Here is a 110,992-nt window from a genome sequence, read left to right as displayed (position 1 = left end):
GAACACATCCGGCGGCTCTTGCGCAGTAATCGCCAGCGCCACGTCCATCCGACCACGGTAGTCGGGCACCAGGGTTTCCAACTGAACACCCGGCGACAGCTTGCGGATTTCCCGCAGGCAGTCGGCAAAGTGCTGGGCACCGCCGTCACGCAGGTCGTCGCGGTCTACCGAGGTGATCACCACGTACTTCAGACGCAGGTCGGCAATCGCCACGGCCAGGTTCATCGGTTCGTCAGCGTCCAGCGCCTTCGGCCGGCCGTGGCCGACGTCGCAGAACGGGCAACGACGGGTGCAGATGTCACCCATGATCATGAAGGTCGCGGTACCGCCCGAGAAGCACTCGCCCAGGTTCGGACAGGAAGCCTCTTCGCAGACGCTGTGCAGCTTGTGCTTGCGCAGCAGTTGCTTGATGCGGTCGACTTCCGGCGAAACCGGGATACGCACGCGAATCCAGTCAGGCTTCTTCGGCAGCTCGTCGGTAGGAATGATCTTTACCGGGATACGCGCGACTTTTTCCGCGCCACGCAGTTTGACACCCGCCTCGACCTTGGGCCGAGGCGCTGGCGTCACGCTTTGCACTGGTTCTTGCACAACAGTAGTCATATTCAGAAGATTCCGCCCGTAAGGGTCGTCTGCTCAGCATAGTCGAGGTGCTTGACCAGCTGCCCGCGCAGCCTTGCCCTTACCTCAGAGAGTTCGATCGAGCCTGCCTGATCGCGCAGCTGGGTCATGGCCAGCCCCGCATACCCGCAGGGGTTAATCCGGCGGAATGGCCCAAGGTCCATGTCCACGTTCAGGGCAAGGCCGTGGAACGAACAGCCATTGCGAATCCGCAGGCCGAGCGAGGCGATCTTCGCCCCGTCGACATAGACGCCCGGCGCATCGGCCTTGGCCGCCGCCTCGACGTTGTAACTGGCCAGCAGCTCAACCAGGCAGCGCTCGATGCGGCTGACCAGCTCACGTACGCCAAAACCCAGGCGCCGCACATCGAGCAGCAGGTAGGCCACCAACTGGCCCGGACCGTGGTAGGTCACCTGGCCGCCGCGATCGGTCTGCACCACCGGGATATCCCCCGGCACCAGCAGATGCTCGGCCTTGCCCGCCTGGCCCTGGGTGAACACCGCCGGGTGTTCAACCAGCCAGACCTCATCGGCCGTACCCGGGCCACGCTGGTCGGTGAACCGACGCATGGCCTCCAGTACCGGCTCGTAAGGCAGCAGGCCGAGGTCGCGAAAGCCGAGGCACGCGGGCATCAAAGCACCATTTTCACGATGCCGGTCGCGCGCAGGGCGCTGTTGATATCGTGCAGCTGGTCTTCACCGGTGGCGATGATGTGCAGTTGCACCGTGGTGTACTTGCCTTCCTTGCTCTGACGTTCGGCCAGGGTCTTGAGATCGACCTCGGCGTACTTCTTGAGGATCTCGATCACCGTGTCCTTGAAATTGACCACGGTGTCGCCGATGACCTTGATCGGGTAATCGGCGCAAGGGAATTCGATTTTGTGCGATTTGTCAGCTTCGGTCATGGCAGTAACGGCCTCGTAAGCCGTGGCAACAACAACGCCCCCGCATGAGTGGCGGGGGCGTGGCAGGTCACGATATCAGTTGAACAACCCGTAGAAGAATAGCCGAATGCTATCCCACACACGACGGAAGAAACCGCCTTCCTCAACGCCATCCAGCGCGATCAGGTCGGCACTGTGGACAACCTTGTCATCCAGTTTGACTTCCACTTTACCGATCACGTCACCTTTGTTGATCGGGGCGATCAGCTGCGGGTTCATGGTCATGCTTGCGGCCAGGTTTTTCAATTGGCCTTTAGGCAAAGTCATGCTCAGGTCTTGGGCCAGCCCGGCTTTGACCTGGTTGGTGGCACCCTTCCAGACTGGCGCCTGGGCAAGCTCGGTACCCTTCTGGTAGAAGGTCTGGGTTTCGAAGAAGCGGAAGCCATAGGTCAGCAGCTTCTGGGTTTCGGCCGCACGCGATTGCTCGCTGTTGGTACCAAAGACCACGGCGATCAGGCGCATGCCGTCACGTACCGCCGAAGACACCATGCAGTAGCCGGCTTCGTCGGTGTGGCCGGTTTTCAGGCCGTCGACGGTCTTGTCGCGCCACAGCAGCAGGTTGCGGTTAGGCTGCTTGATGTTGTTCCAGAAGAACTCCTTCTGCGAGTAGATCGCATAGTGAGCCGGGTCTTCGTGGATGATCGCGCGTGCCAGCACTGCCATGTCGTGGGCCGACGAGTAGTGCTCGGGGTTCGGCAGGCCGGTCGGGTTCATGAAGTGGCTGTTGCTCATGCCCAGATCGGTGGCGGTCTTGTTCATCATATCGGCGAAGGCGTCTTCGCTGCCGGCGATGTGCTCGGCCAGGGCGACGCTGGCGTCGTTACCCGACTGGATGATGATGCCGTGCAGCAGGTCGCTGACGCTGACCTGGGTGCCGACCTTGATGAACATCCGCGAACCGCCGGTACGCCAGGCGTTTTCACTGACGGTCACCGGATCGTTCTCGCCGATCTGCCCGCGACGGATATCCAGGGTCGCGATGTAGGCGGTCATCAGCTTGGTCAGGCTCGCCGGAGGCAGACGCTGGTCACCATTGTTCTCGACCAGGATGTTGCCGCTGGAGGCTTCCATGAGCACGTAGGACTTGGCAGCCAGTTGCGGCGGCGACGGCATCATCTGCTCTGCCGCGAAGGCGGCAGGGGCAATCATCAGCGGTACAAGCAGGCAAAGGCGTTTGGCAAAGCTGGTAATGTTCATCCGTCTCTCGAAATGGCTAATGGGCTCATGCCCTCATGGGCAAAACGTTTACAGGCGCATGGCCTGACGGGCAAAACCGCCATTGTACATGGCGGCCACGCCCGGCTGCATGACAAACCGATCAGTCCCCCCGATCAGTCTGCCGTGACGACTTTCGGCTGCCCCAGGTTGGCCAGACGCACACTGTCCTGCATCTGCTGGGCTTCACCCTGGCTGTTGATCGGCCCCAGGCGAACCCGGTGCAGGGTCTGCTGGTTACGCACGATCGAACTGATGAAGACCGGCGCGCTGACCATGCTGCTGAGCTTGGAGCGCAACAGCTCGGCGGCGTCCGGGTTGGCGAAGGCACCGACCTGCAAGTAAAGACCATTACTGGCCAGGGTGTTGTTGCTTGCGACCTGCACCGGCACCACCGAAGCGGCGTGCTGTTGCGGTGGCGGCGTCCATTGTTCGACCACGCCGGTGTTTGCCGGCATGGCCTGGGTCTGGGCCACTTGCGGCTGATCCAGGACCATAGGTGCCGACTGGCCACGCTGGGCCCACCATTGTTTCGGGTCGATGCCCTCGACGCGCACCCGCGCGGTGCCGGTTTCGGCATAACCGAGCTTCTTCGCCGCCGCATAGGACAGGTCGATAATGCGGTCCGAGTAGAACGGGCCACGGTCGTTGACCCGTAGAATCACGCTGCGCTGGTTGTCGAGGTTGGTGACCTTGACGTAGGCCGGCAGTGGCAGGGTCTTGTGCGCCGCGCTCATGCCATAGAGGTCATAGACTTCGCCGTTGGCGGTGTTCTGGCCATGAAACTTGGTGCCATACCAGGACGCCGTGCCCTCGGCGCGGTAATTGCGCGATTCGGGGATCGGGAAATAGGTCTTGCCCAGTACGGTATAGGGGTTGGCCTTGTAATTACCGGTGTGCACCGTCGGTGTCGCGTCTGGAATTTTCGAGACGTCGACATCCCACCAGGGCGCACCATCCTTGTGAGCCCGGTTGATATCCAGGCCAGGCTTGGCACGTACGACGTTACCGGAAGGTTGCGAGGAGCTGCTTGGGCGGCTGCTCGAACAGCTCACCAGTACCAGGCCCAGAGCCGCGCAACCGAGCATTTTCAACGATGTAGCAGAGAACATTCCGCGCATTACTTGGCGCCCCGTGCTTGAACCAGCAGGTCCGAGAGCTGATGCACTGCCATGGCATACATCACGCTGCGGTTATAGCGAGTGATCGCGTAGAAGTTTTTCAGGCCCAGCCAGTATTCAGGGCCGTTGTCGCCTTCGAGCCGGAACGCCGTGACCGGCAGATCATCGCGCAGCGCATCATGACTCGACCAACCCAGTGCCCGCAACTCCCCGACCGTCTTGACCGCGTCGATACCCGGGCTCAGCCCCTCATCGACGCGCTCACCATGCACAGTGGCGCGGCTGACCACCTGCTCGCCGGCCACCCAGCCATGCCGTTTGAAGTAGCTGGCGACGCTGCCGATGGCATCATCCGGGTTGTTCCAGATATTGATATGACCGTCACCGTCGAAGTCAACCGCGTAGGCGCGAAAGCTGCTCGGCATGAACTGCGGCAGACCCATAGCGCCGGCATAGGAGCCCTTGAGGGTCAGCGGATCGACCTGCTCCTCACGAGCTAGCAACAGGTACTCGCGCAGTTCCTTGCGGAAGAATTCGGCGCGCGGCGGGTAATCGAAGCCCAGGGTCGACAACGCGTCGATCACCCGGTAGTTGCCGGTGTTACGACCAAAGAAGGTTTCGACACCGATGATCGAGACGATCACCTGGGCCGGGACCCCATATTCCTGTTCGGCGCGGGCCAAGGTGGCCTCATGCTGGCGCCAGAAATCCACGCCCCGGGCGACCCGGGCGTCGGTGAGGAACATAGGACGATAGTCTTTCCAGGGTTTTACCCGCTCAGCCGGGCGCGAGATCGCGTCGAGGATCGCCTGCTTGCGCTGCACCTCGCGAAACACCGCCATCAACTGCTCACCGGCAAAACCGTAGTCGCGGGTCATCTCGCCGACGAACTCGGCCACTTGGGGCGAGCCGTCATAGTCACCGGCCAAAGCGCTCTGCGCCCCGCCCAGCAGACCCAGAAAGCCGACCCAGGGTGCACAACGAGCCACCCAGCCACGCATTGCTTGCATGTAATTGTTCACCTTATTCAAACCTGCGCAATCCATTTGCGATGCGTATGGATCGACATTAAAACTCCAAACGCTGACAGCAGCGTCACCAACGAAGTTCCGCCATAACTAATGAAGGGCAGCGGCACGCCCACCACGGGCAACAAGCCGCTGACCATTCCGATGTTGACGAAGACATAGACAAAGAAGGTCATGGTCAGGCTGCCGGCCAGCAATTTTCCGTAGAGCGTCTGGGCCTGGGCGGTAATCACCAGGCCGCGGCCGATCAGCAGCAAGTAGATCAGCAGCAAGGCGCAAATACCGACCAGGCCGAACTCCTCGCCGAGTACGGCAATGATGAAGTCGGTGTGGCTCTCCGGGAGAAAGTCCAGGTGCGATTGGGTACCCAGCAGCCAGCCCTTGCCGAACACCCCGCCCGATCCGATCGCCGCCTTCGACTGGATGATGTTCCAGCCGGTGCCCAGCGGGTCGCTTTCAGGGTCAAGGAAGGTCAGCACCCGCTGCTTCTGGTAGTCGTGCATGACGAAGAACCACATGGCCACCGCCACCGGTACGGCCGCCGTCACCACACTGAGGATCCAGCGCCAGCGCAAGCCACCCATAAACAGCACGAAGGCACCGGAGGCAAGAATCAGCAAGGCGGTGCCCAGGTCCGGCTGACGCACGATGAGGATGAACGGCAGGCCAATCAGAATCAGGCTGATCATCACGTGCTTGAGGTGTGGCGGCAGCGAGCGCTTGGCCAGGTACCAGGCGATGGTCGCCGGCATGATGATCTTCATGAACTCAGAAGGCTGGAAGCGGATCACCCCGGGGATGTTGATCCAGCGCGTGGCGCCCATGGCGTTGTGGCCCATGACGTCGACCACCACCAGCAGGATAACCCCGACGACGTAGGCCAACGGTACCCAGCGCGCCATGAAGCGTGGCTCCAGCTGGGCAATCACGAACATCGACACCAGACCGATGCCGAAGGAGCTGGCCTGCTTGAGCAGCAGGTCCCAGTTCTTGCCGCTGGCCGAATACAGCACGAACAGGCTGCCAGCGGCCAGGGTCAGCAGCAGGATCAGCAATGGCCCGTCGATATGGATGCGCTGCAGGAAGCTGGCGCGACGACGCATGACGTCCTCGCTCGATAGCATGCGGTCGAAATTGTTTTTCACGGGGCCGATTCCTGAACAACGGTAGCGGGAGCGAACTCGGGCTTGAGTCGGCCGCTCTCGTCGAGCAACCAGGCGTCCATCACCTGGCGCATCACTGGCGCTGCGACGCGGCCACCTGCCTCGCCGTTTTCGATCATGACCGACACCACGATCCTGGGGTTTTCTGCCGGGGCGAAGCCAACGAACAGGGCGTGGTCGCGGTGGCGCTCCTGAACCTTGTTACGGTCGTACTTCTCGCCCTGCTTGATTGCCACCACCTGGGCGGTACCGCTCTTGCCGGCGATGCGGTACTGGGCCCCAGCGGCGGCGGCGCGGGCGGTGCCGCGGGCGTTGTGCATCACCTGCTCCATGCCATGGGTGACCTTGGCCCAGTCGGACTTGTCGCGCAGCACGATGTCTTCCATCGGATTGTTATCCACAGGCGGCTGGCCTTCGATGGTCTTGGCCAGGTGCGGACGGTTCCACTTGCCTTTGCTGGCGATCAACGCGATGGCCTGGGCCATCTGCAGCGGTGTGGTCTGCATATAGCCCTGGCCGATACCAAGGATCAGCGTCTCGCCCGGGAACCAGGCCTGCCGGCGGGTGGCGCGTTTCCATTCGCGGGTCGGCATCAGGCCGGGCGACTCCTCGAACATGTCCAGGGCGACTTTCTGACCGAGACCGAACTTGTTCATGTAGCTGGACAGGCGGTCGATGCCCATCTTGTGCGCCAGGTCGTAGAAATAGGTGTCGTTGGAACGCATGATCGCCAGGTCCAGGTCGACCCAGCCGTCGCCACTGCGGTTCCAGTTACGGTACTTGTGGTCATAGTTGGGCAACTGGTAATAGCCTGGGTCGAACACCCGGCTGGTGGCGGTGACCACACCGCTGTCCAGGCCTGCGACGGCCACTGCCGGTTTGATGGTCGAACCCGGCGGGTACAGGCCGCGCAGCACGCGGTTGAACAAGGGCCGGTCGATCGAGTCGCGTAGCTCGGCATAGGCCTTGAAGCTGATTCCGGTGACGAACGGGTTGGGGTCGAAACTCGGCTGGCTGACCATCGCCAGCACCTCGCCAGTGTTCGGGTCGAGGGCGACGATAGCACCGCGACGCCCGGCCAGGGCGATCTCGGCGGCTTCCTGCAGCTTGATGTCGAGGCTCAGGACAATGTCTTTGCCAGGAACCGGGTCGGTGCGTTTGAGCACCCGCAAGACCCGGCCACGGGCGTTGGTCTCGACCTCTTCGTAACCCACCTGACCATGCAGCTCCGGCTCGTAGAAGCGCTCGATGCCGGTCTTGCCGATATGGTGGGTGCCGCTGTAGTTGACCGGGTCGAGGGTCTTCAGCTCTTTTTCGTTGATCCGCCCGACATAGCCGACCGAGTGAGCAAAGTGCGCGCCCTGCGGGTAGTGACGCACCAACTGGGCGACCACTTCCACACCCGGCAGGCGGAACTGGTTCACCGCGATGCGGGCGATTTGCTCCTCGGTCAGCTCGAACAGGATCGGCACCGGCTCGAACGGCCGACGCCCCTGGCGCATGCGCTTTTCAAACAGGGTGCGGTCGTCCGGGGTCAGCTCCAGCACCTCGACGATCACATCGAGCACCTGCTGCCAGTCGCCGGAGCGCTCGCGGGTCATGCTCAGGCTGAAGCTGGGCCGGTTGTCGGCAATGATCACCCCGTTGCGGTCGAAAATCAGCCCGCGGGTCGGCGGAATCGGCTGCACATGCACCCGGTTGTTTTCCGACAGGGTCGAGTGATAGTCGTACTGAATCACCTGCAGGTAATACAGGCGGGCGATCAACACGCAGATCAGCAGGACGATCGCCACTGCACCGACCACGACGCGGCTACGCACCAGACGGGCGTCTTTCTCGTGATCCTTGAGGCGAATCGGCTGCGACATTGAAAAGGCTTAAGGCTTATTTATGGTAGGGATGCCCGGACAGTACGGTCCAGGCGCGGTACAGCTGTTCGCCGATCAGTATCCTTACCAACGGGTGGGGCAGTGTCAGCGGCGACAGCGACCAACGCTGTTCGGCCCGCGCACAGACTTCCGGCGCCAGCCCTTCGGGGCCGCCGACCATGAAGTTGACGGTACGCGAGTCCAGGCGCCAGCGGTCCAGCTCGACCGCCAGTTGCTCGGTACTCCAGGGCTTGCCATGGACCTCCAGGGTGACAATCCGTTCCCCTGGCTGGACCTTGGCAAGCATGGCCTCGCCCTCCTGACGAATCAGGCGAGCGACATCGGCATTCTTGCCCCGGGTATTGAGCGGTATTTCCACCAGCTCCAGCGACAGCTCAGAGGGCAGGCGCTTGGCATATTCATGCCAACCGTCCTCGACCCACTTGGGCATGCGCGAGCCGACCGCGATCAGACGCAGACGCACGACGCTTCCTTACTCCTGGTCTTTGTTGAGCTTGGTGAAGAACTCGTGGGTGTTTTCAGGGCTGTGGTGCTTGCCATCGGCTGCACGGCTTTGCTCGGCACCTTTCCACAGACGCTCCAGGTCGTAGAACTGACGGGCCGCGGCAGTCATCATGTGCACGATGACGTCATCCAGGTCGAGCAGAACCCAATCACTGTCGCCCTTGCCTTCTTCACCCAGCGGGCGCACGCCCTGGGCTTTGACCATTTCGCGGACCTTGTCCAGCATTGCACTGATCTGGCGGTTCGAAGTACCGGTGGCGATGATCATGTAGTCAGTGATGCTCTGCTTGTCACGAACGTCAATGACCAGAATGTCGTGGGCCTTAACGTCTTCCAGTGCAGCAACAGCTACCTTGACCAGCTCTGCGCCTTTAATCATTTCTTGCTTGCTCATATAAAACTCATTCAACTCTTAGGTATGAGGCGCTGTTGGCGCTCTCAGTTCGGCGCACGGTAAAGGTTGTGCGCATCGATGTAGGCCAGTACTGCGTCCGGCACCAGAAACCGCACCGACTTGCCGCTGGCCAGCAGCTGTCGGATCTGCGTGGCTGACACCGCAAGCGGCGTCTGCCAGACGAATGCAATATTCCCGGCAGGCCCTTGCAGGGCCTGCGGATCACTGACCGAGCGTGCCGCCAGCAGGTTGCGCAAGGCATCCGGTGGCTCGACGTCGGCATCCGGGCGTTGCAGCACCAGAATGTGACAGTGTTGCAGCAATTCTTCCCAACGATGCCAACCGGGCAAGCCGCAAAACGCGTCCCAGCCCAGCAGCAGAAACAGCTGCTCCGAAGCGGCCATTTCGGCACGCATCAGTTCCAGCGTCTCGACGGTGTACGACGGCTTGTCACGCGCAAGCTCCCTGGCGTCGACCGCCAGAGTCGGCACGCCTTCAACGGCGCAGCGCACCATCGCCAGGCGATCCTGCGCCGACACCTGCGGCGTATCGCGATGCGGTGGACGGGCGTTGGGCATCAGCCGCAGCTCGTCCAGCGCCAGCACTTCGGCTACCTCCAGCGCACTGCGCAGGTGGCCGATGTGCACCGGGTCGAATGTCCCGCCGAGTACGCCGATGCGCCGGGCGGGCGTCATCGTCGAGACTGGGGCGAGCGGTTTGCGCTCGGCCAAGTCAGAGCGACTCCTGTCCGCGCAGCTGACCATCGCCGATCACCACGTACTTCTCGCAGGTCAGGCCTTCCAGGCCGACCGGGCCACGGGCGTGCAGCTTGTCGGTGGAAATCCCGATCTCTGCCCCCAGGCCATACTCGAAACCGTCGGCAAAGCAGGTCGGGGTGTTGATCATCACCGAAGACGAATCAACCTCGGCCATGAACTGGCGAGCCTGCGCCTGATGTTCGGTAACGATGGCATCGGTATGGTGCGAACCATATCGATTGATGTGTTCGATGGCCTGGTCCAGGCCGTCCACCACGCGGATCGACAAGATCGCCGCAAGGTATTCGGTGCTCCAGTCTTCTTCGCTTGCAGGCACCGCTTCAATGATCTGCCGGGTACGCTCGCAACCGCGCATCTCGACGCCTTTTTCCCGAAATTGACGGGCCATTTCCGGCAAGAACTCGGCGGCTACCGACTGATCGACCAGCAGGGTTTCCATCGCCCCGCAGATGCCGTAACGGTAGGTCTTGGCGTTGAAGGCGATGCGTCGGGCCTTGTCCAGCTCGGCATGTTCGGCCACATAGACGTGGCAGATACCGTCCAGGTGCTTGATCACCGGCACCCGCGCGTCGCGGCTGATACGCTCGATCAGGCCCTTGCCACCACGCGGGACGATGACATCGACGAACTCGGGCATGCTGATCAGCGCGCCGACCGCTTCGCGGTCTGTGGTCTCGACCACTTGCACCACCGCAGCCGGCAGGCCGGCCTCGGCCAGGCCACGCTGGATACAGGCGGCAATGGCACGATTGGAATGGATAGCCTCTGAACCGCCACGCAGGATGGTGGCGTTACCCGACTTCAGGCACAGGCTGGCGGCATCGATGGTCACGTTCGGCCGTGACTCATAGATAATGCCGATAACGCCCAGGGGCACGCGCATCTTGCCGACCTGAATACCCGATGGCCGGTAGCTCATGTCGCGGATCGCGCCGACCGGGTCCGGCAGGCTGGCTACCTGGCGCAGGCCGACAATCATGCCGTCGATGCGCGCCGGCGTCAGCGCCAGGCGCTCGAGCATGACCGGTTCCAGGCCATTGGCGCGGCCAGCGGCGAGGTCCAGCTCATTGGCGGCGGTCAACTCGGCGCGGGCAGCATCCAGCGCGCTGGCGGCGGCTTGCAGGGCGCGGTTCTTCTGCGCAGTGCTGGCACGGCCGATCACGCGCGACGCCGCGCGGGCAGCGCGACCCAGGCGGGTCATGTAGTCAAGAACGGACTCAGTCATGGGCTCAGTGGTCTTGGCGAAGGGGAAAATCGGATGATTATAACTGTCGAGTGAGCCCACGCCCAGCGGTGACAGGCGGATGGTCGAAAACAGTGCCAGCCCCACACTCCATAATGGCCATTCAGGGTTGGTTAAGGCAGAAATTGCTATCATCGCCCACCTGTACAGCCGCGAACTTCGCCAGCATGCCCGACTCCGCCCCCTGCCCGCCCCAGGCCCTGCCCGATAGCTTCTTCGACCGCGACGCCAGGGATCTGGCCAAGGCCCTGCTGGGCAAAGTCATCCGCCACCGCCATGGCCCGTACTGGCTGGCCGCGCGGATCATCGAGACCGAGGCCTACTACCTCAGCGACAAGGGCAGCCACGCCTCGCTTGGCTACACCGAAAAGCGCCGGGCGCTGTTCCTCGATGGCGGGCACATCTACATGTACTACGCCCGCGGTGGCGACTCGCTGAACTTCAGCGCCCACGGCCCGGGCAATGCGGTGCTGATCAAGTCGGCCTTTCCCTTCATCGATGCCCTGTCGAACGCCAACAGCCTGGCGCAGATGCAACTGAACAACCCCGACGCCAGCAACCAGCCACGCCCGCCCGAACGCCTGTGCGCCGGCCAGACCCTGCTATGCAAGGCCCTGGGCCTGAAAGTACCGCACTGGGATGGCAAACGCTTCGATGCCGAGCAGCTGTTTGTCGAGGACTGCGGTATCAAAGTGAAACAAATTATCCAGACCACCCGCTTGGGGATTCCCCTCGGTCGCGATGAACATCTGCCTTACCGTTTCGTCGACGCCGACTTCGCCCGCCATTGCACACGGAACCCGCTGCGCCGGGGCCAAGTCGAAGGCCGGGACTACTTCTTACTGACACAAGGAAACTGACACGATGGGCCCATGGCTCGACAGCCTGACCACTTGGCTCAGCGCCAACCCGCAGTGGCTTGGCTTGGCAATTTTTCTGGTGGCCTGCGTGGAATGCCTGGCAATTGCCGGGATCATCGTCCCCGGTACCGTCCTGCTGTTCGCCGTTGCCGTACTGGCCGGTAGCGGTGCGCTGAGCCTGGGCGAAACCCTGCTGCTGGGCTTTGCCGGTGGTTTGCTGGGGGACGCGATCTCCTACACCCTGGGCCGGCGCTTTCACCAGAACATTCGCCGCCTGCCGCTGTTGCGCCATCACCCGGAATGGATCGGCAGCGCCGAGAGCTACTTCCAGCGCTATGGCATCGCCAGCTTGCTGGTCGGGCGCTTCATCGGCCCATTGCGGCCGATGCTGCCGATGGTTGCCGGCATGTTCGACATGCCTCTGCCACGCTTCATTGCGGTGAGCCTGCTCGCCGGGGCCGGCTGGGCCGTCGCCTACTTGCTACCGGGCTGGGCCACTGGCGCTGCCATGCGCCTGCCGCTGCCAGAGGGTTTCTGGCCGCAGGCGGGGGTGGTGATGGGCGGATTGGCGGTGCTGATCGGCCTGAGCGTCAACAGCAGCCTGCGCAGCATGCGTCGCGGCACCCGGTTGATTGCCGGGGTGAGCCTGCTGGCCCTGATCGGCCTGTTCCTCGGTTGGCCGTACCTGACCCAGTTCGACCAAGGGCTGATGACCCTGATCCAGGAAAACCGCAGCCGCGCCATCGACGGCACTGTGGTGCTGGTTACGCGCCTGGGTGATTTTCGTACCCAGTTCTTCCTCGGCGGCCTGCTCACTGGCCTGTTGCTGCTAGCCCGGCAGTGGCGTCCGGCAATTTTCGCCGGCAGCACCCTGATCGGCACAGCCCTGGCCAATGGCAGCCTCAAATGGTTGTTCGCCCGAGCTCGTCCCGAGGTACTGAGCGATCCACTGACTACCTACAGCATGCCCAGTGGCCACAGCTCGGCAGCGTTTGCCTTCTTTCTGGTCCTGGCGGTACTCGCCGGCCGCGGCCAGCCGCCGCGCATGCGCCTGACCTGGATCATGCTGGGCTGCATTCCGGCGCTGTCGATCGCGCTGTCGCGGGTGTACCTCGGCGCGCACTGGCCGACTGACATTCTCGCCGGTGCCATGCTCGCCTGCTGCGTGTGCGCCACCAGCCTGACCCTGACCCAGTATCGGCAGCCGCTCACTGCCCTGCCGTTACGGGTATGGTGGCTTATCCTGCCGGCCTGCGTCGCCCTGCTGGCATTCTTCGCCCTGCACTCGCTACCCCACGCCTTGTTGCGCTACCAGTATTGAGGGTTCAGGCGAACAGTTCGCCCTGAAGTCGATCAAGCAGCGCCTGGATGGCATCCAGGCGCTGGCGCGGCGAGTCGATGGCCAATAGGTCAAGCTTGTCTTCTTCGACAAATGGCAGCAGGTAGGCGAGCTGGTTGGCCAGCGCCTGCTGGCCGGTGACGGTCACTGGCATGCCAAGGGATTCGACCATCGGGTGCTCGCCCAATGCAGTGAGCAGCGCCAGCAAATCGTCATGGTCGTCTTCCAGTGGTGCATCGACCTGCTCCGGCAACCAGGAGACATCGGCCACCAGCAACTGGTCCTTTTGCACCTCGAATGGCCCGACGCGAAAACGCCGGGTGCCCTCGACACGAATGCCAAGCAGACCGTTGCCCTGCTGCTGGAAGTCACGAATCACAGCCTCGCAACCAATTTGAGAGAAGCCCGTGGGCGCTGCGCCGATCTGCTCGCCCTCGAGGATGCACACCACGCCAAAACCGCCGCCCTGCCTCATGATGCGGCCGATCATGTCCAGGTAACGCGCCTCGAAGATCTGCAAGTCGAGGATACAGCCTGGAAACAGCACGGTATTGAGTGGAAACAGCGGTAACGTCATTGCAATTCCTCAAGCAACCAGGCTAACCGCCAGTGGCAGGAATACTGCCGTGGCAACCCCCATCAGGCTCATCGCCAGGGCCGCGAAGGCCCCGCACTCTTCACTTTCCTGCAGCGCCACCGAAGTGCCCACCGCATGCGCGGTCACGCCCAGGGCCATGCCACGGGCTTCAGGGCTGTGCACACCGCAACGGCTCAGCAAGGCCGGGCCGAAGATCGCTCCGATTACCCCGGTGATCAACACGAACACCGCCGCCAATGCCGCCACGCCGCCAATCTGCTCGGCCACCAGCATGGCAATCGGCGAAGTGACCGATTTCGGCGCCATGGTCATCAGGATCATGTGCTCGGCGCCGAACCACCATCCCAGTAACAGGCAGGCGCCGGTGGCAAACACCCCTCCGATTACCAGCGTAGTAAAGGTCGGCCAGAACAGCTGGCGAATACGCCGCAGGTTGAGATAAAGCGGTACCGCCAGCGCCACGGTAGCCGGGCCCAGCAAGATGTTCATGATCTCGGTGCTTTTGCGGTACTCGCTGTAGGTCAGGCCACAGCTAAGCAGTACGCCAATGACCACCAGCATCGACACCAGCACCGGCTGCAGGAAGATCCAGCGCGTCTTCTCATAGGCGGCCAACACCAGTTGGTAGGCGCCCAGGGTAATACCGATGCCGAACAGCGGGTGATGTATGACGGCAGCTGCGGCGCCGCCCCAGTCCAGGCTCATGGCTGCTCCTCATGTGTGCCCTGGCGGGCGATCAGCTTGTGCATCAGCACGCCGACGAACACCAGGGTGAGCAACGCCGACAGCACCAGGGCGCCGACAATGGCCCAGAAATCTGCGGCGATGTCGGCGGCGTAGACCATCACCCCCACCGCCGGCGGCACCAGCAACAACGGCAGGTAGCGCAGCAGGCTGTTGGCCGCCTCGCTCAAGGGCGCGCCCACCTCGCCACGCAGCATCAGGAACACCAGCAGCAACAGCAGGCCGATGATCGGCCCCGGCAGGATCGGCACGAACAAGTGATTGATCGCCGTCCCGAGCAACTGGAACAGCACCAGCCAGGTCAAACCACGCAACAGCATAAGCATCTCCTTGAGGCCTGGCGGCCATTATAAGCACGCTAACGACCGGCCTATAAGCCAAGTTTGGCCGACTTGACCGCATCCAGCGGGCGTGCTGATCTTAGGGCTTCGAATCTGCCGAAGTCATAAGAAAATCAAAGACAACCTGGAGAGTCAAAATGCCCTATGTACCTGTTGCAGAGCTTTCGCAGTACGTTGGAAAGGAACTGGGACGTTCCGAATGGCTGACCATCGATCAAGACCGCATCAACCTGTTTGCCGAGGCAACCGGCGACTTTCAGTTCATCCATGTCGACCCGATCAAGGCGGCAAAAACGCCATTTGGCAGCACCATCGCTCACGGTTTTCTCACCCTGTCGCTGATTCCCAAGCTGATGGAAGGCCTCGTGGTCTTGCCTGAAGGTTTGAAAATGGTCGTCAACTATGGCCTGGACAGTGTGCGCTTCGTCCAGCCGGTGAAGGTCGATAGCAAGGTGCGGCTCAAGGTCGACCTGACCGATGCCACCGAGAAGAAGCCCGGCCAATGGCTGCTCAAGATTACTGCCACCCTGGAAATCGAAGGCCAGGAAAAGCCCGCCTACATTGCCGAACCGCTGACGCTCTGCTTCGTCTGAGTCCGGCATGGGGGTGAAACCGTCCTGACGACTGTTTCACCCGCCGCTTTGTGCGGCATACTCGGGGCCTCACTCGTCCGGACCCCGCCATGCGCCTACTTGTTCCCCTTGCCCTGACCCTGCTGCTGGCCGCCTGCGGTGACGGTGAACCCTTGTCGCCCGCCGACGCACGCCTGCCCGATGGCGGCCGCTATCGTGGCGAGGTCGTCAACGGCCTGCTGCAAGGGGCCGGGCGCATCGACTACCCCAATGGCAGCTGGTACCAAGGCAATTTTCTCAATGGCCAGTGGCACGGTCAGGGCGAATGGCACGGCAGCAATGGCGAGGTCTACCGCGGCCAGTTCCAGCAAGGCCTGTTCCACGGCCTGGGCACCCTGAAAACCCCGGGCAGCAGTTTTACCGGCGGGTTCAAGCTCGGTCGCCGTGATGGCGAAGGCACCCTGAAGGAACCCGGCCTGCTCTACCGCGGCCAGTTCAAGGACGATCAGTACAACGGCGCCGGCCATCTCGAACTCGCCGATGGCAGCCAGTACCAGGGCCTGTTCGCCCGTGGCCAACCCAATGGCGAAGGCATCCGCAGCGACGCCAGCGGCAACCAGTTCAGTGGGCATTTCGTCAACGGCCAGCTCGAAGGCAGCGGCACCTTCAACAGCGCCGAAGGCGATCAGTACATTGGCGCCTTTCACGACAACCGTCTGGAAGGCCGTGGCCGTTACGAAAACGCCGACGGCGATGTGTGGATCGGTCAGTTCAAGGACGGCTCGCTCAGCGGCAAGGGCGAGCTGATCGGCAGCGACGGCAGCCACTACAAAGGTACCTTCAGCGACTGGCGCTTTTCCGGCACCGGTCACCTGCAATTGCCTGACGGCAGCTTCTATGTCGGCGGCTTCGAGAACGACACTTATCAGGGCAATGGCCGCCTGACCCTGATCGACGGGCGCAGCGAAAGCGGCCTGTGGCTCAACGGCCAGCGCGTGCGCGACGAACACGGCAAGCTGCTGCCCGACCCGCTGGAGCTGGCGCTGCTCAACCAAGGCACGCTGCTTGAACAAGCACTGGCCAAAGTGCCAGCTTCAACTCCGGACATCGAACTCTACAGCCTGGCCTTGGGTGGCGATGGCAAGCAAAGCGTGTTCCTGCGTGAGGCCGATTACGTCAGCAACATGCTCAAGAGCCGCTTTGGCGCCATCGGCCAGGTCAGCCTGGTCAACCACCGCGACCACCTCTTCGACCGGCCCATGGCCACCCGCGAGAACCTCGCTCGCGCCGTGCGCACCCTGGCCAAGCGCAGCGGCCCGGAAGACCTGGTATTCATCTACCTGACCAGCCACGGCAGCCATGAGCACGAACTGGTGCTCGACCAACCGCGCCTGCAACTCTCCGACCTGCCCGCCGATGCCCTGGCCGCGACCCTGGCGCCGCTCAAGGAGCGCGACAAGATCATTGTCATCTCGGCCTGTTACTCCGGGGGCTATATCGCCCCGCTCAAAGATGAGCGGACCCTGATCATCACCGCCTCACGGGCGGACCGGGTGTCGTTCGGTTGTTCCGAAGAAGCCAACTTCACCTATTTCGGCGACGCCCTGTTCGCCCAGGCACTCAACCAGACCGACGACCTGCAGCAAGCGTTCGAGCTGGCCAAGGCGAGTGTTTCGCAACGCGAGTCGATAGAAGGTTTCGACGCCTCCGAACCGCAGATATGGGCGCCGAAGGCAGTACTCGAACACTGGCAACGGCTACGCCAACAGCAGGCGCGCAAGGCATTGCAAAGTGGCGGCGAGCAACAGACAGAACATGCAAAAAATGCGAGCAACCACTAAGCTGACTGTATCAAGGGAGAGACATCATGTACTTGACGCCTCAGCACATCCTGCTTGCCGGAGCCACCGGTCTCACCGGTGAACACTTACTTGATCGGCTGCTCAACGAGCCTACCGTCAGCCGCGTATTGGCCCCAACCCGTCGTCCACTGGCCGAACACCCGCACCTGGAAAATCCGGTGGGTGACCCGGCGGTGTTTCTCCCGCAACTGGCAGGCCGTGTCGACATCGCTTTCTGCTGCCTGGGTACCACCATCAAGCAGGCAGGATCAGAACCGGCCTTTCGCGCGGTCGACCTGGACATGGTCGTCGCCTTCGGCAAACGCGCCCGGGAAATGGGTGCACGGCACCTGCTGGTGGTCAGTGCCCTGGGTGCCGACCGAAGATCGCCAATCTTCTACAACCGGGTCAAAGGCGAAATGGAAGCGGCACTCAAAGCCCAGGACTGGCCGCAACTGACCATCGCCCGGCCCTCGTTGCTACTGGGTGATCGTATCGAGCCGCGGCTGTCGGAGAGACTGGCCGGTCCCTTTTCCAAACTGATTCCGGGGAAATACCGGGGGATAGAAGCCTGTCAGCTGGCCCGGGCGTTGTGGCGCCTGGCGCTGGAAGAACAGGACGGGATTCGGATAGTCGAGTCCGATGAGTTGCGCAGGTTGGGCAAATAGAACCTGGGGCTGCTTTGCAGCCCATCGCTGGCAAGGCCAGCTCCCACAAGGATTTACACTTCCCTGTGGGAGCCGGCGTTGCCGGCGATGAGGCCAACCGCTACAACCCGCCAGTCGCTTGAAACCCAACCCCCAGCGCGGTCAACACCGATAGCGGCAGCAACACGGTATCGAGCAGCGCACTGCCCGGCAGATCCAGCCCCGGATACGTGGGTGCCTCGGCGCCAAAGCGGTCCATCGCGCAACAGCCTCCCTGCATGGCGTACAAATCCAGCCGCGTACCGGCATACACCAGCGGCGCCCCGGGCTTGGCGGCATCCAGTGTGCGCACGCTGGCGCAACCACTAGCCAGCACGCACAGTAGCGCTACGCCAAGCAGGCGCTTCATTCATCGGCGCCAAAATGATGCTCGCCCCAACGCGGCAACATGTCCTGAGGGATGTCCAGCAGATTGAGAATCCGCGCAACGACAAAGTCGATGAGGTCGTCGATGGTTTGCGGCTGATGATAGAACCCCGGCGCCGCCGGCAAAATCACCGCGCCCATGTTCGACAACTTGAGCATGTTCTCAAGGTGAATGGTCGAGAACGGCGCTTCGCGTGGCACCAGAATCAGCTGCCGCCGCTCCTTCAAGGTGACATCTGCGGCCCGCTCGATGAGGTTGTTGCAGGCACCGGTGGCGATTGCCGACAGGGTGCCGGTGGAGCATGGCACCACCACCATCGCCGCCGGCGCACCGGAGCCCGAGGCTACCGGCGACATCCAGTCTTCCTTGCCATACACGCGAATCTGCCCGGCGGCGGCGCCGGTGTACTCGGTGAGAAAGGCTTGCATGGCCTGCGGCTTGGCCGGCAGCAACACATCAGTCTCGGTGGCCATGACCAGTTGTGCGGCCTTGGAGATCAGAAAATGCACCTCGCGGTCTTCGCGCACCAGGCAATCGAGCAAGCGCAGCCCATATTGCGCTCCCGAAGCCCCGGTCATGGCCAGCGTGATGCGTTGCGGCCCGCTCATTTCAGCGCCTCGGCCAACTTGCCATGCAGGCCGCCAAAGCCGCCGTTGCTCATGATCACCACCTGGGTGCCGGGCTTGGCCTGGCTCTTGACCCGCTCGATGATGGCTTCAAGGCTGTCGGCGACCACAGCGGGTACCTTGCATTCGGCGGCGGTGCCAGCCAGGTCCCAGCCCAGGTTCGGCGGTGCGTACCAGATCACCTGGTCGGCATCGTTGACACTCTCGGGCAAGCCATCACGGTGAGCACCAAGCTTCATCGAGTTGGAGCGCGGCTCGATCACCGCAATCAACGGCGCGTCGCCGATGCGCTTGCGCAGGCCGTCGAGAGTAGTGGCAATCGCCGTCGGGTGGTGGGCAAAGTCGTCATAGATGGTCACGCCCTGTACTTCAGCGACCTTTTCCATCCGGCGTTTAACGCTTTTGAACGCACTGAGCGCGGCAATGCCCATGGTCGGCATTACGCCGACATGACGCGCGGCCGCCAGGGTGGCCAGCGCGTTGGCGACGTTGTGCTGACCGGTCAGCTCCCACTCGACCACGCCCTGGGTTTGGCCTTCGAAGCTGACTTCGAAACGCGAACCGTCGGCGCTGAGCAACTTGACCTGCCACTGCCCGCCAACACCCGTGGTCTGCACCGGCGTCCAGCAACCCATCTTGATGACCCGCTCCAGGGCAGGTTCAGTGGTCGGGTGAATCACCAGGCCTTCGCTCGGAATGGTCCGCACCAAGTGATGGAATTGCCGCTCGATGGCTGCCAGGTCAGGGAAGATATCCGCATGATCAAACTCAAGGTTGTTGAGGATCGCGGTGCGCGGACGGTAATGGACGAATTTCGAACGTTTGTCGAAGAAGGCGCTGTCGTATTCGTCGGCCTCGACCACGAAGAACGGTGTGCCGCCCAGACGGGCCGAGACCGAGAAATTCTGCGGTACGCCGCCGATCAAGAAGCCCGGGCTCATGCCGGCATGTTCCAGCACCCAGGCAAGCATGCTGCTGGTGGTGGTCTTGCCATGGGTACCGGCAACCGCCAGCACCCAGCGGCCTTGCAGCACGTGGTCGGCCAACCACTGCGGGCCAGAGACGTACGGCAGGCCCTTGTTCAGCACGTATTCCACTGCAGGGTTGCCCCGCGACAGAGCGTTGCCGATCACCACCAGGTCCGGCGCCGGGTCCAGTTGAGCGGCATCGTAGCCCTGGGTCAGTTCAATGCCCTGGGCCTGGAGCTGGGTGCTCATCGGTGGGTAGACATTGGCATCGGAGCCGGTGACCCGATGACCAAGCTCCTTGGCCAGCACGGCCAGCGAACCCATGAAAGTGCCGCAAATACCGAGAATATGAATGTGCATGATCGACCTCGCAAAACGTCGAGGCAGGGTAGCCTAGGGCGCGAAAAATCGCATCCTGTGTTTCGCTCAGGCGCCCCGGGCAATGCCGTGTTTGCGAAGTTTTCGATACAAGGTATTGCGACTGACCCCCAACTGCGCCGCAACATGGGTCATGTGCCAGCGGTGTTGTTCCAGGACCGTCAGCAAGGCGTTGCGTTCAGCTTCCTCCAAAGGTGGGGCTTGTGGGAGCGGGCTTGTCCCGCGATGCGATGTGGCTGGCGCACTGCAATCGCGGGGCAAGCCCGCTCCCACGCAGATAATCGCCGGCAGGTCGGCGAACGCGATGCAGTTGTCTTCACACAGGGCTACCAATGTGCGCATTACATTTCGCAACTGCCGCACGTTACCCGGCCAGGCAAACTCCAGCAGCGCCCGCCGCGCCACAGGATCGAGGGTTACCGCCTGCTCGCCGGCCTCTTCAGCCAGGATGAAATCGAGCAACTGCGACTTGTCGCTACGCTCGCGCAAGGCCGGCAGATCGACTTCCAGGCCGTTGAGGCGGTAGTACAGGTCTTCCCGGAAACTGCCATCCTCGACCCGCGCCAGCAGGTTACGGTGGCTGGCGCTGATGATGCGCACATTGACCGCCTGTGCCTCGCCGCCGATGGGCACCACCATGCGATCCTCCAGCACGCGTAACAGGCGGGTCTGCAGGGCCAGCGGCATGTCGCCGATCTCATCCAGCAACAGCGTGCCGCCATCGGCCTGCTGTAACTTGCCACGCATGCCCTCTTTGCGCGCACCGGTAAAACTGCCGCCGCGATAGCCGAACAGTTCGCTCTCTATCAGGCTTTCAGGGATCGACGCACAGTTGAGGGCGACAAACGCCTTGTTACGGCGTTGGCTGGCCTGGTGCACGGCTTTGGCGAAGGCCTCCTTGCCGCAACCCGTCTCACCGCGCAGCAGCAGCGGCACGTCACGTTCAAACACGCGTACGGCGCGGCGAAAATCGTTCTGCAGGGCCGGATCGACCAGGCAAATACCTGCGGGCTGCCCGCCGGCTTGGGCCGGAGCGATGAAGGGCGCCGCCGCTGGCAACGCCGCACGTTCCGGCCCGCGCAAACTGGCAAACAACACACGACCATCCCGGGCGCGCAACGGCCAACGGGTGCTGGCCTGGGCAGTGGCGCGGCTGAACAACTCGTCCTGGGTGCACTCGAAGAACATATCCACAGGCTTGCCGAGTACACCGCCACGGATAGTGCCCAGCAGGTTCAAGGCACTCTGGTTGAGCGCACAGATCCGCCCGTCGCCATCGAACGCCAACAACCCCTCACTGAACATCCCGACCGATTCGGCCTGTAGATGAAAGCGCAGGAGGAACTGGTTGTCGAAATTACGCAGGAAATAACTGCTCTCGATCATTTTCGCCGAGAGGTTGACCAATGCCATGGTGTGGAACTGGCTCTGGCGCGAGACTTCAGCGCGAGCAGACGACACATCGAGCACCGCCAGCAGCTCACCATGAGGGTCGAACACCGGGCTGGCCGAGCAGGTCAGCCCGGTATGGCGGCCACGGAAGTGCTCGCCCTGATGGATGGTCAGCGACTGACGCTCGACCAGGCAGGTGCCGATGCCGTTGGTGCCCTCGCGTGCCTCGCTCCAGTCGGCACCGAGCCACAGCCCGGCGCGCTCGAAGATGCGTCGTTCGGTCGGTGCGGTGACACAATTGAGGATCACCCCGCGGGCGTCGGTGAGCAGCACCGCGTGGCCTGCGCCGGAGAGCTGCTGGTGCAGGCTGTTCATCTCGGTGCCGGCGATCTGCAGCACCTGCTGCAAGCGCTCGCGGCTTTCCAGCACGCGGCCGTGCTCGAGCACGGTCGGGGCCATGCTCTGGGCCGGGTCCAGGTGATAGTCCTCAAGGCAACGCAGCCAGGAACGGACAATCGACGGATCGCTGCCGGGGCCCTGAGCCAGAGCCTTGCCCTGGGTCACGGTGAGTACTTGCCGGGCATGCCGGCTCAGATGAGTGCTCTGCACTTTTTATTGTTCTCCGCAGACGAGACAGGCCCAGCATCCTCCACCCGTCGGCGCAATGCAATGCTGGCTTGACCGCTGGGTCACAGCTTGTATCAGTAACGGTACAAAGTGTCACCCAGGCTGTGCCAGACACGCTACAGCGCCTGGCTACAACACCAGCGAAAGACCGCCAAGCCCTTGATTTATCTGGGGCTGGCAACACTGGCCCAACCCTTGCTCTATGCTCTTTACCTCCCCCAACAAGCACAATAGCCAGGAGACACACCATGCGTTACGCACATCCCGGTACAGAAGGCGCCAAGGTTTCCTTCAAAAGCCGTTACGGGAACTACATTGGTGGCGAGTTTGTTGCGCCGGTCAAAGGGCAGTACTTCGAAAACACCTCGCCAGTGAACGGCCAGCTGATTGCCGAATTCCCTCGCTCCACGGCTGAAGACATCGAAAAGGCCCTGGATGCCGCCCACGCCGCCGCAGATGCCTGGGGCCGCACCTCAGTGCAGGACCGCTCCAACGTGCTGCTGCGCATCGCCGATCGCATCGAGCAGAACCTCGAAGTGCTGGCCATCACCGAAACCTGGGACAACGGCAAGCCGATCCGCGAGACCCTCAACGCCGACATCCCGCTGGCGGTCGATCACTTCCGCTACTTCGCTGGCTGCATCCGCGCCCAGGAAGGCGGCGCCGCCGAGATCAACGAAACCACCGTGGCCTACCACATCCACGAGCCGCTGGGCGTGGTCGGGCAGATCATCCCGTGGAACTTCCCGCTGCTGATGGCTGCCTGGAAGCTCGCCCCGGCTCTGGCCGCCGGCAACTGCGTGATACTCAAGCCCGCCGAACAAACCCCGCTGGGCATCACCGTGCTGCTGGAACTGATCGGCGACCTGCTGCCCAAGGGCGTGCTCAACGTGGTGCAAGGCTACGGCCGTGAAGCGGGCGAAGCCCTGGCCACCAGCAAGCGCATCGCCAAGATCGCCTTCACCGGCTCCACCCCGGTCGGCGCGCACATCATGAAATGCGCCGCCGAGAACATCATCCCCTCCACCGTCGAACTGGGCGGCAAGTCGCCGAACGTGTACTTCGAGGACATCATGCAGGCGGAGCCGAGCTTCATCGACAAGGCGGCCGAAGGCATGGTGCTGGCGTTCTTCAACCAGGGCGAGGTGTGCACCTGCCCATCGCGTGCCCTGGTGCAGGAGTCGATCTACCCGCAGTTCATGGAAGTGGTGATGAAGAAGGTGCTGCAGATCAAGCGCGGCGACCCGCTGGACACCGACACCATGGTCGGCGCCCAGGCCTCGCAGCAGCAGTTCGAGAAGATCCAGTCCTACCTCAAGATCGCCCAGGAAGAGGGCGCCGAGCTGCTCACCGGCGGCAAGGTGGAGCAACTCGAAGGCGCGCTGGCCACCGGTTACTACATCCAGCCGACCCTGCTCAAGGGCAACAACAAGATGCGCGTATTCCAGGAGGAGATCTTCGGCCCGGTGGTCAGCGTCACCACCTTCAAGGACGAGGCCGAGGCCCTGGCGATCGCCAACGACACCGAGTTCGGCCTCGGTGCCGGCGTCTGGACCCGCGACATCAACCGCGCCTACCGCATGGGCCGCGGCATCAAGGCCGGTCGCGTGTGGACCAACTGCTACCACCTGTACCCGGCCCATGCCGCGTTCGGTGGCTACAAGAAGTCCGGCGTCGGCCGTGAAACCCACAAGATGATGCTCGACCACTACCAGCAGACCAAAAACCTGCTGGTCAGCTACGACATCAACCCGCTGGGCTTCTTCTAAACGAGCAACAGCGCGGCTCCGACCCGGGGCCGCCCTGGCTCGCTTCCTGCTAGACCATCACCAGACAAACCGGCACCCGCCGGTATTGATAAAAACAACAGGTGAACCTTATGCCAAGCGATAATACCGGCAGCGCGCCGGCAGGCTCTTCTGTCGACTTCGAAAAAGTCGGCTCCGACTACTTCCAACAACGTGAACTGAAAAAGGGCGCCGCCGGCTGGGTATTGCTGGTCGGTCTGGGCGTCGCCTATGTGATTTCCGGCGACTATGCCGGCTGGAACTTCGGCCTGGCCCAAGGTGGCTGGGGCGGCATGTTCCTCGCCACCTTGTTGATGGCGACCATGTACCTGTGCATGTGCTTCTCGCTGGCAGAACTGTCATCGATGATCCCCACCGCCGGCGGCGGCTACGGCTTTGCCCGCAGCGCGTTCGGACCCTGGGGCGGGTTTCTCACCGGTACCGCGATCCTCATCGAGTACGCCATCGCTCCGGCGGCCATCGCCGTGTTCATCGGCGCCTACTGCCAGTCACTGTTCGGCATCGGCGGCTGGATGATCTACCTGGCGTTCTACATCATCTTTATCGGCATCCACATTTTCGGCGTGGGTGAAGCGCTCAAGCTGATGTTCATCATCACCGCCGTGGCGGCCATTGCCCTGGGCGTGTTCCTGGTAGCGATGGTGCCGCACTTCGACGTCAACAACCTGTTCGATATCGCCCAGACCGACGCCGTCGGCGCCAGCAGCTTCCTGCCGTTCGGCTATGTCGGGGTGTGGGCGGCAATCCCTTACGCCATCTGGTTCTTTCTCGCCGTCGAAGGCGTACCGCTGGCCGCCGAAGAAACCAAGAACCCCAAACGCGACCTGCCCCGAGGCCTGATTGGCGCCATGCTGGTGCTGCTGGCCTTCGCCCTGCTGATCCTGGTGGTCGGCCCTGGCGGTGCTGGCGCCGAGGCGCTGAAAGCCTCCGGCAACCCGCTGGTCGAAGCGCTGTCGAAAGCCTACGGCGGCTCGACCTGGATGGGCGGCTTCGTCAACCTGGTTGGTCTGGCCGGCCTGATTGCCAGCTTTTTCTCGATTATCTACGCCTATTCGCGGCAGATCTTCGCCTTGTCCCGTGCCGGCTACCTGCCCCGCAAACTCTCGGAAACCAACAAGAGCAAAGCCCCGGTGCTGGCCCTGGTGATCCCCGGGATCATCGGTTTCGCCCTGTCGCTGACCGGCCAGGGTGACCTGCTGATCCTGGTCGCGGTGTTCGGCGCTACGCTGTCTTATGTACTGATGATGGCGGCGCACATCACTCTGCGCATCCGTCGGCCAAAAATGGAGCGGCCATACCGTACCCCTGGTGGCATCTTTACCTCGGGCGTGGCCCTAGTGCTGGCGTGCATTGCAGTAGTGGCGGGCTTTCTGGTCGACCCGCGGGTAGTGATTGGCGCTGCGGTGATTTATGCAGTATTGATTGCCTACTTCGCTTTCTACAGCCGGCACCATCTGGTCGCCGGGACCCCGGAAGAGGAATTCGCCGCGATCCAGAAGGCCGAAGAGGCCCTGCACTGATCAATGCCACCTACGCCGCAGGCCAGCCCTGCGGCGTTCTGGAGATTCTGTATGGCAAGTTTTGTTCACACCGTCGGCAACCAGATCTTCCGTTTCGACAGCCTCAAGGAAGTCATGGCCAAGGCCAGCCCGGCACGATCGGGGGATTTTCTCGCCGGCGTCGCCGCCAGCAACGATGGCGAACGGGTCGCGGCGCAGATGGCCCTGGCCGACATCCCACTCAAGCACTTTCTCAGCGAGGCGCTGATCCCTTATGAAGACGATGAAGTCACCCGGCTGATCATCGATACCCATGACGCCAATGCCTTTGCCGTCGTCAGCCACCTGACCGTCGGCGGTTTGCGTGACTGGTTGCTCAGCGAAGCCGCCGATGAAACCAGCCTGCGCGCCCTCGCCCCGGGCCTGACCCCGGAAATGGCCGCAGCGGTCTCAAAAATCATGCGCGTGCAAGACCTGGTGCTGGTGGCACAGAAGATCCGCGTGGTCACCCGCTTTCGCGGCACCATGGGCCTGCGCGGACGCCTGTCGACCCGCCTGCAGCCCAACCACCCTACCGATGAGCCTGCCGGAATTGCCGCAAGCATTCTCGACGGTCTGCTCTACGGCAACGGCGATGCGATGATCGGCATCAACCCCGCCACCGACAGCATCGCCTCGATCTGCGCCCTACTGGAAATGCTCGACGCCATCATCCAGCGCTACGACATCCCCACCCAGGCCTGTGTGCTGACCCACGTCACCACCTCGATCGAGGCGATCAACCGTGGCGTGCCGCTGGACCTGGTGTTCCAGTCGATTGCCGGTACCGAGGCGGCCAATGCCAGCTTCGGCATCAACCTCAATGTGCTCAAGGAGGGCTACGAAGCCGGGCTGAGCCTCAACCGCGGTACCCTCGGGCAGAACCTGATGTACTTCGAGACCGGCCAGGGCAGCGCCCTGTCGGCCAACGCCCACCATGGCGTCGACCAGCAGACCTGCGAAACCCGCGCCTACGCCGTGGCCCGGCATTTCAAGCCGTTTCTGGTTAATACCGTGGTCGGCTTTATCGGCCCGGAATACCTCTACAACGGCAAGCAGATCATCCGCGCCGGCCTTGAGGACCACTTCTGCGGCAAGCTGCTGGGCGTGCCCATGGGCTGCGACATCTGCTATACCAACCACGCCGAAGCCGACCAGGACGACATGGACATGCTCCTGACTCTGCTCGGGGTCGCCGGGATCAACTTCATTATGGGTATCCCCGGCTCCGACGACATCATGCTCAACTACCAGACCACCTCATTCCACGATGCGCTCTACGCCCGGCAGACCCTGGGCCTCAAGCCCGCGCCGGAATTCGAGGCGTGGCTGGCACGCATGGGCATTTTCACCCAGGCCGACGGCCGGGTACGTTTCGGTGACAACCTGCCACCGGCCTTCCGCCAGGCCCTGGCGCAACTGGGATAAGCGAGTCGATCATGGCCAACACTCCCCACCACGACAACAGCAGCAACCCCTGGCTGGAACTGCGCCGCCTGACCCCGGCGCGCATCGCCCTGGGCCGCACCGGCACCAGCCTGCCCACGGCCGCCCAGCTGGACTTCCAGTTCGCCCACGCCCAGGCCCGCGACGCCGTGCACCTGGCCTTTGACCATGGCGGACTACGCGAGCAATTGAGCGAGCGCGGGCGTGACAGTCTGCTGCTGCACAGCGCCGCCGCCGACCGCCACAGCTACCTGCAACGCCCCGATCTGGGGCGCCGCCTGCACGAAGATTCAGCACAACTGCTGCGCCAACATGCCCAAGCCAACCCCGGTGGCGTCGACCTGGCCATCATCGTCGCCGACGGCCTCTCGGCCCTGGCCGTACACCGCCATACCCTGCCGTTTCTCGCTCGCCTGGAAGAACAGAGCGCCGCCGACGGCTGGTCGACCGCGCCAGTGGTACTGGTCGAGCAAGGCCGGGTGGCGGTGGCCGATGAAGTGGGCGAACTGCTCGGGGCAAAAATGACCGTGATCCTCATCGGCGAACGCCCGGGCCTGAGCTCACCAGACAGCCTGGGCCTGTACTTCACCTACAATCCCAAGGTCGGCCTCACCGATGCCTACCGCAACTGCATCTCCAACGTGCGCCTGGAAGGCCTGAGCTACGGTATGGCCGCCCATCGCTTGCTGTACCTGATGCGCGAAGCCTGTCGGCGGCAGTTGTCAGGGGTCAACCTGAAGGACGAAGCCCAGGTACAAACCCTTGAGTCAGACACCGATGTGGCAAAAAACGGAAATTTCCTGCTGAGTAAACCCTGAGATCGTAGATTGCGCTTTCTAATTGCTTTCAGGCAGCATCAGCCAAGGCTGCCGGCGATTCGCCGCAAACTTCCATGGACCCTGAGGCCTGCTTATGCGAATCATCAAAGCAACCCTGGAACATCTGGACCTGCTTGCCCCGCTGTTCGTCAAATACCGCGAGTTCTACGGCCAGTTGGCCTACCCGGACTCCTCGCGCTCGTTCCTGGAAAAACGCCTGGAGCGGGGCGAATCGATCATCTACCTGGCCCTGGCGCTGGATGACGACAAGAAGCTGCTGGGTTTCTGCCAGCTTTATCCAAGCTTCTCGTCGCTGTCGCTCAAGCGCGTGTGGATCCTCAACGACATCTATGTCGCCGAAGACTCCCGGCGCATGCTGGTGGCCGACCACCTGATGCGTGAAGCCAAGAAGATGGCCAAGCAAACCAACGCCGTGCGCATGCGGGTATCCACCAGCAGCAACAACGAAGTGGCGATGAAAACCTACGAGTCCATGGGCTTTCGCGAAGACCGCGAGTTCAAGAACTACATCCTGCCGCTCAGCTCGGACTGATCCGGCCACAACGGCAGGCCCCGCGCCTGCCGTTCACTTCTATTCGACATCCGCCGCTACAAACTGCGCAGGCACAATCTGTTTGTAGCCGTATAATGCGCGTCTTCATTGTGTGTGAAACTTTACCCATCCCCCGGGTAGCGACCGTCCGCATTCGCACTGCCAGCCATCGCAAGCCCGTCGCTCGGGTAAGAACACAGGTGCTGTACATGGATTTCAACCCGCTGGACCTTATTCTGCATCTCGATGCCTACCTGGACCTGTTGGTCAACAACTACGGCCCGTGGATCTACGCGATCCTGTTCCTGGTGATCTTTTGCGAGACCGGTCTTGTGGTCATGCCGTTCCTGCCCGGTGACTCCCTGCTGTTCATCGCTGGCGCCGTGGCTGCGGGCGGCGGCATGGACCCGGTACTGCTCGGCGGCCTGCTGATGGCCGCGGCCATCCTTGGCGACAGCACCAACTACGTGATCGGCCGCACGGCGGGCGAACGCTTGTTCCGCAACCCCAACTCGAAAATCTTCCGCCGCGACTACCTGCAGCAAACCCACGATTTCTATGAGCGCCATGGTGGCAAGACTGTAACCCTGGCGCGCTTCCTACCGATTTTGCGGACCTTCGCACCATTCGTCGCCGGCCTCGCGAAAATGCACTACCCACGCTTTCTCGGCTTCAGTGTTGCCGGCACCGTGCTCTGGGTCGGCGGCCTTGTCACCTTGGGCTACTTCTTCGGCAACGTGCCGTTCATCAAGCAGAACCTGTCGCTGATGATTGTCGCCATCATCCTGCTGTCGCTGGTGCCGATGATCATCGGTGTGGTGCGCAGCCGCATGAATCGCAACCACGCCAAGGTTCACTGAGCCCGGCCCATGGGGTTCTTGCGCGCCTGGCGCCGTCGCCGCACCCTGGCCCGCCACCCGCTCGACCCGCAGCGCTGGCAGCGGGTGCGCGAGCGCCTGCCGCTGCTCGATGGCCTAAGCGACGAAGAGAACCAGTGGCTGCGCGAGGCCTGCGTCCTATTCCTCGACAACAAGCACCTGAGCGCCCTGCCCGGGGTCACACTTGACGGCGAGCAGCGCCTGTTTCTCGCAGCCCAGGCACAACTGCCGCTGCTGCACCTGGGCGAGCTGAACTGGTACCAGGGCTTTCACGAGATCATCCTCTACCCCGACGACTTCGTAAGCCCCCAGCGCCATCGTGATGCCAGTGGCATCGAGCACGAATGGGACGGCGAACACAGCGGCGAAGCCTGGCAGCAGGGCCCGGTGATCCTGGCCTGGCCCGGCGTGCTGGCCAGTGGCGGCTGGGAAGGCTACAACCTGGTGATCCACGAACTGGCGCACAAGCTCGACATGCTCAACGGCGATGCCAACGGCCTGCCGCCGCTGCACAGTGACATGCGCATCAGCGACTGGGCCCAGGCCATGCAGCAGGCCTTCGACGACCTCAACCAGCAGCTCGACCGCAACCCCGACGCCGAGACCGCCATCGACCCATATGCTGCGGAAAACCCGGCAGAATTCTTTGCCGTCACCAGCGAATACTTCTTCAGCGCCCCTGACCTGCTCAACGCCGCCTACCCCGCGGTGTACCAGCAACTGCGCGGTTTCTACCGCCAGGACCCGCTCGCCCGCCTGCAACAGTTGCAGCGCCACCACCCGCACTACCAGGACGCGCAGGACTGAGCCTGCCGGACATCTGGCCGGGCGTGGCAAGCGCGCTGGAATGTGCCTATAATCGCGACCAATTTTTGGCCAAACATGGGGGCACTGCCCAATGAGCTACAGCAAGATTCCGGCTGGCAAAGACCTGCCGAACGACATCTACGTCGCCATCGAGATTCCAGCCAACCACGCGCCGATCAAATACGAGATCGACAAGGACAGCGACTGCCTGTTCGTTGACCGTTTCATGGCCACCCCGATGTTCTACCCGGCCAACTACGGCTACATCCCCAACACCCTGGCTGACGACGGTGACCCCCTCGACGTGCTGGTTGTTACCCCGTACCCGGTAGCCCCAGGCTCTGTGATCCGCGCCCGTCCGGTTGGCATCCTGAACATGACCGACGACGGCGGCGGCGACGCCAAAGTCATCGCCGTACCGCACGACAAACTGTCGCAACTGTACGTCGACGTCAAAGAATACACCGACCTGCCTGCCCTGCTGATCCAGCAGATCGAGCACTTCTTCGCGAACTACAAAGATCTCGAAAAAGGCAAGTGGGTCAAGATCGAAGGCTGGGCTGGCGCTGACGCCGCCCGCGCTGCGATCACCAAGTCGGTTGCCGCTTACAAAGGCTAAGCAACCCACAACAAAAAGCCCCGCACATGCGGGGCTTTTTGCATCAAGGGCACCCCACCCGGTGGGAGCGGGCTTGTCCCGCGATAGCGTTCTGTCAGCTACATCGTATCGCGGGGCAAGCCCGCTCCCACTGAAAAGAAACCTCCTACATCAGCCTAAGCAAACACCTGTAAGCCAAGCAATTTCTGGCCTTCAAAATGAACCTCACGTTTATAGCCCAGGCTGTAGCAGGCCACTAGACTCGGGCCTCATGAATACATCCGGTGATCGTCTCAAAGCGCTCCTGAGCGAGTGCAACCTGTCCCCTTCCGACTTTGCCGCGCAGCGCAAGGTCACGCCGCAGCACGTCAACAACTGGTTCAAGCGCGGCGTGCCGCTGGCGCGCCTGGATGAACTGGCCGAACTGTTGTGCGTACGCAGCAAGTGGCTGCGTAACGGCGAAGGTCCCAAGCACCCCAACCCCTTGCCGCGCCTCAACAGCCAGGCGGCGCGCCCCGGCGTCGAAGGCCCGGATGCCAGCCTGCTGGCGGCGCATAACCACAACGACATCCAGCTACCGTTCTACAGCATCCAGACCAAGCAGCTGAAACCTGTCGAAGACCGCTACCTGCGCCTGCCCCTGCGCGCCCTTGATGCCCTGGGCGTCGACCCGGGCGATGCCTTGTGCCTGAACATGCCGGGGCACAACATGAGCCCGCTGCTGCCGCGCGGCACCACCCTGGCCATCGACCGCAACCTGACCCGCGTCGTCGAAGGTGAAATCTACGCCTTGCTGCACAACGGCCGCCTGCGCATCAACAGCCTCAGCCGTCGCGCCAACGGCGCCCTGCGCCTGCACAGCCAGGACAGCGACGAATACCCGACTGAAACCTACAGCCCCGCGCAACTCAAGACCCAGCGCCTGGAAGTGCTCGGCTGGGTGTTCTGGTGGGGCCACCTGCGCGATAGCCGCCCGGCTTGAGCGGCCGGGGTGATTTTTTGCTGGGCAGCTGCGGCCAATCCCAGTATGCTACGCCGCACATTCAGCCCCGGCGGCCCAGCCCGCCCGCGGCTTTGGCGCGGCACCCACAGCTAGCCCGCCATTCCCGGCCCCAGCGCCGGAACGACAATTTTAAGGCGGTTGCGGCTTACCAAAAATTAGCCAAACCCGTCCCCAAGGAGCCGGCCACAAGCCGGCTTTTTATTTGTCCGAAACAATCCTCCACTTTTTCAGATCCTAGAGAGCAGAGGCCAGCCCAGGCGAGCGCGACTCAAACGGCCTTAAAAATCCGGGCTGTAACGCACTGTAAACATCAGATTGCGCGGATCGCCGAAGCTGTTCGCCCCCCAGCTGTTGCTGATGTTCTGGTAGTAGCGTTTGTCGAAGGCATTGTTCAGGTTGGCCTGCAGCTTCCACTGCGCTGACGGCTGGTAGGCAAGCATGAAGTCGCTGACGCTGTCCCCCCCTTGCTTCACACCAAAGCTGGTGTAGGTGCGGCTCTGGGTGCGAAAGCCGCCGCCAACCGTCCAGCGTTCCAGCTCGCCGGGAAGACGATAGGAAGTGAAAACCTTGTACAGGTTATAGGGCGTCTGGCTGTCGAAGCGCTCGCCCTTCTCGGCCGAGTCGCTGGGTTTGGAGTACTCCGCCGCCGCATAGGTGTAGCCAGTAGACATCTGCCAACCCGGCGCTAGCTCACCCCCCACTTCCAGTTCCACACCGCGCGTACGCACTTCACCACTGGCCTCGTAGCAAGCGCTTACTCCAGGTGCACATTGCGCGGACGGCAGCGATTTGGCGAGGTTCTCCTGTACCAACTGGAACACGGCCGCACTGGCGTTGAGCGCGCCGCCGAAATACTCGCCCTTGATGCCAGCTTCATAGTTGGTGCCGGTTACCGGGTCCAGCAGGCTGCCGTTGGTGCCTTGAGCCGCCTGGGGTTTGAAGATACGCGTCCAGCTGGCGTAGACCGAATAAGTGTCATCCAGATCGTAGATCACGCCGGCGTAGGGGGTAATTTCCCGGGTGGCTTTGAAGTCATCCCCGAAGCTGTATTCACCGGAATGGGTGAGCTGCTCATACTCGTACCAGTCCAGACGCGAGCCAAGAATCAGTCGCAGATCGTCGCGCAGGTTGAATCGCACCGTGGCGTAGGTGCTTGATTGCTCCTCGTGTCCATCACGTGACCAGTTGTTGTCGATGGCGGGCTTGGGATACGCCTTGGGGTCGAAGTTCTGCGGATCGACAATCACATCCGAGCCAATGCCAGGGCCACCGGGACCATCGTTGGTTTCGTCGCGCCGCCAACTGGCGCCGACGACCAGTTCGTGGGTGGCGCCGAACAGGCTAAAAGGTCCGGTGGCGTAGGTATCGACACTCTTCTGGGTATGTTGGTAGGTGTAACGCCCAATGTTCAGGTGGTAGGCATTGTTTTCGTCGGTGTAGAAACTGCCACCGAGCATGTCCATGTCGCCACGCAACCAGGTCGTGTTCAGACGGAACTTCCAACCATTGTCGAGGCGGTGTTCGACCTCGGCGAAAACGCTGTGGTTTTTCTTGTTCCAGTAGGTCCAGTCTGGTGCCGTGCGCGCGGAGCGAGGGAAGTCGAAGAAGCTGCCGTCGGGGCGTGTAGGCAGGCCGTTCCAGTCAGCGCCGGGGTTGTCCTCACGGTTGTACCAGCCGCCAAATGTAAGGGTGGTGGCATCGTCCAGATCATACTCACCGATGCCGTAGAACAGCTGCCGCTGGTTGCCATAGGCGTCCACGAAACTGTTGCGATCCTGGTAGGCACCTACGAAGCGACCGCGCAGGGCACCGCTATCGTTCAACTTGCCGCTCACGTCGACTTCACCCCGGTAGTCGTCCCAGCGCCCCGCACTGCCGGTCAACGCCAACTGCGGCGTCACGGTTGGACGCTTGCGCACCAGGTTGAGGGTACCGGAGGGGTTACCTGCACCAACCATCAGACCGGAGGCGCCACGCACCACTTCCACACGGTCGTACATCGCTAGCGTCGAGGTGCCGAGGGTATCACTGTCGTAGGCCACGGGCAGGCCGTCGATCATGATGTTGTCGATGGCCGCGCCCCGGGAGTAGAACTCCGGACGCTCGCCGCCGGTCTTGCGCAGGGTCAGGCCCGGCGTGTAGGTGGCGATGTCTTCCAGTTTTTGCAGATTCTGGTCGTCCATGCGTTGACGGCTGACCACCGTGACCGACTGCGGTGTCTCACGCAGCGAGGACGCAAGCTTGGTGCCCACGCTCATGCTGCCGGTGGTGTAGGAGCCGCTGTGCTCGGTGACTTCGCCCAGTGCCGTGCCCTGCACCTGGATCGAATCCACCTCCAGCACGCCATCCTGCTGCGGCGCGGCCACCAGGTAGCTGCCGTCTGCGGTTTTCTGCAACCGCAACTTCGTCCCTCGCAGCAGTTGACCCAAGGCCTGCTGAACACTCAGTTCGCCATTGAGCGCCGGTGCCTGCAATCCCGAGGCTGTATCCGTGGCAAACAGGATACGCGTGCCGGTCTGCCGCGCCAGCGTATTGAGCGCCTGATCCAGCGGCTGCGAGGGCAGCGCCAACGGATAGCGCACCTGCTGGGCATGCAGGGTGGAGGCGAGCATCAAGCTGCTCGCCAGCAGCGAAAAACGCGCGAGGCCGAAGCGGCGCGAGGGTACGTTAGTGTCCATTGAACTCCCCAGTGACACGATCGAATGACGTTCACAGGGATAGGCGGATGGCACACCTGAAAGGGTGACGTCGGCTTTGAACTATTTTTTGCTCAGCGTGCGTTGACCACTACCCCGCCATCGGGCTGGCGACTTAGTTGCACCGGCAAGATGGACGGCAGCATATCGATCAACGACTCCACCGCCGCACTGTCGAACTCGCCAGAAACCCTCAAGCCCGCCAGGCGTGGGTCGCCCAGGCGAACCGGTGCCGCACGGTAGCGCTGAAGATCGACCAGCACATCCTGCAAGGGCGTGCCGTCGAAACTGAGCTTGCCGTGCTGCCAGGCGATGGCGCGATCTGCTGCCACAGTGTGCACCGCGCCCCGGCTCGAACCCGTAGCACTTATTTGCTGGCCAGCCTCCAGGTATTGCTCCGCCGAGGTCGAGCTGGAGACCGCCACGGCACCTTCGAGCACGGTAACCTGGACGCCACGTGCGTCGCTGCGCACGTTGAAGACGGTGCCGATGTCTCGCACAGCGACACCCTGGCTGCGCACAGTGAAAGGTTTTGGCCCATGCACCACGGTAAAGCTGGCCTCCCCCTGCACAAGCTCGACCTGGCGACTGCGCAGGCGCGTTTCCACCCGCAGGGTCGTGGCGCTGTTGAGCATGACACGGGTGCCGTCAGCCAATCGTACGGTGTCGCGCTGCCCGACCGCCGTGTGCAACGCTTCGCTATGCCATGCCGGGTCGGCCGCCCACAGGCCTAGGCTCAGCGCGAGCACAGAAAGACCGCCCACCAATACCTGCTTGCCCTTGCGCTGGCGTGCAGTGAGTGCCTTGGCTTCGGCGAGCAATTCACTGCGCGAAGGCACACGCGCCTTGAGCGCCTGTTCAAAGGGCTCCAGCGGGTCGCTGGACTGACTGTTGCGGCGCTTCATCGTCCCGCCAGTGCTCGCCGTGCCGGCTCCCAATCGTGCGCGATGGTGACCATTGCGCGCGACAGATGCTTGCCTACCATGTTCAGCGTAATGCCCAGTTCACGGGCTATTTCCTGGCGCGGCATGTCGTGGATGCGGTGCAGCAGAAAAACCTGACGCGCCCGAGCCGGCAATGCCTCGATAATTGCCAGCAGCGCGTCCAGCTGCTGCTCGAAGCTCAGTGCGCAGGCCCCATCGACGTCATGCACGTACCCATCGGGCACCTCGGCGGACAGTTCGAAATAGGTATTGCGGGTAGTGTCTGCGCGGCTGCGGTCGATGGCCTTGTTGAAGGACGCACGACGCAGAAAGGCCAAAGGCAGCCTGATGCTCTGCTTCGGCGGTTTTTCCAGTACCTGGACGCAGACGTCATGAACCACGTCCCGCGCAAACTGATTTCCCTGAAAACGACGGCGAATGTACTCGACAAGATCGTCGTAATGTAGAGCCAGCGCACCAATCAGTTCTGCGCTTGGGGGCACTCTGGTCATTGCATCCACTGCAATCAAATGAGATTGAGTCGCATTATATACGTATCGTTTCTCGTGGCTAGGAGGCGGTGAAAAATAGCCTGTCGTTCACACCGCCACGCCAATCCTGCCAAGCGTCATCTACTTTTACCTATCCGTTACTTGTCCTCACTGGAGGCCTCATGAAACTGATCGGCATGCTCGACTCCCCCTACGTCCGCCGCGTCGCGGTATCGCTGGAGCTGTACGGCATCAGCTTCGAGCACCAGCCACTGTCGGTGTTTCGCAATTTCACCGAGTTCGCCGCAATCAACCCTGTGGTCAAGGCGCCCAGCCTGGTGCTGGACGACGGCACGGTGCTGATGGATTCGACGCTGATTCTGGATTACTTCGAAGCCTTGGCCGCGCCTGCCAAAAAGCTCCTGCCGCAAGACCCGCTGGCCCGCACCAGCGATTTGCAGGTGATCGGCCTGGCACTGGCGGCCTGTGAGAAGTCGGTACAGATCCACTACGAACTCAACCTGCGCCCACAGGAAAAATTGCATGCGCCTTGGCTGGAGCGGGTGACCGGGCAGTTGCGGGCCGCCTATACGCAACTCGACAGTTTGCTTGCCGAACAGCCAACGAAGTACCCCAGCCTGCCCTTGAGCCAGGCAGAAATCAGCACGGCAGTGGCGTGGTCTTTCACCCGGTACGTACGCGCCGAGGCAGTTGCGGCCAGTGACTATCCCCACGTGCAGCGTTTGGCAGAGAAAATCGAAACGCATTCGGCAATGCTCAAGTACCCGATCGCGTAACGTCTTTCGCCAAGCCCTCGCGCAGCATCTGCACAAAGGCGTCCCTTGCCGGATGCCTTCCTGCCTGGGCATGCCAGTAGAAAACGTTGCTGATGGCCTTGAGTTCAGCGAACTCATGACCGGTCCAGCCGGCGCCTTTGCGGTATTGCTCGAAGATGCCCCTGGGCACCAGCGACACCCCGGCGCCAGCACTGACGCAACTGACGATGGCGCCATAGCTGGCAATGCCGACCATCGGCAGTTTCTGCCCGTGTTCAAGCAACCAGTGCTCCAATGCCGCACGATAGGGGCAACCTTCCGGCCACATGAAGATGGCCTTGCCCTGCAGGTCTGCGGCGCTGCGAATCGGCCCCAGGGACTCGGGGGCGATCAGCAGCAAGTCTTCCTGGTACATGGGCGTACGCTTGAGCAGTGGCCGCTCGACGTCGACCGCGACGATTGCTCCATCGAGCCGATGATTGAGCACGTCATCGAGCAGCTGTGACCAGGTGCCCGTGCTCAGTTCCAGCGAAACCTGTGGGAAGCGCGCATGGTATGCAGCCAGCAATCGCGGAAGCCGGCCACTGGCCGAGGACTCGATGGCGCCGATGCGCAAGCGCCCACTGGGCAGCGCCTGCGGGCTCAAGGCAGCCTTGGATTCTTCGGCCAGGGCGAGCATCTTGCTGGCGTACTCAAGGAAGGTTTCTCCCGCCGGGCTGATCTTCAAGCCCCGCCCTTGGCGAAAGAACAACGCTACGCCCAGTTCCTCTTCCAGCGCCTTGATCCGGGCGGTGATGTTCGACGGCACGTAGTGCAACACCTCGGCCGCACGGGCGATGCTGCCGGTGTCGCAAACCGTTTTGAACATGCGAATCTGCATCAGCTCCATACATCACCCAGAGTGAATATTCAGCTCAGTATAAGTCGATTGTGGTGAGCATAGGCCTTTCTGATACTGAAGCTCCCCGCCTCTGGAGCGACGCTCAATGCCACACGCCCAACCTCTGAAAATCGTCCTCGCGACTCTGTTTGTGGTGGCGTGCTGGGCCTATTCACCCACCGGCATCCATATCGCCCTGCAAGGTTACGAGCCAGGTCATCTGGCCCTGGCGCGGTTTATCGTGGCGTCGCTGTTCATGGCGATTGTCGCGGTGTGGCGAGGGATCAGCCTGCCGCGGCTCAAGGACCTGCCACTGTTGCTGCTGCTCGGGTTTTTCGCGGTGTTTGTGCACCATGTGGCGATTAACTTCGGCCAACGCGGGATCAGTGCAGGGGCGTCCAGTGTGCTGGCGCAGTCCACGCCCTTGTTCAGTGTATTGATTGCCTGTTTTATCCTGCGGCAGAAGATCAGCGCCCGGCACTGGGGCTGCCTGGTGCTGGGCATGCTCGGTGCGGCCATGGTCGTTGCCGCCGATAGCGCGGTAGCAGGGTTGAACGCCCATGGCCTGCTGGTGCTACTGGCCGCGCTGTCGTGGAGTATCTATTTCACCCTGCAAAAGCTTCACGGCCATCGTTACGACGGCTTGACCATGGTCTGCTACACCCTCTGGGCCGGCACGGCATTGTTGCTGGTGTATCTGCCGGGCCTGGCCGGCGCCGTGAGCGCCGCGCCACTGCAAGCAAACCTGGCCGTGCTGATGTTGGGTATTTTCCCCAGCGCCCTGGCCTACCTGGGATGGGCTTATGTGCTCAGCCACACAGAGGTCAGCCGGGCAACCATGGCGCTGTACCTGATCCCACCCTGCGCCATGCTGATCGCAGCTTTTCTGCTGGGTGAGCAGCCTGCGCTGCCGGTGATAGCCGGGGCTGTGGTGGTGTTGATCAGTGTGCTGGAATTGAATGCGCCATCAAGGCGTAGCGCTGTTCACTTGAAGGTTTGACAAGGTCGGCGAAGTTTCGGCACGCCGCAATTCGCTATCGATGAACTGCTGCAACAGCACCCGCCGCGGCCCATAGTCGGCCTCGACGGCCTGGCGCTTGATGCGCAACAGTTCATCGATTTCGGCGAGCATCTGTGGCTCGCTCAAGGTGCCCTCCAGCAGATCGGCAAAGGCGGTCGGCGGCATGCCCAGGCCCTGGTCGATCCAACGCACGGCCAACAGCGAGCGCAGCACGTAGAGGTACTTCTTGAAGCGCACCTGCACGCCCTGGAGGAAGTCGCGGTGGTTTTTTTTCGCCATCGACAGATAGTGGTGCCGCGCCGCCCGGGCACTGTAGAAGCTCAGCGCCAGCGCCCGCAGCGACTCCACCGCACCGGGCTCGGCGCGGTACACCAGCGGCGAGCCGAGCCACTCGAGCAGGGTCGGGTTGGAGTTGCGCAGCAGCTTCAGGGTCTTGCGCAGTTCCCAGCCGCTGATGTCCAGCTCGTCGGTCAGCGGCCGTTCGATCACGTCGCGCGGCTCGTCAACACGCAGGTACCAGTCCTGGCGCGGGACATAGATGAAACGCACGTCGTAGTCACTGTCGGTGGAGGCGAAGCCCCAGGCGCGGCTGCCGGACTCGCAGGCGTAGAGCACGGTGACGTCGTGCTCGCGCTCAACCCGGCGCAACTCATCAAGCACCCACTCGCGCATGGCGCCGGGCAATGGGTGACGTTCTTCCTTGTTCATGGTGTATCCCTTCCTATCCCTTTACGCACACCACCTGACGCAGGGTGTGCACCACTTCCACCAGCTCGCGCTGGGCTTGCATCACCGCGTCGATGTCCTTGTAGGCCATGGGGATCTCGTCGATCACGTCTTTGTCCTTGCGGCATTCGACATGGGCGGTGGCGCGCTGCTGATCCTCGACGGTGAACGCCTGCTTGGCCCGGGTGCGGCTCATGACCCGCCCGGCGCCATGGCTGCAGGAGCAGAACGCCTCTTCGTTGCCCAGGCCACGGACGATGAAACTTTTCGCCCCCATGGAGCCGGGAATGATCCCCAACTCGCCCTTCTGTGCCGACACCGCGCCCTTGCGGGTGACCAGCACGTCGTGGCCAAAGTGATGCTCGCGCTGCACATAATTGTGATGGCAGTTGACCGCTTCGAGGTTGGCCTCGAAAGGTTTGCCGAGCACTTTGCGCGTCGCGGCGATCACCGCGTGCATCATCAACGCACGGTTCTGTCGGGCGAAGTCCTGAGCCCACTCCACCGCTTCGACGTAGTCGGCAAAGTGCCGGCTGCCTTCTTCGAAATAGGCCAGGTTGCGGTCCGGCAGGTTGGCGATGTGCTGGCGCATGTCGGCCTGGGCCAGTTCGATGAACAGGTTGCCGATGGCGTTGCCGACCCCGCGTGAGCCGCTGTGCAACATGAACCAGACGCGGTTGGCTTCATCCAGGCAGACCTCGATGAAATGGTTGCCGCCGCCAAGGGTGCCCAGGTGCTGGCGGTTATTGGTTTTCTCAAGCTTGGGGTACTTGTCGGTGATCGCCTTGAAACGCGCCGCCAGGTCGCTCCAGGCATGGTCGGCCAAGGTCGGCACGCTGTCCCAGGCGCCCTGGTCGCGACGGCCGAAGGTCTTGCCGTGGGGCACGGCCTTTTCGATCGCCGAACGCAGGCCGTGCAGGTTATCCGGCAGGTCGCTGGCGTTCAGCGAGGTACGCGCGGCAATCATGCCGCAGCCGATATCGACACCCACCGCCGCCGGGATGATCGCACCCAGGGTCGGGATCACGCTGCCAATGGTCGAGCCCTTGCCCAGGTGCACATCGGGCATCACTGCCAGGTGCTTGAAGATGAACGGCATCTTCGCCGTGTTCAGCAGTTGTTCGCGGGCGCCGTCATCCACCGGGACGCCGTCGGTCCAGAGCTTGATCGGCTTGCCGCCGGCCACTTCGAGTATGTTCATGTTCGCACTTCCATTTTAGCTGTTGCTGCCGGGCTGCTTGAGCCCGGCAAACCTCATCCGGCCTTGATGCTGACCAGTCCATTCAACACCTGATCCAGGCCGCCGAACACCGATATCCGGTCGATGCGCTCGGCCACCCGCTCCAGGGTTTCCAACTCCTTCAGGCGCAGGGCCGTCGGGTTGTCTTCCATGACCTTCGCCGTGTTGAGCAGCGAGCGGGTCGCCGAGGTTTCTTCACGGCGGCGGATGACGTTGGCTTGCGCCGCTTTCTCCGCCTCCACCACTTGCGCCAGCAAGGCTTTCATCTCGCCTGGGAGGATGATGTCGCGCACCCCCAGGCCGCTGACTTCGATGCCGCTGCCGGCGAGTTTCTCCTGCAGGTACTGGCTCACCGAGTCGTCGATCAACTGCTTGTTCTCCAGCAGCTCATCAAGGGTGCGGGTACCCACCGCCGCCCGCAGGCCGAACTGCACCTCACGGTACAAATGCTCCAACGGCTTGCTCAACTGCGCGAACGCACCGAGCACATCGCTGTAGCGCCAGTTGGCCGCAAGGTTCAGGCGCAGGCTGACCTTGTCGCGGGTGAGGATTTCCTGCCCGCTGATTTCCATGGCCTGGATACGCATATCGACCATCTCGACGCTGACCTGACGGTTGAAGCGCCAGAAGCCGTACTGCCCGGCGCCGAGCAACTCTTCCACCACACCATCGACCTTCAACACACCGACATGGAAGGCCGGCACCGCCGCCAGCAACACCGCCTCCAGCCCGGCCAGGTTGCGGCCGCGCAGCTTCGGCTGGTTAAGCTGGGCCACCAGGGCGCCGTCCAGGCGATAGGTCTGGCTCAGGTCGATGCGCGGCAAGGTCTGCGCGCTCTGGCCCTTCCAGTACAGCTGGCGGCTGCCCGGGGCCAGCAACTCGACCAGGGCGCCATCTTCACAACGCAGGCCGGCTTCGTTTTCTGCCAGGTCCATGCGCTCGAAATACTGCTCGACCAGGGCCGGCTCGCTCTGGCGCAAGTAGCCTGCCAAGCGATGTTCGAACAGCGAAGTATTGAGGCTGAAGGTTTCTACCGTCAGCCGGTTTTGCAGGTCGAAACGCTTGTGCACGCCAGGTTCGAGGATCGACACAAAGTCGCCTTCACAGAACAGCAGGCCGCGTTCGTTCTTTTTCACGATAAAGCGTTTCAACAGTTTCATCTTGATCATCCTGTGCAATTAAGTCCTTGGTGCCGGTGTTGCCAAAATACCGAGCGCTGCGGGCGTGGCCCGGAGGAGTCGGTTGCCGGGACGTCCTGTCCATTGACCGCGTCCTGCGGTCCGGCAACTGCCTTGCTCCGGGCCCGGCCGACAAGCCGGGTAAATCAGCGGTGAGCGTGTGCGCGCCTTGCGCACCTTGCGCACCTTCCTGGCTACGCCCCACCGGCGGGTACAACATTCGAGATACCTTGGAGGGTATGTAAGGTTCGAGTCAGGCCTCGAGACCAGCGTCTCCGTGAGGAGCCACGCTATCGACTGCTCGTTGCGGCGGCGGCATGCACGACACCTACACCAGGGGTGGGCTCGTGCACCGGCGGAGACATAAACCCCGTCCCGTTGGCCAGCTTGGCGATGCGGTCGAGAAAGATATTGCGAGGGCCGTGCCAGGTTTTCCGAACAGCACTGAATTAATTTTTATCTTGTTGATTTATAAGGTTTTTATTTTTCATGTTGTGGATTTTCATTTTTCACCACCTCACAACCAACAACATTTTTATATACCATGGGATACGTACTTATCTTTTGAGCTAAACAGACATGAACAAGCGCAGCGTCGCCATCGGCTTTCTCGGCACCACCCTTGATCGCAACGGCAAAGGCGCGGCGCGCTGGCAGCGTTGGCGGCCGACCATCAGCCTGTGCCAGCAGGCGCACACGCCAATCGACCGCCTGGAGCTGATTCATGGCAGCAGCGCCCGCGACCTGGGCCTGGCCGAGCGCATCCGCGAGGACATCCAGAGCATCTCGCCGCACACCGAGGTGCGCCTGCAGCCCATGATCCTGCGCAACCCCTGGGACTTCGAGGAGGTCTACGGCGCGCTCCACGATTTCGCCAGCAGCTACCCCTTCGACACCGAGCACGAGGACTATCTGGTGCACATCACCACCGGCACCCACGTCGCGCAGATCTGCTGGTTCCTGCTCACCGAGGCGCGCTACCTGCCGGCGCGGCTGATCCAGACCTCGCCAGCGCGCGGCAAGCAAGACACGGCCGACCCGGCCGGCAGCAGCACGCTGATCGACCTGGACCTGTCGCGCTACGATCACATCACCTCGCGCTTTCAACGCGAGCAGGCCGACAGCCTGAACTTCCTCAAAGCTGGTATCGCCACCCGCAACGCCGCCTTCAACCGTTCCATCGAGCAGATCGAGCGCGTGGCCCTGCGCTCACGGGCACCGATGCTGCTGGTCGGCCCCACCGGTGCGGGCAAGTCCTTCCTGGCCCGGCGCATCTACGAACTCAAGCGCGGCCGCCATCAACTGGAGGGACGCTTTGTCGAGGTGAACTGCGCCACCCTGCGCGGTGACGGCGCCATGTCGGCCTTGTTCGGTCATAGCAAAGGCGCCTTCACCGGCGCCCAGAACGCCCGTGAGGGCCTGCTGCGCGCGGCTGATGGCGGCATGTTGTTCCTCGATGAAATTGGCGAACTGGGTAGCGACGAGCAGGCCATGCTGCTCAAGGCCATCGAAGAGAAACGCTTCTTCCCGCTGGGTTCGGACCAGGAGGTGGCGAGCGACTTCCAGCTGATCGCCGGCACCCACCGCGACCTGCGCAGCCGGGTTGCCGAAGGCTTGTTTCGTGAAGACCTGTATGCGCGCATCAACCTCTGGACCTTCGAACTGCCGGGGCTGGCCGGGCGCCGCGAAGACATCGAGCCGAACATCGATTTCGAACTGCAGCGTCACGCCCGCGAGCAGAACCGCCAGGTACGCTTCAACCTCGAAGCCAAGCGCCGCTACCTGGCCTTTGCCAACTCGCCGCAAGCACGCTGGGCCGGCAACTTCCGCGAGCTGTCGGCGTCAATCACGCGCATGGCCACCCTGGCCGACAGCGGGCGCATCGACGAAACCCTGGTGCTGGAAGAAATCGACCGCCTGCAGCTCGCCTGGGGCGTGGCACAATCCGCGGATCCGCTCGACGCACTGATGGGCGACAAGCCGCTGGATCAGTTCGATCGCCTGCAACTGCACGCTGTGCTCATTGCTTGCCGCAACGCCCGTACACTGTCCGAGGCCGGACGCCAGTTGTTCGATGTGTCGCGCCTGGAAAAAGAAAAGCCCAACGACGCCGATCGCCTGCGCAAATACCTGGCGCGTTTTGGCCTGGAGTGGAATCAACTCAAGGGCTGATCGGGGTGCTAAAATCCGCGCCCTCTTCGGCCGCACCTGGCCGAGCCCTACCGAAAAAGGACTCTCGGCCATGTCATTGCTGACAGCTACCCGCCTGCACCTCTGCTCCTTCGGCCTGCTGGCCGGCCTCAGCCTCGCTGCCACCACTGCCTACGCCGACGAAGCCAGTGACCAGGCCCTGCACAAGGGCCGCTGGCAAGGCATGGCCGCCATGGCCAACCTGTACCTCAATGACGCCACCCCGGCCGAATTCATGGATGCCGGCGACAAGGAAAAAAGCGAGCACGACAACTATGCCGGTGCCCTGGCCTTTTACCTGACCGCCGCACGCCTGGACCCGAAGAACGCCTTCGCCGCCTACCAGGCCGCTGCCGCACTGTCGGCCATGGACAGCCCGGAACTGGCCGCGCAATACCTCGACGAGGCGCGTGAGCGCGGTTTCTGGCAAACCGTGATCCTCAAGGAGGACGACGAACTGGAGCCGATGCAAAAAGACCCGGCCTACCAGAAGCTGCTGCAAGCCGCAGAAAAGAACTACCCAAGCCAAGCCAAGGATGCCGGCCTTGCTGCGTTCAGCATTCCTCAGGGCAAGGCCCCGGCAGGCGGTTGGCCGGTGGTGGTGTGGCTGGCCGGCTTCGGCACCGAAGGCGTCAACGGCACCAACATGCGCGCTGACCTGGTCGGCGAAAAGGCCGTGCTGGTGGCCCTGAACGGCACCCTCAAGCGCGACAACCATCAGTTCATGTGGCAACGCCAATCGGTCGAACCAACCGAGCAAGCGGTGGCGGCAGCCCTGAAAAAACTGGAAAAAGACACCCGCATCAACCGCTCGAAAGTCGCCTTGATCGGCTTCTCGCAAGGCGCCGAACACGCCGCCCACTTGATCGCCCAGTACCCGCAGAACTACAGCGGCGCCGTGCTGCTGTCGCCAGGCGGCTTCAAGATCCCGTTCACCGTGCAAAAGGCCAAGGACAAGCGCCTGGTCGTGGTCCATGGCGCCCAGGAGCATGAAAGCAACCTGCAACTGACGGCCTCCACCGAAAAAGCCTTCACCGGCAACAACCAGGTGCAGAGCCACGAACATCCTGAAGGCCACACCTTCCAGGACGACTGGCGCAAGGTCTACCCAGGCTACCTGGACTACGCCCTGGGCCTCTGAGCCCACACCAGACTTTGGTCGTAGCCCTGGGGCTTGCAAACATACTGGCACTCTGCTGTATGCTTGCAGGGTCTTCAGGGCGGGGTGCAAGTCCCCACCGGCGGTAAATCGAAAGATGAGCCCGCGAGCGCCTCGGCCTTTGGCCGAGGGTCAGCAGATCTGGTGAGACTCCAGAGCCGACGGTCATAGTCCGGATGAAAGAAGGCGTCAAGTCAGGGCCATCAGGCGCCCTGGCGCACGCATTTTGTTCGCCCTGAAACGTTCATCGATCTCTTACGAGGAGCGTTTCATGTCCCCTTTGCACCGCAAGCAATTCCCTAACGTCGCTGCCGCCGTCGATGCCTACAAGGCCGGTAAACCCGTGCTGTTGCTCGATGACGATGATCGCGAGGACGAGGCGGATATCATCGCCGCCGCCGAAAACATCAGCCTGCAGACCATGGCCATGATGATCCGCGATTGCAGCGGCATCGTCTGCCTGTGCCTGGATGAAGCCACGGTCGACGAGCTGTCGCTGGTACCCATGGTGCCGAACAACCGCGCCCGCCATGGCACCGGCTTCACCGTCACCATCGAAGCGGCTGAAGGCGTGTCCACCGGCGTTTCGGCCCAGGACCGCATCACCACCATTCTCGCAGCCCTCGATTCGACCGGCGATGACATGCGCATTGTCAGCCCTGGCCACGTCTTCCCGCTGCGCTCGCGCGATGGTGGCGTACTGACCCGCCGCGGCCACACCGAAGGCTCGGTGGACCTTGCCCGCCTGGCCGGCCTGCGCCCGGCAGCCGTACTTTGCGAGCTGATGAACCCCGACGGCAGCATGGCCCGTGGCGAGCAGGTGGCAGTTTATGCCAAACAATATTCGCTGCCGGTACTGACCATCGACGAGCTGGCCCGCTACCGTCAGGTCGCCGCCATGAGCCCGGCGCTGGAAAGCGCCTGAAAATTTTCTGTTCGAGAAAATTTACAGTCTGGTAGACAGCTACTAAGGTCATTGCAGAGGACTGAATCGCGGCTGATTCAAGGCAGTCGCATCGTGCTGAGCGGGTGCAGTCACATGCACCCGGATTTGCCTCTGTTAGGGGGTGGGAAGACGACTTCATGGGACGCCGCAAGCCAACCCGAAGTCGTCCCCACCCCTGATTTTTTCTGCCTTACTGCAAGCCCAACTGGCTGCGCAAAAAGTCGTGCAGGCCGACTGCGCTCTTTTTGTAGCCGTCGGCACTCAGGTGCACCAGATCCCCTCGGGCCAGGCCCGACGCTTGCCAGCCGTCAATCGAACACTGCCCGCCCATGTACGCCTGCCAGTCCCAGAACAGTGCGTTGGCCTGCTTGGCCGCCTGCCGCTGGATGCGGATCACCTGGGCCAGTTGCTGCGGCTGGCGTGCCGCACAACTGCGAGCCTTGCGCTGCTTGATCGAATCCGGCGGGCCGACCAGCAGTATCACCGCCTGCGGCAAGTCCTTGCGCAGGCGCTTGAGGGTATTGCGCAGTTGCGTCTGGTAGAGGCTGAGGTCAAGGGTGTCATCGAAGGCTTCGTTGGTGCCGTAGGCCAGGATCACCAGGTCCGGGCGCAGGGTCTTGAGGTTGTCCTGCCAGCCGGCCTGCCATTTGTCCTGCACCTCCAGACGCGCACCGTTGATGCCCAACGCCGAATAGATCACCCCGGCATTCTTCTGGTTCTGGATGTACCAGCCACCCAGCAGCGTCCCGGGCCGACTGTTGAGGGTCAGGTCCAGCGGCAGGCCAAGGTTGCCGACCTGCGGCCCGAAGCGCCATTGCCCCGCGGTTGCCGCCAGCATGCGCTGGTTGCGCCCGCGCCCGTCGCGCAGCACCAGGGTGCTGTTTTCCCGCGCCTGATACAGGGCCTGGACCCGATAACGCTGCGCGGTGGGCTCGCGGGCCTCGATGCGCACGCTGGGGTTAGCCGCCTTTGGCACTGACAGGTAACCACCGAGGGGGAACTGGGTGCTCTGCTGATTGCGCGCCGACACCAGCTCCCACTGACGCTTGGCGGTTTTCAGGATGACCTGCTCATAGCGCGTGCCCGGCACCGGCGAGGCGGCAACCAGGCCGATACCGCCGTCGCCGTAACGCGCTTGCAGCAGGCGGCGCATCTCGCCACTGAAGAGGTCGGCGGCGGTGTGCGAATCGCCGAACTGGATGATGTTTACCGGCGCGCGGTTGGCATTGCGAAACTTGCCCGCCAATACCGCCAGGTTGCCATCGACACGCTTGGCCGGGGCCTTGGCTGCCGAATTGACGGGTTTGGCCGTGGCATTGACCGCCGCCACCGGACTACAGCCCGGCAGCGCGCAGATCAGCAGGGTCAATCCCAGAATGTTGTGCAGTCGACGCATCAGTGTCCCGTTACTGTGAGGCCGGGAAAGGCGATCATCGAGAGAATCCGTTCCGAGATCAGCTTCTGTCCGGTGGGGGTGAAATGGATGCCGTCATCGACCCGGGTCTTGATCCGTTTGCCCTGGCTGCTCTGCAAGGTATAGGAGAAGCTATCGTCGTTGTAACCGAGCACCGGGTTCGCTGAGACGTAATGCTGCTGATACAAGCCGGTCTGCTGCTCGTACAGCCCGCTCAGGTACGCCATGGCCGTCGACAACTTGGGCTTTTGCATGTTCGGCGGCCCGACCCAGATCACCTGCACATTGTGCGCACGGGCCTGATCGAGAATCGAATCGATACGCTGGCGATAGGTCACCTCCCACTCCGGCGACTTGAAGCGCAGGAACGGCTTGCCCTTGCCTTGCGGCATGTCCCAGGGGTCGTTGGGGCCGAGGAAGATCACCATCAGGCGGATGTTCGGCTCGCTTTCCAGGGTCTTGGCCACAGTCTGCGGCCAGTTGAAGAACCCAGGATAAGCAAGACCGGTACTTTGCTTGCTGAGGTTGACGCTCTTGATCTGGTAACGCTTGCGCAGGCTGTTGGCCAGGTGCGGGGCCACACCCTGCATCAACGAATCGCCGACCAGGAACACTTCGTCACCTTCCGCCAGTGACACCACCGTGCCCGCTGCCCCAGGCACCTGGACAACCTGCGGAGCAGGTGCCGGCACGGGTGCGGCAAGCGGTGCGCTCGCAACCTTGGCAACAACCGGTGTGCTCACAGGGAGTTGCGCGGCAACCGGCGGTTTGTCCAGGTGGACCGGTACCACCGGCATCGGCGCCGGCAATTCGACTGTGTTGCTGGCCTCAACCTTGGCCAGCATTACCGGCTCGTCGCGTTGTTCCAGGTTGTCGATAAAACGGTCACGGGCATCGCCCAGGGCGTGGGTGAGATTGCCCCCAAGGCGCCAGGCCGGGCTCTGCCCAACTACCGGCAGCTCGCAGCTCTGGTGGTACTTCTGCTGGCAATAGAGGCTGATCGAATCCTGGTTCAGCCAGAACAACAGCAGTGTGGTCACGACAATGGCGTATAGGGCCTTGGCGGCGCCCCTCTGCGAGGACATCAGCCGACCGGCATTAGAAGCTTGCATAGATGAACCCCGGCACGCCCGATTGCGAAGCAAAAATGACCAAGGAAACGAACAGCCCCAGGGGTATCGGATACAACTGCCAGGGCAAGCGCGTGGTGGTGGCAAAGAACGTGCGCAACATCACCAGCAACTGCGGATAGACCGCGACATACAGCACGCTAACCAGCAATAGCAGACCGGTACTGGAGAGCAATCCATCGAGGCTCAAACCTTTAATACCGGCGAGCATGTCCATGGCTTCATCGAAACTGGCGCTACGAAAGAAGATCCAGGCAAAGGCCACGTAGTGGAACGTCAGCAAGCGCGCCGCCAAACCGGCACCCGGCCAGCGCATCGGTTGCGGCAGGATGTAGGTCGAAGCCTTGTACAGCGCCAGGCCAATACCGTGCAGCGCACCCCAGATGATGAAGTTGATGCTCGCCCCGTGCCACAAGCCGGAAACCAGCATCGCCAACAGCATATTCAGGTTGCCGCGCCATACACCCTGGCGGTTGCCGCCCAGAGGAATGTAGACATAGTCGCGAATGAACAGCGACAGGCTGATATGCCAGCGGCCCCAGAATTCCTTGAGGTTGTGCGCAGCATAGGGGGCATTGAAGTTGTCAGGCAGTCGAAAGCCCAACAGCAAGGCAATACCGGTGACCAGATTGGTGTAGCCACTGAAGTTGAAATAGATCAGGAAGCTGTAGCCATACACGCTGAGCAGGATCTGCTCGGGCGAATAGCTGCCCGGCGTCTCGAACACCGGGTCGACCCATTGGCTGGCCAGCCAGGCGCTGCAGAAGAACAGCTTGACCACCGCCAGGGCGATCAAGCCCAGCGCACGTTGCGGCTCCAGTACTTGGCGAATATCACTCGAGCAAATCTGCGGCAGCATGTGCTTGGCGCGATTGACCGGGCCGGCAATCAGACTGGGGAAGAACGCCAGGTACAGGGCCAGGTCGAACGGCGATGCCGAGGGCATCTCGCGGCGGTTGATCGACACCAGGTAGCTGACCGAATGAAAGGCGTAGAACGACAGGCCGATCGGCACTAGCACTTCGAGCACCGGCAAGGAAACGTCGAGCCCGGCGCTGGCCAGGGCGCCCTGCACGCCGCCGACAAAGAACTCCTGGTACTTGAACAGGTAGAAGCAGCCCAGTACCAGCAGCAATACCAGCAAGTAGCTGAAGCGTCGGCCGGGATAACGCTCACCGACCAGGCCGAGCAGGTACACCAGGGCGCTATAGCCGAGCAGGATATACAGGGAGTTGAAGCTGAAACTGGCCACCAGACCGTAACTGGCCGCCAGCAGCAGGACGTTCTGCAGGCGAACGCTCCAGCACACGCTCCAATAGACGATGAAAAACAGTGTGAAGCAGAGGCCGAACTCGATCGAAAGGAAGCTCACAACGTAGTCCATTACGTGACAACAGAAATAGGAGGCTTCACCGCCAGAAACTCACGGGGTAAAGCGGGCGCGATTATGGCAGAGAGCCATAAGCCCTCACAATGCGAGCCCTGTAGAAAAATCAAGACTTCGTCATCAGGCTTTGTGCAACAGAATGCGACGAAAGACCACCCCTGGCGATTTGCTCCCCCCGCCCCGCTCTGCTAGTGTCGCGCCGTTTATAACGCCACCGAGACAGCCGCCATGGCCCGAAAAAAAGCCTCCATTGATTTCGAGCAATCCCTCGCCGACCTGCAGGTCCTGGTCGAGCGCCTGGAGAACGGCGAGCTGTCGCTGGAAGACTCGCTGACCGCCTTCGAACAGGGCATCAGCCTGACCCGCGACTGCCAGAGCGCCCTGGCCCAGGCCGAACAGAAGGTTCAGGTGCTGCTGGAACGCGATGGTGAATTGGCCGCCGAACCTTTCGACGCAGACCAGCCAGAATGATCGCCGCCTACCAGGCCAACTGCCAGGCACGGGTCGATGCCGCCCTCGAGCAATTGTTCGTCGCGCCGTCGGTTGAGCTCACCCGCCTGTACGAGGCCATGCGCTACAGCGTGATGAACGGCGGCAAACGGGTTCGTCCTTTGCTCGCCTACGCTGCCTGCCAAGCCCTTGGCGCAGCGCCGGAACAGGCCAACGGCGCGGCCTGCGCGGTCGAGCTGATTCACGCGTATTCCCTTGTACATGACGACCTGCCGGCCATGGACGATGACGACCTGCGTCGCGGCCTGCCAACCACCCACAAAGCGTTTGATGAAGCCTGCGCAATCCTCGCTGGCGACGGCCTGCAGAGCCTGGCCTTCAGCGCCCTGCTCGACCCGCAGTTGAGCCCGCAGCAAGACAGCATCCGCCTGGCCATGGTTCAGGCCCTGGCCATGGCGGCGGGCCCGGCCGGTATGGTGGGCGGCCAGGCCATCGACCTTGGCTCGGTGGGCCTCAAGCTCGACCAGACGGCACTGGAGTTCATGCACCGGCACAAGACCGGCGCGCTGATCGAGGCCAGCGTCAAACTTGGCGCCCTGGCCAGCGCCCGCGCCGACCAGATCCAGCTCAAGGCGTTGCAGACATACGCACAGGCCATCGGCCTGGCCTTCCAGGTTCAGGACGACATCCTCGATGTCGAGAGCGATACCGCCACGCTGGGCAAGCGCCAGGGCGCCGACATCGCCCGCGACAAACCGACTTACCCGGCCCTGCTCGGCCTCGATGCAGCCAAGGCCTATGCCCTGGAGCTGCGCGACCATGCCCTGCATGCCCTGCGTCCGTTTGACGCGGCGGCCGAGCCGTTGCGCGAATTGGCGCGTTATATCGTTGAACGGCGCAACTAAGCAACGCGGGCCTGTGGGAGCCGGCCTTGCCGGCGATAGGGGCCAAAGGCCCCTGCTTTAGCACTCAATGGGCAGCCATTACCGCAATAAGGTAAACTGCCGCCACTTCATATCTATAACGATTCGCCTGATGCCCACGACGTTTCAAGAGATCCCCCGCGAACGCCCGGTCACGCCGCTGCTTGACCGTGCCGATACGCCTGCCGGCCTGCGCCGCCTGGCTGAAGCCGACCTGGAGAACCTGGCCGACGAACTGCGCCAGGAACTGCTCTATACCGTTGGTCAGACCGGCGGGCATTTCGGTGCCGGCCTGGGCGTCATCGAGCTGACGATCGCCCTGCACTACGTCTTCGATACCCCGGACGATCGTCTGGTGTGGGACGTCGGTCATCAGGCCTATCCGCACAAAATCCTCACCGGTCGCCGCCAGCGCATGAACACCCTGCGCCAGAAGGACGGCCTGGCCGCTTTCCCGCGTCGCGCCGAAAGCGAGTACGACACCTTCGGCGTCGGTCACTCCAGCACCTCGATCAGCGCAGCCCTGGGCATGGCCATCGCCGCCCGCCTGCAGAACGATCCGCGCAAGTCGATTGCCGTGATCGGCGACGGCGCGTTGACCGCCGGCATGGCGTTCGAGGCGTTGAACCACGCCCAGGAAGTCGACGCCGACATGCTGGTGATCCTCAACGACAACGACATGTCGATTTCGCGCAATGTCGGCGGCCTGTCCAACTACCTGGCCAAGATCCTCTCCAGCCGCACCTACTCGAGCATGCGCGAGGGCAGCAAGAAGGTCCTCTCGCGCCTGCCTGGCGCCTGGGAAATCGCCCGCCGCACCGAAGAGTACGCCAAGGGCATGCTGGTCCCCGGCACCCTGTTCGAAGAGCTGGGCTGGAACTACATCGGCCCGATCGATGGCCACGACCTGCCGACCCTGATCACCACCCTGCGCAACATGCGTGACCTCAAGGGCCCGCAGTTCCTGCACGTGGTGACCAAGAAGGGCAAGGGCTTCGCCCCGGCAGAGGTTGACCCGATCGGTTACCACGCGATCACCAAGCTTGAGCCTGTGGACAAACCCGCCGCTGCGCCGAAACGCGCCAGCGGACCGAAGTATTCCGCCGTGTTCGGCCAATGGCTGTGCGACATGGCCGCAGCCGACCAGCGCCTGGTCGGCATCACCCCGGCAATGAAAGAAGGCTCTGACCTGGTGGCCTTCAGCGAACGCTACCCTGAACGCTACTTCGACGTTGCCATCGCCGAACAGCACGCCGTGACGCTGGCTGCGGGCATGGCCTGCGAAGGCAGCAAGCCGGTGGTGGCGATCTATTCGACCTTCCTCCAGCGTGCCTACGACCAACTGATCCACGACGTCGCGGTGCAGAACCTCGACGTGCTGTTCGCCATCGACCGCGCCGGCCTGGTCGGTGAAGACGGCCCGACCCACGCGGGCAGCTTTGACCTGTCGTTCCTGCGCTGCATCCCCGGCATGCTGGTGATGACCCCGAGCGACGAGAACGAGTTGCGCAAGATGCTCAGCACCGGCCACCTGTACAACGGTCCGGCAGCCGTACGCTACCCACGCGGCAGCGGCCCGAATGCACCGATCGAGAGCAACCTTGAGCCACTGGAAATTGGCAAGGGCATCGTTCGCCGCCAAGGCAGCAAGGTCGCCCTGCTGGTGTTTGGCGTGCAGTTGAGCGAAGCCCTGAAAGTTGCCGAGTCGATCGACGCCACCGTGGTCGACATGCGTTTCGTCAAACCGCTGGATGAAGCCCTGGTGCGCGAAATCGCCGGCAGCCACGAACTGCTGGTAACCGTCGAAGAAAACGCCATCATGGGTGGCGCTGGCGCTGCGATCAGCGAGTTCCTGGCCCGCGAAGCGCTGCTCAAGCCGGTGCTGCACCTGGGGCTGCCGGACGTGTATGTCGAGCATGCCAAGCCTGCCCAGATGCTCGCCGAGTGCGGCCTGGATGCCGCCGGGATCGAAGCCTCGGTGCGTCAGCGGATGCAACTGCTCGGTCTTTGAGACCTCATCGCGGGGCAAGCCCGCTCCTACAGTGTGGGAGCGGGCTTGCCCCGCGATAGCAATGGAACTGCCATGAAATCCCTGCGCTTTGCCCCCCTTCTGCTACTGCCAACCACCCTGCTGGCCGACCCCATCGACCGCGAAAGCGCCCTGAAGCTGCCCAACACGCTGATCAGCGCCAACCGCCAGGTCGAAGACCGCACGCAAACCAGCGCCGCCAACACGGTCTTTACCCGTGACGACATCGATCGCCTGCAGCCTTCCAGCGTCACTGACCTGCTGACCCGGGTGCCGGGTGTTCAGGTTGCACCTACAGGCGGGCGCGGCAGCGTGCCGGGCATCTACATCCGCGGCAGCAAGACCGCGCAAAGCCTGGTGCTTGTGGACGGTGTGCGGATTGCCAACGCTACCTCCGGTGATAGCGGCCTGCAGTTTCTAAATGTCGACCAGATCGAGCGCATCGAGGTACTGCGCGGTTCACGCTCGGCGGTCTACGGTAGCGATGCCATCGGCGGCGTCATCCAGATCTTCACTCGCCGTAGTGCTCAACAAGGTCTGCAGCCACGTCTGCGTTTGGCTGCTGGCAGTGACCAGACCTGGCAGCGCAGCCTGGGTGTTTCCGGTGGCGATCAGAGTACCCGCTTCAATCTTGGCGCCAGCCTTGATGAAAGCGCCGGAATCAATTGGAGCCACACCTCCTACCCCAGTGATGGCGACCATGACGCCTATCGCAACAAATCGGTCAATCTGAGCCTGAGCCACAGCTTCAATGACAGCATCGAGGCGGGTCTGAACCTGCTCGACAGCCGGGGCCGGAGCGAGTACGACAACCCGTACGGACGCTTCGACATGGACACTTTCCAGAGCTTCGGCCAGGCCCCCTATACCGATTACAACGTCAGTAGCCTGGGAACTTATCTCGGCGCTCAGATCAATGAGAGCTGGTATTCCCGCCTGGAGTTTGGCCATAGCGAAAACCGCGACAAGAAGCGCGACAAACTCAGCACCGACGCCAGCGAATTCAACACCTATCGCGACTCCGCCACTTGGCAGAACGACCTGACTTTCGATGAGCAGAACAGCTTGATGCTTGGCGCGGACTGGTACCAGGATCGCGTGCATGGCAGTACCGACTTTGACGAAGACAGCCGCTGGAATCGTGCCGCTTTTGCTCAGCACCGTTTCAAGGGTGAAGGGTTCGCCACCGAAGTCGGCTTGCGCCGCGACCAGAACCAACAGTTTGGTGGTAAGAACACCTGGAGCGGCAGCCTCACCGTGCCGGTCAACGTCGATAACGACCTGCTGCTTTCCTACAGCGAAGGCTTCCGTGCGCCCACGTTCAACGACCTGTATTACCCCCAGTACAGTAATCCGAACCTCAAGCCTGAGCGCTCGAAAAGCTACGAGTTGCAGTGGCGCAGCCAGTTGAGTGAAGACAGCCGACTTGAAGCTTCGATTTATCGGACAGACCTGCGCGATGCGATCATTTTCGGTGAAGGCTCTATCCCGAGAAACGTTGCCTCAGCGCGAGTGAATGGCTTCGAAGCGGCGCTGCACCAGCAATGGTTCGGCTGGCAAAGCAACCTGGGGCTGGCGCTGATCGACCCGCGTGATCGCGACAGCGGCCATACCCTGGCCCGGCGAGCCCGTAGAACACTGAGCCTGGACCTTGATCGGCAATTCGATCAATTAGGCCTGGGCGCCAGCTGGCAAGCGGTGAGCAGCAGCTACGACAATGAAGCCAACAGTAGCAAGTTGGGCGGCTACGGCCTGCTCGGGCTGCGTAGTAGCTGGACCCTTAACCGCGAGATCAAGCTGGACTTCAAGCTGGATAACCTCCTCGACAAGGCCTACTCGCGCGCCCTGTACAACTACGAAGGCGCGAACTACGGCTACCGCGAAGAAGGCCGCACCTGGCTACTAGGCGTTACCTGGACGCCGGCGCTTTAGCCTGCAGCAGTTCGCACAATTTGGCCGTCGCTTCGATCATCTGCCCGCTGGGGCGCTCCAGGCCTTTGTCCGGCACCTGCAACAGAAGGCCATCACGCACGGCGGCGACGTGCGGCCAGGCCTTCCAGGCATCAAGCTGGAGCAGATCGGGGGCAAGGATCACCTGGGGGTTGCGCGCCAGCACCGTCTCCAGGTTGACCTGTGGCGCCGGCTGGGCGAGGTCGGCAAACACGTTGCGCGCACCACATACGCTCAGGGCGTCGGAGATGATCTGAGCGCCACCCACGGTGTACAGCGGCTTGTCCCAGACTTGATAGAACACTGTCAACGGACGTTCACGGCGGTACTGCTGACGCAACGCGGCAAGGCGCTTGCGCAAGGTTGCGGCCAACTGCCCGGCTTGTTCCTTGCGCCCGATGCGCAGGCCAATTTCGTTGACCTGCGTGACCAGGTCATCCAGCTCATGCACCTCGACGCGGTACAAAGGAATCCCCAACCGCTCGAGCTGGTCACGCTGGGCCGCAGGCACGCTGCCTGGCCAATACAACACAAGATCCGGGCGCACGCTGAGCAGGCGCTCCATGTCCAGTTGGCCATATCCGCCAACCAGCGGCACCTCGGCCAACTGCGCAGGACGCTCGCGCCACTCGGCCATGCCCACCAGCAAGTCGCCAGCGTTCAGGTCGAGCAGGATTTCGCTGATTGACGGCGCCAGGCTGACCACCCGCGGCGCTGCCGCCAGCGGCATGCCGAAGGCCAGCAGCAACAGCCACAGATAGCGACGCATCAGCCGAGCTGGCGAGGGATACGGTAGAGGTAGAGCAAGACCAGGCTGGAGATGGCCAGAAGGATCTGCGGCACGGCCTCAAGGCCGACGAACACCGACAGTGCGGCGATCCACGCCGGCAGGCAGGCGAACAGCATGCCCAGGCGACGGATGCGCGCCAGTTCGATCCAGGCCACAGGCTCGTCGTCTGTGTTCAGGGCCTTCTGGGTAGCGATCAGCCCATGCTTGTAGGCGCCAAAACGCGGCAGGCTGAGAAACATCGAGGCCACGCCGGCGATGAACATCGGCATGGCCAGGGTCGGGATCAGTGCCTGCACGCCGCCAAAGGCCCAGGCAAACACCAGCAATGGCACCAGCGCCACTGCCAGGTATTGCCACCAGGCCAGTTCCAGGCGCCGGCGAACCTGGGCGCGGGTCACGCCCGGCCGGCCTCGCCCTGGTGCTCATTGCCCATCATATGGCCGAGCTTACCGGCCTTGGTCGCCAGGTAGTGCTTGTTGTGCGGGTTGTGGCCGGTGTGTAGCGGCACGCGCTCGGCAACCGGGATACCCATGCCGGTGAGGGCCTTGACCTTGCGCGGGTTGTTGGTCATCAGGCGCAGCGACTTGACTCCCAGGTGCTCGAGCATTGGCTGGCACATGCCGTAGTCACGCTGATCGGCGGCAAAGCCCAGGCGCTCGTTGGCTTCAACGGTGTCAGCGCCGCCGTCTTGCAGTTCGTAGGCGCGGATCTTGTTCAGCAGGCCAATGCCACGGCCTTCCTGACGCAAGTACAGCAGCACGCCGCGGCCTTCGCGGGCAATCGCCTGCAGCGCTGCTTCGAGTTGCGAGCCGCAGTCGCAACGCTGGCTGAACAAGGCGTCGCCGGTCAGGCATTCGGAATGCAGGCGCCCCAGCACCGGCTGCCCGTCGGCCACATCACCCAGGCTGAGCACGACGTGCTCGCGGCCGGTGGCTTCATCGAGAAAACCATGCATGGTGAAGGTCGCAAACGGGGTAGGCAACTTGGAAGCGGCAACAAAAACGACGGGCACGTTGTGCTCCTGATCAGTAACTTGAAAATTGACGTGGGGCGATTGTATCAGCAGCGTGGCAGCGCTGCTTAGGCTGAATTATCGAGCAAACAGATCGAGAAGTTCGATGTCGCCTACGGATGCTTGCCTTCACCATCGAACGGATACGGCTGCTGCCAGCGCTCGAAGATCGCCCGCAACTCGCCACTGGCAACCAGTTTGTCCATGCGTTGATCGAACAAAGCACGTAGTGCCTTGCCCTCGGCGGTACGGCCAAAAGCCAGGTACAGCGGCAGCTCAACCAGGTGACTGCGGCGGAACAACTTGGGATCGGGCGCCTGTTCGAGGACATAGTCAACTTCAGTCAGGGCATCAATGTAGAAATCGACACGATCATGCTCAAGCATCGGCAAGATCCCCTCGCGGCGCTGGATTTCGCGAAAATGCTCGACGTTGGGCAAGTAGTTCTTGTAGTCATAGCCTCGCACCCAGGCCAGGCGATACCGGCCAAGGGTCTGCGGGGTGGGCACGGGACGACTGGCCAGGCCCAGGGCATAGATATGGTCCATGTCGAAATACCAGCGCGGGTACAGGTTGTCGGCGTTCTCTTCGCGATAGGAGCCGACCCAGGCATCCGCCTCACCGCGCTTGACCAGGCCTACCGCCCGGCTGTACGGCGCACTCAGGGTGCGAACCTTGACGCCGACCGGCTCGAACACCTTGCGCAGCACGTCCCAGGCCAGGCCGCTGCCATCGGCATTGGTGTAATCGAGCCACTCCTCACTGACCAGACGCACCTGGCCGGGTGTCGCCGGCGGCGCATCGGCCGCCTTGACCACACTGGCCGCCAGGACCAGCAACAACAGCAACAGCCGCCATCCCGTCATCGCCCCGCTCCCTTAGGTGAAACTCCATACCAGAAGCTGCATGCCCAGCCAGGCAAACACCCCTGCCAACACATCGTCGAGCATGATCCCGACCCCGCCATGCACATGGCGGTCGACCCAGCGAATCGGCCAGGGCTTGAGGATGTCGAAGAAGCGGAACATCAAAAAGCCCGCCAGCAGCCACTGCCAGCCTTCAGGCACTAGCCACAGGGTGATCCACATGCCGACCATCTCGTCCCAGACGATCCCTTCATGGTCATGCACTTTCAAGTCATCGGCGACTTTGCCGCACAACCAGAAGCCAAACAGCATAGTCAGGCCGAGCATCAGCCAGTAGCCCCAATCGGGCATCATCTGCCACAACGGGATAAAAGGTAGAGCTACCAGCGAGCCCCAGGTTCCCGGCGCCTTGGGCAAGGTTCCGGAACCGAAGCCGAAGGCCAGGAAATGCCAGGGATTGCGCCAGACCGACGGCGGAACGAACTCCGCAGGCACCTGTTTGGGGTGATCCGTCACGGTGTCTCCTTAAAATGTTGATAGCCCCGGGTGTCCGGGGTGATGTCCTGGCCACGGCCATCGATCAGGCTGACACCACGGCCGGCAGTGACGCGGCCCACCACCCGGATCGGCCAGCCGGCGCCCAGCAACGGCGCAAGCTCGGCTTCGGGCAGGGTGAAGGCCAGCACGTAATCATCACCACCGGCCAGCGCCGCCTGCTGCGCGCCTTGCCGGCCGAGAAACGTCTGCAGGGCCGCCGACAACGGCAGGCGCTCCAGTTCGACCTGCAATGCCACCTGCGAAGACTTGGCAATGTGCCCACAATCCGCCAGCAAACCATCGGAAATATCCAGCGCCGCCGTGGCCTTGCCGCGCAGAGCCTGACCCAGCGCCAGTTGCGGCTGCGGCGACCAGTAGTGGGCTAGTAGAGGGTCGGCCTGGCCGGCATCGGCCGAACGCTCGCCGAGCACCAGCGGCAAAGCACCCGCCGCATTGCCCAGGTCGCCACCGACGCACAGCAGGTCGCCGACCTGCGCGCCACTGCGCGTCAGGGCAAGGCCGCCCGGTGTGCGGCCGAACACGGTGATGGTCAGGCTCAATGGGCCACGGGTGGTATCCCCGCCAATCAGGCTCAGTTGGCAACTTTCGGCCATCTGGTTCAAACCGCGGGCATAGGCTTGCAGCCAGTCGGCGTGAACCGTGGGCAGGGTCAGGGCCAGGGTAAAGCCGATGGGCGTGGCGCCCATGGCAGCCAAGTCACTGGCAGCAACGGCCAGCGAACGCTGACCGAGCAGAAAAGGGTCGCAGACAGCCGGGAAATGCACCCCGGCTACCAGCGTATCGGTGGAGATCGCCAGCTGTTCGCCCGATGGCACGCTGAGCAAGGCGCAATCATCGCCTATGCCCAGCACCACGCCTTCACCGCCTTGCGCACAGGACGCGGCGGCGAAGTAATGACGGATCAGCTCGAACTCACCCATTGGCACAGAGCGCCGAGATCAGCGCTTGAACGCCTTGACTTCGGCTTCACGCAGCCGCGGTGCAAGCTTGTCGAGCACACCGTTGACGAACTTGTGACCGTCGGTTGAACCAAAGACCTTGGCCAGCTCGATGCCTTCGTTGATCACGACGCGGTACGGCACATCGGCACGCATCATGAACTCCCAGGTGGACAGGCGCAGCACCGCCAGTTCAACCGGATCGAGCTCTTCAAGCGCCAGGTCCAGGCACGGCTTCAGCGCTTCGTCGATCTCGGCTTTTTTCGCCGGAACCCCGTGCAGGATCTCGCGGAAATAGGCGCCATCGATATCGGTGAAATCGTTATCGACCCGGAACTGCGCTTCGACTTCGTTCAGCGAGTGCTTGGCCATGTGCCACTGGTACAGCGCCTGGGTCGCAAGCTTGCGGGCTTCGCGACGTTTGGCGCTCTTCGAGGGCTTGCCAGCATCCGCAGGTTTCGGATCACGCGGGTTGAAACGATCGCTTTCGTCGCTAATCACTTGGCCTCCAACTGCGCCAGCAGGCTGACCATTTCCAGAGCGGACAGGGCAGCTTCGGCGCCCTTGTTGCCGGCCTTGGTGCCGGAACGCTCAATGGCCTGTTCGATCGAATCGACAGTCAGGACACCGAAGGAGACGGGCACGCCGAACTCCATGGAGACCTGGGCCAGGCCCTTGGTGCATTCGCCCGCAACATATTCAAAGTGCGGGGTACCGCCACGGATCACGGCGCCCAGGGCAATGATCGCGGCATATTCGCTTTGCTGGGCGACCTTCTGTGCCACCAGCGGGATTTCGAAGGCACCCGGGGCACGGATGATGGTGATGTCGCTTTCGCTCACACCGTGGCGAACCAGGGCGTCAACAGCACCGCTCACCAGGCTTTCGACGACGAAGCTGTTGAAGCGGCCAACCACCAAAGCATAGCGACCTTTGGGGGCAATGAAGGTACCTTCGATGGTCTTCAGGGTCATTGCGGAGTTCTCATCTTAAAGAGCCAGGCCGCAAACGGGCGGCCTGTGGGGGTTTGGGACACGAATGGCAGCGCGACAAACTGCCTGCTTTATTCGGAGGGCACGTATTCTACAACTTCCAGATCGAATCCGGATATCGCATTGAACTTCATTGGCGAACTCATCAGGCGCATTTTGCGCACGCCAAGGTCGCGCAGGATCTGCGAGCCTGCACCCACAGTGCTGTAGGTGGTCGGGGGTTTCGCCTGCGCGGTGGTATCGGCGCTTTCGCGGATATGCGCCAGCAGCACGTCGCCATCAAGCGGGTGGCCCAGCAACAGCACAACACCACTGCCGGCGTCTGCAACGGCGCTCATGGCCGCACGCAGGCTCCAGCGGCCCGGTTGCTTGACCATCAACAGGTCGCGCAGCGGGTCCATGTTGTGTACCCGTACCAGGGTCGGTTCTTCGGCGCAGATGTTGCCCAGGGTCAGGGCCATGTGCACATCGCCCTCGACCGAATCACGGTAGGTGACCAGGTTGAACTGACCCAGTTCGCTGTCCAGCGGCTGCTCTGAAACCCGCTGAACGGTACGTTCGTGGATCATCCGGTAGTGGATCAGGTCGGCAATGGTGCCGATCTTGATGTTGTGTTCGGCGGCGAAGGTCTCAAGCTCGGCGCGACGGGACATGGTGCCGTCGTCGTTCATCACCTCGCAGATCACTCCGCTCGGCTCGAAACCGGCCATGCGTGCCAGGTCGCAGGCCGCTTCGGTGTGACCGGCACGGGCCAGGGTACCGCCGGGCTGGGCCATCAGCGGGAAGATGTGGCCGGGGCTGACGATGTCTTCGGCCTTGGCATCACGAGCGGCAGCGGCCTGCACGGTGCGCGCGCGGTCGGCGGCGGAGATGCCGGTGGTGACGCCAGTGGCGGCTTCGATCGAGACGGTGAACTTGGTGCCAAAGCCCGAGCCATTGCGCGGCGCCATCAGCGGCAACTTGAGCGTTTCGCAGCGCTCGCGCGACATCGGCATGCAGATCAGGCCGCGCGCGTGCTTGGCCATGAAGTTGATGTGCTCGGCCTTGCAGCATTCGGCGGCCATGATCAGGTCGCCTTCGTTCTCGCGGTCTTCGTCATCCATGAGGATGACCATTTTGCCCTGGCGGATGTCTTCAACCAGTTCTTCAATGCTGTTGAGCGCCACGGGGCACCCCCTTTCAAATCAGGATTTCAGGTAGCCGTTGGCGGCCAGGAAACTTTCGGTGATGCCGCCACCCTGGCTTGGCTCGGCGGCCTTGTCGCCCAGCAGCAAACGCTCCAGGTAACGGGCCAACAGGTCGACCTCAAGGTTCACCCGACGACCTGGACGGTAGTCGGCCATGATGGTTTCGGCCAGGGTGTGCGGGACGATGGTCAGCTCGAATTCGGCGCCATCGACGACGTTCACCGTAAGGCTGGTGCCATCGACGGTGATCGAGCCCTTGTGGGCAATGTACTTGGCCAGCTCTTTGGGGGCGCGGATGCGGAACTGGATGGCACGGGCGTTATCGCTGCGCGAGACCACTTCGCCGACACCGTCGACGTGGCCGCTGACCAGGTGGCCACCCAGGCGGGTGGTCGGTGTCAGGGCTTTTTCCAGGTTGACCCGGCTGCCGCTCTTGAGCTCGTTGAAGGCCGTGCAGTCGAGGGTTTCGCGGCTGACGTCGGCCCAGAAGCCATCGCCAGGCAGCTCGACGGCGGTCAGGCACACACCGTTGACGGCGATGCTGTCACCCAGTTTGACGTCGCCCAGGTCGAGCTTGCCGGTTTCGACATACACCCGCACGTCACCGCCTTTTGGGGTCAGGGAACGGATGCTGCCAATCGATTCGATGATGCCGGTGAACATGAAGTCCTCCTCGAGAACAGGGCTGCGCGTGGCGCTAGCCGCAAATTATACGCCGGGCGCAGGCTTGGGAACCGCAGTGACTCGCCAGTCATCGCCTACTGCACGCATTTCGGTGATTTTCAAATGGGGCGCCTGGCGCATGGTTTCCAGCGGCCAGTCGAGCAACGGTCGGGCACTGGAGCCCAGAATGCGCCCGGCGACAAAAATCTGATACTCGTCGATCAGGCCCTGGCGGGCAAAGGCGCCGACCAGGCCGGCGCCAGCTTCGACCAGTACCTCGCTGGCACCGCGAGCAGCCAGTTCGAGCATCAGCGCAGGCAGATCGACACGGCCATCGCTGCCCGGCAGACGCAACAGCTCATGGCCGGCCTGGGCATACGCCGCGTCGACTTCGGCGGCGGTCACCACCAGGGCCGGCCCGGCTTGAAAGAACGGCGCGTCAAGCGGCACGCGCAAACGGCCGTCGATCAACACCCGCAGCGGTGGACGGGCGAGGGCCAGGGCGGTGGTTTCCGGGTCCAGGCCAAGCTCGTCGCCGCGCACGGTCATCCGCGCGTTGTCGGCCAGTACGCTTTCGGCGCTGGTCAGGACCACGCTTGAGCGCGCGCGCAAACGCTGCACCGCCGAGCGTGCGGCCGGGCCGGTGATCCACTGGCTCTCACCACTAGCCATGGCCGTACGGCCATCCAGGCTCATCGCAAGCTTGGCCCGTACGAACGGCAGGCCGTGCTCCATGCGCTTGAGAAAGCCCGGGTTCAGGGCCCGGGCTTCGCCTTCGAGCACACCGCTGGCCACCTCGATGCCGGCGTCGGCAAGGCGCTGCAGACCTTGGCCGGCGACTTGCGGATTGGGGTCCTGCATGGCCGCCACCACCCGCGCGACGCCGGCCTTGACCAGCGCCTCGGCGCAGGGCGGCGTGCGCCCGTGGTGGCTGCACGGCTCAAGCGTGACATAGGCGCAAGCGCCACGGGCCAGCTCACCGGCCTGACGCAAGGCATGCACCTCGGCATGGGGCTCGCCGGCACGCACATGCCAGCCTTCGCCAACAACCTGGCCGTCACGGACGATCACACAACCAACCCGCGGGTTCGGGTGCGTGGAGTACACGCCCTTGCGGGCCAACTCGATGGCCCTGGCCATGTAATGGGCATCAAGCACCGCGCGTTCGCTGGACATGCTCACTCTTTAGCCGGCACACGGGCCAGGCGGTCGATTTCTTCACGGAACTCGTTGAGGTCCTGGAAACGCCGGTACACCGAGGCGAAGCGAATGTAGGCGACTTCATCGAGCTTCTGCAGCTCGGCCATGACCAACTCGCCGACGACCAGCGATTTGATCTCGCGCTCGCCGGTAGCCCGCAGCTTGTGCTTGATATGCGCCAGCGCCGCTTCCAGGCGCTCGACACTGACCGGACGTTTTTCCAGGGCGCGCTGCATACCGGCGCGCAGTTTTTCTTCGTCGAAGGGCTGGCGACTGCCGTCCTGCTTGATCAGCCGGGGCAGAACCAGTTCGGCGGTTTCGAAGGTGGTGAAGCGCTCACCGCAAGCTACGCATTCGCGCCGACGGCGCACTTGCTCGCCCTCGGCAACCAGTCGCGAGTCGATGACCTTGGTGTCGTTGGCACCGCAGAAGGGACAGTGCATGGTGGCAGGCAACAAAAAAAGGGAGGGCCATGGTAGCGCATCCCACTGGCAAGACAAGCCAAAGGGGTTACCATCCAGTGAGGAAATATGCCGCGAAGGAATTCCCCATGCCATTAAGAGCGCTTGTCGTGCTCAGTTTCGCCGCTGTGCTGGTTGCTTGCAGCAGCGACAAACCCCAGCCAGTACCGGCGCCAAAAGCACCGGTGGCAAGCAAACCGGCTAAAGAGCTCGGGCCCTTGCCGGCTTACCAGCGCGAATTGAGCGGGACCTTGCTCAACATTCCGGCCGGCGCCGAAGTCGAACTGGCCCTGTTGGTCATCGACGAACGTGGCCGCCCGCAAGGCTTGCTGGCAAGCAGCACCCTCAGCGGCAATGGTCTGGACCTGCCGTTTCGCCTGCGCTTCAACCCCGAGGCCTTTCCGGCCGGGGCCCGGGTCGAGTTGCGCGGCCGCGCCAGCCAGTCCGGGCAACTGATCTTGCACCTGCCGCCGCTGCGCATTGCCCAGGCCCAGACCCAGGCCACCGGCCCATTGCGCTTCGAAAAGGCGCCATGATGGCGCCAGTGCCGTTGCAGCACGCTTTAAGTGAACTGCTGGGTGACGCACAACTGGTGGTCAGCGACTTGCCCGAATGCGCGCTCAAGCTGTGGTTGATCGACGCGCAGAACATGGACCGCGCCTTCAGCAGCGAAGAAACCCGGCGCATCCTCCACGAGCCGCCGTACTGGAGCTTCTGTTGGGCCAGCGGCCTGGCCATGGCGCGCTACCTGGACCAACACCGGCACTGGGTGGCCGGCAAGCGGGTGCTGGATTTTGGCGCAGGCTCCGGCATCGCTGGCATTGCTGCGGCCAAGGCCGGCGCACTGGAAGTCGTCGCCTGTGATCTTGATCCGCTGGCGTTGCAAGCCTGCCGGGCCAATGCCGCGCTCAACGAGGTGGAACTGAGCTACTCCAGCGATTTCTTCCAGGAAGCCGACCGCTTCGACCTGATCCTGGTCGCCGATGTGCTCTACGACCGCGCCAACCTACCCCTGCTGGATGAGTTCCTCAGCCGCGGCCAACAGGCGCTGGTGGCCGATTCACGGGTCAGGGATTTCAGCCACCCGCTGTACCGCTCCCTGGGCACGCTGGACGCCCTGACCTTACCGGACCTGGCCGAACCTCACGAATTCCGCCGGGTCAGCCTGTACCACGCCAGTCGCCAGCCTTTATAGTGATGCCATTCACGGATTTTCGAGAGTCGCGATGAACCCTGCTACCCCGTATGTATTCGACGCCACTGCCGCCGACTTCGATCAGTCGGTGATCCAGAACTCTTTCCACAAGCCGGTGCTGGTCGATTTCTGGGCCGAATGGTGCGCCCCGTGCAAGGCGCTGATGCCGCTGCTGGCGCAAATCACCGAGAGCTACCAGGGCGAGCTGCTGCTGGCCAAGGTCAATTGTGATATCGAGCAGGACATCGTCGCCCGCTTCGGCATTCGCAGCCTGCCGACCGTGGTGCTGTTCAAGGATGGCCAACCCGTCGACGGTTTTGCCGGCGCCCAACCGGAGTCGGCGATTCGTGCCCTGCTCGAACCCCACGTGCAAATGCCTCCACCGGCTGCTGCGGACCCGCTGGAGCAAGCCCAGGCGCTGTTCGCCGAAGGGCGCTTCAGCGAAGCCGAGAACACCCTCAAGGCACTGCTCACTGAAGACAACAGCAATGCTGGCGCGCTGATTCTCTACGCCCGCTGCCTGGCCGAACGGGGCGAGCTGGGTGAAGCTCAGGCCGTGCTCGATGCGGTCAGGAGCGATGAGCACAAGGCTGCCCTGGCCGGCGCCAAGGCGCAACTGACCTTCCTGCGCCAGGCCGCCAGCCTGCCGGAAGTCGCCGACCTGAAAGCACGCCTGGCGCAAAATGCTGAAGATGACGAAGCGGCGTATCAGTTATGCATCCAGCAGCTGTCGCGCCAGCAATACGAGGCGGCGCTGGAAGGCTTGCTCAAGCTGTTCAAGCGCAACCGCGGCTATGACAGCGGGATCGCGCACAAGACCTTGCTGCAGGTGTTTGACCTGCTGGGTAACGATCATCCGCTGGTAGGTACTTACCGGCGCAAGTTGTTTGCTGCCTTGTATTGAATTGATCGCGGGGCAAGCCCGCTCCCACACCTGTAGGAGCGGGCTTGCCCCGCGAAACCTCTATCACTCCAACCAGTGATAAACCGGCGCATCCGCCCCGCTTTCCACCTTCACCTCGGCGCTATGACGCAGCCGCACCAGCAGGCGCTTGCCCGCCGCCGTGCTACCTGCCAAACCCTCCAGGTGCTCCAGCAACTCCGGCCCGCTGAGCTGCCCGGCCTTGCGCAATACCTCGCGCGCCGCCTGCCATAGCGCATCATCTGGCCGCGCCGCTGCCACTGGGGCTGCAGCCTGCACCGGCGCAGGCGTCACAGCGCTCAATTGACCACCCAGTTGTGCCCATTCCGCCGGGTCCAGTTCCAGGGTCAGGTCTACCGGCCAGTCGCCGATGTGTCCGCGAATTCGCATGGGTTTGTCCTTGTGCGCAATCAATGGGTCCATGCTCCCACGCCAACGCTTGATCGCCAAGCACACTGGCGCGGAGCAAATAAGTTGTTATAACATTACCAAACCTTTCCAGCGCTTCCGCGGAGTCAGCCCATGCGCCGTCTGTTGCTTGCCTTGCCGTTTGCCTTGTTGCCCCTGGCCGTCGCCCATGCCCATGAAGACCACGATCATGACCACGCCCAGGGCAGCCTCGCCGCCCATGAACACGGCGTCGCTCGCTTGAATGTGGTGCTGGACGACAAGACCCTGGAGCTGGAACTGGACAGCCCGGCGATGAACCTGGTCGGCTTCGAACACCCAGCCAGCAGCGCCGCCGACAAAGCCAAGGTCGCGGCGGTACGCACACAATTGGAAAAACCATTGGCGCTGTTTGGCCTGGCCAAGGCAGCTAACTGCAGCGAAAGTGATCAGGAACTGGAAAGCCCGCTGTTCGGCGACAAACCGGCAGCCGATGACGATGGCGACAAGCACGAAGGCCACCAGCACAGTGACGTCCATGCCCATTACCGGCTGACCTGCGACAAGCCCGGCGAGCTCAAGAACCTCGACCTGGGCCCATTGTTCAAGGCCTTCCCCGCCACCCAGAAAATTGCGCTACAACTGATCGGGCCCAATGGCCAGCAAGGCGTCGAAGCGACCCCGACCAAGGCCACGATCAACTTCTGACAGCCCTTTTGCAGCGAAACGCCTGGGGTAACCCGGGCGTTCATTTATGAGCCAGGCACTGATTGAACTGACCGACCTGGGCTTTGCCTGGCCGGGCCAAGCCCCCCTGCTGGATATTCCCACCTTGCGCCTGCACGCCGGCGAGTCATTGTTTCTCAAAGGCCCCAGCGGCAGCGGCAAGACCACCCTGCTGGGCCTGCTGGGCGGTGTGCAAAAGCCCGATCGCGGCAGCGTCCGCCTGCTCGGCCAGGACTTGAGCGAATTGAAGCTGGCCGCCCGCGACCGCTTTCGCGTCGATCACACCGGCTACATTTTCCAGCAGTTCAACCTGCTGCCGTTTCTTTCGGTACGGGAGAACGTCGAGCTGCCCTGCCGCTTCTCACGCAGTCGCGCACAACGGGCCGTCGAACGCCATGGCAGTATCGACCAGGCCGCCGCCGGCCTGCTCGCCCACCTGGGCCTGAAAGACCCGGCCCTGCTTGCGCGGCGCGCCGACAGCCTGTCAATCGGCCAGCAACAGCGCGTTGCCGCGGCCCGGGCTTTGATCGGCCAACCGGAGCTGGTGATCGCTGACGAACCGACCTCCGCCCTCGATGCCGACACCCGCGAGGCCTTTATCCGCCTGCTGTTCGCCGAGTGCCGGGCGGCCGGTTCCAGCCTGCTGTTCGTCAGCCATGACCAGAGCCTGGCGCCACTGTTCGATCGCCAGCTGTGCCTTGCCAAACTCAACCGCGCGGCCCAGCCGGCCAACGACCTGGAGGCCTGATGTACCTGCTCCGTCTTGCCTTGGCCAGCCTGGCCAACCGCCGTTTTACCGCCTTTCTGACTGCCTTCGCCATTGCCCTCTCGGTGTGCCTGTTGCTGGCGGTCGAGCGGGTGCGTACTGAAGCCCGCGCAAGCTTCGCCAGTACCATCAGCGGCACCGACCTGATCGTCGGCGCTCGCTCGGGTTCGGTAAACCTGCTGCTGTACTCGGTGTTTCGCATCGGCAATGCCACCAACAACATTCGCTGGGAAAGCTTCGAGCATTACGCCAGCGACCCACGCGTCAAATGGGCCATCCCGATTTCCCTGGGCGACTCGCACCGTGGCTATCGGGTAATGGGTACCGACGTACGCTACTTCGAGCACTACCAATACGGCCGCAAGCAGAACCTGCAACTGGCCGAGGGCCGGGCCTTTGCCAATGACCCGTTCGAGGTGGTGCTCGGTGCTGAAGTCGCCGACGCCCTGCACTACAAACTGGGCGACAAGCTGGTGCTGGCCCATGGCGTGGCGGCCATCAGCCTGGTCAAGCACGATGACAAACCGTTCACCGTGGTCGGTGTGTTGCAACGCACCGGCACCCCGGTCGATCGCACCCTGCACATCAGCCTGGGCGGCATGCAAGCCATCCACATCGACTGGCACAACGGTATGCCGGCCCGTGGCGCCGGACGCATCAGCGCCGAGCAGGCACGCAACATGGACCTCAAGCCCGCCGCCATCACCGCCTTCATGCTGGGCCTGAACAACAAGGTGGCGACCTTCAGCCTGCAACGGGAAATCAACGAGTACCGTGGCGAACCCTTGCTGGCGATCCTGCCGGGCGTGGCCCTGCAGGAACTCTGGAGCCTGATGGGTACTGCCGAGCAGGCGCTGTTCGTGGTCTCGCTGTTCGTCGTGCTGACCGGCCTGATCGGCATGCTCACAGCGATTCTCACCAGCCTCAACGAACGGCGCCGGGAGATGGCCATCCTGCGCTCGGTGGGCGCTCGCCCATGGCACATCGCCGGGCTTCTGCTGCTCGAAGCCCTGGCCCTGGCAAGCGTCGGCATCATCGCTGGGCTCGCCTTGCTGTATGCCGGCATTGCCCTGGCCCAAGGTTACGTGCAAGCCAATTACGGCTTGTTGCTGCCCCTGACCTGGCCCAGCACCCATGAGTGGAGCCTGCTGGCCATCATTCTCGGCGCCGCCCTGCTGATGGGCGCCGTGCCAGCCTGGCGCGCCTATCGCCAGTCATTGGCCGACGGCCTGTCTATCCATCTGTGAGTACTTTGATGAGCCGCGCCCTGTTACTTTCCATGCTATTGATCGCCGCCCCTGTGTGGGCGGCCGAGCCCCGCACCCTGGAATGGCAGCAATTGATCCCGGCCGGGGCGCCGGTGATCCAGCCGCAACTGGCGCCGTTGCACGACCTCTCGCAATTGAGCGATGCCCTGGCCGCCGAAGCTGCCCCCGCAGCCCGGCAAACCGCACCCAATGCCCCAGTGGTCAAGGCCCTGGATGGTCAGCAGGTAAAACTGCCGGGCTATATCGTGCCACTGGAAGTCAGCGAAGAGGGCCGCACCACCGAGTTCCTGCTGGTGCCCTACTACGGCGCCTGCATTCATGTGCCGCCACCGCCGTCGAACCAGATCGTTCACATCTTCAGCGAGATCGGCGTGAAGGTCGAAGACCTCTATCAGCCGTACTGGATCGAAGGGCAAATGCAGGTCAAAGCCTCCAGCAGTGAGCTGGCCGATGCCGGATATCAGATGGATGCCGAGAAAATCTACGCATACGAGCTAGAATAAATGGCCGCGTGCAAGCTTTAGCGATTTCATTGAGCTGAATCAAAAGTCACCGTCCGTCAGCTCCTTACCATTGGACTCATTAAATTCTAAACGTCCTTTGGGAGCTTCCATGAACAAGTCCTTGCTTGGCGCCTCACTCGTTGCTCTGGCGCTTGCAGCCCCTGTTGCCCATGCCCACCAGGCTGGCGACTTCATCCTGCGTGCCGGTGCGATCACTACCGCTCCCAACGAAAACAGCGGCGACCTCAAGCTCGATGACGCCAAGGTCTCCGGCACCAAGGCAACCCTGGACAGCGACACCCAGCTGGGCCTGGCGTTCGCCTACATGCTGACCGACCACATCGGCCTGGAACTGCTGGCCGCCACCCCGTTCCAGCACACCGTGGGCGTCAAGGGCCTGGGCGGCGGCCTGGATGGCAAGTTGGCCGACATCAAGCAACTGCCACCGACCCTGTCGCTGCAGTACTACCCGATGGAAGCGTCGTCGAAGTTCCAGCCATACGCCGGTATCGGTCTGAACTACACCATGTTCTTTGACGAAGACCTGAGCAGCAGCCGCAAGGCTCAAGGCTTCAGCAACATGAAGTTGAAAGATTCGGTCGGCCTGGCAGGTCAGTTGGGCATGGACTACATGATCAACGACAACTTCCTGGTCAACGCTGCGGTCTGGTACGTCGACATCGACACCAAGGCCACGATCGACGGCCCGAGCGCCCTGGGCGTTGGCAAGACCAAGGTCGACGTGGATGTCGATCCATGGGTCTACATGGTGGGTGTGGGTTACAAATTCTAAGCGGCATTTAGAGACGCATCGCGGGGCAAGCCCGCTCCTACAGGTAGGAGCGGGCTTGCCCCGCGATGCGTTTCAGCGCCCTAAAAGACGCGCCAGGCCATCGGCCAGTGGCGTCGCCTCAGGGAAGGCAAAGCGGCTCAGCAAACGCTGATTATTCGCCCGCGAATGACGGATATCCCCCGAGCGTGCTGGCCCGTGGCTGATCGCCGGCAGGTCACCAATTACCGACTTCAGCGCATCCAGCAACTGGTTCAGCGAAGTCGCCTGGTTCAGGCCAATGTTCACTGCCCCCTCTTCGACTTCGGCCATCTCCAGCGCCTGAACCATCACACTGACCAGGTCGCCAACGTAGAGGAAGTCGCGGGTCTGCTCACCATCGCCAAACAAGGTGATTGGCGTACCGTTCAAGGCGCGCTCACAGAAAATACTGATGACCCCGGAATACGGCGAGGAAGGATCCTGGCGTGGGCCAAAGATGTTGAAAAAGCGGAACACCACTGGCTCCAGGCCATGCTGGCGACGGTAGAAGTCCAGGTACTGCTCGCTGGCCAGCTTATCCACAGCATAAGGTGTCAACGGCGCCTTGGGCGTGTCCTCGATGATCGACTGACCTTCGCCATTGTTGCCATACACCGCCGCGCTGGAGGCAAACAGCACACGCTTGATGCCGTTCAGGCGCATGGCCTCGCACACATTTAGGGTGCCGATGAAGTTGCTCTGGTGGGTTTTCACCGGGTCATCGACCGAGGCCTGCACCGAGGCGACAGCGGCCAGGTGCACGACGGCCTGGCAACCGGCGGCGGCAGCCTTGACCAGTTCTGCATCGGCGACATCGCCTTCGAGCAGTTGCAGACGGGGGTTGTCCATCTGCAGGTTGCTGCGCTTGCCCGTCGACAGGTCGTCGAGGATGCGCACGCTGTAGCCTTTTTCCAGCAGTGCATCGCTGAGGTGGGAGCCGATGAAGCCAGCGCCGCCGGTGATCAGAATAGGGGCATCAGCCATGACGATAAAAACGGTCCAGTAAGGGCGGCAAACCGGCGCGCCAGGCGCGGGGTTTGATGCCGAAGGTGTGGAGGATTTTCTTGCAGGCCAGCACGGCATGCTGTGGCTCTTCGCTGGCGTCGGGGCGCGCGGCATGGGCCTGCGCGGTCGGTGCCTGCACTGCCAACTGATGCAACTGAGCAGCCTCGGTGAGGATCGCCTGCCCCAGCACCAGCGGCGTGGTCGCCTCATTGCCAGCATAGTGATAGGTGCCCCACAGGGGCGCTGCGCAATCGAGTTGCTTAAGTACCGAGAGGATCACCCGCGCGGCGTCATCCACTGGCGTCGGGTTGCCTCGGCGGTCATCGGCAAGCAGCAATTCCTGCGGTTGTTCAGCGCGGGTCAGGAAACGACCCAACACGCCATCGATGCTCTCGTCGAGCACCCAGCCAAAGCGCAGCAGCACATGCTGCGGGCACGTCGCGCGCACGCTCTGCTCGATGCGCCACAAGGCCTGGCCGCGCAGCCCCAGCGGTACCGGTTCGTCCTTTTCGCTGTAGGCCGTGGCCCGCGAGCCATCGAAGACCCGGTAGCTGGACGGCTGGACCAGGACGATATTGTGGTGCTGGCACAACTCGGCCAGGCGCTCGACCGCGCGCTCCTGCTGAGCAAGGCGCTGTTCGCTGACGGCTTCGGCCTGGAACCAGTCGAAATAGTAAGCCAGGTTGATCAGCGCATCCGGGCGGGTGTCATCGAGCAACTGGGTCAGGCTGGCCGGATCCCAGCCGCTGTCGGGCGGGCGTGGCGCCAGAAAGCCGATGTCTTCCTCGGCCCCGAGTCGAATCAGCGCTTGCCCGAGGGCACTTCCACCTCCCAACAGCATCAGGCGCATTCGCATAGAGTCAGCAGGTCCGATCAGATTATGGGAAGAAAGCCTTCATTTTGCGGTTTCCGGCAGGGGAAGTCCAACTTGAGGGCGGCGCTCGGCCAAGCCCCGTGTCGTGGGTAAATTTTACGCCCTACTTACACAAATCCGGAAACTGCCTATACTGCGCCCGGAATGAGCTGACTGCCCCTAAAGGATTAACCAGGAGGATAGTTAGCTTATTCCTTTGCCGGGGGCCAGACGTTCAGTCTGAATGCCGGTCGGCACGGATTGCCAGATAAAACCAATAACAAAGGAATGTTTCCCATGCAGGATTCGGAAGTCGCGTACCTGAGTTTCGACCAGGACCAAGCCCGCTCGCTGGCCGCCGCCAGCCAGAACCTCGCAGACCTGGGCGGTCCCCAGGCGCCCGACGTGGCCAGCCAGGCCCGGCTTTGGGCACAACGCCTGCTCCCTACCTTAGACGCAAGCCAAAAGACCGTGCTGCAACGCTTTGCCGATGGCCAGTTATCGGCACTGATGTTTTCGAACATGACCTGCCCCGGGGCCGACCCGCTGCCCGAGCACTTGCCGGGCCTGGACGCGCTGGAGCAGAGCGAGCGCTGCCTGTACCTGGCCGCCCGCAACCAGCTGTTGCTGGAGCTGGTGCGCTACCGTGCCTTTGCCTTCGATATCGACAACGAAGGCCAGGTGGTGCGCCTGGTCGGTAACTTCAAGGGCGGCGGCAGCGTGGCGCGCCCCGGAGAGGACCACAACACCCTGGTAGAACTCAGCTCGCACGCCGGCTTGCGCCTCGGCCCGCACACCGAAGCTCCCTACAATTGCTCGGTCGACGCCAGTGACGGGCGCTCCCCTGCCCCCTCGGCGCTGATCCTCACTGCACGCTGGAACCCGGCTAACGAACCGACCCGGATCATCCCGCTGCGCGGCATCATCGAGCAATTGGGCAGCCTGCATGCGCTGGCCCTGACCTCAGAGTCTTTTGATTTCACCCGCAGCGAATGCTTTGTCGCCGGCCAAGGCGAAGCCGGCAAGGCCACCTCGATGCTGCAGTTCGATGCCAATGGCGGTTTCAGCCTGCGCTACAACTCCTACCGGTTCTCCCTCAACGATAACGCCAGCGACACTGCCGCCCGCGCATTCGACGCCTTCCAGGCCCTGGTCAGCGACGCCCAGCCCCTGCCGTTCGTACTCCAGCCCGAATCCGCCTTGCTGATCAACAACTGCCGCGCGCTGCACGGGCGCGACATTCTCCAGGACAACCGCCGCCTGCTGGTGCGCCTGTTCGGCTATTCGCGCTTCGCTCAACCCGTAGTCCTCAAGGACGACCCACTGCTGGTGCGTGGCTGAACAAGGAAAACACCCCGATGATGGAAATTGATATCACCCTGCTGCTGACCCTGGCATCGGTGGCACTGATGGCCGGTTTTTTCGATGCCATCGCTGGCGGCGGCGGGCTGATTACCCTGCCCGTGCTGTTTGTGGCTGGCATCGACCCGCTGGCGGCGATTGCCACCAACAAATTCCAGGCCGCGTCGGCCACGGTGTCGGCCACCTACGCCTTTGCCCGCAAGGGCATGATCGACTGGAAGCGCGGTTTACCCATGGCCGCCATGTCATTTGCCGGCGGTGCCCTTGGGGCACTGTCGGTCAGTCTGGTGCCCAAGACCTTCCTGCAGGCCTGCGTACCGGTGCTGCTGATTCTGGTCGCCGCGTACTTCGCCTTCAGCCCCAAACCCGACGAGCACCAGCGCAAGGCCAAGATCTCGATCAGTCTGTTCTGCCTGGCAGTGGCGCCTGTGATCGGCTTTTACGATGGGGTGTTCGGCCCCGGGGTCGGCTCGTTCTTCATGCTCGCCTGCGTCATTCTGCTCGGCCAGACCCTGCTTAACGCCGTGTGCAACAGCAAGCTGCTCAATGCCGCGTGCAACCTCGGCGCGCTGTCGGTGTTCTCGCTCAGCGGGGCGATTGTCTGGCCGCTGGCGCTGGCGATGGCGTGCGCCGCCTTTATCGGCGCGCAACTGGGGGCTCGCTGCGCGGTGCATTTCGGTCCTAAACTGATCAGGCCGCTGCTAGTCTGCGTCTGCTGCATCATGGCCCTCAAACTGCTACTAAGCACCGGCAACCCACTCGGCGAATGGCTGCATCATCAGTTCCTATAGGCGGTGTCCATGCACCTGGAAGCGATCTCGACCCAACGCGGTACCTGGCAATATGACGAACCGGCGCCTGGTGCCGAGCAGTTCATCAGTGAGACGTTCGATGGATTCCAGCAGCAGGCCCGGCTGCTGGTCCCCGAACAGGAACGCGCCGCACCGCTATTTGTGGTTGGCGGCGCGCGCTCGGACTTCACCCGCCTCAACCCGCTGCTGTATCGCCTGCAAGAGCAAGGCATCGGCTCGCTGACCGGCAACCTCTCCGGCCACAGTCTGGCTGCCGAGCCGGGGGCGCCGGAGCCCTCGCTGATCACCAACCTTGAGGAAGCCCGGCGCTTTCACCAGCATATCGCCGGGCGCTGCCGGACCCTGCTCGGCCATAGCCTGGGCGGGGCGATTGCGTTGAAGCTGGCGGCGCAGACCCCGCAGATCGACAAACTGGTGCTGATCTGCCCGGCGGTGTACCCGGATGCGGCCCACACCCAACCCTTCGGCCCGGCCTTCACTGCGGCGATTCGCCAGCCTTACGGCTTTCTCGACTGCGACAGCTACGGGTTTCTGCGCACCTTTGAGGGCCGGGTGCTGCTGGTGATCGGCGAGTTCGACGGCCTCAACTCAAAGGCCTTCGGGCAGGTCGAAGGGACCTCGGCGGGTACCCTGTGGCTAGCCGGAGCCCAGCGCTACAGCCCGATTCCCGAAGAAGTCACCCAGGCCCTGCTGCGCGCGGTGCCAGCGCCGCACCTGGAATGCCTGCTGCTGACCGACTGCGATCACGGCATTGCCGCGCATTTGCGCGACAAGCCGGCGGTGGCCGATCAAGTGGCACAGGTGGTCGCCGAGTTCATTCTTGGCTGAACGCCGCTATTCGATCTCGAACAGGCCATTGCGGATCGGCCCGGCGCTCAGCCGTTCGCGCACGTCGTCGTCGATTCGTGGGTCATCCGGACGGTACAGCTTGACCTGCCGGTAAGCGCTGATGCGGTTGATCTCGGTCCCCAGGTATTCCCACACCACCCGGGTGCACGCCGGGGTGCGCCGGTCGCCGCTGGAAACCCCGGTTTTCAGGCCATTGAGGCGAGTGATACGGCTCTTGAAGCTGGGGATGAGGATGGTCTGGCTCATCTCGTTGACGGTCAGCGATTCGTAGTCGAGCAGAAACAGGCGGTCCTGCAACTGGAACGCCGCGCCCAGGTAACGGCAACGTACCCAGTCTTCAGCCTGCACATCGGTGCTGCTGGAACGCTCCTGGCGCTCCTGGCGCTCGAACAGGAAGGCGCCGCGCTCTTCGCGCAGGTGCACCAGCGACAGCAAGATCGAGCCGGGCACCGACATGCAGTTGGAGTACTCGAAGTAGTAACCGCAGTAACGCGACAAGTTACCGGCATGCTCGCGCAGCGGGCGCAACAGTTCGGCCAGCGGGTCGGCCTGGTTGATCGCCATGTTCGCCGCGCTGCGGGCGCCGATCAGGCGGGCGAACTGCTCGGGCGGCAAACCCAGCTCGTAATCCTCGACACCGAAGAAATCGCCAATGCGCTTGAGGTTGTAGGCCGTCGGCTGACTCTGCCCGCTCAGGTATTTGTTGAACTGCGCACGATTGATCGACAACTGCCGGCAAACTTCCGAAATAGAGCGGTAGTGACTGCAGGCAAGCTTGAGGTTGGTACCGAGATTTTCGCTCATGTGAGCCGTTCCAGGTGATGCGATAGACGCCACTTTAGCATCAAGTCGCATCAACTGAGAGCAACCCGCGAAATTGTAACCATTCTTGTCATAACCAACCATGCGCCCCACGGATACGGCGCATCGACGCCGGCCTGTCGTCTTTCATGCGAAAAATAAGAATCGAGGTCATTTCATGCTCGAAGCGCTCAACGATTTCCTCTCGGGGAAACTCCTCATCGTGCTTATCGTCGGACTCGGCAGCTATTTCACCCTGCGCTCCCGTTTCGTCCAGTTCCGCCATTTCAGCCACATGTTCACCGTCTTCAAGGAATCGCTGCACGGCCAGGCTGGCCAGCTGAGCTCGTTCCAAGCCCTGATGCTGAGCCTGGCCGGGCGCGTGGGTGCCGGGAACATCGCCGGTGTCGGCATTGCCGTGACCCTCGGCGGCCCAGGCGCGGTGTTCTGGATGTGGGTCACTGCCCTGGTCGGCATGTCCAGCAGCTTTTTCGAATGCACCCTGGCCCAGGTCTACAAGCGTAGCGACGGTGACGGCCTGTACCGTGGCGGCCCGGCCTACTACATCCAGCACGGTCTGAAGCTCAAGACCATGGCGGTGGTGTTCTCCATCCTGCTGCTGGTGACCTACGGCTTTGCCTTCAACGGCCTGCAGTCCTACACCGTTACCCACTCGCTGCAGAACGCCTTCGGCTTCGACCCGAGCCACACCGGGATCGCCTTGGCGGTGCTGCTGGCGATCGTGTTCCTGGGCGGCATCAAGCGCATCGCTGCGGTGTCTGACCTGCTGGTGCCGGTCAAGACCCTGGCCTACATCGGCGTGACCCTGTACGTGATCGGCAGCCAGATCGAACACGTGCCAGCCATGCTCGAAACCATCTTCAAGAGCGCCTTCGGCCTCGACCCTGCGTTTGCTGGCCTGCTCGGCAGCGCCATCGTCATGGGCGTCAAGCGCGGCGTGTTCGCCAACGAAGCGGGCCTGGGCAGTGCGCCCAACGTCGCCGCCGTCGCCGCGGTCAAGCACCCCGGCGCTCAGGGCGTGGTCCAGGCGTTCAGCGTGTTCCTCGATACCTTTGTCATCTGCACCTGCACCGCACTGCTGATCCTGCTGTCCGGCGTCTACACCCCAGGCTTCGAAGGTGACGGCATTGTCCTGACCCAGAACTCCCTGGCCGCTGTGGTCGGTGACTGGGGTCGCCTGTTCGTCAGCGTGGCACTGTCGCTGTTCGTCTTCACCTGCATTCTCTACAACTACTACCTGGGCGAAACCAGCCTGCAGTTCCTCAGCCGCAACCGTCTGGTGCTGCTGGGCTACCGCGCCCTGGTGCTGGCACTGATCGTCTGGGGCTCGGTGCAGAACCTCTCCACCGTGTTCGCCTTCGCCGACATCACCATGACCTGCCTGGCCTTCGTCAACCTGATCGCCCTGGCCCTGCTGTTCAAGGTTGGCCTGCGGGTAATGCGCGACTACGACGAGCAACGCCGCGCTGGCATTGCCCAGCCCGTATTCGACGCCTCGCGCTTCGCCGATCTGGACATTGATCCCGAAGCCTGGCCAGTGAGCCCGCGAGTCGAGACCAAGGTTGACGCCAACGTCGCTGCCGCGCAGCCGCAGAGCTGACATGCGCGCCGTCAACAACCTGCTGATCCTCTACACCGGCGGCACCATCGGCATGCTGCAAACGCCGCAAGGCCTGGCACCAGCCGGTGGTTTCGAGGCGCGCATGCGTGCCCACCTGGAACAACAGGTGCAGACACCGGCGATCCACTGGCAACTGCGCGAGCTGCAGCCGCTGATCGACAGCGCCAACATGCAACAGAGCAACTGGTTGGCTATGCGCGAGGCCATTGTCGAAGCGGTGGAGCGTGATGGCCACGACGGCATCCTCTTGCTGCATGGCACCGACACCCTGGCCTACAGCGCCGCGGCACTGTCGTTCCTGCTGCTCGGCCTGCCGGTTCCGGTGTTGTTGACCGGATCGATGTTGCCGGCCGGCGCACCGCACAGCGATGCCTGGGACAACCTCTGCGGTGCCCTGCAGTTGATGGCCACGGGAATTGAAGATGGCGTGCAGCTGTATTTCCACGGCCAATTGCTGCACGGTGCACGCGCCTCCAAGCTGCGCAGCGAGGCGTTCGACGCCTTCGCCGTGCTGACCCGGGAGCGCACTGGGCAACGGCACGCGTCGATCCCGGCCAGCCTGGATTACCGCCAGCCACTGCAACCGGTCAACCTGGCGGTGTTGCCAGTCTTTCCCGGGCTGCAGGTCGGCCATCTGCGCGGCCTGCTGGCCAGCGGCGTGCAAGGCTTGCTGCTGGAGTGCTACGGCAGCGGCACCGGGCCGTCGGATGATCAGGACCTGCTCGACGCCTTGCACGACGCTCGCCAGGGTGGCGTGCTGATTGCCGCCATCAGCCAATGCCCGGAGGGAGCGGTGCACTTCGACACCTATGCGGCCGGCAGCCGTTTGCGGGGCAGCGGCCTGGTCAGTGCCGGCGGCATGACCCGCGAAGCGGCGCTGGGCAAGATGTTTGCCCTGCTCGGGGCCGGGCTGGATGTGCAAGCGGCGGAGCACTGGTTCGCCCTGGACCTGTGCGGCGAACGCGCTCAGTAGAAAGTGGCGGAAGGCAGCGGGAGTCGAACCTGCCCGGGAACGGCTGCCGTCCCCAACCGGGTTTGAAGCCCGGCCGCGCCACCGGACGCGATTGCCTTCCTTGAACGGACTACTGCCCAGGCCTTTGGGCCAGGGCATTGTCGGCGCGAACCTGGCGCCGATCACCGATGCGCCGGGTCAGGCCAATACGGTCGAAGTACTCGAGCACCTGCACACTGCGCTTGCGCCCAATCCCCAGAACGTCACGAAACGCGGCGACCTGCACCACCGGATCGTCACTGGCCAGCTGCAAGAGCATAGCCGCCATTTGCCGGATCGTGGCCTCAGGATAAAACAGATCACGCACCACCTGGTGTACCTGACCCAAGCGGCCAAGCTTGCGCAGCAGCAAACGCACCCCGGCTTCATCGGCGCTCACTGCTCGGGCCAGATCACGAACCCAGGGCGGATCAAATGTGCCCTCTTCCAGCAAAGGGCTCAGTTGGCTCCACAGCTGGGCGTCAGCATCACTCAAACGGATCTGGTGTTCGGGCAGGTGCAGCCAGGGCCCGCTGCTGAGCAGGCTGCCGCTGGCCAGCAACTCATCCACCAGGCTGATGAATGCCGGTCGCTCCAGTGCCAGGGCGACGAAGCGACGCAAGCGATCACGGTCAGGACCAAGCTGATCCGGCTCCTGCTGGTGAAATCGCGCCAGCCCTTCCAGTACTGTGGCCTTCAGGCTGTGCCAATGCTCATCGATGAACAGCAGCGGACCTTGCCGGGTGGCAATCACCTGGACATTGGCGGGCAGTTGCCAACTGCTGCGCAAGCGGTTGAACTGGCGCTCCAGGCGCTGCGGATCGAGCCCACGCGCGTCATTGGCAAGCAACGCCGGCAAGGCTTGCTCCAGGCTGTCGCTGGCTGCCAATGCCTGCAACTGAGCGATGCGTGTTTCTCTGCGGCGCTGGCGGGCAGGCGCAAAGGGATCGAGCACGCGGCCACCCCCGAGCGTGCGCTGAGCACGCTGATCACGCAGCACCAGCCGATCACCCTGCACCGCCTGCAAGGGAGCATTGGTCAGCAACTGGGCGAACATGCGCCCGCCCGGCTGCAACTGCTCGCCTTGCAACAAGGCGACCCGGGCGCTGACATCCTGGGTGCCCAGGTGCACGTGCACCGGGCTGAAATGGGCGAAGGCGCGCAGTTCGCTGGCCAGCAGTTGCAGCTCAATATCCAGGCGCTGGGTCGGCGCATACAGCCACTCGGCGAGCAGCCAGTCACCGCGGTGGATCTGCTCCAGTTGCAGGCGCTCGGCACTGATGTTCAAGGCGACCCGCTGCCCGGCATGGGCCTCGGTGGCCGCCTGGGTCTGGGCATGCAGACCACGCACCCGCACCGGCTTGCCAGCCTTGCCCAGCAGCAAGCTGTCGCCCAGCTGCACGTGCCCGGCCAGCGCCGTACCGGTGACCACGATGCCGGCACCGGCAACCGCAAACGCACGGTCGATAGCCAGGCGAAAGCCGCCCTGACTGCTGCGCTGACCGACCTCGCCCTGGGCCGCCAGCAAGGCCAGGCGCAGTGGCTCGATACCCTCGCCGGTCACGCTGGAAACCACAAACTGCGCCACCCCTGCATAAGGCCCGGGGGCCAGCAGCACGCTAACCTGGGCTTGTACCTCCTGCACCCGCTGCGGCTCGACCCGATCACACTTGCTGATCACCACCAGGGCGCGCGGGATGCCCAGCAACTCGACAATCGCCAGGTGTTCGCGGGTCTGTGGCATCACCCCGTCGTCAGCCGCGACCACCAGCAGCACCAGGTCTATACCCTGGGCGCCAGCGAGCATGTTGTGGATAAAACGCTCATGGCCGGGCACGTCAATAAAGCCGGTAAGCGGTGCGCCAGGACTCAGGGCGGCGTAGCGATAACCCAGGTCGATGGTCATGCCGCGTTCACGCTCCTCCCGGCGCTGGTCACCCGCCTGGCCGGTCAGGGCTTGGAGCAAGGCGGTCTTGCCGTGGTCGATATGCCCGGCAGTACCGACAATCACACCTGCACCTGTGGCAACTGCGCCAGCCACGCGGCTTCGTCATCCAGCTGACGCAGGTCCAGCCACAGGGCATCGTCATCAATGCGCCCGAGCACGGGGATCGGCAGGTCCCGCAGCGCCGCTTCCAAGCCATGCAAGGAGCGCCCACGCAGGCGTTTGGACACCCGCGCACGCATACACAACGCCGCACTGGGCAAGCGCGCCACCGGTTGGCTGCCACTGCCGATCATGCCCAGCGCAAGCTCTGCACTGACCGTCCAGTGCTCGCCCAACTGATGAGCCAACGCCGGCAACAAGCGCTCAGCCTGCTGGAGGATATCGGACTGCGGTCGGGTCAGCAGGCGCAGGCTGGGCAGGTGCTCGGCCAGTTGATCGGGATTGCGGTACAACCCCAGTACGGCTTCCAGCGCCGCGAGGGTCAATTTGTCGACCCGCAAGGCGCGTTTGAGCGGGTTCTTCTTGATCCGTGCAATCAGGTCCTTGCGCCCGACGATGATGCCGGCCTGGGGCCCGCCCAGCAGTTTGTCGCCGCTGAAGGTGACGATATCGGCGCCATCCGCCAAGGCCTGACGCACAGTAGGCTCGGCCGGCAAGCCCCAGCGGGTGAGGTCGAGCAGGCTGCCGCTGCCCAGGTCTTCCAGCAGTAGTAAATCATGACGCCGGGCCAACTGCGCCAGCTCAGCAGTCGGCACCTGGGTGGTGAAACCCTGAATGCTGTAGTTGCTGCAATGCACGCGCATCAACAGGCCGCTGCGGGGGCTGATTGCCGCTTCGTAATCGCGGGCGTGCGTGCGGTTGGTGGTGCCCACTTCATGCAGCTTGACCCCGGCGCGGGCCATGATGTCGGGGATACGGAAGGCGCCTCCAATCTCGATCAGTTCACCGCGCGAGATGATCCCTTCCTTACGCGCGCCCAGGCTGTTGAGCGCCAGCAGCACGGCAGCGGCATTATTGTTGACCACGGTGACGGCTTCGGCTCCGGTGAGCTCGCGGATCAAGCCCTCGATCAGGTCATCACGGTCGCCGCGCTTGCCGCTGGCCAAGTCGAATTCGAGGTTGAGCGGGTAACGGGCGGCCCGTTGCACGGCGTCGATGGCTTGCTCGGGCAGCAAGGCTCGCCCAAGGTTGGTGTGCAGCACCGTACCAGTGAGATTGAACACCCGCCGGACCTGGCTGCGGTGTTGGGCAGTGAGGCGTTCGCCAGCACGGCCAAGCAGCACAGGGTCAGCCAGTTCGGCGGCGTCCAACCGACCGAGCCTGACCTCGTCACGCAGGTCATCGAGTAGCTGGCGCAGGCTGGCCAGGACCGCGTCGCGGCCGTAGCGCTCGATCAGCGGGAGGCTGGCGGGGTGTCGCAACAGGGTGTCGATGGAGGGCAGGCGGGTCGGGAGCTTGGCGAGGTTGGACGGCATTCAGACGATACTCAACTTCAGCGTGGACCTTGTGGGAGCTGGCTTGCCAGCGATGGCATCACTACAGTCCTGACAAAGGGCCGCGGTGCCTGCATCGCTGGCAAGCCAGCTCCCACAGGGATGGGCAGAACCTCAGTGTAGACCCGATCTCACCCCCCTCCCGGCGCCAGCAGCAGGTTCGGCGCCAGGCGTTCAAAGCCTTCCTGATCCAGGCGCATATCCAGCACCAGGCTGGCCAGGTCGGCCGACAGCGCTTCGGCATCGGCGTCGTTTTCCAGGTAAATGTGCTTGAGGTAGGTGTTGCAGCCCGGGCAGCACTCAGCCTGCAGCGGCGCCTTGGCGCTGGGGTAGCGATCCGTCTCCAGGCTCACATACCTGAGGTCCTTGCTCTGCTCGCAATACACGCACTTGACCCGCACCACATGCCATTCGCAGGCACACAGCGAACACACCAGGTAACGCAGGCCGTTGTACTTGCCCCGGTGGCGGATAACCCCGGTCATGGCCGGTGAGCCGCAGGCCGGGCAGTGGCACAGGTTGTCCGCCGCTTTCAGTTCGACGCCCTGCAGGCTCAGCAGCCAATGGCTCCAGGCGGCCTGCAACGCCGCGCCGAGAAATGGCACCAGTGCTGCAGGTACCAGGCTGTACTGCCCGGTCAGCAATGCAATTGCCCACAACTTGCGCTGCTCATTCGAAGCACGCTGCAGTTGATCAATCGCATTCGCCACCGCACCCATCGAAGCCGGATAACGCTGCAACAATGCCTGCAGATAAACCAGCCAATGCCCTTCACGCACCAGGCTGTCAGCCGCCAGCGGCGGCAAGCCATGTTCGACACACAGGCGCTGACGCTCGGTGTCGCTTGGGGCTGCAGCCGGCGGCTGGTCCAGCAGGCTCTGTTGCACCTGGCACAGGCCAGCCAGCAACCGCAGATAATCAGCCAGCGGGTTGCCCTCGGCCAGCATCTCCAGGCGCTGCGCACGCAGGGCGAACAGGTTCTTCGGTGGCAGGTACAGAAACGGTGGCGTACCGGCCGCCGCTTCGATCTGCCCAGGTTCAAGAAGCGTACTCAAGCGCTCATCCTTTCTTGTTGATCGGTGGCTCGGCGGGTTTGTCACCGGTCACCTGCCGATACCACAGCTCATGGTGTTTTTTTGCCCAGGCGCGGCTGACCCAGCCATGCAGCATGGCGCTGAGCGAACCCTTGATCCAGATCCCGGCATAGATGTGAACGATGATGCTCAACACCAGCACGAATGCCGCCAGGGCATGCAGCAAGGTCGCCAGGCGAATCGAGTCGATAGTGAAGTAGCTGCTGAAATAGGCGCGCCAGATCACCACGCCGCTGACCAACAGCACCAACATGCACAGCAGCAAGGTCCAGAACAGCAGCTTCTGCCCGGGGTTGTACTTGCCGATCGGTGGTACGCCCTGCTCTTCGTTGCGCATCACCCGGTCGATGCGTTTGAGCCACAGACGGTCGTTGGCAATGAAGTAATTCGCCCGCCAGAAACGTAGCACCAGGCCAACAAAGAACACGAACATCAACACCCCCATGAAAGGGTGCAGGATGCGTGTCCACGGCCCGCCGCCGAACAGATGGCTGAGCCAGAACAGCGCCGGGTGAAACAGCGCCAGCCCCGACAACGCCGCCAGGATGAACAGGATTGCCACCAACCAGTGATTGGTCCGCTCGTTGGCGTTGTAGCGCAGGATAGGTTTGTCGCTCATGGTCGTTGCTCCCCTTGCCCACCCGGCTGGTTCGGGTCATAGACATGCACCGCTGGGTCGACCACCTGCACGCTGGAATCCGGCGGACTGGGGTGTTCGTCCTCCTCGACCCGTTGCGGGCCAATGCGCACATAGTGGAAGAACCCTGCCAGCACCGCCGCGCCCATGGCCAGCAGCGCCAGCGGTTTGCTCACGCCCTTCCACAGGCCCACCAGCGGGCTGATGACCGGCTGGTCCGGCAGGCCGGCATACAAGCGCGGCGTGTCAGCGTGGTGCAGCACGTACATGACATGGGTGCCACCGACACCATCGGGGTCATACAAACCGGCATTGTCGAAACCGCGCGACTTGAGGTCGACGATGCGCTCGGCAGCGTGCTCCTTCATGTCCTGCTTGCTGCCAAAGACAATGGCGCCGGTCGGGCAGGTTTTCACGCAGGCCGGCTCCAGCCCCACCGACACCCGGTCGGAACACAGGGTGCACTTGTAGGCCTTGTGGTCCTTCTGGGAAATCCGCGGGATATTGAACGGGCAGCCGGTAATACAGTAACCGCAGCCGATGCAGTGGTCCTGATTGAAGTCGACGATACCGTTGGCATGCTGGATGATTGCCCCCGGGCTCGGACAGGCCTTCAGGCAACCAGGATCGGCGCAGTGCATGCAACCGTCCTTGCGGATCAGCCACTCCAGGTTGCCGTCGTCGGTCTCGTGCTCGGTAAAGCGCATCAGGGTCCAGCTTTCGGCGCTCAAGTCCTGGGGATTATCGTAGGTGCCGTGGTTATGACCCACTTCGTCGCGCAGCTCGTTCCATTCCGAACAGGCCACCTGGCAAGCCTTGCAACCGATGCACTTGGTGGTGTCGATCAGCTTGGCCACCTCCTCCAGCTGGCGGATCGACGAGGGCGGCGTGGTGGTGGCCGAACGGGCGATGATGTCTTGGCTAGCCATCAGATTTTCTCCACGTTGACCAGGAACGACTTCGATTCCGGCGTCTGGGTATTGCCGTCACCGAGGAACGGCACCAGGGTGTTGGTCAGGTAACCGTGCCGGGTGCTGCCGGTGAAGCCCCAGTGCAGTGGAATGCCGACCTGGTGCACGGTCTGGTTGTTCACCTGCAGCGGCCGGATCCGCTTGGTCACCACCGCCACCGCCTCGATATGCCCGCGCTTGCAACTGACCCGCACGCGGTCACCGGCGACGATGCCTTTCTCCTGCGCCAGCACTTCGCCGATTTCGACAAACTGCTCGGGCTGGACAATGGCGTTGAGCTTGCAGTGCTTGCTCCAGAAGTGGAAATGCTCGGTCAGCCGGTAACTGGTGGCTGCGTAGGGGAAGTCCTTGGCCTGGCCCAGGGTGTCCCACACCGAGTCGAAGATGCGCCCGGCCGGGTTGCTGGTCGCCTGCTTGTTGTTCGGGTGCAGCGGGTTGATGCCGATCGGCGTTTCGAAGGGCTCGTAGTGCTCGGGAAACGGGCCTTCGGCCATCTTGTCGACGGCAAAGAAGCGCGCCACCCCTTCCGGGTTCATGATGAATGGGTTCATGCCGGCCTCCGGCGGCACGTCCGCTTTGTAGTCCGGGGTGTCGGTGCCACCCCAGGTTTTACCGTTCCACCACACCAGACGCTTGTCCGGGTCCCACGGCTTGCCTTGCGGATCGGCCGAGGCGCGGTTGTAGAGGATCCGTCGGTTGGCCGGCCAGGCCCAGGCCCAGCCAAGGTTCTGCTTCATGCCGAACGGATCGCTGTTGTCGCGCCGGGCCATCTGGTTGCCCTGCTCGGTCCAACTGCCACAGAAGATCCAGCAGCCGGACGCGGTGCTGCCATCGTCCTTGAGCTGGGCAAAGGCGGACAGTTGCTGGCCGGCCTTGATCGTGGCACCGCTGGCATCGGTAAGGTCGCTGACCGCGTTGCCGTTAAGCTCCCTGGCCAGTTCTTCGGGCGAGGGCTCATCGGCCACCTTGTAGGGCCAGCTGAGGTTCAGCAACGGCGCGGCAAAAGCGCCGCCTTCAGCCTGGTAGCGCTTGCGCAGGCGCAGGAACAGCTCGCTCATGATGCGCACGTCGGTACGGGTTTCACCCGGGCCGTCGGCGCCCTTCCAGTGCCATTGCAACCAGCGGCTGCTGTTGACCAGCGAGCCGTCCTCCTCGGCAAAGCAGGTGGTGGGCAAGCGGATGACTTCGGTGTGGATATCGGCGCTCTGCACATCGTTGAAAGGCCCGACGTTACGCCAGAACTCCGAGGTCTCGGTGGCCAGCGGGTCCATGACCACCAGCCATTTGAGCTTGCTCAGGGCGGCGCTGACACGGTTCTTGTCCGGCAACGCAGCAATCGGGTTGAAGCCCTGGCACATATAGCCGTTGACCTTGCCTTGGCCCATCAGGTCGAACATCTTCAACACGTCGTAGCCGGGAATATCCAGCTTCGGTAGCCAGTCATAGCCCCAATGGTTCTCGGCGCTGGCGTTGGCGCCATACCAGGCTTTCATCAGGCTGACATGGAACTTGCCGTAGTTCTGCCAGTACGACAGTTGCCCCGGCCGCAACGGCTTGAGCGCCCGCTTGGCGATGTAGGCATCGTAATCCTGCTCGGCATCGCCCGGCAGGGTCAGGTAGCCCGGCAAAGAGTTGGACAGCAGGCCCAGGTCGGTCAGGCCCTGGATGTTGGAGTGCCCGCGCAGGGCGTTGACGCCGCCCCCGGGCATGCCGACGTTGCCCAGCAACAGTTGCACCATGGCAGCACTGCGGATGATCTGCGCACCAATCGAATGCTGGGTCCAACCCAGGGCATAGAGAATCGTCATGGTCTTGCCCGGTTGCGAGCAGGTGGCGATCTCTTCCCAGATCTTCAGCATGCGCTCCTGCGGCATGCCACAGATCATGCTGGCCAGCTCCGCGGTGTAGCGGCTGTAGTGCAGCTTCATCAACTGGTAGACACAGCGCGGGTCCTGCAGGGTCGGGTCAACTTTGGCAAAGCCGTCCTCATCCAGCTCGTAGCCCCAGCCGGACTTGTCGGTATAGCTGCGTTTGGCCGCGTCATAGCCGCTGAACAGGCCGTCCTCGAAACCAAAGCCGGCTTTGACGATAAACGACACATCGGTGTAGTTGCGCACGTACTCGTGCTGGATCTTGTCGTTGCTCAGCAGGTAATTGATCAGGCCGCCCATGAAGGCGATATCGCTACCGGTACGAATCGGCGCGTAGTAATCGGCCACCGAAGCAGTACGAGTAAAGCGCGGATCGACCACGATCAGCCGGGCCTTGTTGTGGGCCTTGGCTTCGGTCACCCATTTGAAGCCGCACGGGTGCGCTTCTGCTGCGTTGCCACCCATCACCAGAATCAGATTCGCGTTGGCGATATCGGTCCAGTGGTTGGTCATGGCACCACGGCCGTACGTCGGGGCAAGACTTGCCACCGTCGGGCCATGTCAGACACGTGCCTGGTTATCGAACCCCAGCATGCCCAGACTGCGAATGACCTTGTGAGTCAGGTAACCGGCTTCGCTGGAAGCCGCCGATGCCGCCAGAAAACCGGTGGTCAGCCAACGGTTGACCGTCTGGCCCTGGGCGTTCTTCTCGATGAAGTTGGCATCGCGGTCGGTCTTGACCAGGTCGGCAATACGGTCCAGCGCCTCATCCCAGGACACCCGCGCCCACTCGCTGCTGCCGGGCTTGCGCACCTGCGGGTACTGCAGACGACTGGGGCTGTGGATAAAGTCGAGCAGGCCGGCGCCTTTCGGGCACAGGGTGCCGCGGTTCACCGGGTGATCGGCGTCGCCTTCGATATGAATGATGTTCTGCGCAACGTTCTTGCCACCATCACCCTGGCTGTACAGGATCAGGCCGCAGCCGACCGAGCAGTAGGGGCAGGTGTTGCGAGTCTCGATGGTACGCGCCAGCTTGAAGTGGCGTACCTGCTCGGCGAAGGCGGGTGTCGGGGCCATGCCCAACGCCGCCAGGCTCGAGCCTCCAAGGCCTACCGCTGCGACCTTGAAGAACTGCCGACGGTTGAGATCCATCGTGCACTCCTGATCAGGTGGTGGACGCGCGGGACGTTGCCGGCGTCTCTTGAACGATCACGGTGGCGGCAAAACTGAAGGCCGCCAATGGATACTCTAGTCAAGATTGCGCAAAACGCTGGAGAGATGCTGCCTGTCAGCCGGGAACGCCGACACGATTGCGCCAGCGCCCCTTGCTCGTTATTCGCCTATTTAGCCCTCGGTTGCCCCAGCGCCGTGGCGATCACACTGCCCATTTTCGTGGGTTGTGGATCATTCTGGTGTTGCACGGCGTCGATGGCCCACTGCTCAAGACGCACCCGATCGCGCTGGAACAGCATCATGTGGGTCGACCCACCGAACTCGAAGTGGCCGATCTCGGTTCCACGGCTGATGTTGACCGGCGCTGCGCCCTCGCCGACGATGAATTGCGGTGCAATCACGCAGGTCGAGACCTCGACCATGCCGATGCAGATCAACGCAACATAACCACACGCCGGGTGCTCGAAAATAAAGATCGCGCGGGCGGCAACATGGCCAAGGTAGGGCTGCGACTCGGTGCCCTCCCAGGTGCCGGTGCCTTCGCCTTGCCCGGGGCGCTGGGCAAAATAGGTGCCCGGTTGCACCCATGAACGCACCAGCTTGCCATCCAGCGGTGCGTTCCAGCGGTGATAGTGAGTGGCCGAGAGGAATCCCTGATAAATCTGCCCACCCTTGAAGTGCTCCGCCCACTGCGCCTGGCCAGCGAATAGATCAAGCAAGGAGTAGTTCACGTCCTTGATCCAGAAGCCGGTCTCGAACGCGAGGTTATTTTCGTACTGCCATGGTGTGGTTTCACAGCCAATGTTGATCTGGGTCGTGGGGTCACCCTGAAACGGGCGGGCGCCGGGCACGAACTTGCGTATGAAAAACGAGTTCCATGAGTCGAACCCGTACCCTGGCTTGCTCGGATCGCATTCCATTTCATTCCAGACCCCGGCGTCCCAGGCGGCTTTCGATATCCACGAGCCCGCTTTTTCGGGGTCATTGATATCCAGCTTGTCCAGCGAGTCGGCGCTCTTGAGAAAGGCGTTCCATGCGTCCAGGACCTTCTTGAACTGGAGGTTGAAGGTCGTGTCGTGGAACAAGGCAACGCCCGCCTCGGTCGCCATTGAAACGGCCAGGAAGCCATTCATCGGTGTACCGACCTGGGCCGTCGCGTTGAAGGACGAAGAGGTGGTGATAATCTCGTTGAGAATCTCGAAGAAGCTGTCGTAGCTTTTGATCCAGACCGTGTCGCCGTCCTCATCCTTGATCTGCTCGAGGGTCGCCTCATCCAGGGTCAGGACATAGGCGTTGGCCTGCTCGATCATCGAATTGACCCACATGCGGTACACACTGTGCTCTGTCACCCAGGCCTTGAACTCGGTGACCTGCGGCAGCATAGGGGTAAGCGTGCCTGCCCTCTTCTTTTGCGCAATATAGTCGCGCAGTGGCACCAGGAACTTGGCAGTCGCCCACACCCGATTGGGTACCCAGAAGCCCATCTGGATGGGCCCGGCATTGTCCAGGGTGAGCAGGTTCGCTGCGGTGCCTTCCACGCGGCGCGGCTTGGCGGATTGCTGGAGGGATGAGATCTGGCTATCGAATTGAGTCATTTCTTAGTCCTTTAAAGTGACGTAACTCATGCACATCGCCTTCGGGCAACGCGCAGAGTCGCTATTCCAGACTGCGTTTTTGCAACGCCCAGCGCTTATCACAGCTTCATGGCTGCCCGGGACTCGACAGGAGGGGGCGCTGCAGCGGTATGCAACCGCTTGGTAAATGTAGTCGCCAGGGGAAAAAAAGCCGAAATAGCAGGGCTAAACGTCGGGCAATAAGGTGCGATCCGACCAAAGGTGCCAGCGAGACCAGCAGTAGGGAAGGAAGGGCGAGATTTGGCGCTCAATAAAAAAGCGAAGCCAAATCAATGGCTTCGCTTTTCAGGTTTACAGCTGTGAGACAGCAGCGAATCAGAACGGAATATCGTCATCGAAGCTGTCGAAGTCCGGAGCCGGCTGCGGTGCGGCCTGCTGTGGCGCAGGACGCTGTTGCGGCGCCGACTGCTGTGGACGCGGAGCCTGCTGACGCGGCGCCTGGTTGTAGTTGTTGCCACCTTGCTGCTGCGAGCCGTCCTGGTTCTGCGGACGGCCGCCGAGCAGTTGCATGGTGCCCTGCATGTCGACGACGATTTCAGTGGTGTAACGCTTGATGCCGTCTTTTTCCCACTCACGGGTCTGCAGTTTGCCTTCGATGTAGACCTGCGAGCCTTTGCGCAGGTACTCACCGGCAATTTCCGCAACCTTGCCGAACATCGACACGCGGTGCCATTCGGTTTTTTCAACCTTCTGGCCGGTCTGCTTGTCGGTCCACTGCTCGCTGGTGGCCAGGCTCAGGTTGGTCACGGCGTTACCGTTGGGCAGGTAGCGGACTTCGGGATCTTGACCGCAAGTACCGACCAGAATGACTTTGTTAACCCCACGGGCCATAACGTTCTCCTAGGCTTCGCACGCTTCGGAGGCCGGGTTTACCAGGCGCTCCAGGGTCGTGCGATCCAAAATTTGTGTATCAAGTTTGATATAGATGGCGGCTTCATCGGCCACCACCACTGCGTCGGTTACACCCGGGACGGCCATCAGCCGCTCGGTCAGCCCCGCTTCGCGTACCGCCTCGGCCGATAACGGCATGCGCAGACTGGTCACGTACGGCGGTTCACGCATGCTCAGCGCCACGACCCACCACAGAGCACACAACGCTGCGCAGCCAAGGAACACCGTGCTCAGGCCACCGTGCTGGAACAACCAGCCACCGAGAATTCCTCCCAGCGCGGCACCAAGGAACTGGCTGGTGGAGTACACCCCCATGGCCGTGCCCTTTCCGCCAGCGGGCGACACCTTGCTGACCAGTGAAGGCAAGGATGCCTCCAGCAGGTTGAAGGCGGTGAAGAATATCACGGTGCCGATCACCAGTTCGTGCAAGTTGTCTGCTGACAGCCAGAAGAATAGCTCGGTCAGCATCAACACACTGACCGCGCCCAGCAGGACACGTTTCATCTTGCGCTTTTTTTCGCCGTAGATGATGAACGGGATCATTGCAAAGAATGAAATCAGCAAGGCGGTCAGGTACACCCACCAGTGCTCTTCCTTCGGCAACCCGCCACGCTCGACGAACGCCAGCGGCAAGGCGATGAAGCTGGCCATTAAAATGGCATGCAAGACGAAGATGCCCACGTCCAGGCGCAACAGGTCGGGATGGCGCAGAGTCGGCATCAGCGCCTGCTTGGCGACGCCCGATTCGCGGTGCTGCAGAGCGCCGTGAGAGGCCGGCACCACAAGGGCAATGATGGCGATACCGACCACGGCCATGGCCGCGGTGGCCAGGAACAGCCCGGACAGGCCGAAGGAGCGGGTCAGCAGCGGACCGACCACCATGGCCACGGCAAACGACAAGCCGATGCTCATGCCGATCATGGCCATGGCCTTGGTCCGGTGCTGTTCGCGGGTCAGGTCCGAGAGCAAGGCCATGACCGCCGCAGAAATCGCCCCGGCGCCTTGCAGGATACGCCCTGCGATCACGCCCCAGATCGAGTCGGCCTGGGCCGCCAGTACGCTGCCCAGGGCAAAGATCACCAGGCCCAGGTAGATCACCGGGCGGCGGCCTATGCGGTCGGAGATCACCCCGAACGGAATCTGCAGAAATGCCTGGGTCAGGCCATAGGCACCAATTGCCAGGCCGATCAGGGCCGGAGTGGCACCGGCCAGGTCCATGCCATAGGTCGCCAGTACCGGCAGGACCATGAACATGCCCAGCATACGGAAGGCGAACACCAGGGCCAGGCCGCCTGCGGCGCGGGTCTCGCTGCCACTCATGCGTTCGCTGTGGGGATCGTGCATGGATAAACCTCGTGTGAACCGGCGGCGATTCTACCAGTCCCATCGCTTAACGGCATATACGCGACGCTTTGCCGCGTAATGGCATGGAGCCGTATACTCAACCGTTTATGCCCGCCGAGCGAGGCCGCAGTGGACAAGATCCTGATTCGTGGGGCACGTACCCACAACCTGAAGAACATCGACCTGACCCTGCCGCGGGACAAGTTGATCGTCATCACCGGCCTGTCCGGTTCCGGCAAGTCGTCCCTGGCCTTTGATACCCTGTACGCCGAAGGCCAGCGCCGTTACGTCGAATCCCTGTCGGCCTATGCCCGGCAGTTCCTGTCGATGATGGAAAAGCCCGATGTCGACACCATCGAAGGTTTGTCACCGGCAATTTCCATCGAACAGAAGTCGACCTCGCACAACCCGCGTTCGACCGTCGGCACCATCACCGAGATCTACGACTACCTGCGCCTGCTTTACGCCCGCGTCGGCACCCCGCGCTGCCCGGACCACGACATCCCGCTGGAAGCACAGACCGTCAGCCAGATGGTCGACCTGGTGCTGGCCCAGCCCGAAGGCAGCAAACTGATGTTGCTGGCACCGGTGATTCGCGAGCGCAAGGGTGAGCACCTGGCGGTCTTCGAAGAACTGCGCGCTCAAGGTTTCGTCCGGGCGCGGGTCAACGGCAAGTTGTTCGAACTCGATGAACTGCCCAAGCTGGACAAGCAGAAAAAACACACCATCGAGGTGGTGGTCGACCGCTTCAAGGTGCGCGACGACCTGCAACAGCGTCTGGCCGAATCGTTCGAGACCGCCCTCAAGCTGGCCGATGGCATCGCCTTGGTCGGCTCGATGGATGACGAGCCGTTCGAGGAGATGATCTTCTCCGCCCGCTTCGCCTGCCCGATCTGCGGCCATGCGATCAGCGAGCTGGAACCCAAACTGTTCTCCTTCAACAACCCCGCCGGCGCCTGCCCGACCTGCGACGGCCTGGGGGTCAAGCAGTTCTTCGACATCAAGCGCCTGGTCAATGGCGAGCTGACCCTGGCCGAAGGTGCGATTCGCGGCTGGGACCGGCGCAACGTCTACTACTTCCAGATGCTCGGCTCGCTGGCCTCGCATTATGACTTCAGCCTCGAGATCCCCTTCGGCGAACTGCCGGCCGAGCAGCAGAAGGTCATCCTTCACGGCAGCGGCAAGCAGAACGTCGATTTCAAGTACCTCAACGATCGTGGCGACATCGTCAAGCGCTCGCACCCATTTGAAGGCATCGTGCCCAACCTGGAGCGCCGCTACCGCGAAACCGAATCGGCGACCGTACGTGAAGAACTGGCCAAGTTCCTCAGCACCCAGCCCTGCCCGGATTGCCGCGGCACCCGCCTGCGTCGCGAAGCGCGGCACGTATGGGTTGGTGAAAAAACTCTGCCGGCAGTGACCTGCCTGCCGATCGGCGAAGCCAGCGGCTACTTCGGCGGCCTGAAGCTGACGGGGCGACGTGGCGAGATTGCCGACAAGATTCTCAAGGAGATCTGCGAGCGTCTGCAGTTTCTGGTCAACGTCGGCCTCGACTACCTGACCCTCGACCGCAGCGCCGACACCCTTTCGGGCGGTGAAGCCCAGCGTATCCGTCTGGCCAGCCAGATCGGCGCCGGCCTGGTCGGGGTCATGTACATCCTCGACGAGCCGTCCATTGGCCTGCACCAGCGCGACAACGACCGTTTGCTCGGCACCCTCAACCACCTGCGCGACATCGGCAACACGGTGATCGTGGTCGAGCACGATGAGGACGCCATTCGCCTGGCCGACTACGTGGTCGACATCGGCCCGGGAGCGGGAGTACACGGCGGGCAGATCGTCGCCGAAGGCACCCCGGCCCAGGTTATGGCCCACCCTGACTCGCTGACCGGCAAGTACCTGTCCGGCCGGGTCAAGATTGCCGTGCCGGCCAAGCGCACGCCACGCAACAAAAAACTCTCGCTCAAGCTCAAGGGCGCACGCGGCAACAACCTGCAGAACGTCGACCTGGAAATCCCGATCGGCCTGCTGACCTGCGTGACCGGTGTGTCTGGCTCGGGCAAGTCGACGCTGATCAACAACACCCTGTTCCCGCTCAGCGCCACCGCCCTCAACGGTGCCAGCACCCTGGAAGCGGCACCGCACGACAGCTGTGACGGCCTGCAACATCTGGACAAAGTGGTCGACATTGACCAGAGCCCGATCGGCCGCACTCCGCGCTCGAACCCGGCGACCTATACCGGCCTGTTCACACCGATCCGCGAACTGTTCTCCGGCGTCCCGGAGTCGCGCTCGCGTGGCTACGGCCCTGGGCGGTTCTCGTTCAACGTCAAGGGTGGGCGCTGCGAGGCGTGCCAGGGCGATGGCCTGATCAAGGTCGAGATGCACTTTCTGCCGGACATCTACGTGCCGTGCGATGTGTGCAAGAGCAAGCGCTACAACCGCGAAACCCTGGAGATCAAGTACAAGGGCAAGAACATCCACGAGGTCCTGGAAATGACCATCGAGGAAGCCCGCGAGTTCTTCGACGCGGTACCCGCGCTGGCGCGCAAGCTGCAGACGCTGATGGACGTCGGCCTGTCCTACATCAAGCTCGGACAGTCGGCGACCACCCTGTCGGGAGGCGAAGCACAACGGGTCAAGTTGTCACGCGAGCTGTCCAAGCGCGACACCGGCAAGACCCTGTACATCCTCGACGAACCGACCACCGGTTTGCACTTTGCCGACATTCAGCAATTGCTCGATGTACTGCACCGTCTGCGCGACCACGGCAACACCGTGGTGGTGATCGAGCACAACCTGGACGTGATCAAGACCGCCGACTGGATCGTCGACCTGGGCCCCGAAGGCGGCTCCAAGGGCGGGCAGATCATCGGTTTTGGTACACCGGAAGAGGTGGCCGAGATGAAGCAGTCGTATACCGGTTACTACCTCAAACCACTGCTGGAGCGCGACCGCGCCTGATGTAGAAGAGCCCCAAACAAAAAGCCCCGCATTGGCGGGGCTTTTTTTGTTCGGAGAAAATTACATCTGCGATTGCAGGTAGTTTTCCAGGCCGATCGATTTGATCAGGCCCTGCTGTTTTTCCAGCCAGTAGGTGTGATCTTCTTCGGTATCGGCCAGCTGCACACGCAGGATGTCGCGGCTGATGTAGTCCTTGTGCAGTTCGCACAGCTCGATGCCTTTGCACAGCGCAGCACGCACCTTGTACTCAAGGCGCAGGTCGGCAGCAATCATGTCCGGCACGGTAGTGCCCACGTCCAGGTCCTCAGGACGCATGCGCGGGGTGCCTTCGAGCATGAGGATACGACGCATCAGGGCATCGGCGTGTTGCGCCTCTTCTTCCATTTCGTGGTTGATACGCTCGTAGAGCTTGCTCAAGCCCCAGTCTTCGTACATCCGCGAGTGAATGAAATATTGGTCACGCGCCGCCAGTTCGCCCGTCAGCAACGTGTTGAGATAATCGATTACGTCCGGGTGACCTTGCATCGCCCTGCCTCTCCCTGTGTGAAAGTCATAGTTTGAACCAGGATGACTGGAAGGTCACTGAGAATTGGGCAAAAACGTGCAAAAAAGTGGGTAAACGGTAGTGATATTCATTGAAAAACCGCCCAAATGAGGGCGGTTCTTCTTATCACTTCGACTTAGGCGAGATTTATGCCCAAAGCCTTGGCAATCCCCTCGCCATAGGCCGGATCGGCCTTGAAGAAGTGCTGCAACTGACGCTGGACCACATCCACAGAAACCCCGGCCATGGCACCGGCTATGTTGCCGATCAGCAGTGCCTTCTGCTGCTCACTCATCAGGCGGAACAGCGCGCCGGCGTGGCTGTAGTAGTCGGTGTCTTCGCGGTGATCGTAACGATCGGCGACACCGTTCAGGGCCAATGGCGGCTCAGCGTACTGCGGGGCTTGCTTTGGTGCACTGGCGTAGCTGTTAGGCTCATAGTTCGGTGCCGCGCCGCCGTTACTGCCAAACGCCATCGAACCATCACGCTGGTAGCTGTTCACCAGGCTGCGTGGGGCGTTTACCGGCAGTTGCTGATGGTTGGTACCGACACGGTAGCGGTGCGCGTCTGCGTAAGCGAACACGCGGCCCTGGAGCATGCGGTCCGGCGACAGCCCAACACCCGGCACCATGTTGCTCGGACCGAACGCCGCTTGCTCGACTTCAGCGAAATAATTCAGCGGGTTGCGGTTGAGTTCCAGTTCGCCAATCTCGATCAGCGGATAGTCCTTCTGCGACCAAGTCTTGGTCACATCGAATGGATTCTCGTCGCGGCTGGCGGCCTCCTCTTCGCTCATCACCTGGATGCATACGGCCCATTTCGGGAAATCACCGCGTTCGATCGCCTCGAACAGGTCGCGCTGGGCGTAGTCCGGGTCAGTGCCAGCCAGGCGCGCAGCCTCGGCAGGCGCCAGGTTCTTGATGCCCTGCTTGGTCTTGAAGTGCCACTTGACCCAGGTACGCTGGCCTTCGGCGCTAATCAGGCTGTAGGTGTGACTACCAAAGCCGTGCATATGCCGGTAGCCGTCCGGGATGCCCCGGTCAGAAAACAAGATGGTCACCTGGTGCAAGGCTTCAGGTGAATGCGACCAGAAGTCCCACATCATCTGCGCGCTCTTCAGGTTGCTTTGCGGAAGGCGTTTCTGGGTGTGGATAAAGTCCGGGAATTTCAGCGGATCACGGATGAAGAACACTGGAGTGTTGTTGCCAACGATGTCCCAGTTACCTTCCTCGGTATAGAACTTCAGGGCAAAGCCACGCGGATCACGCTCGGTATCGGCCGAACCACGCTCGCCACCCACAGTGGAGAAGCGCAGGAAGGTCTCGGTTTGCTTGCCAACGCTATTGAACAGCTTGGCACAGCTGTACTGGGTGATATCGCGGGTGACGGTGAAGGTGCCGTAGGCACCCGAGCCTTTAGCGTGAACACGGCGCTCAGGGATGTTCTCGCGGTTGAAGTGCGCGAGTTTTTCGATCAGGTGGAAGTCATCCAGCAACAACGGGCCTCGCGGGCCTGCCGAACGCGAGTTCTGGTTGTCAGCGACCGGCGCTCCGCTGGCGGTGGTCAGTATTTTGTTCTGGCTCATGGTCTCTCTCCCTATCGGTCTTGAACGGCCGGCTAATCGGCTTGGGAGGAGTATTGACCACAACTATGACCACAACAAATTCATTACATGACTCATATCAATAGATTATTACAATACATCCAGACACAAAAAACCGGGCGCTAGGCCCGGTTCCTTGTTACAGACTGTTCGCCTTACTCAGCAGCTTCAACCGAGCCACCGACAGGACGATCAACCAGCTCGACGTACGCCATAGGTGCGTTATCGCCAGCGCGGAAGCCGCACTTGAGGATACGCAGGTAGCCGCCCTGACGGGTGGCATAGCGCTTGCCCAGATCGTTGAACAGCTTACCGACCATTTCTTTCGAACGAGTACGGTCGAAAGCCAGACGACGGTTAGCTACGCTGTCTACCTTGGCCAGAGTGATCAGCGGCTCGGCAACGCGGCGCAGTTCTTTGGCTTTTGGCAGAGTAGTTTTGATCAGCTCGTGCTCGAACAGCGACACCGCCATGTTCTGGAACATAGCCTTACGGTGAGAGCTGGTACGGCTCAGGTGACGTCCACTTTTACGATGACGCATGGGTTCATTCCTTACCAAACACTACGTTCGGTGATTACGACGATCAGGCAGTCGCCTTGTCGTCCTTCTTAAGACTTGCAGGCGGCCAGTTGTCGAGGCGCATGCCGAGGGACAGACCGCGGGAGGCCAGAACGTCCTTGATTTCAGTCAAGGATTTCTTGCCCAGGTTCGGAGTCTTCAACAGCTCTACTTCGGTACGCTGAATCAGGTCGCCGATGTAGTAGATGTTTTCCGCCTTAAGGCAGTTAGCCGAACGTACAGTCAGTTCCAGATCGTCAACCGGGCGAAGCAGGATCGGATCGATCTCGTCTTCCTGCTCGACAACCACTGGTTCACTGTCACCTTTGAGGTCGACGAACGCAGCCAACTGCTGTTGCAGAATGGTTGCGGCACGACGGATGGCCTCTTCAGGGTCCAGGGTACCGTTGGTTTCCAGATCAATTACCAGCTTGTCCAGGTTGGTACGCTGCTCGACACGGGCGTTTTCCACCACGTATGCGATACGGCGAACCGGGCTGAACGAAGAGTCAAGCTGCAAGCGACCAATGCTGCGGCTTTCGTCTTCATCGCTCTGACGCGAATCGGCCGGCTCATAACCACGACCACGAGCTACGGTGAGCTTCATGTTCAAGGCGCCGTTCGACGCCAGGTTAGCGATTACGTGATCGGGGTTAACGATCTCGACATCATGATCCAGCTGAATATCGGCAGCGGTAACCACCCCCGAACCCTTCTTCGACAAGGTCAGCGTAACTTCGTCACGACCGTGCAGTTTGATAGCCAGGCCTTTCAGGTTCAACAGGATCTCAATGACATCTTCCTGTACACCTTCGATTGCCGAGTACTCGTGGAGTACACCGTCAATCTCGGCCTCGACTACTGCACAGCCAGGCATGGAGGACAACAGGATGCGGCGCAGCGCGTTGCCCAGGGTATGGCCAAAGCCACGCTCGAGAGGCTCGAGCGTGATTTTAGCGCGGGTTGGACTGACGACCTGCACATCAATGTGGCGGGGCGTCAGGAACTCATTTACCGAAATCTGCATGGATGCACCTATTTTCTAGCCCTTACTTGGAGTAGAGCTCGACAATCAGGCTTTCGTTGATGTCGGCGGACAGGTCGCTGCGAGCAGGAACGTTCTTGAAAACGCCCGACTTCTTGGCAGCATCCACATCTACCCACTCAACGCGGCCACGCTGGGCGCACAGTTCAAGGGCTTGAACAATGCGCAGCTGGTTCAGCGACTTCTCGCGAACCGCGACCACGTCACCCGGACGAACTTGGTAGGACGGAACGTTTACAGTCTTGCCGTTTACGCTGATCGCTTTGTGCGAAACCAGCTGACGGGATTCGGCACGAGTAGCGCCAAAGCCCATACGATAAACGACGTTATCCAGACGGCACTCGAGCAGTTGCAGCAGGTTCTCACCAGTAGCGCCCTTCTTGGAGGCCGCTTGCTTGTAGTAACCGCTGAATTGACGCTCAAGCACGCCGTAGATACGACGAACTTTTTGTTTCTCACGCAGCTGGGTGCCGTAGTCGGACTGACGACCACGACGCTGACCGTGAATACCTGGGGCTGCTTCGATGTTGCACTTCGATTCCAGAGCGCGAACGCCGCTCTTCAGGAACAGATCGGTGCCTTCACGACGAGACAGTTTGCATTTTGGACCAATGTAACGTGCCATTTATCTGTCTCCTGATTACACGCGGCGCTTCTTCGGCGGACGGCACCCGTTATGCGGGATTGGCGTCACGTCGGTGATGCTGGCGATCTTATAGCCACAGCCGTTCAGAGCACGAACAGCGGACTCACGACCTGGACCTGGACCCTTGACGTTGACGTCGAGGTTCTTCAGACCATATTCCAGCGCAGCTTGACCAGCACGCTCGGCAGCTACTTGAGCAGCGAACGGGGTGGACTTGCGGGAACCGCGGAAACCCGAACCGCCGGAGGTAGCCCAGGACAGGGCGTTACCTTGACGATCGGTGATGGTCACGATGGTGTTGTTAAAAGAGGCATGGATGTGGGCGATGCCATCAACCACTGTCTTTTTGACTTTTTTACGAGGACGAGCAGCAGGTTTTGCCATTTCTAAATTCCTGTCGATTCGCTGGTGCGATTACTTGCGGATCGGCTTACGCGGGCCCTTACGGGTACGCGCGTTGGTCTTGGTACGCTGACCGCGTACTGGCAGACCCCGACGATGACGCAGGCCGCGGTAGCAACCCAGGTCCATCAACCGCTTGATTTTCATGTTGACGTCACGGCGCAGATCACCTTCGGTGATGTACTTCGCAACTTCAGTACGCAGCGATTCAACCTGCTCGTCGCTCAGATCCTTGATCTTTACGGCTGGGTTGACCCCAGTGTCTGCACAGATTTTCTGTGAAGTGGTGCGACCAACACCATAGATGTAGGTCAGCGAGATAACAGTATGCTTGTTATCTGGAATGTTAACGCCTGCAATACGGGCCATTCAGTGGGACTCCAATTGACAGCTACCTACGCCCCGGAAGCCAAGAAATAGGGCGCGAGATAATATCGCTGTAGAAACAATTAATCAACCCAGCAGCACACTAGCTGCTGGGTTTGTAGCGCAAATCACACTCAGCCTTGGCGCTGCTTGTGACGTGGTTCCGCACTGCAAATTACTCGAACGACACCTTCGCGGCGAATAATTTTGCAGTTACGGCACAGCTTTTTCACCGATGCACGAACTTTCATCACCAACTCCTCGAACCTTAAGGGTCAATCAGCGCAGCAGACCGCTGCCACCGTAGCCTTTCAGGTTGGCTTTCTTCATCAGGGATTCGTACTGGTGCGAAACGAGGTGCGATTGTACTTGGGACATGAAGTCCATCACAACCACTACCACAATCAGCAACGAGGTCCCGCCAAGGTAGAACGGAACGTTTGCCGCAACCACCAGGAACTGGGGAAGCAGACACACGGCCGTCATATAAAGAGCACCGAACATGGTCAAGCGGGTCAGAACGCCATCAATGTAGCGCGCCGACTGCTCGCCCGGACGGATACCCGGAATAAAGGCACCGGACTTCTTCAGGTTTTCCGCTACGTCTTTCGGATTGAACATCAACGCCGTATAGAAGAAGCAGAAGAAAATAATCCCTGCACTAAACAGCAGAATATTCAACGGCTGACCAGGAGCGATCGACTGCGAGATGTCCTGCAACCAGCCCATACCTTCGGACTGACCGAACCAGGCACCCAGCGAAGCCGGGAACAGCAAGATGCTGCTCGCGAAAATGGCAGGGATTACACCCGCCATATTCACTTTCAACGGCAAGTGGCTGGTCTGCGCAGCGAAGACCTTGCGGCCCTGCTGACGCTTGGCGTAGTGAACGGCGATACGACGCTGACCACGCTCAATGAACACCACGAAACCGATAATCGCTACTGCCAGCAAACCGATAGCGACCAGGGCGAAAATGTTGATATCGCCTGTGCGTGCAGACTCGAAAGACTGCCCGATTGCTCTCGGAAGACCGGCGACGATACCTGCGAAAATCAACATCGAGATACCGTTGCCTACACCGCGCTCGGTGATCTGCTCGCCCAGCCACATCATGAACATCGCGCCGGCCACGAAAGTGGACACCGCAACGAAATGGAAGCCAAAGTCAGCAGAAAACGCCACGCCCTGACCGGCCAGACCAATGGACATGCCAATGGCCTGGACCAGCGCCAGGATAACGGTGCCGTAGCGGGTGTACTGGCTGATCTTGCGACGGCCAGCTTCACCTTCCTTCTTCAACTGCTCCAGCTGCGGGCTGACGGCGGTCATCAACTGCATGATGATCGATGCCGAGATGTACGGCATGATCCCCAATGCAAAGATGCTCATCCGTTCCAGCGCGCCGCCGGAAAACATGTTGAACAAGCTAAGAATGGTCCCCTCATTCTGTCGAAACAGTTCCGCCAGCCGGTCCGGATTGATACCTGGAACTGGGATGTGTGCGCCTATCCGATAGACGATGATCGCCAGGAACAGAAAACGCAGACGAGCCCAGAGTTCAGACATCCCGCCTTTGCCGAGCGAAGAGAGAGCACCTTGCTTAGCCATTTATTCCTCGAACTTGCCGCCAGCTGCTTCGATAGCCGCACGTGCACCTTTGGTGACGGCGATACCCTTGAGGGTGACTGCGCGAGTGACTTCGCCCGACAGCATGATTTTCACACGCTGTACGTGCTGACCGATCACGTTGGCATCCTTGAGGGACTGAACGGTGATCAGATCGCCTTCCACCTTGGCCAGCTCGGACAGACGCACTTCGGCGCGGTCCATGGCTTTCAGGGAAACGAAGCCGAACTTCGGCAGACGACGGTGCAGCGGCTGTTGACCGCCTTCAAAGCCTGGAGCAATGGTGCCACCGGAACGGGAGGTCTGACCTTTGTGGCCACGGCCACCAGTCTTACCCAAACCGCTACCGATACCACGGCCCGGACGATGCTTCTCGCGACGGGAACCCGGCGCTGGACTCAGATCATTGAGTTTCATCGATTAACCCTCGACGCGCAGCATGTAGTAAGCCTTGTTGATCATCCCGCGATTCTCGGGAGTATCCAGGACTTCTACAGTGTGACCGATGCGGCGCAGACCCAGACCCTTAACACACAGTTTGTGGTTAGGGAGACGGCCGGCGGTGCTTTTGATCAGCGTTACTTTAACGGTAGCCATGATCAGCGGATCTCCTCAACGCTCTTGCCGCGCTTGGCAGCAATGGATTCAGGAGATTGCATAGCCTTCAGACCCTTGAAAGTGGCGTGAACCACGTTTACAGGGTTAGTCGAGCCGTAGCACTTGGCCAGGACGTTCTGAACACCAGCAACTTCCAGGACGGCACGCATGGCGCCACCAGCGATGATACCGGTACCTTCGGACGCAGGCTGCATGTACACCTTCGACGCGCCATGGGCGGACTTGGTGGCGTACTGCAGAGTGGTGCCGTTCAGGTCAACCTGAATCATGTTGCGACGAGCAGCTTCCATCGCTTTCTGGATCGCAGCAGGTACTTCGCGCGACTTGCCACGACCGAAACCAACACGACCTTTACCATCACCTACCACGGTCAACGCGGTGAAAGTGAAGATACGGCCGCCTTTGACGGTTTTAGCAACGCGGTTAACTTGAACCAGCTTCTCGATGTAGCCTTCGTCGCGCTTTTGATCGTTATTTGCCATAACTTAGAACTCCAGCCCGCCTTCACGAGCAGCATCAGCCAGCGCTTTGACGCGGCCATGGTACTTGAAGCCGGAACGGTCAAAGGCAACTTGAGATACACCGGCGGCTTTCGCGCGCTCAGCTACCAGCTTGCCAACCTTAGTGGCCGCGTCGATGTTGCCAGTGGCGCCATCACGCAGTTCTTTGTCCAAGGTCGAGGCACTGGCCAGAACCTTGCTGCCGTCGGCCGAAATGACCTGGGCGTAAATGTGCTGCGAGGAGCGGAACACGCAGAGACGCACGACTTCGAGTTCGTGCATTTTCAGGCGTGCTTTGCGAGCGCGACGCAGTCGAGTAACTTTTTTGTCGGTCATTTGCTAGGCCCTACTTCTTCTTGGCTTCTTTACGACGGACGACTTCGTCCGCGTAACGCACACCTTTGCCTTTGTACGGCTCTGGCGGACGGAAACCGCGGATTTCGGCGGCCACCTGACCTACCAGCTGCTTGTCGATACCCTTGATCAGGATATCGGTCTGGCTTGGGGTCTCAGCGGTGATGCCCTCAGGCAATTCGTAATCCACTGGATGCGAGAAGCCGAGCGCCAGGTTCAGGACGGTGCCTTTAGCCTGAGCTTTGTAACCAACACCGACCAGCTGGAGCTTGCGCTCGAAGCCTTGGCTTACGCCTTGGACCATGTTGTTTACCAAAGCACGGGTAGTACCGGCCATAGCGCGAGTTTGTTGATCGCCATTGCGAGCAGCAAAACGCAGCTCACCAGCTTCTTCAACGACTTCTACTGACGAGTGAACGTTCAGTTCGAGAGTGCCCTTGGCACCCTTCACCGAAAGCTGCTGACCGGCGAATTTGACTTCGACGCCCGATGGCAGCTTAACGGGGTTCTTAGCGACGCGAGACATGCTTATCCCCCCTTAGAACACTGTGCAGAGAACTTCGCCGCCGACACCGGCAGCGCGCGCAGCACGATCAGTCATCACACCTTTGTTGGTGGAGACGATAGACACGCCCAGACCGCCACGTACTTTCGGCAGATCATCGACGGACTTGTACTGACGCAGGCCTGGACGACTTACGCGCTTGACTTCCTCGATGACCGGACGGCCTTCGAAGTATTTAAGCTCGATGGAAAGCGATGGTTTTACTTCGCTGCTGACTTGGTAGCCAGCGATGTAACCTTCGTCTTTCAGAACTTTGGCAACCGCAACCTTCAGAGTCGAGGAAGGCATGCTTACGACGGACTTTTCAGCCATCTGGGCATTACGGATGCGAGTTAGCATGTCCGCTAACGGGTCCTGCATACTCATGGGCTAGACGCTCCTGATACAAGAAAAATTAGCCTCTCGGCTACTACAGACCCCTGAGATCGCCGGGCATAAAAACCCGGGCTCAGGAGAGCCGGTCATTCTAGACAGTTCCCAGAAACGAAACAAGCCCCAGAAGGGGCTTGTTTCGATGCAAGGTCACCGGTGGTCGGAAGATTGCTCCCCCGCCACCTGGACGCTGCCGGTACGTCTTACCAGCTGGCTTTAACCAGACCTGGAACGTCACCGCGCATAGCTGCTTCACGCAGCTTGTTACGGCCGAGGCCGAACTTGCGGTAAACGCCGTGTGGACGACCGGTGATGCGGCAACGGTTACGCAGGCGCGCAGCGCTAGCGTCACGTGGTTGCTTCTGCAGAGCTACGACAGCGGCAAAACGCTCTTCTGGAGTTGCTTCCAGATTAACGATGGTCGCTTTCAGCTCGGCACGCTTCTTGGCGTACTTGGCAACAGTGAGCTGACGCTTCAGCTCACGGTTTTTCATGCTCTTCTTGGCCATTTTCCTACTCCAATCAGTTGCGGAACGGGAATTTGAAAGCACGCATCAGAGCGCGGCCTTCGTCATCGTTCTTGGCAGTGGTGGTCAGGGTAATGTCCAGACCGCGCAGAGCATCGATCTTGTCGTAGTCGATTTCCGGGAAGATGATCTGCTCTTTCACGCCCATGCTGTAGTTGCCACGACCATCGAAGGACTTGGCATTCAGGCCGCGGAAGTCGCGAACCCGAGGCAGGGAGATCGCCAGCAGGCGGTCCAGGAATTCGTACATACGATCACGGCGCAGAGTAACTTTAACGCCAATCGGCCAGCCCTCACGGACTTTGAAGCCCGCGATGGATTTCCGAGCGTAAGTCACAACGGCTTTCTGACCGGTGATCTTCTCCAGGTCAGCAACAGCGTGCTCGATGACTTTTTTGTCGCCGACAGCTTCGCCCAGACCCATGTTCAGGGTGATCTTGGTAACGCGTGGAACTTCCATCACGTTCGCAAGCTCAAGTTCTTCCTTAAGCTTGGGAGCAATCTCGTTCCGGTAAATCTCTTTCAGTCGTGCCATGGTCTTCTACCTAGCAGTGTTCAAGCATCAACCGCTTTTTGGGTCGACTTGAAGACACGAATTTTTTTGCCGTCTTCTACTTTGAAACCAACGCGGTCAGCCTTGTTGGTTTCGCCGTTGAAAATGGCGACGTTAGAAGCGTGCAGTGGCGCTTCTTTCTCGACGATACCGCCCTGTACGCCCGACATCGGGTTAGGCTTGGTATGACGCTTCACCAGGTTGATCCCACCAACGACCAGACGGTCGTCAGCGAGAACCTTGAGCACCTTACCGCGCTTACCTTTGTCTTTGCCGGCGATCACGATGATCTCGTCGTCACGACGAATCTTTTGCATGTCGGATCTCCTTACAGCACTTCTGGGGCGAGCGAGACGATCTTCATGAACTTCTCAGTACGAAGTTCACGGGTCACTGGCCCAAAGATACGGGTGCCGATCGGCTCTTGCTTGTTGTTCAGCAGAACAGCAGCATTGCCATCAAAGCGGATGATGGAGCCGTCAGCACGACGGACACCGTGGCGAGTGCGGACTACAACAGCAGTCATCACTTGGCCTTTCTTCACTTTACCGCGAGGAATTGCTTCCTTGACGGTTACCTTGATGATGTCACCGATGCCGGCGTAACGGCGGTGCGAACCGCCGAGAACCTTGATGCACATGACGCGACGAGCGCCGCTGTTATCGGCCACATCGAGCATGGATTGAGTCTGAATCATAAAATTTCTCCGACCCTTAGCCCTTAGACTTCAACAGCGCGTTCGAGAACTTCAACCAGTGCCCAGGACTTGGTCTTGGCCAGCGGACGGGTCTCGCGGATGGAGACCTTGTCGCCGATATGGCACTGGTTGGTTTCGTCGTGCGCGTGCAGCTTAGTCGAACGCTTAACGTATTTACCGTAGATCGGGTGCTTAACGCGACGCTCGATCAGTACGGTGATGGTTTTGTCCATCTTGTCGCTGACGACACGGCCAGTCAGCGTACGGACGGTTTTTTCAGCTTCAGCCATGATCACTTACCTGCCTGCTGGTTGAGCACAGTTTTCACGCGAGCGATGTCACGCTTAACTTGCGAGAGCAGGTGCGACTGCCCCAACTGGCCAGTTGCTTTCTGCATACGCAGATTGAACTGGTCGCGCAGCAAGCCGAGCAGTTGCTCGTTCAGCTGCTGTGCTGATTTTTCACGAAGTTCATTCGCTTTCATCACATCACCGTCCGCTTAACAAAGGAGGTGGCGAGAGGCAGCTTTGCAGCCGCCAGGGCGAAAGCCTCACGCGCCAGCTCTTCAGAAACACCCTCGATCTCGTACAGGACTTTGCCTGGCTGGATCTGGGCAACCCAGTATTCCACGGAACCTTTACCTTTACCCATCCGCACTTCGAGAGGCTTCTTGGAGATCGGCTTGTCCGGGAACACACGGATCCAGATTTTACCGCCACGTTTTACGTGACGGGTCAGAGCACGACGTGCCGACTCAATCTGGCGGGCGGTGAGACGACCGCGAGCAACAGCTTTCAGAGCAAATTCGCCGAAGCTGACTTTGCTACCGCGCAGTGCCAGACCACGGTTGTGGCCAGTCATCTGCTTGCGGAATTTTGTACGCTTTGGTTGCAACATTTGGCGTACCCCTTACTTAGCAGCTTTTTTACGAGGCGCTGGTGCTTGTGGTTTCAGTTCTTCTTGGCGACCACCAATTACTTCGCCTTTGAAAATCCAAACCTTCACACCGATCACACCGTAAGTGGTGTGAGCTTCGTAGGTGGCATAGTCGATATCGGCACGCAGGGTGTGCAGGGGCACACGACCTTCGCGATACCATTCAGTACGTGCGATTTCAGCACCGCCGAGACGACCGCTCACTTGGATCTTGATGCCTTTGGCACCAATGCGCATGGCGTTCTGTACGGCGCGCTTCATGGCGCGACGGAACATCACACGACGCTCCAGCTGCTGAGCTACGCTCTGAGCTACCAGCATACCGTCGAGTTCCGGCTTGCGGATCTCTTCGATGTTGATGTGCACAGGCACACCCATTTGCTTGGTCAGGTCCTGACGCAGCTTCTCAACATCTTCACCTTTCTTCCCGATAACGATACCTGGACGAGCGGTGTGGATGGTGATGCGTGCAGTTTGGGCCGGACGATGGATATCGATACGGCTAACGGACGCGCTTTTTAGTTTGTCTTGGAGGTACTCACGCACATTCAGATCTGCGAGCAAATAGTCCGCATAAGTCCGACCGTCTGCGTACCAGACGGAGGTGTGCTCCTTGACGATTCCCAGGCGAATGCCAGTGGGATGTACTTTCTGACCCATCTGATCGACTCCGTTACTTGTCCGCAACCTTGACAGTGATATGGCAAGACCGCTTGACGATGCGATCAGCGCGGCCTTTGGCACGCGGCATGATACGCTTCAGCGAACGCCCTTCGTTGACGAAAACGGTGGAGACCTTCAGGTCATCAACGTCTGCGCCTTCGTTATGCTCGGCGTTGGCAACGGCCGACTCGAGGACTTTCTTCATGATTTCAGCGGCTTTTTTGCTGCTGAAGGCCAACAGGTTGAGCGCTTCGCCCACCTTCTTCCCGCGGATCTGGTCGGCGACCAAGCGGGCTTTCTGGGCGGAGATTCGAGCGCCCGACAACTTAGCGGCTACTTCCATTTCCTAACCCCTTAACGCTTGGCTTTCTTGTCAGCCACGTGCCCACGATAAGTGCGGGTACCGGCAAACTCGCCCAGTTTATGGCCGACCATGTCTTCGTTCACGAGAACTGGGACGTGTTGGCGACCGTTGTGTACCGCGATGGTCAGACCGACCATTTGTGGCAGGATCATGGAACGGCGCGACCAGGTCTTAACTGGTTTGCGATCGTTCTTTTCCGCCGCCACTTCGATCTTCTTCAGTAGGTGAAGATCGATAAAAGGACCTTTTTTCAGAGAACGTGGCACTGTCGTATCCCTCTATTTACTTGCGACGACGGACGATCATGTTGTCGGTACGCTTATTACCACGAGTCTTCGCGCCCTTAGTCGGGAAGCCCCATGGCGATACCGGATGACGACCACCGGAGGTACGACCTTCACCACCACCATGCGGGTGGTCAACCGGGTTCATGGCAACACCACGAACGGTTGGGCGAACGCCACGCCAGCGTTTGGCACCAGCTTTACCCAGCGAACGCAGGCTGTGCTCGGAGTTCGAGACTTCACCCAGGGTCGCACGGCATTCAGCCAGGACTTTACGCATTTCACCAGAGCGCAGACGCAGGGTCACATAGACACCTTCGCGAGCGATCAGCTGAGCCGAAGCACCAGCGGAACGAGCGATCTGTGCACCTTTGCCCGGCTTCAGTTCGATGCCGTGAATGGTGCTACCCACTGGGATGTTGCGCAGTTGCAGGGAGTTGCCTGGCTTGATTGGAGCCAGAGCGCCTGCGATCAGCTGGTCGCCAGCAGCAACGCCTTTAGGGGCGATGATGTAGCGGCGCTCGCCGTCTGCGTAGCACAGCAGTGCGATGTGAGCAGTACGGTTTGGATCGTATTCGATACGCTCGACAGTGGCGACGATGCCATCTTTGTCGTTGCGACGGAAATCGACCATACGGTAATGCTGCTTATGACCACCACCTACGTGACGCGTAGTGATGCGGCCATTGTTGTTACGACCACCAGACTTCGACTTCTTCTCGAGCAGCGGTGCGTGAGGAGCGCCTTTATGCAGCTCCTTGTTGACCACCTTGACCACGAAACGGCGGCCAGGGGAAGTCGGTTTGCATTTAACGATTGCCATGATGCACCCCTTCCTTACTCAGCACTGCTGCTGAAATCGAGATCTTGGCCTGGCTGAAGCGAAACGATCGCTTTCTTCCAGTCATTGCGCTTGCCCAGACCACGTGCGGTACGCTTGGTTTTACCCAGAACGTTAACAGTCGACACGTTTTCGACTTTTACGCCGAACAGGCCTTCGACAGCTTTCTTGATTTCCAGCTTGGTTGCATCAGTAGCAACCTTGAATACGAACTGGCCTTTTTTCTCAGCCAGAACGGTAGCCTTCTCGGAAACATGCGGGCCAAGGAGGACTTTAAATACGCGTTCCTGGTTCATCCCAGCAGCTCCTCGAATTTCTTCACGGCCGACACAGTGATCAACACTTTGTCGTATGCGATCAGACTGACCGGATCGGAACCCTGAACGTCACGTACGTCGACGTGCGGCAGGTTGCGAGCAGCCAGGTACAGGTTCTGATCAACAGCGTCCGAAACGATCAGTACGTCGCTCAGACCCATGCCGTTCAGCTTGTTCAGCAGGTCTTTGGTTTTCGGTGCTTCAACAGCGAAGTCCTGAACCACGACCAGACGGTCGGTACGCACCAGCTCAGCGAGGATGGAACGCATTGCTGCGCGGTACATCTTCTTGTTGAGCTTCTGCGAGTGATCCTGCGGACGAGCTGCGAAAGTGGTACCGCCGCCACGCCAGATTGGGCTACGGATAGTACCGGCACGAGCACGGCCAGTGCCTTTCTGACGCCATGGGCGCTTACCGCCACCAGCAACGTCGGAACGGGTTTTCTGCTGCTTGGTGCCTTGACGGCCGCCGGCCATATAGGCCACGACTGCTTGGTGTACCAGCGTCTCGTTGAATTCGCCGCCGAAGGTCAGTTCGGAAACTTCGATCGCCTGAGCGTCATTTACATTTAGTTGCATGTCAGCTTCCCCTTAACCGCGAGCCTTGGCAGCCGGACGCACAACCAGATCGCTGCCAGTTGCGCCTGGAACGGCACCCTTGACCAGCAACAGATTGCGTTCAGCGTCGACGCGCACTACTTCGAGGGACTGAACGGTCACGCGCTCGGCGCCCATGTGACCGGACATTTTTTTGCCCTTGAATACACGACCAGGAGTCTGGCACTGGCCGATAGAGCCCGGGACGCGGTGGGAGACGGAGTTACCGTGGGTGTTATCTTGACCGCGGAAATTCCAACGCTTGATGGTACCGGCAAAGCCTTTACCCTTGGACTGACCGGTAACATCTACCAGCTGACCTGCAGCGAAGATTTCAGCGTTGATCGAATCACCGGCCTGGTACTCGCCTTCTTCAAGACGGAACTCCCAGACACCGCGACCCGCGGCAACGTTCGCTTTAGCGAAGTGACCTGCTTGAGCAGCAGTCACGCGCGAAGCGCGACGTTCACCGACAGTGACTTGCACTGCACGATAGCCATCGGTTTCTTCAGTTTTGAACTGGGTGACACGATTCGGCTCGATCTCAATGACCGTGACCGGAATGGAGACACCTTCTTCGGTGAAAATACGGGTCATACCCGCTTTTCGACCGACTACACCAATAGTCATGTTGTAAACCTCATGAGTGTACGGGGCTTTCACCCGCTATGGCCGCCCATTTCAGAGCGTTACACGACTAAGACCGTGTCTTAGCCGAGGCTGATCTGCACTTCCACACCGGCCGCAAGATCAAGCTTCATAAGTGCATCAACGGTTTTATCCGTTGGCTGGACGATATCCAGAACGCGCTTATGAGTACGGATCTCGTACTGGTCACGCGCGTCTTTGTTGACGTGCGGGGAGACCAGAACGGTGAACCGCTCTTTACGGGTAGGCAGTGGAATTGGACCACGCACTTGAGCACCAGTACGTTTCGCGGTTTCCACGATTTCCTGGGTGGATTGGTCGATCAGGCGATGGTCAAAAGCCTTCAACCTGATACGGATTTGCTGATTTTGCATTGGATTTCAGACTCCAGGCTGCTATTCCCACCGGGCGCACTACGCCCGTTAAAAGGAGGCGTGATTTTATAGAGGCCCCCACTGAGTGTCAACCCAATAAAAAAGCCCCCGCTGAGCGGGGGCCTTTTTAAACGATCAACGATTACTCGATGATTTTGGCTACGACGCCGGCGCCGACGGTACGACCGCC

Annotated in this window: 119 protein-coding genes, 1 tRNA gene, 2 pseudogenes and 1 riboswitch (1 of these 123 cut by a window edge); of the genes and pseudogenes, 37 read left to right on the top strand and 85 right to left on the bottom strand. The window is 61.7% G+C overall.

Annotated features, from left to right (window positions below):
* From lipA to M5G17_RS08895, 12 genes and pseudogenes are all read right to left on the bottom strand, one after another.
* A protein-coding gene (gene lipA / locus M5G17_RS08950; RefSeq protein ID WP_130266428.1) for a lipoyl synthase crosses the window boundary here: on the bottom strand, positions 1-603 show its 5' portion. The gene continues 396 nt to the left of window position 1, outside the view; only the first 603 of its 999 coding nucleotides appear in the window; the start codon lies at positions 601-603; its stop codon lies beyond the left edge, outside the window.
* Positions 604-605: 2 nt separating this feature from the next.
* Positions 606-1,253, bottom strand: coding sequence for a lipoyl(octanoyl) transferase LipB (gene lipB, locus M5G17_RS08945; RefSeq protein ID WP_273892563.1), 648 nt, complete (start codon positions 1,251-1,253; stop codon positions 606-608).
* Positions 1,253-1,525 (bottom strand): DUF493 domain-containing protein, encoded by a 273-nt coding sequence (locus M5G17_RS08940; RefSeq protein WP_273892562.1) that lies wholly within the window; start codon positions 1,523-1,525, stop codon positions 1,253-1,255. The genes lipB and M5G17_RS08940 overlap by 1 nt, the downstream gene beginning before the upstream one ends.
* A gap of 75 nt (positions 1,526-1,600) precedes the next feature.
* Positions 1,601-2,761 (bottom strand): D-alanyl-D-alanine carboxypeptidase family protein, encoded by a 1,161-nt coding sequence (locus M5G17_RS08935; protein WP_130266431.1) that lies wholly within the window; start codon positions 2,759-2,761, stop codon positions 1,601-1,603.
* Between the two features lie 134 nt (positions 2,762-2,895).
* Positions 2,896-3,900 (bottom strand): septal ring lytic transglycosylase RlpA family protein, encoded by a 1,005-nt coding sequence (locus M5G17_RS08930; RefSeq protein ID WP_273892561.1) that lies wholly within the window; start codon positions 3,898-3,900, stop codon positions 2,896-2,898.
* Positions 3,900-4,910, bottom strand: coding sequence for a lytic murein transglycosylase B (mltB, locus tag M5G17_RS08925; RefSeq protein WP_273892560.1), 1,011 nt, complete (start codon positions 4,908-4,910; stop codon positions 3,900-3,902). The genes M5G17_RS08930 and mltB overlap by 1 nt, the downstream gene beginning before the upstream one ends.
* 17 nt (positions 4,911-4,927) lie before the next feature.
* A complete protein-coding gene (rodA, locus tag M5G17_RS08920; RefSeq protein WP_273892595.1) occupies positions 4,928-6,031 on the bottom strand; it encodes a rod shape-determining protein RodA in 1,104 nt (367 codons plus the stop codon).
* Between the two features lie 38 nt (positions 6,032-6,069).
* Positions 6,070-7,959 (bottom strand): penicillin-binding protein 2, encoded by a 1,890-nt coding sequence (mrdA, locus tag M5G17_RS08915; protein ID WP_273892559.1) that lies wholly within the window; start codon positions 7,957-7,959, stop codon positions 6,070-6,072.
* A gap of 16 nt (positions 7,960-7,975) precedes the next feature.
* Entirely contained in the window at positions 7,976-8,443 is a 468-nt protein-coding gene (gene rlmH, locus M5G17_RS08910; RefSeq protein ID WP_010222895.1) for a 23S rRNA (pseudouridine(1915)-N(3))-methyltransferase RlmH, read from the bottom strand.
* 9 nt (positions 8,444-8,452) lie between these two features.
* Positions 8,453-8,860: pseudogene (rsfS, locus tag M5G17_RS08905) on the bottom strand (ribosome silencing factor); the annotation flags it as partial.
* Between the two features lie 62 nt (positions 8,861-8,922).
* Positions 8,923-9,573 carry a nicotinate-nucleotide adenylyltransferase gene (gene nadD, locus M5G17_RS08900; RefSeq protein ID WP_273892594.1) on the bottom strand — a complete coding sequence of 217 codons (651 nt, stop codon included), beginning with the start codon at positions 9,571-9,573 and terminating at the stop codon, positions 8,923-8,925.
* A gap of 37 nt (positions 9,574-9,610) precedes the next feature.
* Positions 9,611-10,882: a glutamate-5-semialdehyde dehydrogenase gene (locus tag M5G17_RS08895; RefSeq protein ID WP_273892557.1), complete on the bottom strand. Its 1,272-nt coding sequence runs from the start codon at positions 10,880-10,882 to the stop codon at positions 9,611-9,613.
* A 185-nt stretch (positions 10,883-11,067) separates the two neighbouring features.
* On the opposite strand from M5G17_RS08895, the gene M5G17_RS08890 reads away from it, so the two are divergent.
* Complete coding sequence (locus M5G17_RS08890; RefSeq protein WP_273892556.1) at positions 11,068-11,760, top strand: DNA-3-methyladenine glycosylase; 693 nt, start codon at positions 11,068-11,070, stop codon at positions 11,758-11,760.
* Between the two features lie 4 nt (positions 11,761-11,764).
* Positions 11,765-13,081: a bifunctional DedA family/phosphatase PAP2 family protein gene (locus M5G17_RS08885; protein WP_273892555.1), complete on the top strand. Its 1,317-nt coding sequence runs from the start codon at positions 11,765-11,767 to the stop codon at positions 13,079-13,081.
* A gap of 4 nt (positions 13,082-13,085) precedes the next feature.
* Here M5G17_RS08885 and M5G17_RS08880 read toward each other — a convergent pair whose 3' ends face one another.
* Genes M5G17_RS08880 through M5G17_RS08870 form a run of 3 tightly spaced genes read right to left on the bottom strand, consistent with a single transcriptional unit; the run spans position 13,086 to position 14,761 of the window.
* Positions 13,086-13,676, bottom strand: a complete 591-nt coding sequence (locus M5G17_RS08880; RefSeq protein WP_273892554.1) for an LON peptidase substrate-binding domain-containing protein — start codon at positions 13,674-13,676, stop codon at positions 13,086-13,088.
* A 9-nt stretch (positions 13,677-13,685) separates the two neighbouring features.
* Positions 13,686-14,402, bottom strand: a complete 717-nt coding sequence (locus M5G17_RS08875; protein ID WP_273892553.1) for an LrgB family protein — start codon at positions 14,400-14,402, stop codon at positions 13,686-13,688.
* A complete protein-coding gene (locus tag M5G17_RS08870) occupies positions 14,399-14,761 on the bottom strand; it encodes a CidA/LrgA family protein (protein WP_273892552.1) in 363 nt (120 codons plus the stop codon). Before M5G17_RS08870 ends, M5G17_RS08875 begins: the two co-directional genes overlap by 4 nt.
* Positions 14,762-14,919: 158 nt before the next feature.
* Here M5G17_RS08870 and M5G17_RS08865 point away from each other — a divergent pair, with 158 nt between their 5' ends.
* The 3 genes from M5G17_RS08865 to M5G17_RS08855 all read left to right on the top strand — a co-directional run bounded on the left by M5G17_RS08865 (position 14,920) and on the right by M5G17_RS08855 (position 17,863).
* Positions 14,920-15,375, top strand: coding sequence for a MaoC family dehydratase (locus tag M5G17_RS08865; protein WP_273892551.1), 456 nt, complete (start codon positions 14,920-14,922; stop codon positions 15,373-15,375).
* Positions 15,376-15,464: 89 nt separating this feature from the next.
* Positions 15,465-17,195 (top strand): C13 family peptidase, encoded by a 1,731-nt coding sequence (locus M5G17_RS08860; RefSeq protein ID WP_273892550.1) that lies wholly within the window; start codon positions 15,465-15,467, stop codon positions 17,193-17,195.
* 26 nt (positions 17,196-17,221) lie between these two features.
* Complete coding sequence (locus M5G17_RS08855) at positions 17,222-17,863, top strand: oxidoreductase (protein ID WP_273892549.1); 642 nt, start codon at positions 17,222-17,224, stop codon at positions 17,861-17,863.
* 100 nt (positions 17,864-17,963) lie between these two features.
* Here the strand turns inward: M5G17_RS08855 and M5G17_RS08850 are convergent, their stop codons facing one another.
* The 4 genes and pseudogenes from M5G17_RS08850 to M5G17_RS27565 all read right to left on the bottom strand — a co-directional run.
* Positions 17,964-18,251 carry a YceK/YidQ family lipoprotein gene (locus tag M5G17_RS08850; protein ID WP_273892548.1) on the bottom strand — a complete coding sequence of 96 codons (288 nt, stop codon included), beginning with the start codon at positions 18,249-18,251 and terminating at the stop codon, positions 17,964-17,966.
* Positions 18,248-18,877, bottom strand: coding sequence for a flavin prenyltransferase UbiX (gene ubiX, locus M5G17_RS08845; RefSeq protein ID WP_038998571.1), 630 nt, complete (start codon positions 18,875-18,877; stop codon positions 18,248-18,250). Before ubiX ends, M5G17_RS08850 begins: the two co-directional genes overlap by 4 nt.
* On the bottom strand, positions 18,874-20,223 hold the full coding sequence (gene mpl, locus M5G17_RS08840; RefSeq protein WP_273892547.1) for a UDP-N-acetylmuramate:L-alanyl-gamma-D-glutamyl-meso-diaminopimelate ligase: 1,350 nt from the start codon (positions 20,221-20,223) through the stop codon (positions 18,874-18,876). Before mpl ends, ubiX begins: the two co-directional genes overlap by 4 nt.
* 66 nt (positions 20,224-20,289) lie before the next feature.
* A pseudogene (locus M5G17_RS27565) lies at positions 20,290-21,246 on the bottom strand (sigma-54-dependent Fis family transcriptional regulator); the annotation flags it as partial.
* A 1,262-nt stretch (positions 21,247-22,508) separates the two neighbouring features.
* On the opposite strand from M5G17_RS27565, the gene exaC reads away from it, so the two are divergent.
* From exaC to M5G17_RS08790, 9 genes are all read left to right on the top strand, one after another.
* Positions 22,509-24,029 carry an acetaldehyde dehydrogenase ExaC gene (gene exaC, locus M5G17_RS08830; protein ID WP_273892545.1) on the top strand — a complete coding sequence of 507 codons (1,521 nt, stop codon included), beginning with the start codon at positions 22,509-22,511 and terminating at the stop codon, positions 24,027-24,029.
* A 110-nt stretch (positions 24,030-24,139) separates the two neighbouring features.
* Positions 24,140-25,588, top strand: a complete 1,449-nt coding sequence (gene eat, locus M5G17_RS08825; protein ID WP_273892544.1) for an ethanolamine permease — start codon at positions 24,140-24,142, stop codon at positions 25,586-25,588.
* Positions 25,589-25,639: 51 nt separating this feature from the next.
* On the top strand, positions 25,640-27,034 hold the full coding sequence (locus M5G17_RS08820; RefSeq protein WP_273892543.1) for an ethanolamine ammonia-lyase subunit EutB: 1,395 nt from the start codon (positions 25,640-25,642) through the stop codon (positions 27,032-27,034).
* An 11-nt stretch (positions 27,035-27,045) separates the two neighbouring features.
* Positions 27,046-27,870 carry an ethanolamine ammonia-lyase subunit EutC gene (gene eutC / locus M5G17_RS08815; RefSeq protein ID WP_273892542.1) on the top strand — a complete coding sequence of 275 codons (825 nt, stop codon included), beginning with the start codon at positions 27,046-27,048 and terminating at the stop codon, positions 27,868-27,870.
* Between the two features lie 94 nt (positions 27,871-27,964).
* Complete coding sequence (locus tag M5G17_RS08810; protein WP_130266453.1) at positions 27,965-28,423, top strand: GNAT family N-acetyltransferase; 459 nt, start codon at positions 27,965-27,967, stop codon at positions 28,421-28,423.
* 209 nt (positions 28,424-28,632) lie between these two features.
* On the top strand, positions 28,633-29,283 hold the full coding sequence (locus tag M5G17_RS08805) for a DedA family protein (RefSeq protein WP_273892541.1): 651 nt from the start codon (positions 28,633-28,635) through the stop codon (positions 29,281-29,283).
* A gap of 9 nt (positions 29,284-29,292) precedes the next feature.
* Positions 29,293-30,108 (top strand): M90 family metallopeptidase, encoded by an 816-nt coding sequence (locus tag M5G17_RS08800; protein WP_273892540.1) that lies wholly within the window; start codon positions 29,293-29,295, stop codon positions 30,106-30,108.
* Between the two features lie 91 nt (positions 30,109-30,199).
* Complete coding sequence (gene ppa / locus M5G17_RS08795; RefSeq protein WP_273892539.1) at positions 30,200-30,727, top strand: inorganic diphosphatase; 528 nt, start codon at positions 30,200-30,202, stop codon at positions 30,725-30,727.
* A gap of 250 nt (positions 30,728-30,977) precedes the next feature.
* Positions 30,978-31,688 (top strand): LexA family transcriptional regulator, encoded by a 711-nt coding sequence (locus M5G17_RS08790; RefSeq protein ID WP_273892538.1) that lies wholly within the window; start codon positions 30,978-30,980, stop codon positions 31,686-31,688.
* A gap of 299 nt (positions 31,689-31,987) precedes the next feature.
* Here the strand turns inward: M5G17_RS08790 and M5G17_RS08785 are convergent, their stop codons facing one another.
* The 3 genes from M5G17_RS08785 to M5G17_RS08775 all read right to left on the bottom strand — a co-directional run bounded on the left by M5G17_RS08785 (position 31,988) and on the right by M5G17_RS08775 (position 35,840).
* On the bottom strand, positions 31,988-34,387 hold the full coding sequence (locus M5G17_RS08785; protein WP_273892537.1) for a TonB-dependent siderophore receptor: 2,400 nt from the start codon (positions 34,385-34,387) through the stop codon (positions 31,988-31,990).
* A gap of 92 nt (positions 34,388-34,479) precedes the next feature.
* On the bottom strand, positions 34,480-35,310 hold the full coding sequence (locus M5G17_RS08780) for a FecR family protein (protein ID WP_273892536.1): 831 nt from the start codon (positions 35,308-35,310) through the stop codon (positions 34,480-34,482).
* A complete protein-coding gene (locus tag M5G17_RS08775) occupies positions 35,307-35,840 on the bottom strand; it encodes an RNA polymerase sigma factor (RefSeq protein WP_273892535.1) in 534 nt (177 codons plus the stop codon). The genes M5G17_RS08780 and M5G17_RS08775 overlap by 4 nt, the downstream gene beginning before the upstream one ends.
* Before the next feature lie 161 nt (positions 35,841-36,001).
* Here M5G17_RS08775 and M5G17_RS08770 point away from each other — a divergent pair, with 161 nt between their 5' ends.
* Entirely contained in the window at positions 36,002-36,616 is a 615-nt protein-coding gene (locus M5G17_RS08770; protein ID WP_273892534.1) for a glutathione S-transferase family protein, read from the top strand.
* Here M5G17_RS08770 and M5G17_RS08765 read toward each other — a convergent pair.
* Positions 36,597-37,484 (bottom strand): LysR family transcriptional regulator, encoded by an 888-nt coding sequence (locus M5G17_RS08765; RefSeq protein WP_273892533.1) that lies wholly within the window; start codon positions 37,482-37,484, stop codon positions 36,597-36,599. The genes M5G17_RS08770 and M5G17_RS08765 overlap by 20 nt on opposite strands.
* Positions 37,485-37,581: 97 nt before the next feature.
* On the opposite strand from M5G17_RS08765, the gene M5G17_RS08760 reads away from it, so the two are divergent.
* Complete coding sequence (locus tag M5G17_RS08760) at positions 37,582-38,475, top strand: DMT family transporter (protein ID WP_273892532.1); 894 nt, start codon at positions 37,582-37,584, stop codon at positions 38,473-38,475.
* Here M5G17_RS08760 and M5G17_RS08755 read toward each other — a convergent pair.
* The 3 genes from M5G17_RS08755 to M5G17_RS08745 are packed head-to-tail and all read right to left on the bottom strand — an operon-like array spanning position 38,443 to position 41,622.
* Entirely contained in the window at positions 38,443-39,204 is a 762-nt protein-coding gene (locus M5G17_RS08755; RefSeq protein WP_273892531.1) for a nucleotidyltransferase domain-containing protein, read from the bottom strand. The two genes, M5G17_RS08760 and M5G17_RS08755, sit on opposite strands and share 33 nt — an antisense overlap.
* Positions 39,205-39,217: 13 nt before the next feature.
* A complete protein-coding gene (locus tag M5G17_RS08750) occupies positions 39,218-40,423 on the bottom strand; it encodes an RtcB family protein (RefSeq protein ID WP_273892530.1) in 1,206 nt (401 codons plus the stop codon).
* A 53-nt stretch (positions 40,424-40,476) separates the two neighbouring features.
* Entirely contained in the window at positions 40,477-41,622 is a 1,146-nt protein-coding gene (locus M5G17_RS08745; RefSeq protein ID WP_273892529.1) for a slipin family protein, read from the bottom strand.
* 597 nt (positions 41,623-42,219) lie between these two features.
* Between M5G17_RS08745 and rtcR the strand changes: the two genes are divergently transcribed.
* From rtcR to ribB, 3 genes are all read left to right on the top strand, one after another.
* Positions 42,220-43,812, top strand: a complete 1,593-nt coding sequence (gene rtcR / locus M5G17_RS08740; protein ID WP_273892528.1) for an RNA repair transcriptional activator RtcR — start codon at positions 42,220-42,222, stop codon at positions 43,810-43,812.
* A 70-nt stretch (positions 43,813-43,882) separates the two neighbouring features.
* Positions 43,883-44,971 carry an alpha/beta hydrolase gene (locus tag M5G17_RS08735; RefSeq protein ID WP_273892527.1) on the top strand — a complete coding sequence of 363 codons (1,089 nt, stop codon included), beginning with the start codon at positions 43,883-43,885 and terminating at the stop codon, positions 44,969-44,971.
* A 66-nt stretch (positions 44,972-45,037) separates the two neighbouring features.
* A riboswitch (FMN riboswitch) is annotated at positions 45,038-45,181 on the top strand.
* Positions 45,182-45,260: 79 nt separating this feature from the next.
* A complete protein-coding gene (gene ribB / locus M5G17_RS08730) occupies positions 45,261-45,914 on the top strand; it encodes a 3,4-dihydroxy-2-butanone-4-phosphate synthase (protein ID WP_273892526.1) in 654 nt (217 codons plus the stop codon).
* 211 nt (positions 45,915-46,125) lie between these two features.
* Here the strand turns inward: ribB and M5G17_RS08725 are convergent, their stop codons facing one another.
* From M5G17_RS08725 to M5G17_RS08715, 3 genes are read right to left on the bottom strand one after another with little or no spacing between them, the layout of a single operon-like run.
* A complete protein-coding gene (locus M5G17_RS08725) occupies positions 46,126-47,331 on the bottom strand; it encodes an SGNH/GDSL hydrolase family protein (protein ID WP_273892525.1) in 1,206 nt (401 codons plus the stop codon).
* Positions 47,331-48,434: an SGNH/GDSL hydrolase family protein gene (locus tag M5G17_RS08720; RefSeq protein WP_273892524.1), complete on the bottom strand. Its 1,104-nt coding sequence runs from the start codon at positions 48,432-48,434 to the stop codon at positions 47,331-47,333. The genes M5G17_RS08725 and M5G17_RS08720 overlap by 1 nt, the downstream gene beginning before the upstream one ends.
* A gap of 13 nt (positions 48,435-48,447) precedes the next feature.
* Entirely contained in the window at positions 48,448-49,851 is a 1,404-nt protein-coding gene (locus tag M5G17_RS08715; protein ID WP_273892522.1) for an MBOAT family O-acyltransferase, read from the bottom strand.
* Positions 49,852-50,094: 243 nt separating this feature from the next.
* Here M5G17_RS08715 and M5G17_RS08710 point away from each other — a divergent pair, with 243 nt between their 5' ends.
* From M5G17_RS08710 to M5G17_RS08695, 4 genes are all read left to right on the top strand, one after another.
* Entirely contained in the window at positions 50,095-50,337 is a 243-nt protein-coding gene (locus M5G17_RS08710) for an exodeoxyribonuclease VII small subunit (protein ID WP_038998542.1), read from the top strand.
* On the top strand, positions 50,334-51,221 hold the full coding sequence (gene ispA / locus M5G17_RS08705) for a (2E,6E)-farnesyl diphosphate synthase (protein ID WP_273892521.1): 888 nt from the start codon (positions 50,334-50,336) through the stop codon (positions 51,219-51,221). The genes M5G17_RS08710 and ispA overlap by 4 nt, the downstream gene beginning before the upstream one ends.
* Positions 51,222-51,351: 130 nt before the next feature.
* A complete protein-coding gene (dxs, locus tag M5G17_RS08700) occupies positions 51,352-53,250 on the top strand; it encodes a 1-deoxy-D-xylulose-5-phosphate synthase (protein WP_273892520.1) in 1,899 nt (632 codons plus the stop codon).
* Between the two features lie 72 nt (positions 53,251-53,322).
* Entirely contained in the window at positions 53,323-55,200 is a 1,878-nt protein-coding gene (locus M5G17_RS08695; RefSeq protein ID WP_273892519.1) for a TonB-dependent receptor domain-containing protein, read from the top strand.
* On the opposite strand, the gene M5G17_RS08690 is transcribed toward M5G17_RS08695, so the two are convergent.
* The 12 genes from M5G17_RS08690 to nrdR all read right to left on the bottom strand — a co-directional run bounded on the left by M5G17_RS08690 (position 55,178) and on the right by nrdR (position 63,867).
* Positions 55,178-55,987: a cobalamin-binding protein gene (locus M5G17_RS08690; protein WP_273892518.1), complete on the bottom strand. Its 810-nt coding sequence runs from the start codon at positions 55,985-55,987 to the stop codon at positions 55,178-55,180. The two genes, M5G17_RS08695 and M5G17_RS08690, sit on opposite strands and share 23 nt — an antisense overlap.
* Positions 55,987-56,406 (bottom strand): MFS transporter, encoded by a 420-nt coding sequence (locus tag M5G17_RS08685; RefSeq protein ID WP_273892517.1) that lies wholly within the window; start codon positions 56,404-56,406, stop codon positions 55,987-55,989. The genes M5G17_RS08690 and M5G17_RS08685 overlap by 1 nt, the downstream gene beginning before the upstream one ends.
* A complete protein-coding gene (gene ribA, locus M5G17_RS08680) occupies positions 56,403-57,020 on the bottom strand; it encodes a GTP cyclohydrolase II (protein ID WP_010222848.1) in 618 nt (205 codons plus the stop codon). Before ribA ends, M5G17_RS08685 begins: the two co-directional genes overlap by 4 nt.
* A 113-nt stretch (positions 57,021-57,133) precedes the next feature.
* Positions 57,134-57,886: a substrate-binding periplasmic protein gene (locus tag M5G17_RS08675; protein ID WP_273892515.1), complete on the bottom strand. Its 753-nt coding sequence runs from the start codon at positions 57,884-57,886 to the stop codon at positions 57,134-57,136.
* Between the two features lie 12 nt (positions 57,887-57,898).
* A complete protein-coding gene (locus M5G17_RS08670; RefSeq protein WP_130266477.1) occupies positions 57,899-58,402 on the bottom strand; it encodes a phosphatidylglycerophosphatase A family protein in 504 nt (167 codons plus the stop codon).
* Complete coding sequence (gene thiL / locus M5G17_RS08665; RefSeq protein WP_273892514.1) at positions 58,399-59,364, bottom strand: thiamine-phosphate kinase; 966 nt, start codon at positions 59,362-59,364, stop codon at positions 58,399-58,401. The genes M5G17_RS08670 and thiL overlap by 4 nt, the downstream gene beginning before the upstream one ends.
* Before the next feature lie 18 nt (positions 59,365-59,382).
* Positions 59,383-59,883: a transcription antitermination factor NusB gene (nusB, locus tag M5G17_RS08660; RefSeq protein ID WP_273892513.1), complete on the bottom strand. Its 501-nt coding sequence runs from the start codon at positions 59,881-59,883 to the stop codon at positions 59,383-59,385.
* The gene (ribH, locus tag M5G17_RS08655) at positions 59,880-60,356 is read right to left on the bottom strand and encodes a 6,7-dimethyl-8-ribityllumazine synthase (RefSeq protein ID WP_065759168.1); all 477 of its coding nucleotides are present in this window, start codon (positions 60,354-60,356) and stop codon (positions 59,880-59,882) included. The genes nusB and ribH overlap by 4 nt, the downstream gene beginning before the upstream one ends.
* 89 nt (positions 60,357-60,445) lie before the next feature.
* A complete protein-coding gene (ribBA, locus tag M5G17_RS08650) occupies positions 60,446-61,540 on the bottom strand; it encodes a bifunctional 3,4-dihydroxy-2-butanone-4-phosphate synthase/GTP cyclohydrolase II (protein WP_273892512.1) in 1,095 nt (364 codons plus the stop codon).
* Between the two features lie 18 nt (positions 61,541-61,558).
* The gene (locus M5G17_RS08645) at positions 61,559-62,224 is read right to left on the bottom strand and encodes a riboflavin synthase (RefSeq protein WP_273892511.1); all 666 of its coding nucleotides are present in this window, start codon (positions 62,222-62,224) and stop codon (positions 61,559-61,561) included.
* Between the two features lie 45 nt (positions 62,225-62,269).
* Positions 62,270-63,400, bottom strand: coding sequence for a bifunctional diaminohydroxyphosphoribosylaminopyrimidine deaminase/5-amino-6-(5-phosphoribosylamino)uracil reductase RibD (gene ribD / locus M5G17_RS08640; protein WP_273892510.1), 1,131 nt, complete (start codon positions 63,398-63,400; stop codon positions 62,270-62,272).
* Positions 63,401-63,402: 2 nt separating this feature from the next.
* On the bottom strand, positions 63,403-63,867 hold the full coding sequence (nrdR, locus tag M5G17_RS08635; protein ID WP_010222838.1) for a transcriptional regulator NrdR: 465 nt from the start codon (positions 63,865-63,867) through the stop codon (positions 63,403-63,405).
* Positions 63,868-63,974: 107 nt separating this feature from the next.
* Between nrdR and M5G17_RS08630 the strand changes: the two genes are divergently transcribed.
* From M5G17_RS08630 to trxA, 3 genes are read left to right on the top strand one after another with little or no spacing between them, the layout of a single operon-like run.
* Positions 63,975-64,421: a YbaY family lipoprotein gene (locus M5G17_RS08630; RefSeq protein ID WP_273892509.1), complete on the top strand. Its 447-nt coding sequence runs from the start codon at positions 63,975-63,977 to the stop codon at positions 64,419-64,421.
* A complete protein-coding gene (locus M5G17_RS08625; RefSeq protein ID WP_273892593.1) occupies positions 64,421-65,080 on the top strand; it encodes a class I SAM-dependent methyltransferase in 660 nt (219 codons plus the stop codon). The genes M5G17_RS08630 and M5G17_RS08625 overlap by 1 nt, the downstream gene beginning before the upstream one ends.
* 31 nt (positions 65,081-65,111) lie before the next feature.
* On the top strand, positions 65,112-65,984 hold the full coding sequence (gene trxA, locus M5G17_RS08620; protein WP_273892508.1) for a thioredoxin: 873 nt from the start codon (positions 65,112-65,114) through the stop codon (positions 65,982-65,984).
* Between the two features lie 63 nt (positions 65,985-66,047).
* Here trxA and M5G17_RS08615 read toward each other — a convergent pair whose 3' ends face one another.
* Positions 66,048-66,392, bottom strand: coding sequence for a hypothetical protein (locus tag M5G17_RS08615; protein ID WP_130266486.1), 345 nt, complete (start codon positions 66,390-66,392; stop codon positions 66,048-66,050).
* 132 nt (positions 66,393-66,524) lie between these two features.
* Between M5G17_RS08615 and M5G17_RS08610 the strand changes: the two genes are divergently transcribed.
* The 5 genes from M5G17_RS08610 (at position 66,525) to M5G17_RS08590 (ending at position 70,445) form a co-directional block, all read left to right on the top strand.
* A complete protein-coding gene (locus tag M5G17_RS08610; RefSeq protein ID WP_273892507.1) occupies positions 66,525-67,097 on the top strand; it encodes a DUF2796 domain-containing protein in 573 nt (190 codons plus the stop codon).
* Between the two features lie 46 nt (positions 67,098-67,143).
* A complete protein-coding gene (locus M5G17_RS08605; protein WP_273892506.1) occupies positions 67,144-67,863 on the top strand; it encodes an ABC transporter ATP-binding protein in 720 nt (239 codons plus the stop codon).
* Complete coding sequence (locus M5G17_RS08600; protein WP_273892505.1) at positions 67,863-69,128, top strand: ABC transporter permease; 1,266 nt, start codon at positions 67,863-67,865, stop codon at positions 69,126-69,128. The genes M5G17_RS08605 and M5G17_RS08600 overlap by 1 nt, the downstream gene beginning before the upstream one ends.
* 8 nt (positions 69,129-69,136) lie before the next feature.
* Positions 69,137-69,652: a DUF3299 domain-containing protein gene (locus M5G17_RS08595; RefSeq protein ID WP_273892504.1), complete on the top strand. Its 516-nt coding sequence runs from the start codon at positions 69,137-69,139 to the stop codon at positions 69,650-69,652.
* 109 nt (positions 69,653-69,761) lie between these two features.
* The gene (locus M5G17_RS08590; protein ID WP_130266491.1) at positions 69,762-70,445 is read left to right on the top strand and encodes an OmpW/AlkL family protein; all 684 of its coding nucleotides are present in this window, start codon (positions 69,762-69,764) and stop codon (positions 70,443-70,445) included.
* Positions 70,446-70,517: 72 nt separating this feature from the next.
* Here the strand turns inward: M5G17_RS08590 and M5G17_RS08585 are convergent, their stop codons facing one another.
* On the bottom strand, positions 70,518-71,447 hold the full coding sequence (locus M5G17_RS08585) for an NAD-dependent epimerase/dehydratase family protein (RefSeq protein ID WP_273892503.1): 930 nt from the start codon (positions 71,445-71,447) through the stop codon (positions 70,518-70,520).
* On the bottom strand, positions 71,440-72,324 hold the full coding sequence (locus M5G17_RS08580; RefSeq protein ID WP_273892502.1) for a sugar nucleotide-binding protein: 885 nt from the start codon (positions 72,322-72,324) through the stop codon (positions 71,440-71,442). Before M5G17_RS08580 ends, M5G17_RS08585 begins: the two co-directional genes overlap by 8 nt.
* 294 nt (positions 72,325-72,618) lie before the next feature.
* Between M5G17_RS08580 and M5G17_RS08575 the strand changes: the two genes are divergently transcribed.
* The 3 genes from M5G17_RS08575 to M5G17_RS08565 are packed head-to-tail and all read left to right on the top strand — an operon-like array spanning position 72,619 to position 75,323.
* Complete coding sequence (locus tag M5G17_RS08575; RefSeq protein ID WP_273892501.1) at positions 72,619-73,662, top strand: Fe(II)-2OG oxygenase family protein; 1,044 nt, start codon at positions 72,619-72,621, stop codon at positions 73,660-73,662.
* Positions 73,663-73,679: 17 nt separating this feature from the next.
* The gene (locus tag M5G17_RS08570) at positions 73,680-74,474 is read left to right on the top strand and encodes a TSUP family transporter (RefSeq protein WP_273892500.1); all 795 of its coding nucleotides are present in this window, start codon (positions 73,680-73,682) and stop codon (positions 74,472-74,474) included.
* A 9-nt stretch (positions 74,475-74,483) separates the two neighbouring features.
* The gene (locus M5G17_RS08565) at positions 74,484-75,323 is read left to right on the top strand and encodes an alpha/beta hydrolase (RefSeq protein WP_273892499.1); all 840 of its coding nucleotides are present in this window, start codon (positions 74,484-74,486) and stop codon (positions 75,321-75,323) included.
* Positions 75,324-75,329: 6 nt separating this feature from the next.
* Here M5G17_RS08565 and M5G17_RS08560 read toward each other — a convergent pair whose 3' ends face one another.
* Entirely contained in the window at positions 75,330-76,148 is an 819-nt protein-coding gene (locus M5G17_RS08560; protein ID WP_273892498.1) for a helix-turn-helix domain-containing protein, read from the bottom strand.
* A 175-nt stretch (positions 76,149-76,323) separates the two neighbouring features.
* On the opposite strand from M5G17_RS08560, the gene M5G17_RS08555 reads away from it, so the two are divergent.
* Both M5G17_RS08555 and M5G17_RS08550 read left to right on the top strand, forming a co-directional pair.
* Entirely contained in the window at positions 76,324-77,766 is a 1,443-nt protein-coding gene (locus tag M5G17_RS08555; RefSeq protein ID WP_273892497.1) for an alanine/glycine:cation symporter family protein, read from the top strand.
* Between the two features lies 1 nt (position 77,767).
* Positions 77,768-78,760 (top strand): asparaginase, encoded by a 993-nt coding sequence (locus M5G17_RS08550; RefSeq protein ID WP_273892496.1) that lies wholly within the window; start codon positions 77,768-77,770, stop codon positions 78,758-78,760.
* 4 nt (positions 78,761-78,764) lie between these two features.
* Here the strand turns inward: M5G17_RS08550 and M5G17_RS08545 are convergent.
* From M5G17_RS08545 to M5G17_RS08500, 10 genes are all read right to left on the bottom strand, one after another.
* Positions 78,765-78,860: transfer RNA gene (locus M5G17_RS08545), tRNA-Sec, on the bottom strand.
* A gap of 9 nt (positions 78,861-78,869) precedes the next feature.
* Entirely contained in the window at positions 78,870-80,789 is a 1,920-nt protein-coding gene (gene selB, locus M5G17_RS08540; RefSeq protein ID WP_273892495.1) for a selenocysteine-specific translation elongation factor, read from the bottom strand.
* Positions 80,786-82,201, bottom strand: coding sequence for an L-seryl-tRNA(Sec) selenium transferase (gene selA, locus M5G17_RS08535; protein ID WP_273892494.1), 1,416 nt, complete (start codon positions 82,199-82,201; stop codon positions 80,786-80,788). Before selA ends, selB begins: the two co-directional genes overlap by 4 nt.
* 149 nt (positions 82,202-82,350) lie before the next feature.
* A complete protein-coding gene (gene fdhE, locus M5G17_RS08530) occupies positions 82,351-83,274 on the bottom strand; it encodes a formate dehydrogenase accessory protein FdhE (RefSeq protein WP_273892493.1) in 924 nt (307 codons plus the stop codon).
* 4 nt (positions 83,275-83,278) lie between these two features.
* Positions 83,279-83,932 (bottom strand): formate dehydrogenase subunit gamma, encoded by a 654-nt coding sequence (locus tag M5G17_RS08525; RefSeq protein ID WP_273892492.1) that lies wholly within the window; start codon positions 83,930-83,932, stop codon positions 83,279-83,281.
* Complete coding sequence (gene fdxH / locus M5G17_RS08520; protein WP_273892491.1) at positions 83,929-84,879, bottom strand: formate dehydrogenase subunit beta; 951 nt, start codon at positions 84,877-84,879, stop codon at positions 83,929-83,931. The genes M5G17_RS08525 and fdxH overlap by 4 nt, the downstream gene beginning before the upstream one ends.
* Positions 84,879-87,944 (bottom strand): formate dehydrogenase-N subunit alpha, encoded by a 3,066-nt coding sequence (gene fdnG, locus M5G17_RS08515; protein WP_273892490.1) that lies wholly within the window; start codon positions 87,942-87,944, stop codon positions 84,879-84,881. Before fdnG ends, fdxH begins: the two co-directional genes overlap by 1 nt.
* Before the next feature lie 188 nt (positions 87,945-88,132).
* Positions 88,133-89,560 (bottom strand): phosphatidylserine decarboxylase family protein, encoded by a 1,428-nt coding sequence (locus M5G17_RS08510; protein ID WP_273892489.1) that lies wholly within the window; start codon positions 89,558-89,560, stop codon positions 88,133-88,135.
* A 354-nt stretch (positions 89,561-89,914) separates the two neighbouring features.
* Positions 89,915-90,430 carry a single-stranded DNA-binding protein gene (locus tag M5G17_RS08505; protein ID WP_130266508.1) on the bottom strand — a complete coding sequence of 172 codons (516 nt, stop codon included), beginning with the start codon at positions 90,428-90,430 and terminating at the stop codon, positions 89,915-89,917.
* Positions 90,431-90,439: 9 nt separating this feature from the next.
* Positions 90,440-91,834 (bottom strand): MFS transporter, encoded by a 1,395-nt coding sequence (locus M5G17_RS08500; RefSeq protein ID WP_273892488.1) that lies wholly within the window; start codon positions 91,832-91,834, stop codon positions 90,440-90,442.
* A 129-nt stretch (positions 91,835-91,963) separates the two neighbouring features.
* Between M5G17_RS08500 and uvrA the strand changes: the two genes are divergently transcribed.
* Positions 91,964-94,798 (top strand): excinuclease ABC subunit UvrA, encoded by a 2,835-nt coding sequence (gene uvrA, locus M5G17_RS08495; RefSeq protein WP_273892487.1) that lies wholly within the window; start codon positions 91,964-91,966, stop codon positions 94,796-94,798.
* A 60-nt stretch (positions 94,799-94,858) separates the two neighbouring features.
* On the opposite strand, the gene bfr is transcribed toward uvrA, so the two are convergent.
* The 30 genes from bfr to rpsJ all read right to left on the bottom strand — a co-directional run bounded on the left by bfr (position 94,859) and on the right by rpsJ (position 110,802).
* Positions 94,859-95,323: a bacterioferritin gene (gene bfr, locus M5G17_RS08490; RefSeq protein WP_273892486.1), complete on the bottom strand. Its 465-nt coding sequence runs from the start codon at positions 95,321-95,323 to the stop codon at positions 94,859-94,861.
* Between the two features lie 155 nt (positions 95,324-95,478).
* Entirely contained in the window at positions 95,479-96,927 is a 1,449-nt protein-coding gene (locus tag M5G17_RS08485) for a catalase (protein WP_273892485.1), read from the bottom strand.
* A gap of 173 nt (positions 96,928-97,100) precedes the next feature.
* Positions 97,101-97,487: a 50S ribosomal protein L17 gene (rplQ, locus tag M5G17_RS08480; protein ID WP_043192543.1), complete on the bottom strand. Its 387-nt coding sequence runs from the start codon at positions 97,485-97,487 to the stop codon at positions 97,101-97,103.
* A gap of 43 nt (positions 97,488-97,530) precedes the next feature.
* Positions 97,531-98,532, bottom strand: coding sequence for a DNA-directed RNA polymerase subunit alpha (locus M5G17_RS08475; protein ID WP_003186012.1), 1,002 nt, complete (start codon positions 98,530-98,532; stop codon positions 97,531-97,533).
* Positions 98,533-98,554: 22 nt separating this feature from the next.
* Positions 98,555-99,175, bottom strand: a complete 621-nt coding sequence (gene rpsD, locus M5G17_RS08470; RefSeq protein ID WP_010220321.1) for a 30S ribosomal protein S4 — start codon at positions 99,173-99,175, stop codon at positions 98,555-98,557.
* A 15-nt stretch (positions 99,176-99,190) separates the two neighbouring features.
* A complete protein-coding gene (gene rpsK, locus M5G17_RS08465) occupies positions 99,191-99,580 on the bottom strand; it encodes a 30S ribosomal protein S11 (protein WP_002555466.1) in 390 nt (129 codons plus the stop codon).
* A gap of 30 nt (positions 99,581-99,610) precedes the next feature.
* Positions 99,611-99,967: a 30S ribosomal protein S13 gene (gene rpsM / locus M5G17_RS08460; protein WP_130266513.1), complete on the bottom strand. Its 357-nt coding sequence runs from the start codon at positions 99,965-99,967 to the stop codon at positions 99,611-99,613.
* Between the two features lie 131 nt (positions 99,968-100,098).
* Complete coding sequence (rpmJ, locus tag M5G17_RS08455; RefSeq protein WP_002555468.1) at positions 100,099-100,215, bottom strand: 50S ribosomal protein L36; 117 nt, start codon at positions 100,213-100,215, stop codon at positions 100,099-100,101.
* Positions 100,216-100,243: 28 nt separating this feature from the next.
* Complete coding sequence (gene secY, locus M5G17_RS08450) at positions 100,244-101,575, bottom strand: preprotein translocase subunit SecY (RefSeq protein WP_010220319.1); 1,332 nt, start codon at positions 101,573-101,575, stop codon at positions 100,244-100,246.
* Positions 101,576-102,010 (bottom strand): 50S ribosomal protein L15, encoded by a 435-nt coding sequence (gene rplO, locus M5G17_RS08445; RefSeq protein WP_110996350.1) that lies wholly within the window; start codon positions 102,008-102,010, stop codon positions 101,576-101,578. It lies immediately after the preceding gene.
* A gap of 3 nt (positions 102,011-102,013) precedes the next feature.
* Entirely contained in the window at positions 102,014-102,190 is a 177-nt protein-coding gene (gene rpmD / locus M5G17_RS08440; protein WP_010220317.1) for a 50S ribosomal protein L30, read from the bottom strand.
* Positions 102,191-102,192: 2 nt separating this feature from the next.
* On the bottom strand, positions 102,193-102,693 hold the full coding sequence (gene rpsE / locus M5G17_RS08435) for a 30S ribosomal protein S5 (protein ID WP_010220316.1): 501 nt from the start codon (positions 102,691-102,693) through the stop codon (positions 102,193-102,195).
* Positions 102,694-102,696: 3 nt separating this feature from the next.
* Positions 102,697-103,047, bottom strand: a complete 351-nt coding sequence (gene rplR, locus M5G17_RS08430; RefSeq protein ID WP_009397496.1) for a 50S ribosomal protein L18 — start codon at positions 103,045-103,047, stop codon at positions 102,697-102,699.
* Positions 103,048-103,057: 10 nt separating this feature from the next.
* Positions 103,058-103,591: a 50S ribosomal protein L6 gene (gene rplF, locus M5G17_RS08425; RefSeq protein ID WP_130266514.1), complete on the bottom strand. Its 534-nt coding sequence runs from the start codon at positions 103,589-103,591 to the stop codon at positions 103,058-103,060.
* A gap of 12 nt (positions 103,592-103,603) precedes the next feature.
* Complete coding sequence (rpsH, locus tag M5G17_RS08420; RefSeq protein WP_130266515.1) at positions 103,604-103,996, bottom strand: 30S ribosomal protein S8; 393 nt, start codon at positions 103,994-103,996, stop codon at positions 103,604-103,606.
* A gap of 209 nt (positions 103,997-104,205) precedes the next feature.
* A complete protein-coding gene (gene rpsN, locus M5G17_RS08415; RefSeq protein WP_038998487.1) occupies positions 104,206-104,511 on the bottom strand; it encodes a 30S ribosomal protein S14 in 306 nt (101 codons plus the stop codon).
* A gap of 13 nt (positions 104,512-104,524) precedes the next feature.
* Positions 104,525-105,064 carry a 50S ribosomal protein L5 gene (gene rplE, locus M5G17_RS08410; RefSeq protein WP_273892484.1) on the bottom strand — a complete coding sequence of 180 codons (540 nt, stop codon included), beginning with the start codon at positions 105,062-105,064 and terminating at the stop codon, positions 104,525-104,527.
* Positions 105,065-105,084: 20 nt separating this feature from the next.
* Positions 105,085-105,399 carry a 50S ribosomal protein L24 gene (gene rplX / locus M5G17_RS08405; RefSeq protein WP_009397501.1) on the bottom strand — a complete coding sequence of 105 codons (315 nt, stop codon included), beginning with the start codon at positions 105,397-105,399 and terminating at the stop codon, positions 105,085-105,087.
* Positions 105,400-105,410: 11 nt separating this feature from the next.
* Entirely contained in the window at positions 105,411-105,779 is a 369-nt protein-coding gene (rplN, locus tag M5G17_RS08400; protein WP_002555479.1) for a 50S ribosomal protein L14, read from the bottom strand.
* Between the two features lie 23 nt (positions 105,780-105,802).
* Positions 105,803-106,069, bottom strand: a complete 267-nt coding sequence (gene rpsQ, locus M5G17_RS08395; protein WP_008374160.1) for a 30S ribosomal protein S17 — start codon at positions 106,067-106,069, stop codon at positions 105,803-105,805.
* Positions 106,070-106,071: 2 nt separating this feature from the next.
* Positions 106,072-106,263, bottom strand: a complete 192-nt coding sequence (gene rpmC / locus M5G17_RS08390) for a 50S ribosomal protein L29 (RefSeq protein ID WP_002555481.1) — start codon at positions 106,261-106,263, stop codon at positions 106,072-106,074.
* Positions 106,263-106,676 carry a 50S ribosomal protein L16 gene (rplP, locus tag M5G17_RS08385; protein ID WP_003255479.1) on the bottom strand — a complete coding sequence of 138 codons (414 nt, stop codon included), beginning with the start codon at positions 106,674-106,676 and terminating at the stop codon, positions 106,263-106,265. The genes rpmC and rplP overlap by 1 nt, the downstream gene beginning before the upstream one ends.
* Positions 106,677-106,688: 12 nt before the next feature.
* On the bottom strand, positions 106,689-107,375 hold the full coding sequence (rpsC, locus tag M5G17_RS08380) for a 30S ribosomal protein S3 (RefSeq protein ID WP_010220308.1): 687 nt from the start codon (positions 107,373-107,375) through the stop codon (positions 106,689-106,691).
* Positions 107,376-107,388: 13 nt separating this feature from the next.
* Positions 107,389-107,721 (bottom strand): 50S ribosomal protein L22, encoded by a 333-nt coding sequence (rplV, locus tag M5G17_RS08375; protein WP_003103908.1) that lies wholly within the window; start codon positions 107,719-107,721, stop codon positions 107,389-107,391.
* Positions 107,722-107,732: 11 nt separating this feature from the next.
* On the bottom strand, positions 107,733-108,008 hold the full coding sequence (gene rpsS / locus M5G17_RS08370; RefSeq protein WP_002555486.1) for a 30S ribosomal protein S19: 276 nt from the start codon (positions 108,006-108,008) through the stop codon (positions 107,733-107,735).
* Between the two features lie 16 nt (positions 108,009-108,024).
* On the bottom strand, positions 108,025-108,849 hold the full coding sequence (gene rplB, locus M5G17_RS08365; protein WP_038606161.1) for a 50S ribosomal protein L2: 825 nt from the start codon (positions 108,847-108,849) through the stop codon (positions 108,025-108,027).
* 14 nt (positions 108,850-108,863) lie between these two features.
* A complete protein-coding gene (rplW, locus tag M5G17_RS08360) occupies positions 108,864-109,163 on the bottom strand; it encodes a 50S ribosomal protein L23 (protein ID WP_010220306.1) in 300 nt (99 codons plus the stop codon).
* The gene (gene rplD / locus M5G17_RS08355) at positions 109,160-109,762 is read right to left on the bottom strand and encodes a 50S ribosomal protein L4 (RefSeq protein WP_010220305.1); all 603 of its coding nucleotides are present in this window, start codon (positions 109,760-109,762) and stop codon (positions 109,160-109,162) included. The genes rplW and rplD overlap by 4 nt, the downstream gene beginning before the upstream one ends.
* Positions 109,763-109,774: 12 nt before the next feature.
* Positions 109,775-110,410 (bottom strand): 50S ribosomal protein L3, encoded by a 636-nt coding sequence (gene rplC, locus M5G17_RS08350; protein ID WP_273892483.1) that lies wholly within the window; start codon positions 110,408-110,410, stop codon positions 109,775-109,777.
* Between the two features lie 80 nt (positions 110,411-110,490).
* Entirely contained in the window at positions 110,491-110,802 is a 312-nt protein-coding gene (rpsJ, locus tag M5G17_RS08345) for a 30S ribosomal protein S10 (RefSeq protein ID WP_003186070.1), read from the bottom strand.
* Between the last annotated feature and the right edge of the window lie 190 nt (positions 110,803-110,992).

This window comes from Pseudomonas rubra (assembly GCF_028656935.1).
In the GTDB taxonomy this organism is placed as follows: Bacteria; Pseudomonadota; Gammaproteobacteria; order Pseudomonadales; family Pseudomonadaceae; genus Aquipseudomonas; species Aquipseudomonas rubra.
This window is presented reverse-complemented; position numbering and strand designations above follow the sequence as displayed.

Coding starts and splice junctions, on each gene's coding strand:
- M5G17_RS08875 (WP_273892553.1), bottom strand. CDS start 14,402: ATGAGCCTGGACTGGGGCGGCGCCGCAGCTGCCGTCATACATCACCCG.
- ispA (WP_273892521.1), top strand. CDS start 50,334: ATGATCGCCGCCTACCAGGCCAACTGCCAGGCACGGGTCGATGCCGCC.
- rplO (WP_110996350.1), bottom strand. CDS start 102,010: ATGAAACTCAATGATCTGAGTCCAGCGCCGGGTTCCCGTCGCGAGAAG.
- M5G17_RS08895 (WP_273892557.1), bottom strand. CDS start 10,882: ATGACTGAGTCCGTTCTTGACTACATGACCCGCCTGGGTCGCGCTGCC.
- M5G17_RS08865 (WP_273892551.1), top strand. CDS start 14,920: ATGCCCTATGTACCTGTTGCAGAGCTTTCGCAGTACGTTGGAAAGGAA.
- M5G17_RS08570 (WP_273892500.1), top strand. CDS start 73,680: ATGATGGAAATTGATATCACCCTGCTGCTGACCCTGGCATCGGTGGCA.
- dxs (WP_273892520.1), top strand. CDS start 51,352: ATGCCCACGACGTTTCAAGAGATCCCCCGCGAACGCCCGGTCACGCCG.
- M5G17_RS08645 (WP_273892511.1), bottom strand. CDS start 62,224: ATGTTCACCGGCATCATCGAATCGATTGGCAGCATCCGTTCCCTGACC.
- M5G17_RS08550 (WP_273892496.1), top strand. CDS start 77,768: ATGCGCGCCGTCAACAACCTGCTGATCCTCTACACCGGCGGCACCATC.
- mltB (WP_273892560.1), bottom strand. CDS start 4,910: ATGCAAGCAATGCGTGGCTGGGTGGCTCGTTGTGCACCCTGGGTCGGC.
- M5G17_RS08575 (WP_273892501.1), top strand. CDS start 72,619: ATGCAGGATTCGGAAGTCGCGTACCTGAGTTTCGACCAGGACCAAGCC.
- rplB (WP_038606161.1), bottom strand. CDS start 108,849: ATGGCAATCGTTAAATGCAAACCGACTTCCCCTGGCCGCCGTTTCGTG.
- M5G17_RS08890 (WP_273892556.1), top strand. CDS start 11,068: ATGCCCGACTCCGCCCCCTGCCCGCCCCAGGCCCTGCCCGATAGCTTC.
- M5G17_RS08585 (WP_273892503.1), bottom strand. CDS start 71,447: ATGGCTGATGCCCCTATTCTGATCACCGGCGGCGCTGGCTTCATCGGC.
- M5G17_RS08690 (WP_273892518.1), bottom strand. CDS start 55,987: ATGCGTCGCTATCTGTGGCTGTTGCTGCTGGCCTTCGGCATGCCGCTG.
- M5G17_RS08615 (WP_130266486.1), bottom strand. CDS start 66,392: ATGCGAATTCGCGGACACATCGGCGACTGGCCGGTAGACCTGACCCTG.
- rplV (WP_003103908.1), bottom strand. CDS start 107,721: ATGGAAGTAGCCGCTAAGTTGTCGGGCGCTCGAATCTCCGCCCAGAAA.
- ubiX (WP_038998571.1), bottom strand. CDS start 18,877: ATGAGCGGGCCGCAACGCATCACGCTGGCCATGACCGGGGCTTCGGGA.
- rpmJ (WP_002555468.1), bottom strand. CDS start 100,215: ATGAAAGTTCGTGCATCGGTGAAAAAGCTGTGCCGTAACTGCAAAATT.
- ribD (WP_273892510.1), bottom strand. CDS start 63,400: ATGTCCAGCGAACGCGCGGTGCTTGATGCCCATTACATGGCCAGGGCC.
- M5G17_RS08870 (WP_273892552.1), bottom strand. CDS start 14,761: ATGCTGTTGCGTGGTTTGACCTGGCTGGTGCTGTTCCAGTTGCTCGGG.
- rplW (WP_010220306.1), bottom strand. CDS start 109,163: ATGAACCAGGAACGCGTATTTAAAGTCCTCCTTGGCCCGCATGTTTCC.
- M5G17_RS08860 (WP_273892550.1), top strand. CDS start 15,465: ATGCGCCTACTTGTTCCCCTTGCCCTGACCCTGCTGCTGGCCGCCTGC.
- rplC (WP_273892483.1), bottom strand. CDS start 110,410: ATGACTATTGGTGTAGTCGGTCGAAAAGCGGGTATGACCCGTATTTTC.
- selA (WP_273892494.1), bottom strand. CDS start 82,201: ATGCCGTCCAACCTCGCCAAGCTCCCGACCCGCCTGCCCTCCATCGAC.
- rpmD (WP_010220317.1), bottom strand. CDS start 102,190: ATGGCTACCGTTAAAGTAACGCTGATCAAAAGCACCGCCGGCCGTCTC.
- M5G17_RS08580 (WP_273892502.1), bottom strand. CDS start 72,324: ATGCGAATGCGCCTGATGCTGTTGGGAGGTGGAAGTGCCCTCGGGCAA.
- eutC (WP_273892542.1), top strand. CDS start 27,046: ATGGCCAACACTCCCCACCACGACAACAGCAGCAACCCCTGGCTGGAA.
- lipB (WP_273892563.1), bottom strand. CDS start 1,253: ATGCCCGCGTGCCTCGGCTTTCGCGACCTCGGCCTGCTGCCTTACGAG.
- rplF (WP_130266514.1), bottom strand. CDS start 103,591: ATGTCTCGCGTCGCTAAGAACCCCGTTAAGCTGCCATCGGGCGTCGAA.
- M5G17_RS08605 (WP_273892506.1), top strand. CDS start 67,144: ATGAGCCAGGCACTGATTGAACTGACCGACCTGGGCTTTGCCTGGCCG.
- rplR (WP_009397496.1), bottom strand. CDS start 103,047: ATGACCGACAAAAAAGTTACTCGACTGCGTCGCGCTCGCAAAGCACGC.
- M5G17_RS08810 (WP_130266453.1), top strand. CDS start 27,965: ATGCGAATCATCAAAGCAACCCTGGAACATCTGGACCTGCTTGCCCCG.
- rplQ (WP_043192543.1), bottom strand. CDS start 97,487: ATGCGTCATCGTAAAAGTGGACGTCACCTGAGCCGTACCAGCTCTCAC.
- rtcR (WP_273892528.1), top strand. CDS start 42,220: ATGAACAAGCGCAGCGTCGCCATCGGCTTTCTCGGCACCACCCTTGAT.
- M5G17_RS08590 (WP_130266491.1), top strand. CDS start 69,762: ATGAACAAGTCCTTGCTTGGCGCCTCACTCGTTGCTCTGGCGCTTGCA.
- rplD (WP_010220305.1), bottom strand. CDS start 109,762: ATGCAACTAAATGTAAATGACGCTCAGGCGATCGAAGTTTCCGAACTG.
- M5G17_RS08505 (WP_130266508.1), bottom strand. CDS start 90,430: ATGGCCCGTGGGGTTAACAAAGTCATTCTGGTCGGTACTTGCGGTCAA.
- M5G17_RS08610 (WP_273892507.1), top strand. CDS start 66,525: ATGCGCCGTCTGTTGCTTGCCTTGCCGTTTGCCTTGTTGCCCCTGGCC.
- M5G17_RS08625 (WP_273892593.1), top strand. CDS start 64,421: ATGGCGCCAGTGCCGTTGCAGCACGCTTTAAGTGAACTGCTGGGTGAC.
- M5G17_RS08855 (WP_273892549.1), top strand. CDS start 17,222: ATGTACTTGACGCCTCAGCACATCCTGCTTGCCGGAGCCACCGGTCTC.
- M5G17_RS08735 (WP_273892527.1), top strand. CDS start 43,883: ATGTCATTGCTGACAGCTACCCGCCTGCACCTCTGCTCCTTCGGCCTG.
- M5G17_RS08525 (WP_273892492.1), bottom strand. CDS start 83,932: ATGAGCGACAAACCTATCCTGCGCTACAACGCCAACGAGCGGACCAAT.
- mrdA (WP_273892559.1), bottom strand. CDS start 7,959: ATGTCGCAGCCGATTCGCCTCAAGGATCACGAGAAAGACGCCCGTCTG.
- M5G17_RS08675 (WP_273892515.1), bottom strand. CDS start 57,886: ATGACGGGATGGCGGCTGTTGCTGTTGTTGCTGGTCCTGGCGGCCAGT.
- M5G17_RS08885 (WP_273892555.1), top strand. CDS start 11,765: ATGGGCCCATGGCTCGACAGCCTGACCACTTGGCTCAGCGCCAACCCG.
- rpsH (WP_130266515.1), bottom strand. CDS start 103,996: ATGAGTATGCAGGACCCGTTAGCGGACATGCTAACTCGCATCCGTAAT.
- M5G17_RS08760 (WP_273892532.1), top strand. CDS start 37,582: ATGCCACACGCCCAACCTCTGAAAATCGTCCTCGCGACTCTGTTTGTG.
- eat (WP_273892544.1), top strand. CDS start 24,140: ATGCCAAGCGATAATACCGGCAGCGCGCCGGCAGGCTCTTCTGTCGAC.
- rodA (WP_273892595.1), bottom strand. CDS start 6,031: ATGCGTCGTCGCGCCAGCTTCCTGCAGCGCATCCATATCGACGGGCCA.
- M5G17_RS08750 (WP_273892530.1), bottom strand. CDS start 40,423: ATGAACATACTCGAAGTGGCCGGCGGCAAGCCGATCAAGCTCTGGACC.
- rplN (WP_002555479.1), bottom strand. CDS start 105,779: ATGATTCAGACTCAATCCATGCTCGATGTGGCCGATAACAGCGGCGCT.
- exaC (WP_273892545.1), top strand. CDS start 22,509: ATGCGTTACGCACATCCCGGTACAGAAGGCGCCAAGGTTTCCTTCAAA.
- M5G17_RS08485 (WP_273892485.1), bottom strand. CDS start 96,927: ATGAGCCAGAACAAAATACTGACCACCGCCAGCGGAGCGCCGGTCGCT.
- rpsQ (WP_008374160.1), bottom strand. CDS start 106,069: ATGGCTGAAGCTGAAAAAACCGTCCGTACGCTGACTGGCCGTGTCGTC.
- rpmC (WP_002555481.1), bottom strand. CDS start 106,263: ATGAAAGCGAATGAACTTCGTGAAAAATCAGCACAGCAGCTGAACGAG.
- rpsK (WP_002555466.1), bottom strand. CDS start 99,580: ATGGCAAAACCTGCTGCTCGTCCTCGTAAAAAAGTCAAAAAGACAGTG.
- rplP (WP_003255479.1), bottom strand. CDS start 106,676: ATGTTGCAACCAAAGCGTACAAAATTCCGCAAGCAGATGACTGGCCAC.
- nrdR (WP_010222838.1), bottom strand. CDS start 63,867: ATGCACTGTCCCTTCTGCGGTGCCAACGACACCAAGGTCATCGACTCG.
- ppa (WP_273892539.1), top strand. CDS start 30,200: ATGAGCTACAGCAAGATTCCGGCTGGCAAAGACCTGCCGAACGACATC.
- M5G17_RS08775 (WP_273892535.1), bottom strand. CDS start 35,840: ATGACCAGAGTGCCCCCAAGCGCAGAACTGATTGGTGCGCTGGCTCTA.
- M5G17_RS08765 (WP_273892533.1), bottom strand. CDS start 37,484: ATGGAGCTGATGCAGATTCGCATGTTCAAAACGGTTTGCGACACCGGC.
- M5G17_RS08940 (WP_273892562.1), bottom strand. CDS start 1,525: ATGACCGAAGCTGACAAATCGCACAAAATCGAATTCCCTTGCGCCGAT.
- ribH (WP_065759168.1), bottom strand. CDS start 60,356: ATGACCCTGAAGACCATCGAAGGTACCTTCATTGCCCCCAAAGGTCGC.
- fdxH (WP_273892491.1), bottom strand. CDS start 84,879: ATGGCTAGCCAAGACATCATCGCCCGTTCGGCCACCACCACGCCGCCC.
- M5G17_RS08800 (WP_273892540.1), top strand. CDS start 29,293: ATGGGGTTCTTGCGCGCCTGGCGCCGTCGCCGCACCCTGGCCCGCCAC.
- M5G17_RS08510 (WP_273892489.1), bottom strand. CDS start 89,560: ATGACTCAATTCGATAGCCAGATCTCATCCCTCCAGCAATCCGCCAAG.
- M5G17_RS08710 (WP_038998542.1), top strand. CDS start 50,095: ATGGCCCGAAAAAAAGCCTCCATTGATTTCGAGCAATCCCTCGCCGAC.
- trxA (WP_273892508.1), top strand. CDS start 65,112: ATGAACCCTGCTACCCCGTATGTATTCGACGCCACTGCCGCCGACTTC.
- rpsE (WP_010220316.1), bottom strand. CDS start 102,693: ATGGCAAATAACGATCAAAAGCGCGACGAAGGCTACATCGAGAAGCTG.
- M5G17_RS08790 (WP_273892538.1), top strand. CDS start 30,978: ATGAATACATCCGGTGATCGTCTCAAAGCGCTCCTGAGCGAGTGCAAC.
- M5G17_RS08720 (WP_273892524.1), bottom strand. CDS start 48,434: ATGTCCTCGCAGAGGGGCGCCGCCAAGGCCCTATACGCCATTGTCGTG.
- M5G17_RS08695 (WP_273892519.1), top strand. CDS start 53,323: ATGAAATCCCTGCGCTTTGCCCCCCTTCTGCTACTGCCAACCACCCTG.
- thiL (WP_273892514.1), bottom strand. CDS start 59,364: ATGGGTGAGTTCGAGCTGATCCGTCATTACTTCGCCGCCGCGTCCTGT.
- M5G17_RS08770 (WP_273892534.1), top strand. CDS start 36,002: ATGAAACTGATCGGCATGCTCGACTCCCCCTACGTCCGCCGCGTCGCG.
- bfr (WP_273892486.1), bottom strand. CDS start 95,323: ATGCAAGGTCACCCGGACGTAATCGATTATCTCAACACGTTGCTGACG.
- mpl (WP_273892547.1), bottom strand. CDS start 20,223: ATGCACATTCATATTCTCGGTATTTGCGGCACTTTCATGGGTTCGCTG.
- rpsN (WP_038998487.1), bottom strand. CDS start 104,511: ATGGCCAAGAAGAGCATGAAAAACCGTGAGCTGAAGCGTCAGCTCACT.
- M5G17_RS08600 (WP_273892505.1), top strand. CDS start 67,863: ATGTACCTGCTCCGTCTTGCCTTGGCCAGCCTGGCCAACCGCCGTTTT.
- M5G17_RS08805 (WP_273892541.1), top strand. CDS start 28,633: ATGGATTTCAACCCGCTGGACCTTATTCTGCATCTCGATGCCTACCTG.
- rplX (WP_009397501.1), bottom strand. CDS start 105,399: ATGCAAAAGATTCGTCGTGACGACGAGATCATCGTGATCGCCGGCAAA.
- M5G17_RS08595 (WP_273892504.1), top strand. CDS start 69,137: ATGAGCCGCGCCCTGTTACTTTCCATGCTATTGATCGCCGCCCCTGTG.
- M5G17_RS08880 (WP_273892554.1), bottom strand. CDS start 13,676: ATGACGTTACCGCTGTTTCCACTCAATACCGTGCTGTTTCCAGGCTGT.
- M5G17_RS08780 (WP_273892536.1), bottom strand. CDS start 35,310: ATGAAGCGCCGCAACAGTCAGTCCAGCGACCCGCTGGAGCCCTTTGAA.
- M5G17_RS08785 (WP_273892537.1), bottom strand. CDS start 34,387: ATGGACACTAACGTACCCTCGCGCCGCTTCGGCCTCGCGCGTTTTTCG.
- rpsJ (WP_003186070.1), bottom strand. CDS start 110,802: ATGCAAAATCAGCAAATCCGTATCAGGTTGAAGGCTTTTGACCATCGC.
- M5G17_RS08555 (WP_273892497.1), top strand. CDS start 76,324: ATGCTCGAAGCGCTCAACGATTTCCTCTCGGGGAAACTCCTCATCGTG.
- M5G17_RS08850 (WP_273892548.1), bottom strand. CDS start 18,251: ATGAAGCGCCTGCTTGGCGTAGCGCTACTGTGCGTGCTGGCTAGTGGT.
- secY (WP_010220319.1), bottom strand. CDS start 101,575: ATGGCTAAGCAAGGTGCTCTCTCTTCGCTCGGCAAAGGCGGGATGTCT.
- M5G17_RS08745 (WP_273892529.1), bottom strand. CDS start 41,622: ATGAAACTGTTGAAACGCTTTATCGTGAAAAAGAACGAACGCGGCCTG.
- M5G17_RS08820 (WP_273892543.1), top strand. CDS start 25,640: ATGGCAAGTTTTGTTCACACCGTCGGCAACCAGATCTTCCGTTTCGAC.
- nadD (WP_273892594.1), bottom strand. CDS start 9,573: ATGACGCCCGCCCGGCGCATCGGCGTACTCGGCGGGACATTCGACCCG.
- ribB (WP_273892526.1), top strand. CDS start 45,261: ATGTCCCCTTTGCACCGCAAGCAATTCCCTAACGTCGCTGCCGCCGTC.
- M5G17_RS08500 (WP_273892488.1), bottom strand. CDS start 91,834: ATGCACGATCCCCACAGCGAACGCATGAGTGGCAGCGAGACCCGCGCC.
- rpsD (WP_010220321.1), bottom strand. CDS start 99,175: ATGGCACGTTACATTGGTCCAAAATGCAAACTGTCTCGTCGTGAAGGC.
- rpsM (WP_130266513.1), bottom strand. CDS start 99,967: ATGGCCCGTATTGCAGGCGTTAACATTCCAGATAACAAGCATACTGTT.
- rplE (WP_273892484.1), bottom strand. CDS start 105,064: ATGGCACGACTGAAAGAGATTTACCGGAACGAGATTGCTCCCAAGCTT.
- rpsC (WP_010220308.1), bottom strand. CDS start 107,375: ATGGGTCAGAAAGTACATCCCACTGGCATTCGCCTGGGAATCGTCAAG.
- M5G17_RS08930 (WP_273892561.1), bottom strand. CDS start 3,900: ATGCGCGGAATGTTCTCTGCTACATCGTTGAAAATGCTCGGTTGCGCG.
- M5G17_RS08565 (WP_273892499.1), top strand. CDS start 74,484: ATGCACCTGGAAGCGATCTCGACCCAACGCGGTACCTGGCAATATGAC.
- M5G17_RS08630 (WP_273892509.1), top strand. CDS start 63,975: ATGCCATTAAGAGCGCTTGTCGTGCTCAGTTTCGCCGCTGTGCTGGTT.
- M5G17_RS08725 (WP_273892525.1), bottom strand. CDS start 47,331: ATGCGTCGACTGCACAACATTCTGGGATTGACCCTGCTGATCTGCGCG.
- M5G17_RS08560 (WP_273892498.1), bottom strand. CDS start 76,148: ATGAGCGAAAATCTCGGTACCAACCTCAAGCTTGCCTGCAGTCACTAC.
- M5G17_RS08755 (WP_273892531.1), bottom strand. CDS start 39,204: ATGAACAAGGAAGAACGTCACCCATTGCCCGGCGCCATGCGCGAGTGG.
- M5G17_RS08475 (WP_003186012.1), bottom strand. CDS start 98,532: ATGCAGATTTCGGTAAATGAGTTCCTGACGCCCCGCCACATTGATGTG.
- M5G17_RS08935 (WP_130266431.1), bottom strand. CDS start 2,761: ATGAACATTACCAGCTTTGCCAAACGCCTTTGCCTGCTTGTACCGCTG.